Origin of the sequence: Ralstonia insidiosa (genome assembly GCF_008801405.1) — a bacterium.
GTDB classification, from domain to species: domain Bacteria; phylum Pseudomonadota; class Gammaproteobacteria; order Burkholderiales; family Burkholderiaceae; genus Ralstonia; species Ralstonia insidiosa.
This window is the reverse complement of the sequence record NZ_VZPV01000001.1, coordinates 1-115343: the sequence shown is the minus strand read 5'-3', so window position 1 is coordinate 115343 and position 115343 is coordinate 1. Positions and strand designations below refer to the sequence as shown.

100 protein-coding genes, 1 tRNA gene and 7 pseudogenes (1 of these 108 running past the window's edge) are annotated in these 115343 nt (G+C 63.3%); 55 read left to right on the top strand and 53 right to left on the bottom strand.

The features are described 5' to 3' along the window. Positions 1-653: the 3' portion of an alcohol dehydrogenase gene (locus tag F7R11_RS00535; protein ID WP_104577671.1), read on the top strand. Its footprint begins 400 nt before the window's first position; 653 of the gene's 1053 nt are visible here — the last part of the coding sequence; its start codon lies off the left edge, out of view; its stop codon occupies positions 651-653. Between the two features lie 18 nt (positions 654-671). Further along, on the top strand, positions 672-2102 hold the full coding sequence (locus F7R11_RS00530) for an NAD-dependent succinate-semialdehyde dehydrogenase (RefSeq protein ID WP_104577670.1): 1431 nt from the start codon (positions 672-674) through the stop codon (positions 2100-2102). Between the two features lie 637 nt (positions 2103-2739). Here the strand turns inward: F7R11_RS00530 and F7R11_RS00525 are convergent. From F7R11_RS00525 to F7R11_RS00510, 3 genes are all read right to left on the bottom strand, one after another. Next, complete coding sequence (locus F7R11_RS00525) at positions 2740-3669, bottom strand: helix-turn-helix domain-containing protein (protein ID WP_104577669.1); 930 nt, start codon at positions 3667-3669, stop codon at positions 2740-2742. Positions 3670-4002: 333 nt separating this feature from the next. After that, entirely contained in the window at positions 4003-5223 is a 1221-nt protein-coding gene (locus tag F7R11_RS00515) for a CaiB/BaiF CoA transferase family protein (RefSeq protein ID WP_104577668.1), read from the bottom strand. Between the two features lie 293 nt (positions 5224-5516). Further along, positions 5517-6413, bottom strand: a complete 897-nt coding sequence (locus F7R11_RS00510; protein WP_104577667.1) for a LysR family transcriptional regulator — start codon at positions 6411-6413, stop codon at positions 5517-5519. Between the two features lie 103 nt (positions 6414-6516). On the opposite strand from F7R11_RS00510, the gene F7R11_RS00505 reads away from it, so the two are divergent. From F7R11_RS00505 to F7R11_RS00475, 7 genes are all read left to right on the top strand, one after another. Continuing rightward, positions 6517-7677, top strand: a complete 1161-nt coding sequence (locus tag F7R11_RS00505) for an acyl-CoA dehydrogenase family protein (RefSeq protein WP_104577666.1) — start codon at positions 6517-6519, stop codon at positions 7675-7677. 7 nt (positions 7678-7684) lie between these two features. Further along, positions 7685-9727 carry a 3-hydroxyacyl-CoA dehydrogenase NAD-binding domain-containing protein gene (locus F7R11_RS00500; RefSeq protein WP_104577665.1) on the top strand — a complete coding sequence of 681 codons (2043 nt, stop codon included), beginning with the start codon at positions 7685-7687 and terminating at the stop codon, positions 9725-9727. A gap of 41 nt (positions 9728-9768) precedes the next feature. Next, positions 9769-10980, top strand: a complete 1212-nt coding sequence (gene pcaF, locus F7R11_RS00495; protein ID WP_104577664.1) for a 3-oxoadipyl-CoA thiolase — start codon at positions 9769-9771, stop codon at positions 10978-10980. A 26-nt stretch (positions 10981-11006) separates the two neighbouring features. Next, positions 11007-12689 carry an electron transfer flavoprotein-ubiquinone oxidoreductase gene (locus F7R11_RS00490; protein ID WP_104577663.1) on the top strand — a complete coding sequence of 561 codons (1683 nt, stop codon included), beginning with the start codon at positions 11007-11009 and terminating at the stop codon, positions 12687-12689. Between the two features lie 130 nt (positions 12690-12819). After that, positions 12820-14076, top strand: a complete 1257-nt coding sequence (locus tag F7R11_RS00485; protein ID WP_208636677.1) for an MFS transporter — start codon at positions 12820-12822, stop codon at positions 14074-14076. A 390-nt stretch (positions 14077-14466) separates the two neighbouring features. Beyond that, on the top strand, positions 14467-15216 hold the full coding sequence (locus F7R11_RS00480; protein ID WP_104577661.1) for an electron transfer flavoprotein subunit beta/FixA family protein: 750 nt from the start codon (positions 14467-14469) through the stop codon (positions 15214-15216). A 13-nt stretch (positions 15217-15229) separates the two neighbouring features. Continuing rightward, the gene (locus tag F7R11_RS00475) at positions 15230-16165 is read left to right on the top strand and encodes an electron transfer flavoprotein subunit alpha/FixB family protein (protein ID WP_104577660.1); all 936 of its coding nucleotides are present in this window, start codon (positions 15230-15232) and stop codon (positions 16163-16165) included. 287 nt (positions 16166-16452) lie between these two features. On the opposite strand, the gene F7R11_RS00470 is transcribed toward F7R11_RS00475, so the two are convergent. Together F7R11_RS00470 and F7R11_RS00465 are read right to left on the bottom strand one after the other, a co-directional pair. Further along, positions 16453-17286 carry an NAD(P)-dependent oxidoreductase gene (locus F7R11_RS00470; protein ID WP_104577659.1) on the bottom strand — a complete coding sequence of 278 codons (834 nt, stop codon included), beginning with the start codon at positions 17284-17286 and terminating at the stop codon, positions 16453-16455. A 91-nt stretch (positions 17287-17377) separates the two neighbouring features. After that, a complete protein-coding gene (locus tag F7R11_RS00465) occupies positions 17378-17791 on the bottom strand; it encodes a carboxymuconolactone decarboxylase family protein (RefSeq protein ID WP_104577658.1) in 414 nt (137 codons plus the stop codon). A gap of 103 nt (positions 17792-17894) precedes the next feature. Between F7R11_RS00465 and F7R11_RS00460 the strand changes: the two genes are divergently transcribed. Continuing rightward, positions 17895-18530 carry a TetR/AcrR family transcriptional regulator gene (locus tag F7R11_RS00460; RefSeq protein WP_208636676.1) on the top strand — a complete coding sequence of 212 codons (636 nt, stop codon included), beginning with the start codon at positions 17895-17897 and terminating at the stop codon, positions 18528-18530. 631 nt (positions 18531-19161) lie between these two features. Here the strand turns inward: F7R11_RS00460 and F7R11_RS00455 are convergent. Together F7R11_RS00455 and F7R11_RS00450 are read right to left on the bottom strand one after the other, a co-directional pair. Continuing rightward, positions 19162-20699 (bottom strand): IS3 family transposase gene (locus F7R11_RS00455; protein ID WP_104577657.1). Its coding sequence is split into 2 segments (ribosomal slippage): positions 19162-19196 and positions 19196-20699, totalling 1539 coding nucleotides; the frame shifts between segments, so codons are not numbered across the junction. Positions 20700-20948: 249 nt separating this feature from the next. After that, on the bottom strand, positions 20949-21473 hold the full coding sequence (locus F7R11_RS00450; RefSeq protein ID WP_104577656.1) for a MarR family winged helix-turn-helix transcriptional regulator: 525 nt from the start codon (positions 21471-21473) through the stop codon (positions 20949-20951). A 134-nt stretch (positions 21474-21607) separates the two neighbouring features. Between F7R11_RS00450 and badH the strand changes: the two genes are divergently transcribed. From badH to F7R11_RS00415, 8 genes and pseudogenes are all read left to right on the top strand, one after another. Then, the gene (gene badH / locus F7R11_RS00445; protein ID WP_104577655.1) at positions 21608-22378 is read left to right on the top strand and encodes a 2-hydroxycyclohexanecarboxyl-CoA dehydrogenase; all 771 of its coding nucleotides are present in this window, start codon (positions 21608-21610) and stop codon (positions 22376-22378) included. Between the two features lie 34 nt (positions 22379-22412). After that, positions 22413-23195 (top strand): 2-ketocyclohexanecarboxyl-CoA hydrolase, encoded by a 783-nt coding sequence (badI, locus tag F7R11_RS00440; protein WP_104577654.1) that lies wholly within the window; start codon positions 22413-22415, stop codon positions 23193-23195. A gap of 76 nt (positions 23196-23271) precedes the next feature. Beyond that, positions 23272-23583: pseudogene (locus F7R11_RS00435) on the top strand (acyl-CoA dehydrogenase family protein); the annotation flags it as partial. 13 nt (positions 23584-23596) lie between these two features. Then, positions 23597-25576: an AMP-binding protein gene (locus F7R11_RS00430; RefSeq protein ID WP_104577653.1), complete on the top strand. Its 1980-nt coding sequence runs from the start codon at positions 23597-23599 to the stop codon at positions 25574-25576. After that, the gene (locus F7R11_RS26970; protein ID WP_104577652.1) at positions 25573-25884 is read left to right on the top strand and encodes a hypothetical protein; all 312 of its coding nucleotides are present in this window, start codon (positions 25573-25575) and stop codon (positions 25882-25884) included. The genes F7R11_RS00430 and F7R11_RS26970 overlap by 4 nt, the downstream gene beginning before the upstream one ends. A 79-nt stretch (positions 25885-25963) precedes the next feature. After that, positions 25964-27280 (top strand): GntP family permease, encoded by a 1317-nt coding sequence (locus tag F7R11_RS00425; protein WP_104577651.1) that lies wholly within the window; start codon positions 25964-25966, stop codon positions 27278-27280. Positions 27281-27910: 630 nt separating this feature from the next. Then, positions 27911-28210: a hypothetical protein gene (locus tag F7R11_RS00420; protein ID WP_104577650.1), complete on the top strand. Its 300-nt coding sequence runs from the start codon at positions 27911-27913 to the stop codon at positions 28208-28210. A 65-nt stretch (positions 28211-28275) separates the two neighbouring features. Further along, complete coding sequence (locus tag F7R11_RS00415) at positions 28276-29409, top strand: porin (RefSeq protein WP_104577649.1); 1134 nt, start codon at positions 28276-28278, stop codon at positions 29407-29409. 344 nt (positions 29410-29753) lie between these two features. Here F7R11_RS00415 and F7R11_RS00410 read toward each other — a convergent pair whose 3' ends face one another. After that, positions 29754-30887 (bottom strand): toxin-antitoxin system YwqK family antitoxin, encoded by a 1134-nt coding sequence (locus F7R11_RS00410; protein WP_104577648.1) that lies wholly within the window; start codon positions 30885-30887, stop codon positions 29754-29756. A gap of 119 nt (positions 30888-31006) precedes the next feature. After that, positions 31007-32941, bottom strand: a complete 1935-nt coding sequence (locus tag F7R11_RS00405; protein WP_249042854.1) for a cell wall anchor protein — start codon at positions 32939-32941, stop codon at positions 31007-31009. 307 nt (positions 32942-33248) lie between these two features. Here F7R11_RS00405 and F7R11_RS00400 point away from each other — a divergent pair, with 307 nt between their 5' ends. Then, entirely contained in the window at positions 33249-33563 is a 315-nt protein-coding gene (locus F7R11_RS00400) for a helix-turn-helix transcriptional regulator (protein WP_104577700.1), read from the top strand. A gap of 24 nt (positions 33564-33587) precedes the next feature. Here F7R11_RS00400 and F7R11_RS00395 read toward each other — a convergent pair whose 3' ends face one another. Next, on the bottom strand, positions 33588-33890 hold the full coding sequence (locus tag F7R11_RS00395; protein WP_167317199.1) for a hypothetical protein: 303 nt from the start codon (positions 33888-33890) through the stop codon (positions 33588-33590). A gap of 197 nt (positions 33891-34087) precedes the next feature. Here F7R11_RS00395 and F7R11_RS00390 point away from each other — a divergent pair, with 197 nt between their 5' ends. Continuing rightward, the gene (locus F7R11_RS00390; protein WP_104577646.1) at positions 34088-35053 is read left to right on the top strand and encodes an IS5 family transposase; all 966 of its coding nucleotides are present in this window, start codon (positions 34088-34090) and stop codon (positions 35051-35053) included. Between the two features lie 269 nt (positions 35054-35322). Here the strand turns inward: F7R11_RS00390 and F7R11_RS00385 are convergent, their stop codons facing one another. Beyond that, entirely contained in the window at positions 35323-36051 is a 729-nt protein-coding gene (locus F7R11_RS00385) for a glycine zipper 2TM domain-containing protein (protein WP_104577645.1), read from the bottom strand. A 245-nt stretch (positions 36052-36296) separates the two neighbouring features. Here F7R11_RS00385 and F7R11_RS00380 point away from each other — a divergent pair, with 245 nt between their 5' ends. After that, entirely contained in the window at positions 36297-36656 is a 360-nt protein-coding gene (locus tag F7R11_RS00380) for a hypothetical protein (RefSeq protein ID WP_104577644.1), read from the top strand. A gap of 89 nt (positions 36657-36745) precedes the next feature. On the opposite strand, the gene F7R11_RS00375 is transcribed toward F7R11_RS00380, so the two are convergent. Then, positions 36746-37354, bottom strand: coding sequence for a TetR/AcrR family transcriptional regulator (locus F7R11_RS00375; protein ID WP_064046983.1), 609 nt, complete (start codon positions 37352-37354; stop codon positions 36746-36748). A gap of 93 nt (positions 37355-37447) precedes the next feature. After that, complete coding sequence (locus F7R11_RS27400) at positions 37448-37576, bottom strand: hypothetical protein (RefSeq protein ID WP_261312564.1); 129 nt, start codon at positions 37574-37576, stop codon at positions 37448-37450. Between F7R11_RS27400 and F7R11_RS00370 the strand changes: the two genes are divergently transcribed. The 10 genes and pseudogenes from F7R11_RS00370 (at position 37575) to F7R11_RS00330 (ending at position 46960) form a co-directional block, all read left to right on the top strand. Next, positions 37575-38363: an SDR family NAD(P)-dependent oxidoreductase gene (locus F7R11_RS00370; RefSeq protein WP_064046984.1), complete on the top strand. Its 789-nt coding sequence runs from the start codon at positions 37575-37577 to the stop codon at positions 38361-38363. The genes F7R11_RS27400 and F7R11_RS00370 overlap by 2 nt on opposite strands. Before the next feature lie 120 nt (positions 38364-38483). Beyond that, positions 38484-39362, top strand: a complete 879-nt coding sequence (locus F7R11_RS00365; RefSeq protein ID WP_390624371.1) for an alpha/beta fold hydrolase — start codon at positions 38484-38486, stop codon at positions 39360-39362. A gap of 70 nt (positions 39363-39432) precedes the next feature. After that, complete coding sequence (locus F7R11_RS00360; protein ID WP_064046986.1) at positions 39433-40278, top strand: alpha/beta fold hydrolase; 846 nt, start codon at positions 39433-39435, stop codon at positions 40276-40278. A 64-nt stretch (positions 40279-40342) separates the two neighbouring features. Then, complete coding sequence (locus F7R11_RS00355) at positions 40343-40741, top strand: helicase (RefSeq protein ID WP_104577642.1); 399 nt, start codon at positions 40343-40345, stop codon at positions 40739-40741. Positions 40742-40807: 66 nt separating this feature from the next. Continuing rightward, positions 40808-42415 (top strand): annotated as a pseudogene (locus tag F7R11_RS27470) (GMC oxidoreductase); the annotation flags it as partial. A gap of 90 nt (positions 42416-42505) precedes the next feature. Continuing rightward, a pseudogene (locus tag F7R11_RS27150) lies at positions 42506-43774 on the top strand (NADH:flavin oxidoreductase/NADH oxidase family protein). Positions 43775-43850: 76 nt separating this feature from the next. Continuing rightward, a complete protein-coding gene (locus F7R11_RS00345) occupies positions 43851-44852 on the top strand; it encodes an NADP-dependent oxidoreductase (RefSeq protein ID WP_104577641.1) in 1002 nt (333 codons plus the stop codon). A 35-nt stretch (positions 44853-44887) separates the two neighbouring features. After that, positions 44888-45190, top strand: a pseudogene (locus tag F7R11_RS00340) (oxidoreductase); the annotation flags it as partial. A 35-nt stretch (positions 45191-45225) separates the two neighbouring features. After that, positions 45226-46082, top strand: a pseudogene (locus F7R11_RS27505) (alpha/beta fold hydrolase). 251 nt (positions 46083-46333) lie between these two features. Then, positions 46334-46960, top strand: a complete 627-nt coding sequence (locus F7R11_RS00330) for a tyrosine-type recombinase/integrase (protein ID WP_104577640.1) — start codon at positions 46334-46336, stop codon at positions 46958-46960. 161 nt (positions 46961-47121) lie between these two features. On the opposite strand, the gene F7R11_RS00325 is transcribed toward F7R11_RS00330, so the two are convergent. Together F7R11_RS00325 and F7R11_RS00320 are read right to left on the bottom strand one after the other, a co-directional pair. Then, on the bottom strand, positions 47122-47985 hold the full coding sequence (locus F7R11_RS00325) for a class I SAM-dependent methyltransferase (RefSeq protein WP_104577639.1): 864 nt from the start codon (positions 47983-47985) through the stop codon (positions 47122-47124). Positions 47986-48081: 96 nt separating this feature from the next. Further along, positions 48082-48975, bottom strand: coding sequence for an NAD(P)/FAD-dependent oxidoreductase (locus tag F7R11_RS00320; protein WP_104577638.1), 894 nt, complete (start codon positions 48973-48975; stop codon positions 48082-48084). A gap of 145 nt (positions 48976-49120) precedes the next feature. On the opposite strand from F7R11_RS00320, the gene F7R11_RS00315 reads away from it, so the two are divergent. The 4 genes from F7R11_RS00315 (at position 49121) to F7R11_RS00300 (ending at position 52551) form a co-directional block, all read left to right on the top strand. Next, positions 49121-49753 (top strand): TetR/AcrR family transcriptional regulator, encoded by a 633-nt coding sequence (locus F7R11_RS00315; RefSeq protein WP_104577637.1) that lies wholly within the window; start codon positions 49121-49123, stop codon positions 49751-49753. Between the two features lie 570 nt (positions 49754-50323). Then, positions 50324-50902: a hypothetical protein gene (locus F7R11_RS00310; protein ID WP_104577636.1), complete on the top strand. Its 579-nt coding sequence runs from the start codon at positions 50324-50326 to the stop codon at positions 50900-50902. Position 50903: 1 nt separating this feature from the next. Continuing rightward, complete coding sequence (locus F7R11_RS00305) at positions 50904-52043, top strand: glycosyltransferase (RefSeq protein ID WP_104577635.1); 1140 nt, start codon at positions 50904-50906, stop codon at positions 52041-52043. Between the two features lie 37 nt (positions 52044-52080). Further along, entirely contained in the window at positions 52081-52551 is a 471-nt protein-coding gene (locus F7R11_RS00300) for a cupin domain-containing protein (RefSeq protein WP_238500908.1), read from the top strand. A gap of 267 nt (positions 52552-52818) precedes the next feature. Here the strand turns inward: F7R11_RS00300 and F7R11_RS00295 are convergent, their stop codons facing one another. The 6 genes from F7R11_RS00295 to F7R11_RS27205 form a co-directional block, all read right to left on the bottom strand. Next, positions 52819-53064: a hypothetical protein gene (locus F7R11_RS00295; protein WP_104577634.1), complete on the bottom strand. Its 246-nt coding sequence runs from the start codon at positions 53062-53064 to the stop codon at positions 52819-52821. A 68-nt stretch (positions 53065-53132) separates the two neighbouring features. Then, positions 53133-54119, bottom strand: a complete 987-nt coding sequence (locus F7R11_RS00290; RefSeq protein WP_104577633.1) for a hypothetical protein — start codon at positions 54117-54119, stop codon at positions 53133-53135. Continuing rightward, positions 54116-55045 (bottom strand): recombination directionality factor, encoded by a 930-nt coding sequence (locus F7R11_RS00285; protein WP_104577632.1) that lies wholly within the window; start codon positions 55043-55045, stop codon positions 54116-54118. The genes F7R11_RS00290 and F7R11_RS00285 overlap by 4 nt, the downstream gene beginning before the upstream one ends. Positions 55046-55057: 12 nt before the next feature. Then, a complete protein-coding gene (locus F7R11_RS00280; protein WP_167317198.1) occupies positions 55058-56056 on the bottom strand; it encodes a YqaJ viral recombinase family nuclease in 999 nt (332 codons plus the stop codon). Between the two features lie 80 nt (positions 56057-56136). Beyond that, positions 56137-57108, bottom strand: a complete 972-nt coding sequence (locus F7R11_RS00275; RefSeq protein ID WP_104577698.1) for a DUF932 domain-containing protein — start codon at positions 57106-57108, stop codon at positions 56137-56139. Between the two features lie 128 nt (positions 57109-57236). Further along, the gene (locus F7R11_RS27205; RefSeq protein WP_238500910.1) at positions 57237-57989 is read right to left on the bottom strand and encodes a complement resistance protein TraT; all 753 of its coding nucleotides are present in this window, start codon (positions 57987-57989) and stop codon (positions 57237-57239) included. Positions 57990-58509: 520 nt separating this feature from the next. Here F7R11_RS27205 and F7R11_RS00265 point away from each other — a divergent pair. From F7R11_RS00265 to F7R11_RS00255, 3 genes are read left to right on the top strand one after another with little or no spacing between them, the layout of a single operon-like run. After that, positions 58510-58719, top strand: a complete 210-nt coding sequence (locus F7R11_RS00265) for a hypothetical protein (RefSeq protein ID WP_104577629.1) — start codon at positions 58510-58512, stop codon at positions 58717-58719. A gap of 17 nt (positions 58720-58736) precedes the next feature. Next, positions 58737-59396: a PIN domain-containing protein gene (locus F7R11_RS00260; protein ID WP_104577628.1), complete on the top strand. Its 660-nt coding sequence runs from the start codon at positions 58737-58739 to the stop codon at positions 59394-59396. Beyond that, on the top strand, positions 59396-59776 hold the full coding sequence (locus F7R11_RS00255) for a hypothetical protein (RefSeq protein ID WP_104577627.1): 381 nt from the start codon (positions 59396-59398) through the stop codon (positions 59774-59776). Before F7R11_RS00260 ends, F7R11_RS00255 begins: the two co-directional genes overlap by 1 nt. Before the next feature lie 404 nt (positions 59777-60180). Here the strand turns inward: F7R11_RS00255 and istB are convergent. From istB to F7R11_RS00240, 3 genes and pseudogenes are all read right to left on the bottom strand, one after another. Beyond that, a pseudogene (istB, locus tag F7R11_RS00250) lies at positions 60181-60426 on the bottom strand (IS21-like element ISRso19 family helper ATPase IstB); the annotation flags it as partial. 41 nt (positions 60427-60467) lie between these two features. Further along, complete coding sequence (locus F7R11_RS00245) at positions 60468-61823, bottom strand: HNH endonuclease (RefSeq protein WP_104577626.1); 1356 nt, start codon at positions 61821-61823, stop codon at positions 60468-60470. Beyond that, positions 61824-62738 (bottom strand): DNA adenine methylase, encoded by a 915-nt coding sequence (locus F7R11_RS00240; RefSeq protein ID WP_170288725.1) that lies wholly within the window; start codon positions 62736-62738, stop codon positions 61824-61826. Between the two features lie 77 nt (positions 62739-62815). On the opposite strand from F7R11_RS00240, the gene F7R11_RS00235 reads away from it, so the two are divergent. Continuing rightward, positions 62816-64153, top strand: a complete 1338-nt coding sequence (locus F7R11_RS00235; protein ID WP_104577625.1) for a site-specific DNA-methyltransferase — start codon at positions 62816-62818, stop codon at positions 64151-64153. A gap of 93 nt (positions 64154-64246) precedes the next feature. Here F7R11_RS00235 and F7R11_RS27200 read toward each other — a convergent pair. Both F7R11_RS27200 and F7R11_RS00225 read right to left on the bottom strand, forming a co-directional pair. Then, positions 64247-64531 (bottom strand): annotated as a pseudogene (locus F7R11_RS27200) (preprotein translocase); the annotation flags it as partial. 140 nt (positions 64532-64671) lie between these two features. Further along, positions 64672-64747: transfer RNA gene (locus tag F7R11_RS00225), tRNA-Arg, on the bottom strand. A gap of 365 nt (positions 64748-65112) precedes the next feature. Between F7R11_RS00225 and F7R11_RS00220 the strand changes: the two genes are divergently transcribed. Both F7R11_RS00220 and F7R11_RS00215 read left to right on the top strand, forming a co-directional pair. Then, positions 65113-65997: a c-type cytochrome gene (locus tag F7R11_RS00220; protein WP_064805527.1), complete on the top strand. Its 885-nt coding sequence runs from the start codon at positions 65113-65115 to the stop codon at positions 65995-65997. A 172-nt stretch (positions 65998-66169) separates the two neighbouring features. Further along, a complete protein-coding gene (locus tag F7R11_RS00215) occupies positions 66170-66592 on the top strand; it encodes a surface-adhesin E family protein (protein ID WP_064806475.1) in 423 nt (140 codons plus the stop codon). A gap of 10 nt (positions 66593-66602) precedes the next feature. Here the strand turns inward: F7R11_RS00215 and F7R11_RS00210 are convergent, their stop codons facing one another. Both F7R11_RS00210 and F7R11_RS00205 read right to left on the bottom strand, forming a co-directional pair. After that, positions 66603-67676: a hypothetical protein gene (locus tag F7R11_RS00210; RefSeq protein ID WP_064805525.1), complete on the bottom strand. Its 1074-nt coding sequence runs from the start codon at positions 67674-67676 to the stop codon at positions 66603-66605. Further along, a complete protein-coding gene (locus F7R11_RS00205) occupies positions 67673-68773 on the bottom strand; it encodes a hypothetical protein (RefSeq protein WP_064805523.1) in 1101 nt (366 codons plus the stop codon). The genes F7R11_RS00210 and F7R11_RS00205 overlap by 4 nt, the downstream gene beginning before the upstream one ends. 444 nt (positions 68774-69217) lie before the next feature. Between F7R11_RS00205 and F7R11_RS00200 the strand changes: the two genes are divergently transcribed. Then, positions 69218-70039 carry a MerR family transcriptional regulator gene (locus F7R11_RS00200; protein ID WP_064805521.1) on the top strand — a complete coding sequence of 274 codons (822 nt, stop codon included), beginning with the start codon at positions 69218-69220 and terminating at the stop codon, positions 70037-70039. Between the two features lie 91 nt (positions 70040-70130). Here F7R11_RS00200 and F7R11_RS00195 read toward each other — a convergent pair whose 3' ends face one another. From F7R11_RS00195 to F7R11_RS00170, 6 genes are all read right to left on the bottom strand, one after another. Then, positions 70131-71027 (bottom strand): metal-dependent hydrolase, encoded by an 897-nt coding sequence (locus tag F7R11_RS00195; RefSeq protein ID WP_064805519.1) that lies wholly within the window; start codon positions 71025-71027, stop codon positions 70131-70133. Then, positions 71024-72052 carry an alpha/beta fold hydrolase gene (locus tag F7R11_RS00190; protein WP_064805517.1) on the bottom strand — a complete coding sequence of 343 codons (1029 nt, stop codon included), beginning with the start codon at positions 72050-72052 and terminating at the stop codon, positions 71024-71026. The genes F7R11_RS00195 and F7R11_RS00190 overlap by 4 nt, the downstream gene beginning before the upstream one ends. Positions 72053-72062: 10 nt before the next feature. Beyond that, positions 72063-72953 carry an SDR family NAD(P)-dependent oxidoreductase gene (locus tag F7R11_RS00185; protein WP_064805515.1) on the bottom strand — a complete coding sequence of 297 codons (891 nt, stop codon included), beginning with the start codon at positions 72951-72953 and terminating at the stop codon, positions 72063-72065. 310 nt (positions 72954-73263) lie between these two features. Continuing rightward, complete coding sequence (locus tag F7R11_RS00180) at positions 73264-74889, bottom strand: flavin-containing monooxygenase (protein ID WP_197495018.1); 1626 nt, start codon at positions 74887-74889, stop codon at positions 73264-73266. A 153-nt stretch (positions 74890-75042) separates the two neighbouring features. Further along, positions 75043-79398: an ATP-binding protein gene (locus F7R11_RS00175; RefSeq protein ID WP_231973115.1), complete on the bottom strand. Its 4356-nt coding sequence runs from the start codon at positions 79396-79398 to the stop codon at positions 75043-75045. A gap of 15 nt (positions 79399-79413) precedes the next feature. Continuing rightward, positions 79414-80082: a response regulator gene (locus F7R11_RS00170; protein ID WP_021197310.1), complete on the bottom strand. Its 669-nt coding sequence runs from the start codon at positions 80080-80082 to the stop codon at positions 79414-79416. A 228-nt stretch (positions 80083-80310) separates the two neighbouring features. On the opposite strand from F7R11_RS00170, the gene F7R11_RS00165 reads away from it, so the two are divergent. From F7R11_RS00165 to F7R11_RS00155, 3 genes are all read left to right on the top strand, one after another. After that, positions 80311-81456 (top strand): cation diffusion facilitator family transporter, encoded by a 1146-nt coding sequence (locus tag F7R11_RS00165; protein ID WP_064805512.1) that lies wholly within the window; start codon positions 80311-80313, stop codon positions 81454-81456. A gap of 303 nt (positions 81457-81759) precedes the next feature. Beyond that, entirely contained in the window at positions 81760-81981 is a 222-nt protein-coding gene (locus tag F7R11_RS00160; protein ID WP_064805510.1) for a hypothetical protein, read from the top strand. A gap of 59 nt (positions 81982-82040) precedes the next feature. Then, positions 82041-82268 carry a hypothetical protein gene (locus tag F7R11_RS00155; protein ID WP_021197313.1) on the top strand — a complete coding sequence of 76 codons (228 nt, stop codon included), beginning with the start codon at positions 82041-82043 and terminating at the stop codon, positions 82266-82268. 64 nt (positions 82269-82332) lie between these two features. Here the strand turns inward: F7R11_RS00155 and F7R11_RS00150 are convergent, their stop codons facing one another. Beyond that, the gene (locus F7R11_RS00150) at positions 82333-83049 is read right to left on the bottom strand and encodes a glutathione S-transferase (RefSeq protein ID WP_064805508.1); all 717 of its coding nucleotides are present in this window, start codon (positions 83047-83049) and stop codon (positions 82333-82335) included. Between the two features lie 108 nt (positions 83050-83157). Here F7R11_RS00150 and F7R11_RS00145 point away from each other — a divergent pair, with 108 nt between their 5' ends. Further along, complete coding sequence (locus F7R11_RS00145) at positions 83158-84423, top strand: MFS transporter (RefSeq protein WP_064805506.1); 1266 nt, start codon at positions 83158-83160, stop codon at positions 84421-84423. Positions 84424-84510: 87 nt separating this feature from the next. Continuing rightward, a complete protein-coding gene (locus F7R11_RS00140; RefSeq protein ID WP_064805504.1) occupies positions 84511-86781 on the top strand; it encodes a mechanosensitive ion channel family protein in 2271 nt (756 codons plus the stop codon). 282 nt (positions 86782-87063) lie between these two features. Here the strand turns inward: F7R11_RS00140 and F7R11_RS00130 are convergent, their stop codons facing one another. Then, positions 87064-88119, bottom strand: coding sequence for a porin (locus F7R11_RS00130; protein ID WP_104577624.1), 1056 nt, complete (start codon positions 88117-88119; stop codon positions 87064-87066). Positions 88120-88404: 285 nt separating this feature from the next. On the opposite strand from F7R11_RS00130, the gene F7R11_RS00125 reads away from it, so the two are divergent. Further along, the gene (locus tag F7R11_RS00125) at positions 88405-89268 is read left to right on the top strand and encodes a MurR/RpiR family transcriptional regulator (RefSeq protein WP_104577623.1); all 864 of its coding nucleotides are present in this window, start codon (positions 88405-88407) and stop codon (positions 89266-89268) included. Positions 89269-89280: 12 nt separating this feature from the next. Here the strand turns inward: F7R11_RS00125 and F7R11_RS00120 are convergent, their stop codons facing one another. Beyond that, complete coding sequence (locus F7R11_RS00120) at positions 89281-90084, bottom strand: PepSY-associated TM helix domain-containing protein (protein ID WP_104577695.1); 804 nt, start codon at positions 90082-90084, stop codon at positions 89281-89283. A 90-nt stretch (positions 90085-90174) separates the two neighbouring features. Continuing rightward, the gene (locus F7R11_RS00115) at positions 90175-91113 is read right to left on the bottom strand and encodes a helix-turn-helix domain-containing protein (RefSeq protein WP_208636675.1); all 939 of its coding nucleotides are present in this window, start codon (positions 91111-91113) and stop codon (positions 90175-90177) included. A gap of 115 nt (positions 91114-91228) precedes the next feature. Here F7R11_RS00115 and F7R11_RS00110 point away from each other — a divergent pair, with 115 nt between their 5' ends. Beyond that, on the top strand, positions 91229-92161 hold the full coding sequence (locus F7R11_RS00110; RefSeq protein WP_104577621.1) for an alpha/beta hydrolase family protein: 933 nt from the start codon (positions 91229-91231) through the stop codon (positions 92159-92161). Between the two features lie 12 nt (positions 92162-92173). Here F7R11_RS00110 and F7R11_RS00105 read toward each other — a convergent pair whose 3' ends face one another. Then, entirely contained in the window at positions 92174-92995 is an 822-nt protein-coding gene (locus F7R11_RS00105; protein WP_238500842.1) for a MipA/OmpV family protein, read from the bottom strand. A gap of 203 nt (positions 92996-93198) precedes the next feature. On the opposite strand from F7R11_RS00105, the gene F7R11_RS00100 reads away from it, so the two are divergent. Continuing rightward, entirely contained in the window at positions 93199-93930 is a 732-nt protein-coding gene (locus F7R11_RS00100; RefSeq protein ID WP_031330120.1) for a response regulator, read from the top strand. A gap of 3 nt (positions 93931-93933) precedes the next feature. Continuing rightward, a complete protein-coding gene (locus F7R11_RS00095) occupies positions 93934-95232 on the top strand; it encodes an ATP-binding protein (RefSeq protein WP_104577619.1) in 1299 nt (432 codons plus the stop codon). Between the two features lie 50 nt (positions 95233-95282). Here F7R11_RS00095 and F7R11_RS00090 read toward each other — a convergent pair whose 3' ends face one another. Next, positions 95283-96083, bottom strand: a complete 801-nt coding sequence (locus F7R11_RS00090; protein ID WP_021197325.1) for an AraC family transcriptional regulator — start codon at positions 96081-96083, stop codon at positions 95283-95285. A gap of 200 nt (positions 96084-96283) precedes the next feature. Between F7R11_RS00090 and F7R11_RS00085 the strand changes: the two genes are divergently transcribed. After that, positions 96284-97471, top strand: a complete 1188-nt coding sequence (locus F7R11_RS00085; protein ID WP_167317197.1) for an ABC transporter substrate-binding protein — start codon at positions 96284-96286, stop codon at positions 97469-97471. Between the two features lie 6 nt (positions 97472-97477). Here the strand turns inward: F7R11_RS00085 and F7R11_RS00080 are convergent, their stop codons facing one another. The 3 genes from F7R11_RS00080 to F7R11_RS00070 are packed head-to-tail and all read right to left on the bottom strand — an operon-like array spanning position 97478 to position 100823. Then, complete coding sequence (locus F7R11_RS00080; RefSeq protein ID WP_104577617.1) at positions 97478-98260, bottom strand: GNAT family N-acetyltransferase; 783 nt, start codon at positions 98258-98260, stop codon at positions 97478-97480. 8 nt (positions 98261-98268) lie between these two features. Beyond that, a complete protein-coding gene (gene tcuC, locus F7R11_RS00075) occupies positions 98269-99570 on the bottom strand; it encodes an MFS transporter (RefSeq protein WP_021197328.1) in 1302 nt (433 codons plus the stop codon). 8 nt (positions 99571-99578) lie between these two features. Further along, the gene (locus F7R11_RS00070) at positions 99579-100823 is read right to left on the bottom strand and encodes an AGE family epimerase/isomerase (RefSeq protein ID WP_104577694.1); all 1245 of its coding nucleotides are present in this window, start codon (positions 100821-100823) and stop codon (positions 99579-99581) included. Positions 100824-101037: 214 nt separating this feature from the next. Here F7R11_RS00070 and F7R11_RS00065 point away from each other — a divergent pair, with 214 nt between their 5' ends. Continuing rightward, positions 101038-102651 carry an OpgD/OpgG family glucan biosynthesis protein gene (locus tag F7R11_RS00065; protein WP_104577616.1) on the top strand — a complete coding sequence of 538 codons (1614 nt, stop codon included), beginning with the start codon at positions 101038-101040 and terminating at the stop codon, positions 102649-102651. A gap of 262 nt (positions 102652-102913) precedes the next feature. Here the strand turns inward: F7R11_RS00065 and F7R11_RS00055 are convergent, their stop codons facing one another. The 9 genes from F7R11_RS00055 to glpD all read right to left on the bottom strand — a co-directional run bounded on the left by F7R11_RS00055 (position 102914) and on the right by glpD (position 113091). Continuing rightward, on the bottom strand, positions 102914-103540 hold the full coding sequence (locus F7R11_RS00055) for a DUF1415 domain-containing protein (protein WP_064805502.1): 627 nt from the start codon (positions 103538-103540) through the stop codon (positions 102914-102916). A gap of 123 nt (positions 103541-103663) precedes the next feature. Then, complete coding sequence (gene glpK, locus F7R11_RS00050; protein WP_064805500.1) at positions 103664-105175, bottom strand: glycerol kinase GlpK; 1512 nt, start codon at positions 105173-105175, stop codon at positions 103664-103666. 114 nt (positions 105176-105289) lie between these two features. After that, positions 105290-107026 (bottom strand): ABC transporter substrate-binding protein, encoded by a 1737-nt coding sequence (locus tag F7R11_RS00045; RefSeq protein ID WP_064805498.1) that lies wholly within the window; start codon positions 107024-107026, stop codon positions 105290-105292. Between the two features lie 161 nt (positions 107027-107187). Next, entirely contained in the window at positions 107188-107469 is a 282-nt protein-coding gene (locus F7R11_RS00040; protein WP_021197334.1) for a DUF2160 domain-containing protein, read from the bottom strand. 27 nt (positions 107470-107496) lie between these two features. Beyond that, the gene (locus F7R11_RS00035) at positions 107497-108333 is read right to left on the bottom strand and encodes a carbohydrate ABC transporter permease (protein ID WP_064805496.1); all 837 of its coding nucleotides are present in this window, start codon (positions 108331-108333) and stop codon (positions 107497-107499) included. Beyond that, on the bottom strand, positions 108326-109216 hold the full coding sequence (locus tag F7R11_RS00030) for a carbohydrate ABC transporter permease (RefSeq protein WP_004637132.1): 891 nt from the start codon (positions 109214-109216) through the stop codon (positions 108326-108328). Before F7R11_RS00030 ends, F7R11_RS00035 begins: the two co-directional genes overlap by 8 nt. Further along, positions 109213-110322, bottom strand: a complete 1110-nt coding sequence (locus tag F7R11_RS00025; protein ID WP_064805494.1) for an ABC transporter ATP-binding protein — start codon at positions 110320-110322, stop codon at positions 109213-109215. The genes F7R11_RS00030 and F7R11_RS00025 overlap by 4 nt, the downstream gene beginning before the upstream one ends. Next, positions 110309-111427 carry an ABC transporter ATP-binding protein gene (locus tag F7R11_RS00020; protein WP_064805492.1) on the bottom strand — a complete coding sequence of 373 codons (1119 nt, stop codon included), beginning with the start codon at positions 111425-111427 and terminating at the stop codon, positions 110309-110311. The genes F7R11_RS00025 and F7R11_RS00020 overlap by 14 nt, the downstream gene beginning before the upstream one ends. 86 nt (positions 111428-111513) lie before the next feature. Then, on the bottom strand, positions 111514-113091 hold the full coding sequence (gene glpD, locus F7R11_RS00015; protein WP_064805490.1) for a glycerol-3-phosphate dehydrogenase: 1578 nt from the start codon (positions 113089-113091) through the stop codon (positions 111514-111516). A gap of 153 nt (positions 113092-113244) precedes the next feature. Between glpD and F7R11_RS00010 the strand changes: the two genes are divergently transcribed. Both F7R11_RS00010 and F7R11_RS00005 read left to right on the top strand, forming a co-directional pair. After that, entirely contained in the window at positions 113245-114024 is a 780-nt protein-coding gene (locus F7R11_RS00010; RefSeq protein ID WP_064805488.1) for a DeoR/GlpR family DNA-binding transcription regulator, read from the top strand. Positions 114025-114148: 124 nt separating this feature from the next. Beyond that, positions 114149-115009 (top strand): CHAD domain-containing protein, encoded by an 861-nt coding sequence (locus F7R11_RS00005; RefSeq protein ID WP_064806473.1) that lies wholly within the window; start codon positions 114149-114151, stop codon positions 115007-115009. A 63-nt stretch (positions 115010-115072) separates the two neighbouring features. On the opposite strand, the gene F7R11_RS27145 is transcribed toward F7R11_RS00005, so the two are convergent. After that, positions 115073-115343 (bottom strand): hypothetical protein (locus F7R11_RS27145; protein ID WP_211368862.1); only part of this gene is annotated, 271 nt, incomplete at its 5' end.

The window sequence follows — 115343 nt, the reverse complement described above, 5'->3', positions numbered from 1 at the left end:
TGCTGGTGCCTCACCCCCGCTACCTGGTCGACATCGACGGCCTGAACGACGCGGAGGCGGCACCGCTGGCTTGCGCTGGCGTAACAACTTACAGCGCGATCCGAAAGCTAGGTGAGGGCATCCACCATGAGCCGGTCGTCATCATCGGTGCAGGAGGCTTGGGCCTGATGGCCATCGAGGTGCTGCGCGCGCTAGGCGGGCAGGGCGCTGTTGTGGTCGACATTGATCCCGCCAAGCGTGAAGCCGCGCTGGCCGCGGGCGCGCTCGCGGTAGTGGATGGGAAGGCCGTGGATGCCGCGCAACAACTTATCGCAGCAACCCAGGGCGGGGCAGGGCAGGTACTGGATCTGGTCGGCTCATCGGCGACCGTGTCGCTGGCGATGCAAAGCGCGCGGCGCGGCGGACATATCGTCATCTGCGGGCTGATGGGCGGTGAGCTCACGCTGCCGCTGGCCACGATCCCTTTGCGACCGCTACGTATCGAAGGCAGCTATGTGGGCACCCTGTCAGAGCTCCGCGAACTTGTCGACCTGGTGAGGCGCACCGCCATGAAGTCCATCCCCGTGTCGCGCCGCCCGATGAGCCAGGTGAACCAAGTGATTGATGACCTCCACCGCGGCCAAGTGATTGGTCGTGCCGTGCTACTGCCGTGAACTTTTGAAATAACAGTTATGTACCCCCAACTCAGCCTATACATCGATGGGCAGTTCCTGAACGGTGCGGGTCGCCGCGAGCAGGAAGTCCTTAGCCCGGCCAGCAATAAGGTGATTGGCCACCTGCCGCATGCTACGCAAGCCGATCTGGACCTGGCGCTATCGGCTGCCGAGCGCGCCTTCTCGACCTGGCGCACTAGCTCGGCCCTGCAGCGTGCCCAGGTGCTGAATAAGGTCGCTGGTCTGATCCGTGAACGGGCGCCCGCGATCGGCCGCAACCTCACCCTCGAGCAAGGCAAGACCCTAGCCGAGGCCGTGGGCGAAGTCACGAGCTGCGTCGAACATGCCGAGTGGCATGCGGAGGAATGCAGGCGCATTTATGGCAGGCTCATTCCCCCTCGCGACGCCCGCGTGCAGCAGACTGTGCTGCGTGAGCCTATCGGCGTTTGCGTGGCCTTCTCGCCCTGGAACTTCCCGTTCAGCCAAGCCTTTCGCAAAGTGGTCGCCGCAATAGGCGCGGGCTGCACCGTCATACTCAAGGGCTCCAGCGACACACCGGCTTCGGTGCTTGCAATCGCCGAACTTTTCCATAACGCAGGCTTACCGCCCGGCGTGCTGAACCTGGTGTCAGGCGACTCCGGCATGATCTCGGAGTATCTGATCCGCTCGCCCATCGTCCGCAAGGTGTCCTTTACCGGTTCCACACCGGTGGGCCAGCAACTCGCCGCTCTTGCCGGAGCGATGATGAAACGCAGTACGATGGAACTGGGCGGTCACGCGCCGGTGATTGTCTGTGACGACGCAGACATCGACCGGGCAGCGGACTTGCTCGCGGTCTTCAAGTTCCGCAACGCGGGGCAGGTCTGCATCTCCCCGACTCGCTTCTACGTGCAGGAAGGTGCCTACGACCGTTTCGTTGAACGCTTTGCTGGGCGCGCTGAAGCCCTAAAGGTGGGCGACGGCCTTGACGCCGCGAGCCGAATGGGGCCATTGGCACAGGGCCGACGCGTCTCGGCGATGGAGGGCTTCGTCGACGACGCACGCCATCGCGGTGGCAAGGTGCTGACCGGCGGGCGGCGCCTACCGGGTGAAGGCAATTTCTTTGCCCCGACCGTGATGATCGACCTTCCTGACGACTCGCGGCTCATGACGGAGGAGCCCTTCGGTCCGATCGCCGGCATCGTGCGAATTAAGACGATAGAGGAGGCGCTCGCGCGAGCGAACAGCTTACCTTTCGGCCTCGCGTCCTATGCGTTCACGAGCTCGCTGCAGAACGCCCATCAGCTCTCTCGCGGATTGGAAGCCGGCATGGTGTCCATCAACCACATCGGGCTGGCGCTGGCCGAGACCCCATTTGGTGGCCTGAAGGCCAGTGGCTATGGCAGTGAGGGCGGCAGCGAAACCTTCGATGGCTATCTGACCACAAAGTTTGTGTCGCAGTTCAACTGAAGTGGAGGTCGCCGCCGAGCGGAGGCAGAGACCGTATGCATCCAGCAGCTGCAACCGAAGGCCACGGGATCAATCTCGTGGTTTCAAGCTCGCGGCGGGTGGCTACATACTCGGTGTCGCCACATCACAGCAGGTTCCGCGCCAACAGCGCCTGCACCAGATATGACAGGTCGTTGATGGACTGCGTGTGTCGGCGCGTGTCGCGGCAGGCTCTGTTGCCGGCAGCGCCCTCGGATGCTCGGCCCGCATTCGTGCTACTGCGCAAGCATCTATTGCCAGAAGGCTTCGGTATACCGGCAACGTTGCCCTTCGCTCACCGGTGTTACGGCCTCGCGCCAGATGGGTTGTGCAGACGGTTGCGCTGCTACGACCGATAGTGGCAGCGCAACTACTGCCTGCCGTGAGATGAGCAAGAGCGACTGCTCCGAGCTGACCGCCGTCACCATCACCGCGTCAGGCGGCGACGTGCCGGTTTGAGGGGAAGGCTCATGGGACGCGTCAATTCCTTCGGCGGCTGACTACTGCGTCAAGTCCGACCTATTCACTGCCGTCCCGGCATTGAACCGGGTGCTCTGATCACGGAAAGAGCGCTCACAAGTCCCGTGGCGGCCGCTGTAGGCCACCGATGCCGGGCCCGCTACCGGCTCGGCTGGTCGGGCTCGGGCGGCGGCAGGGGGCGCCCTGTGACCGTGCTGCGGTAATCCGCAGGCGTCTGCTCGAACGCGCGCTTGAAGTGGCGCACCAGATGGCTTTGGTCGGAAAAGCCACAGTCCATCGCGATGCACTTCAGGGGCGTGGCCACTGGTCGGCTGAGCAGTTGCCGGGCCCGCTCCAAGCGCTGGCGCAAAACGTAGGCATGGGGGGAGCAGCCGAACTCTGCGCGGAACTTGCGGATCAGCCCCGAGACGCTGACGCCAGCCTCCCCGGCCATTTCTTCGAGCTTGAAGTTGCGGTCCAGGTTGTCCTCAATGTACTGGACCAAGCGTCGGCGCTGCCAATCGGCCATGCGAACCGCCAACGGCACCTCTCGAATGCGGGCCTTGGCATAGCGGCGCAGCAGGTGAATGCAAAGCTGATTCACCAAGGCAGACCGATAGAGATTTCCGCCGAGGCCGCCACTCGTCAGCTCCTCCTCGAAGGCAGCCACCAGGCTTGGAAGGATGCTGTCCTCGACGCGAACGCAGTCTTCCATTCCGACATCACTGATGCTGTGCTCGAAGACATCCTCCGCCACACGGCACAACTCGGTCTGGGCCACGTAGATGTGGGTGACGTCGATCGGGCGGTTCCACTTCCACTGAGACGACTCGCCGCGGGTCAGAAGGGAACACACGCCGCGCCCGACTTGCTCGCTGCGCCAAGGACCACCGGCCCGCCGGCTCATCATGGCATCGCTGCCTTTGTAGCTGACGATCATGTAGTCGCGCATGGACGGAATAGCGACGTCAAGCGAGCCATAACGATAGCCCTTTAGCGCCACGTGTTCCCATCCGGCTGTTGCGCTGTTGAGCGTCAACTCGCCGGGTATCCAGAGGGGTACATCATCCGGTGCAATCAGTTGGCTCACAAACCGCGTCTCCAGTGTACGGATGGCTGAAGCTAATTCTTGATTTTCCTCAACAGGGGCAGTGACCGTTATCGGGGTAAATCCTACCCGCGTCGACGAGCTCTGCCGCGCACTTCAAAGAAGCACAGATCTCGAAGGCATCGTTCACTTCAATGCTGAGATACCGCGCTTTCCACTCAAGCTTAGAGTGCGCTAGCAGTGTCCTCCCAGACCTAGAAATTCAGGGGCAGCCCTGCTTCGGGCCGCCAAGATGAACGCCTCCACTGCTTGATGTTGGTACAACAGGACGCGGCGCTCGGCGACGACTCATCGCGGCCGACTGTTTTCGCTGGCTTAGATCACCGCACGGCGGCGAAGCTCTTTGAGCTCGCTGGTCGATAGCCCGGCGAGTTGCCCAAGCACGGAATCCGTGTGTTCGCCCATCAAGGGCGGCGGCATCCGGTACTCGACTGGAGATCCGCTCATTTTGAGTGCGCTGGCCGGGACGCTGACGTTCCCTGCGGTTGGATGGGGCAAGTCGAGCCGCATTTCGCGAGCCAGCACGTGCGGGTCTTTAAAGACGTCCGCTAAGTCGTTGATAGGGCCACATGGAACACCGGCGCTTTCCAGCGCTGCAATCCACCGTGCGCGCGTCTTCCTCAGCATCATGGGTTCCAGCAATGGAATCAGTACCTGGCGGTTCCGCACTCGTTGAGGGTTGATAGCGAAGCGCTCATCATCCGCCAGCGCTGGTTCGCCTCCCACTTCCACCAGCTTGCGGAACTGGCCATCGTTACCGCACGCCACGATGACCCAGCCATCTGCGACCTTGAAGACTTGGTAGGGCACGATATTGGGATGGGCATTACCCCAGCGCTGCGGCGGATTGTCGGTAGCCAGGTAGTTGGTCGCCATGTTCGCCATCATGGCAACCTGTACATCAAGCAGGCAGATGTCCAGGTGTTGACCTTCACCAGTGCGGTCCCGATGGACGAGCGCCGCCAAGATTGCGATGGTGGCATGGGCCCCGGTGAATAGATCGGCGATGGCCACGCCAGCCTTTTGCGGTCCGCCTCCAGGGAGATCATCCCGTTCGCCTGTCACGCTCATAAAGCCGCCCAAGCCTTGCACGATGAAGTCGTAGCCTGGGCGCCGAGCGTACGGGCCGGTTTGGCCAAAGCCCGTAATGGAGCAGTAAATCAGATTCGATTTGATTGCCTTCAGACTTTCATAGTCAAGGCCATACTTGGCAAGCTGCCCGACTTTGTAGTTCTCGACCAGAACGTCAGCTTCGGCAACGAGTTGCGCGATAAGCGCCTGCCCCTGCGGAGTTGAGATGTCGAGCGTGACCGATTTCTTGTTTCGGTTCACTGCCAGGTAGTACGCCGCCTCTGTCGTGTCGTTGCCTTCCGCGTCCTTGGCATACGGAGGGCCCCAATGGCGAGTATCGTCGCCAGCATGGGGACGTTCGATCTTAATGACTTCGGCACCCAGGTCGGCCAGAGTTTGCGTGCACCATGGACCCGCCAACACCCGGGTTAGATCTAACACACGCAGATGACTAAGGGCGCCCATATCAATTCAATCCAACGTTGGTCGTCTTCACCACCGCGAGCCGTTGACTGAGTTCGTTTCTCACGGACGTCGGCAGTCGAACCGCTTGCGGCACTGTGCCCTGGCAATGCCTGGGCGGTCTGCGCGCGGTGCGCGCAAACTAGCCCACAATTGTCCGTAGTTAAAGTCCAATGAACAATCACAAGAAAACGTGACAATCTGTCAAAAAAAACTGTAGGTTCCAGTGATTGAGGAGGCGCTTGGCGGTACCCATCTTTGGGATTTGGTGTGTGCGGCGCCTCATTCTTTTGGACTCAGCTGGCCCACGCGCGGGCTTTTTCCACGACGAAGTTGATGAGTGTGCGTGTCGCCAAAGTTTGGTAGCGACCCGGCATACGCAAAAGAAACATGCGGGTGCCGAACACGCTTAAGCGCCAATCATTCAATGTCGTGCTGACGCGTCCCTCTGCAACGTCCTGCTGAACGACATAGTCGGGCACCAAGCCGACACCCAAGCCTGCCAAGATGGCTTCGCGCAGGAACTGAAAATTCTCTGAAGCCAACGTCGGGTGCAGTATCAGTTCGTGGCGCTGCTCGTCTTGGTAAGCCGAAACCCGTAGATCCCGCCCGGCCACGGCCGAGGTAATCAGAGGTACGTGGCCTAGGTCTTCCAACGTAACAGGCATGGAATGCGCGTCCGAGTAGCTGGCCGACGCGCACGTGACATAGCGCACTCGCGCCAACTCGGTGGCGACCGTTTGCTGGGGTGGCTCGGACATGACCCGAACCGCCACGTCGACCTCGTCCCGCAGCAAGTCATCCACGCGGTTGTCGAAAAGCAGGTCCAGCGCGATGTCTGGGTACTGCCGTTTGAAGTCGATGAGCCAGCCGGACATCACCATGTGGCCGAAGCCCGTGGGCACGCTCAGGCGGACCGATCCTTGCAGCGTCTTGCCGAAGACAGCCACAGATTCCTGTGCGGCCATCAGTTCGTCGCGGATGACGCGCCCATGCTGATACAGACGCTGGCCAATTTCAGTCAACTCGACGCGCCGCGTCGTGCGCCTCATCAACTGCTGCCCGATGGATTTTTCCAGTTGGGTCAGCCGGTAGCTGATGTTGGCTCGGCTCATCTTCATGTTTCGAGCCGCATTGCTGAGGTTGCCGGCCTCTACGATGTCCACGAAAAGCACAAGTGAGTGAGCGTCCATCACATCTCGATTGTCATAAGAATTTGTACAGCGTGTTCACATTCTTTGGGATTGTCAAGGCTGGCCGACGAAAGAACAATGCAGCCAATCCATAGGAGATGTCATGTCGCTCGACCAAGAAACCTTCAAATTGCTCAAGGACAGTGTTCAACGCTTCGTCAGGGAGCGGCTGATGCCCGCCGAGGACTATGTCGAGGAGCACGATGAAGTGCCCGCCGACATCGTGAGCGACATGAAGGAGTTGGGTCTGTTCGGTCTCTCAATCCCTGAGGAGTTCGGTGGCATTGGCCTGACGATGGCACAGGAATGCGAAGTGGCCTACGAACTCGGTCACACGGCGCTGGCATTCCGCTCGGTGGTCGGGACGAACATCGGCATTGGTTCGCAAGGCATTTTGATTGATGGCACTGCCGAGCAGAAGGCTGAGTATCTGCCGCGTATTGCCAGCGGTGACCTAGTTGTGTCGTTCGCACTCACCGAACCCGATGCGGGCTCCGACGCAGCCTCCATCAAAACCAAGGGCGTGAAGGACGGGAGCGACTACCTGCTCAGTGGCACGAAGCGTTTCATCACGAATGCTCCGCGCGCGGGCGCGTTCACGCTCATGGCCCGAACTGAAGGGGCAGGCGCAGGTGGTATTACCGCGTTTATCGTGCCTGCTGGCTTGCCAGGTCTGTCGCTGGGTAAGCCTGATCGCAAGATGGGCCAGCGCGGTACCAAGACGTGCGATGTGAACCTCGACAACGTGCGCGTGCCAGCTGCAAACATCATCGGTGGGGAACCCGGCAAAGGCTTCAAGACGGCCATGAAGGTATTGGACCGCGGCCGCCTTCACATCTCGGCATTGGCGTGTGGCATGGCCAGCCGCATCTTGCAGGAAAGCGTGGCTTATGCGCAGCAACGCAAGCAGTTTGGCCAGCGTATCGGTGACTTCCAACTGGTGCAGGCCATGCTGGCCGATAGCCAGGCTGAGCTGCTTGCAGGCTGGTCGCTGGTGCAGTCAGTCGCGCAGCGCTATGACGCCAAACCTTTCGGGGTCTCGGATCCGGAAGTGAGCATGCAAGCCTCTTGCGCCAAGATGTTCACCACCGAGATGGTTGGCCGCGTCGCAGACCGCGGGGTGCAGATTCACGGTGGCTCTGGCTACATCAACGAGTACAAGGTCGAGCGCTTCTATCGAGACGTTCGTCTACTGCGCCTGTACGAAGGCACCACACAGATTCAGCAAATCGTCATCGGCAAGAACCTGATGAAGGGAGCGTGAGGCAAACATGTCCGACATCCGCTACGGCATCGCCGTCATTGCGCTCGATAACCCGCCGGTCAACAGCTTGGGTCACGCTTTGCGCGAACGAATCGTGCAGCAGCTCGACGAGGCACAGTCCAACCCCGCAGTGAACGGAATCGTGCTTGCCGGCAGTGCGAAGGCATTTTCCGCTGGTGCTGACGTCACAGAGTTTGGCACGCCGCGCCAATTGCAGGAGCCGATTCTGCGCACCGTACTGGCTCGCATCGAAGCCAGCAATAAGCCGGTGGTGGCTGCCATCACGGGAGTCGCGCTCGGTGGTGGTCTCGAGCTGGCGCTCGCTTGCCACGGTCGTGTGGCGCACGCGTCCGCCCGCGTGGGCCTACCAGAGATTACGTTGGGGTTAATTCCCGGTTCCGGCGGCACACAACGCCTGTCGCGCCTGATGGGCATCGCCGCCGCGCAGGCACTGATGGCCACTGGCCAGCCCCAAACTGCAAGCCAACTCGGGGAGTCGGGCCTGTTCGATGCTGTGGTGAGCGACGACGCAACGAATGCGGCTATCCGCCATGCCGCAGAGTTGGCTACTCAAGGGGCGCCGTATCCGCGGGCCCGTGACAAGGTTCTTCACGCTGCCGAGGTTGACGCAGCTATTGAGGCTCAGCGGGCAAAACTCAATGCGCGCCAGAAGCTGCAACCTGCCTATGGCGCGTTGCTCGATGCGTTGGCAGCGTCAACCCTGTCTTTTGACGAGGGGCTGCAACGAGAGCGCGAACTCTTTCTTGCCTTGGTGCCGACCACCGCCGCACAGGCGCTGCGTTACCAGTTCAAGGTCGAACGAGAGGCAACCAAGTTGCCGGCAGGCGCCCAGAGCTCCCCGCGCCCCGTTCGTACTGTGGCTGTGGTTGGCGCAGGGACGATGGGAACAGGCATCGCGATCGCCGCCCTTGATGCCGGACTTGGAGTCCTCCTGTTGGAACAAGATGCAGCGGCGCTTGAGCGCGGCCGAGTGCGCGTGGTCGAGCACTATCAGGGGCGTGTGGCGGCCGGCAAGCTCGGCGCAGATAAGGCTGCAGGGAATGAGGCGCGCTTGGTAGGTACGCTGGACTGGACCCGGATGAAAGAAGCCGACCTTGTAATCGAGGCGGTGTTCGAGGATCTCGCTGTTAAACAGGGTGTGTTCCAGCAGATCGACACCCATGCTCGGCCTGGCGCTGTGTTGGCGACGAACACCTCCTATCTCGACGTCGATGCGATTGCCGCCGCCACTTCGCGACCGCAAGACGTGCTCGGTCTGCATTTCTTCAGCCCCGCCAACGTCATGAAGCTACTGGAGGTAGTGGGTGGCGCTCAGACTGCGCCAGACGTTATCGCCACTGGTATGGCCATTGGCTCCGCGCTCAAGAAGACACCTGTTCTTACCGGCAACGGCTTTGGCTTCATTGGAAACCGAATCTACAACGCCTACCGACGCCAGTGCGAGTTCATGCTCGAAGACGGCGCATGGCCCGAAGACGTGGATAACGCTCTGACGGCCTTCGGCTTTGCCATGGGGCCATTCGCAGTTGCGGATCTGTCTGGGCTCGACATCGCTTGGCGCATGCGCAAAGCGCAAGCGTGGCAGCGCGATTCGCGCGAGCGCTATGTCGACATCCTGGACCAGCTCTGCGAGATGGGCCGGCTTGGACGTAAGGCGGGAGCCGGCTACTACGCCTATGTCGAAGGGAAGCAAGTTCGAACGACGGACCCCGCCGTACGCGAGGTTATCCAACAGGCGAGCAAACGGCGTGGCATCGAACGCCGACACTTGACGCCCGAAGAGATCCAACGGCGCGCGTTGTTGGCGATGGTGAACGAAGCGGCGCAACTGATTGCTGAGGGCATCGCAGCACGGCCGAGTGATGTCGATGTTGTACTCGTTCAGGGCTATGGCTTCCCGCGGTGGGAGGGTGGCCCCGTGTTTTGGGCCCGGCACCAGGATCGCAACCGCCTCGAAGCAGAACTGAAACAGTTGGCTGCCGAGGCTGGATATGGATTCGTGCTCGCGGACCTGAGCCCGCTGCTCTAACAGCCTGCCGCCTAATTGAACCTTCTCTGGAACGAAACACCATGACCGCATCTCCTCAAGCCTTTATCTGCGATGCAATTCGGACGCCTTTCGGGCGGTACGGTGGCGCACTGTCGAGTGTCCGTGCCGACGATTTGGGCGCTGTGCCACTCAAAGCGCTAATGGCGCGCAATACCAGCGTAGATTGGGCGGCGGTGACCGATGTGCTGTATGGCTGCGCCAACCAGGCGGGCGAAGACAATCGCAACGTCGCGCGCATGTCCATTTTGTTGGCTGGTCTGCCGCTGGACGTTCCCGGTGCCACCATCAATCGACTCTGTGGCTCAGGGATGGATGCAGTGGGTACTGCTGCACGTGCCATCAAGGCGGGCGAAGCCGGTTTGATGATCGCTGGCGGCGTAGAGAGCATGAGCCGCGCCCCCTTTGTAATGCCGAAAGCCGATAGCGCTTTCAGTCGCGCAAATGCTGTCTACGACACCACTATTGGCTGGCGTTTCGTCAACAAGCTGATGAAGACGCAGTACGGCGTCGACTCGATGCCGGAGACGGCAGAAAACGTCGCCGGTGATTTCAAGATCGAACGCGAGGCGCAGGATCGCATGGCGTTGGCCAGCCAGCTGAAAGCTCTCGCAGCCCAACAAGCAGGCCATTTGGCACGGGAGATTGTCCCCGTGACGATTCCCCAGAAGAAAGGTGATCCGCTCATCGTCGAGAAGGACGAGCATCCGCGCGAGACAAGCCTGGAAGCCCTGGCCAAGCTCAAGGGTGTCGTGCACGAGGGCGGTACGGTCACGGCCGGCAACGCCAGCGGTGTGAATGACGGTGCCTGTGCACTGCTGTTGGCTGATGAAGCCACGGCGGGCCGATACGCTTTGACGCCTCGCGCCCGTGTGGTGGGCATGGCTACGGCTGGCGTAGCGCCTCGCATCATGGGTATCGGTCCGGCACCTGCCTGTCAGAAAGTGCTGGCGCAGACTGGTTTGACGCTCGACCAGCTTGACGTGATTGAACTCAATGAAGCGTTTGCTGCCCAGGGCCTGGCGGTGCTGCGCATGCTTGGCCTTCCCGATGACGATGAGCGAGTAAACGCATGGGGCGGAGCGATTGCACTCGGCCATCCATTGGGTGCCAGCGGAGCGCGACTGATCACCACGGCAGTCAATCGACTCCACGCTACCGGCGGACGATACGCCCTTTGCACGATGTGTATCGGCGTGGGACAAGGCATCGCTGTAGTGCTTGAGCGAGTGTGAGCACGGTTGACTGGAAGAGAGTAGTGATGAATGTTCAGGAAATCGACCGTAAGTATGGGCCGCGGGAAGCGATGGAATACGATGTTGTGGTGGTTGGGGCAGGCCCTGCAGGGCTGAGCACCGCCATCCGGCTCAAGCAACTGGCCAACGAGAAGGGCTGCGATCTTAGTGTCTGCGTGCTCGAAAAGGGTTCCGAGCCAGGTGCGCATATTCTGTCGGGCGCGGTCATGGATCCGAAGGCCATCACCGAACTGTTCCCAAATTGGAAAGAGCAAGGTGCCCCGCTGAACCAGCCAGTCACGCGGGATGATGTCCTGTTTCTCTCTGAGAATGGGCATCGGCGTACGCCCGATGCACTGGTTCCACGCAACTTCCACAACGACGACTGCTATGTCGTCAGCCTGGGTGCAGTCACGAGGTGGCTGGCAGAACAAGCCGAGGGGCTCGGCGTGGAGATCTTTCCTGGATTTGCCGCATCCGAAGTTCTCTTCAACGAGGACGGTTCTGTCAAGGGCGTGGCAACGGGAGACTTGGGTCTTGGAAAAGACGGCAAGCCGAGCGATAGCTTTCAACGTGGCATGGAGTTGCATGCGAAGTACACGGTCTTCGCCGAGGGCGCCCGTGGTCATCTTGGAAAGCAACTCATCGCGAGGTTCAAGCTCGATGACGGTAAGGATCCGCAGAGCTATGCCATCGGCATCAAAGAGCTCTGGGAGATTCCGGCTGATAAGGCCAAGCCGGGCTTAGTGGTGCATACCGCCGGGTGGCCTATGAACAGCGACACCTATGGCGGTGGCTTTCTCTACCACCTTGAAGGCAACAAGGTGACCTTGGGATTCGTGACGGGTCTGGACTACAAGAATCCTTGGCTTTCACCATTCGAGGAAATGCAGCGCTGGAAGACGCATCCAGCCATTCGAGCTCACATCGAGGGCGGTAAGCGTTTGGGCTACGGTGCCCGAGCAATTACCGCTGGGGGGCTACTAAGCCTGCCGAAGACGGTCTTTCCGGGTGGAGCGCTGGTTGGCTGCGACGCTGGCTTTTTGAACGCCGCCCGCATCAAAGGCAGTCATGCTGCGATCAAGAGCGGGATGCTTTGTGCTGAAGCAGCCTTTGATGCTGTGGTGGCCGGCCGCAGTAGCGATGAGTTGGACGTCTACTCCGCGGCGTTCCAGCAGAGCTGGTTACACACAGAACTACACCAATCGCGCAACTTCAAGCAGTGGTTCAAGAAGGGCAACCTGATTGGCGCGCTGATGACAGGTGTTGAGCAATGGTTCTTGCCAAAGGTCGGTGTAAATACTCCGCCTTGGACGATCCACCGCATGCACGCCGACCACGTGTATCTCCGTCCGGGATCTGAGTGCCCCAAGATCGACTACCCAAAACCGGACGGTTCGCTCACGTTTGATAGGTTGTCTAGCGTATTCGTAAGCAACACCAACCATGAAGAGAACCAGCCGGCCCACCTGACACTCCGGGATGCCAGTGTGCCGGTGAACGTCAACCTGGCGAAGTTCGGCGGGCCCGAGAGTCGCTATTGCCCGGCGGGTGTGTACGAGTTCGTCCACAACGACGGCGCAGCAAAGTTGGTCGTCAACGCGCAGAACTGCGTGCATTGCAAAACCTGCGACATCAAGGACCCAACACAGAACATCGTATGGGTCGCGCCGGAAGGCGGCGGTGGCCCAAATTACGCGGGAATGTAAAGCGCCAGAGGCCACGACGTTCCAGTAACCGGGCTCGCGTGCTTCGCGCTTGCCCTTCTACAACCAACGCGCTGTCCCACCGTCCGCAGCAGGCGTCTGAGAGCGCCCAAGGTGAATTATTTTGGAGGAGATGATGGAAGTTAGCTTGTCTAGTCAGCGAGGGCAGATTGCGCACGACCGTGTGTGGATCGCTGTCTTCATTTTTGCGTTTCTTGGATTGATGGTCGATGGTGCGGACCTGATGTTCCTTTCGTACAGCTTGTCGAGCCTTAAACAGGAATTCGGACTGTCGAATGTCGAAGCGGGTGCGCTCGGTAGTATCACGCTGGCTGGCATGGCCATCGGCGGAATTTACGGGGGATGGGCTGCCGATCGCTTCGGGCGCGTACGTACGGTGGTATGGACGATCCTCGTGTTCTCCGCCGGTACGGCGGCGCTCGGGTTCACACACAACGTCACTCAGTTCGCGGTGTTCCGCTTCATCGCGTCGCTGGGACTTGGCGCTGAGTATGTCGTCTGCAATACGTTGATGGCCGAGTATGTGCCAACTGAGCGGCGCACCACGGTTCTCGGCACGCTCCAGGCGGGTTGGTCCGTTGGCTATGTGGTTGCGACACTGCTCGCGGGCTGGATTCTGCCCGCGTTTGGGTGGAGATGGCTATTCTTCATCGCGATTATTCCAGTCGCGCTCGCCGTCCTGATGCAGCGCTTTATTCCCGAGCCGCCGAGCTATCTCGCAGCGCGTGCAAGAGGTGACTTCACTAGGCGTGGTGCCAGCGGTGATAACGCGGTGAAGCTGATCTTCGGAAATACCGCATCCCGCCGCATGTTCGTGCTTTGGTCCATTACGGCAGGTCTGCTGCAGTTCGGGTATTACGGCGTGAACAACTGGATGCCAACGTATCTTGAGAAAGAACTGCACCTCAAGTTCTCCTCCATGACCGGCTACATGGTTGGGACGTACTTGGCGATGATTCTCGGAAAGATTGTTGCTGGATGGCTCGCCGACAAATTTGGCCGTCGCACGGTCTTTGCATTTGGTGCGTTGGGCGCGGCAGTCTTCCTTCCTGTCATCGTGCTGCACCATACGCCAGAAAATATTGTGTACCTGATGACGGCGTTTGGCTTCTTGTACGGCATCCCGTACGGAGTGAACGCGACTTATATGACTGAGAGCTTCGAGGCTCGCATTCGCGGCTCGGCCGTGGGGGGAGCGTACAACGTCGGTCGTATCGGCGCTGCAGTCGCTCCAGCCGCGATCGGCTACCTTGCAACCACGGGTTCGATTGGCCTCGGCTTCCTGGTGATGGGTGGTGCCTATTTCCTTTGCGGCTTGGTGCCAGCTCTGTTCATCAAGGAAAAGCTCTACGACCCGCAGAAGTCTTAACCGCGGGTCATGATTGGCGTGCAGATAGGGTGCGTCTCCCTCCTGGCAAGTCACGTGTAGTCCCGCGCGGCTTGCTAGTGAGCCGCTCCCTTGAGGCATTCATGCTTGCGACGCTCGATGTTCCCCGCCTCAAACGACGGCAGCATGGTGGACATTAGAGCCATTCGTAAGCGAATTACATCGCTGCACATCAAGCACTTGGTGCGCTGTTCAGTGTAACCAAGTTGCATCCGGATTCGAGCGCTAGCCGACGTCATCTTTTAGCTCTGCGAAGTAAGGCGCAATCGACCGTCTGATCTGACGGCGGACCGTCGGGCCCTCCTTGCTGGGGCGAGAGCCGGGGTGATTGGCTGGGCTCGGCCCTATTTACCTTCCGCTTTTATACCCCTTATGAAGATACTGGTCCCGGTCAAACGCGTAGTGGACTACAACGTCAAAGTTCGCGTCAAACCTGATTGCACGGGCGTGGACACAGCCGACGTAAAGATGAGCATGAACCCTTTCGACGAAATTGCCGTCGAGGCAGCGATGCGCTTGAAGGAAAAGGGGGTGGCAACAGAAGTCGTCGCAGTCTCATGCGGGGTTGCGCAATGTCAGGAAACATTGCGCACGGCCATGGCTATCGGCGCTGACCGCGGCATTCTGGTGGAATCTGATACTGAACTGCAGCCATTAGCCGTTGCCAAGCTGCTCAAGGTGTTAGTGAGCAGGGAACGACCCACCCTCATCATCCTCGGCAAGCAGGCGATCGACGACGACGCGAACCAGACTGGCCAGATGCTCGCAGCTTTGGCGGACCTCCCCCAGGCAACATGTGCTTCCAAGCTCGACCTGACTGGTGACAAAGTCACCGTTACGCGTGAGGTCGATGGTGGTCTTGAGACTGTGTCCCTTACGCTGCCAGCCGTGATCACGACGGACCTGCGTTTGAACGAGCCACGTTACGTGACGCTACCGAACATCATGAAAGCGAAAAGGAAGCAGCTCGACATCGTCCGACCAGAGGATCTCGGCGTGGATGTGGCTCCGCGCCTGAGAACACTGAAGGTCAGCGACCCTCGGAAGCGAAACGCTGGTGTCATGGTGGCCGACGTGGCCGCGCTAGTAGAAAAACTCAAGAACGAAGCGAAGGTGATTTAAGGAATCGATGGCAATGACTGTCCTAGTAATCGCAGAGCACGACAACACCACCATCAAAGCCTCCACCCTGAATACTGTTACGGCCGCCAAGGCCTGCAGTAGCGGGGAGGTACACGTACTTGTCGCCGGTTTCAACGCTACAGCGGCGGCGCAGGTGGCAACGCAGATTGTCGGCGTGGCGAAGGTGATTCATGCAGATGGTGCAAGTTTGGCAGACGGTTTAGCTGAAAATCTCGCAGCTCAAGTACTGGCTGTTGCGGCCAACTACAGCCACATCCTTTTTCCGGCTACGGCGAGTGGCAAGAACGTTGCCCCGCGTGTAGCCGCTAAGCTCGACGTCGCTCAGATCAGCGACATCATTAAGGTTGAGAGCTTTGATACCTTCGAGCGGCCCATCTACGCGGGCAACGCGATCGCGCTCGTGCAATCGAGTGACGCCATCAAGATAGTGACCGTACGAACCACAGCTTTCGAGGCCGCAGCCACCTCGGGCAGCTTGGGCACAGCAGAACGCACAGACGCCGTAGCTGACGGCGGTCAGAGCAGCCTCGTGAGACGCGAACTGACCGTAAGCGATCGTCCTGAACTTGCCTCTGCCAAGATTGTTATATCAGGTGGCCGTGCGTTAGGCTCTGCCGAGAAATTCTCGGAGGTCATCATCCCGTTGGCAGATAAGCTGGGTGCAGCCGTTGGCGCCAGTCGCGCAGCGGTGGACGCCGGTTATGCGCCCAACGATTTGCAAGTGGGACAAACAGGAAAGATCGTGGCGCCGCAACTGTACATCGCACTGGGTATCTCCGGCGCTATTCAGCACCTTGCGGGCATGAAGGACTCCAAGGTCATCGTGGCAATTAACAAAGATCCGGAGGCGCCGATCTTCTCTATTGCAGACTATGGATTGGCTGCGGACTTGTTCACAGCAGTACCAGAACTTTTGAGGGCGCTCTAAGTGACGAAGCTGGTCGAACCGTTTTGCACACGAACCCATCACAACAAGCAACGATTAATCGCTTTATCCGGTCCCCCCTGGACGCGGTGATGTAGCCAGGTGCCGTACGCGTTTTCACTCAGTCTCGACTGATAGCGTCCCCTTGTCCGTTACGATCAGCAGATATCTCTTGCGATGTGGCGGCGGTCATGCAACGACTCATGCTATCCGCCAGATCCTCATCAATGCTGCCAGTCGCTTAGTGTGGCTAGCGGTAGTGGGGTCGCGCGCTGCGCGTTTGGCACGGCTCAATTGGCCTTCGGCTTCTGGCCCCAGGAGTCGAACAGCATCGTTGAAGACAGGGCGTTGAACGGCATCGTGATGCCGTGCTCGAGGCCCTTGAGGTGTGCGGCCTTCAGATCCTTGAGCAGCACGGACAGCGCCGTGTCTTCGGTCCACTTCGAGACGGAGTCCCAGTTGCGCGCCACCCAGCTATCACCGGTACTGACCTTGAACAGGTTCAGCAGCTCTTCCTGAGGAAGGTTGTAGTGCGCGCCAAATTTTAAACCCTCGGCGACGCCATTCATGATGACGCCCAGCACCATGTTGTTGACTAACTTGGCGGCCTGGCTATTGCCTGGATTGGCGCCGTAGTAGAAGGTGTTCGAGCCGACTGCGTCAAAGTACGGGCGTGCCGCGTTTACTCGGTCCTCAGGGCCTGAAGCCATGATCGACAGCGTACCGGCCTGAGCTCCCGTGGCGCCTCCGCTGACGGCGGCGGCAATCAGCTTGACGTCGGCAGCGGCCTCGACCCGCCGACCCAGCGTGTTCATTGAGTCGGGGTCGAGCGTACTCATCACGATAATCGTCAGGCCCTTGGGGTCGACGGAAAGGAGGCCATCGTCGCCCAGCAGGACCTCGACGTTCTGGTTGTAATCGCGGACCATCGATACAATTGCGTCGTCAGCTTGTTCGGCCACCTCCTTCAAGGTTGTGGCGACGGTGATGCCTGCGGCTTTCGCCCTATCGCGGCTTCCATCAAAGGCGTCGTAACCGATGACCTTGAAGCCTGCCTTATTCAGGTTAATTGCCATAGGTAATCCCATGGTCCCGAGTCCTACGAAGCCGATCTTTTTGCTCATGATGTGTTCCTTTCATCGTGGAGGCCGATCCTCATGGTGCGCCATGTAAGATCGATACGCGCCCCGGGGACGCCAGTGGGAGGCACTGGCCTCAGTCCTCGGAGGTCCTCGGAGCGAGCTCTCTCTCTGCCATGACCTCCTTGAGGAGGGTCAGTGCGTTGAGCACTCGTGGGAACCCGACATAGGGTATGCAATGAATCAGGGCACCGACGATCTTTTCCTTGGTCAGGCCCACGTTGAAGCCCACATTGATGTGTAACTTCAACTGCGGCTCCGTGCCCAGGGCGACCAGCGTGGAGATAGTCACCATCGTCTGTTCCTGCTGGGTCAGGCTCGTTCTGGAATAGATGTCGCCGAAAGCGAAGGAGACAATGTAGTCGGACAGTTCCGGGTCCAGAGTCTTGTAGGACTCCACGAGCTTGACGTGATCGAAGGTGTTGGATGGGCTGCCGGAGACGAGCTCCATCATGCGATCGAGGCCCCGCTGATACCGTTCAGTGTTCATGATTAACCGCTCCTGGTTTGTTGCTGGATAAGGATAGTGTATGTAAGAAAGATGAAAACGATACGCTACGTATCGTTTTAATAGTAGCATCGAGCGAGCAGATATGGAAGACCATGATCGAATGACTATTTCAAGCGCGGGGGTCGATAGTGCGTCCGCAGGCACGCAATCTGGCCATGCCTCGCGGCGGTCTCGAAGCGAGCGAGCGGTTTTGGACGCGGCTCGAGAATTGCTCGCAGAAAGCGGATTCGGCAGCCTGACCGTCGAAGGCGTTGCTACACGGGCGGGGGTGGCCAAGACCACGATTTACCGTCGCTATCGCTCGAGGACGGATCTTGCTCTTGCGGTCCTGATAGAAGGGGTCAGTGATGTAAATTCCCAACCGTATGTGCAGGACACGACCACCGAGCTGGTCTTGCTGGTCAACAGGACCATCCATCTCATGAGCACCACCCTGTGGGGCCGGGTTATGAAGGGCCTCGTTTCGGAGGTCGCCGCCGATCCTGAGCTCGCGCAGGTCTATCGGGAGCAAGTGGTGAGCAAAAGGGTTGCAGACATCCGTCTCTTGGTGGAGCGCGGCATCGCCAGGGGAGAACTGCGGCCAGGGCTTGATCCCGAAATGGTCACAGACCTGTTGCTTGGCCCGATTTACTACCGCCTCTTCCTCAGTGGCTCGCCGCTGGACGAAGACTTTGGAAAGCGGCTTGTCGCCACATTGTTGCCTGCGTTCGCCACCTAGTGGCCGCGAAATGGATCCTTGTGCAATGCGCCAAAAACGACGCATCTGTTGTCGCTAGCGGTGGTGACGACGGCCTAGTCTGGCTGTGACGTCTGGACTCCGATTGGCTTAACCTTCCTTGCCTTACAGCATTTAGCTGTTACAACGAGCGGACATTCTGCATGGGTCTCGCTTGATGTCGGGCCGGCCGGTGGTTGCGCGCCAGCTGGAACACGGCAGTGGCGGCTATGCTGGAATTGCTCGACAATCCCAGCGTTGCCGTCGCTATTCTGGATCGCATCGTGCACCCAGGACACCACCTTGCTCTCAAGGGGGCCATCGCTGAGTGGGCGCGAAGACGAACAAGCATGACCGCTTTCACTCGCGCTCACCAGCCCTGGTGGGTATGCTCTGCGCAGTGATTGGCAGGCACATACGAAGCCACGCGCCCACATCACAAAGGCGGACACGGTCATCTATCGATTCAGTCAGCACAACTGTGGCGGATGCTCTATGAAGGAGCAATGCATGTCCAAACATGCCGTATCGGAAGATCGCACCCAGCGTTCACGAGGGTGCGCGGGACATGGCTCGAGTGTTGTCGCGCAGCTAAATTTGACCCACGGGGGATGCGGCAGAAATCTTGGACTGGTTAAGCGACGATTCCAAGGCTCCTGCGGTACTCGACGGGCTCAGAGCGCCCAGTGAGAGTTTGATCTGCTTTTCGTTGTACCAACGGATATAGGAGTCCAGCGCTTTGATGAACTGCTCGATGGTTGTGGACTGCCAGTTTCGAGGATAGAACAGCTCGGTTTTGAGCCGACCGAAGAGGCCTTCGCACGCAGCGTTGTCAGGCGAGTACCCCTTGCGCGACATCGAGCGCACCAGCTTCGCATCGGCAATGCGCGTCAACCAGCCTGGCCAGCGATAGTGGGCGCCACGGTCGGAGTGCACGACTGGCCGTGCACTGGTGGATGCAACCGTCTCGGTCGCAGCATCCAACATGGAGTTGACCAACTCAGCGTCTGGACGCGTGCCAATCGACCAACTGACGACCATGCCGTCGAAGCAGTCGATCATGGGTGAGAGATACACTTTGCCGGCTGGGATCTGGAACTCAGTGATATCCGTGAGCCATTTCTCATTGGGCGCCGCGGCCCTAAAGTCGCGGTTGATGAGGTTATCTGGCGCTGGGCTGATCTCGCCCAGGTAGGAGCCGTACCGGCGACGATTCGGCGTTACAGCGACCAGGCATTCCTGCTTCATCAAACGCTGCACCACCTTCTCCGAGATGCTGACGCTTTGCTTGATCAGCGATGCCTGCATCCGGCGGTAGCCATAGCAGCGGTGGTTGCGCTCGAATATCTCGGTGATGGTGCGACGTACTTCAACGTACCTGTCTGCCACATCCAGTCGGGCGCGGTGGTAGAAGTACGAACTGCGTGGCAGGCCTACCTCAGTGAGAAGCTCCGCCAGCGTGTACGTCTGTCTCAGGGCATCAACCAGCAGCGTCTTCTCCTGATTGGTCAGGAACTGCCGGTTGATGCCCGTGTCTTTTTTTAAGATTTCATTCGCCTTCTTTAGGAGGTCTTGTTCGAGCTGCGAGCGTCTGATGTCGCGTCGAAGAGCCTCGAGCTGGCGCTCCAACTCCTCCCGTTCAGGGCCTCGCGGCAAATCGTGTTGGCGCTTCATGGATGCTGAAACCTCGCGGCCGAGTAGGTGGTTCTTCCAGTTGTACAACGTTGGCCTGCACACGCCAATTTCCTGGGCCAAGGCGTCTGCACTGCCTTGACGGGTGCACAACGCAATGACCGCAGCCTGCTTCAGCGCAGGAGGGCGAGGGATCCGCTCAGCTCTGCCATCAACGCGCACTCTTGACTCAGGATGGAGTTCCTGAATCCAGGCGGTCAGCGACGCCCGGCCCGGATATCCCAGCGCCTTCATGGTGGCAGCGATGCCCCGTCCATGATCGAGGTAGTGCCTGACAGCCGCCTCCTTTTGCTCTTGAGAATATTTCGGCTTGGGGCGCGCATAGCCCTTTGGAAGATCGAGTCGCCGCTCGTACTCCCGGTACCAACCCTTCAGCGCGTTCTTGGTCGGGTACCCCAACTGACGAATGGTTGCCCTGACGCGCTTGCCGAGCTTGATGTAGAGCTCGACCGCTCGAAGCCTGTCCTCGAACGAATACATGAACTACCTCCTGGTAGTCCAAGTTTTTGTCCGCACCTCCCTTGATCAGGCAGTGGCCGCATACGTGCGCTGCTGACCAACCGCATTGGCTGCTATCTAAAGCGGCTCTTTCCCACGGCAGAGATGTCAGTCGACGAAAGTCTCACGCCAGCGACATTGCAGCGAGGTTTGCAATCCGAGGAGCTTGAGCCACTTAGTTACGGAACGCAGGAGCAACCGCCCGTAAGGCCTAGACGACATAGGCCGACCTTAGACTGGCGACTTTGCTTCGTCACCCTCGTCGGTAGAGAGTCGCTCTGCGTCGAGCCGCTGCATGTTCTCGAGGATCTTGAGCAGATAGTGCAGCGTGTGCGTCACATCGTTGACGGAGAAGTCGGTCAGGATCTCTTCGTAGTACCCGTGGATTTTGGGCAGGGCAAGGTCTTGCCACACGTGGCGACCTGAGTCCGTCATCGTGACCACGCGTGACCGGCGGTCCTGCCCGCTCGCGGCGACTGCCACATGCCCATCGCGCTCCATGCGGCTGATCAGACCGGAGAGGTTCTGCCGGCTCACCATCAGGTAGCGCGCCAGATCGCCAATGCTTATGCCGCTCTGTGACTTCTCGCGCGACAGGGCACCCAACACCGCCCACTGCTGTGTCGTTAGCCCTTCTTCCTCGACGGCGCGACTGCCGGTTTTATGCAACATATTTGCACATTGATAGAGCCGAAAGAACAATCTATTTGCGAGATCGATCTTCGTATTTTGCTGGGTTGACATAGGGATAACCATTAAAATTAGAAGGCAAGCGCCTCTTGATATCAACATCCGTCTCGCTTATATTTACGTCAAGATATTGACGTATTAGCGGCAACGATACGACACATCTTTACCTACTCGACCCACTTTTGCAACGGAGACATCTCATGAGCCAACGCTTCGACAATCACACCGTGATCGTCACCGGAGGTGGTGGCGGCATCGGTAGCATCACGTGCCGACGGTTCGCGCAAGAAGGTGCCTCCGTAGCTGTGTTCGACCTCAACCTTGACGCCGCCGAGAAGGTCGCCGCCGACATCCGGTCCGAAGGCGGACGTGCGCTGGCCTTCCGCTGCGACATCACCGACCGCGCCAGCGTGGACGCCGCCGTCATCGCCGCCGAGAAGGACCTCGGCCCGATTGACGTGCTGATCAACAATGCCGGCTGGGACGTCTTCAAGCCGTTCACCAAGACCGAACCCGCGCAGTGGGACAAGCTCATCGCCATCAACCTCACCGGCGCGCTGCACATGCACCACGCGGTGCTGCCGGGCATGGCCACGCGCAAGAAGGGCCGCATCGTCAACATCGCTTCCGACGCGGCGCGTGTTGGCTCGTCGGGCGAGGCCGTGTACGCGGCCTGCAAGGGCGGCTTGGTGTCGTTCTCCAAGACCATCGCTCGCGAGCACGCCCGCCACGGCATCACCGTCAACGTCGTCTGCCCGGGCCCGACCGACACCGCTCTCTTCGCCGAATACAAGGAAGGTGCAGGCAACCCAGAGAAGCTGATGGAAGCCTTCACGCGCTCTATTCCGCTCGGCCGCATCGGCCAGCCCGACGACCTGCCGGGCGCGATCCTCTTCTTTGCCAGCAGCGACGCAGCCTTCGTCACGGGGCAGGTGCTGAGCGTCTCCGGCGGTCTCACCATGAATGGCTGACCCCAAGCCACCCCCAATCTTGGAGATTTCCAACATGAACTTCGAAGACATTCTCTACGAGATCCGCAACGGCGTGGCCTGGATCACCATCAACCGTCCGGGCAAGATGAACGCGTTCCGCGGCACGACCTGCGATGAAATCATCAAGGCGCTGAACAAGGCCGGCTACGACCGCAACGTCGGGGCCATCGTGTTGGCCGGTGCCGGCGAGAAGGCCTTCTGCACCGGCGGCGACCAGTCGGCCCACGACGGCAACTACGATGGACGCGGCACCATAGGCCTGCCGATGGAAGAACTTCACACCGCGATCCGCGACGTGCCCAAGCCCGTGATCGCCCGCGTTCAGGGTTTCGCCATCGGCGGCGGCAACGTGCTGTGCACGATCTGCGACCTGACCATTTGCTCCGAGAAGGCCGTTTTCGGCCAGGTCGGCCCGAAGATGGGCTCGGTCGACCCCGGCTACGGCACCGCGTTCCTGGCCCGCGTGGTCGGCGAGAAGAAGGCGCGCGAGATTTGGTACCTGAATAAGCGCTACTCCGGCGCCGAGGCCGTGGCCATGGGCCTTGCGAACGTGTGCGTGCCCCACGAGCAGTTGGATGCCACTGTGCAGGAGTGGGCCGAGGCGATCTGCGAGCGCAGCCCGACCGCGATCGCGATCGCCAAGCGCAGTTTCAACATGGACACCGCACACCAGAGCGGCATCGCTGGTATGGGCATGTACGCGCTGAAGCTGTACTACGACACTGATGAGTCGCGCGAGGGCGTCAACGCGCTCAAGGACAAGCGTAAGCCCGACTTCCGCAAGTACGCCAAGTAAGCGCGCTTTCCCGTGGGCCTGTCTCCGAACCGCCGTGTCTCTCCGGCCCTGAGGTGTCGCGGAGGCGTTCCGCCAGGAGAACAAGCCGGCCGACATGCAGACCGAGATATCACTCGGTCTGCAGGGTTGCCTGCGCCTCGGCCGCATAAAGGACGAAGGCACGGCCGCCGTGGAGATCACCTCGATCATGAAGCGCAACTCCTGCGGCAAGGCGCTGGACATCGCCCGCGTCGCACGCGACATGTTGGGTGGCAACGGCATCAGTGACGAGTTCGGCGTGGCGCGTCACTTGGTCAACCTCGAAGCGGTAAACACCTACGAGCGCAAGCACGACGTGCACGCGCTGATCCTAGGCCGTGCAATCACCGGCATTGCAGCGTTCAACTGAAGGAGGGCACACCATGCGGGTCGATCCCACTACCGCAGCCGCCATCGTCTGGCAGCCTGACGCGGCCATGGTCGAACAGGCCAACCTGACCCGCTTCATGCGCGCGCTGGGTGTAGGCAGCTTCGAGGCGCTCAACGAGCGCGCCAGCCAGAATCCAGCGTGGTTCCACGATGAGCTGATCCGCTACCTCGACTACCGCTTCGAACGTCCGTACGTGCGCGTGCTGGATATCAGCGAGGGACGGCCCTTCGCGCACTGGTGCGTCGGTGGCGTGACCAACGTCGTGATCAACGGCCTCGACCGCTGGCGCGGCACGGAGCGCTATGGGCAGCTCGCGCTGGTGTGGGAAAGCGAAGACGGAGCGGTGTCCACCTGGACCTTCGCCGATCTGGACCGCGAGACCTGCCGCCTCGCCTGGGGCCTGAGGAAACTCGGCATCGGCCATGGCGACGTGGTCGGCATGTACCTGCCCAACTTGCCGCACGCCGCCGCTGCGATGCTGGCCGTGGCGAAGGTCGGCGCTATCGTGCTGCCGATGTTCTCGGGCTTCGGTGCGGACGCGATCGCGCAGCGCCTGACCGACGGACGGGCTGTGACCGTCATCACCGTCGACGGGTCGCTGCGCCGTGGCAAGCCGGTCGGCGCGAAGGCGGTCGTTGATCAGGCGCTGGCCAACTGCCCCGGCGTGCGTCATGTCGTGGTCCTGCGCCATCTCGAGGCCCCGCACGACTGGAAGCAGGGGCGCGACCACTGGTGGGACGAGCTCTGTGCAGGCGCGCCCGAGGGCGTGGCCGACGTGGCGACTGCGAGCATGCCGGCCGACGCCCCCTTCCTGCTGATGTTCACCTCTGGCACCAGCGGCAAGCCCAAGGGCGTCGTGCACTCGCACTGCGGCTTTCCGATCAAGACCGCGCTGGACCTGTCGATATGCATGGACCTCAAGCCCGGTGACCGCTTTCTGTGGATGTCGGACATGGGCTGGCTCGTCGGGCCGATGCTCGTGTTCGGCGGCCTGCTCGTCGGCGCAACCGTAGTCCTGGCCGAAGGCGCGCCCAACTATCCGCAACCCGACCGCCTCTGGCGGCTGGTCGAGCGCCACCGTGTCAGCTACCTCGGGCTGGCGCCGACGATCGCGCGGTTGTCGATGTCACTGCCCGCCGAGGCGCTGGCCGAGCGCGATCTCAGTTCGCTGCGCGTGATGATCTCTACAGGCGAGCCCTGGACGCCCGAGCCCTGGCACTGGACCTTCGAGCGCATCGGGAAGGGGCGCGTACCGCTGCTGAACTTCTCCGGGGGCACCGAGATGGGCGGCATCCTGACGGGCACCGTGATCCATCCGCTCAAGCCTTGTGCCTTTGCAGGCGCCGTGCCGGGCACAGGCGCGGATGTGGTCGACGCGAGCAGCGGCGAGTCCGTCGGCGTGGGAGTCACCGGCGAACTGGTGATGCGATCGCCCACGATCGGTCTCACCCGCGGACTGTGGCACGACCGCGAGCGCTACCTGGATAGCTATTGGTCGCGGCTGCCGGACCTGTGGGTGCACGGCGACTTCGCCAGCCGCGATGCCGACGGCATGTGGTATGTGCATGGGCGTTCCGACGACACGCTGAAGATCGCGGGCAAGCGCACCGGCCCTGCCGAGATCGAGGCGTTGCTGATGGCGACGGGCCTGTTGGAAGACGCCGTTACCATCGGCGTGCCCGATCCCATCAAGGGAATGGCCGTAGTGTGCCTGTGCGTTGCACGGCCCGAAACCGATAGCGAGTCGGCCGTTAGGACTCTGTCGGCCGCGGTGACCGCAGGTCTCGGCGGTGCCTTCAAGCCTGCCGACGTGGTGTTCGTGCCCGACCTGCCACGCACACGCAACATGAAGCTGATGCGGCGTGTCGTCCGTTCTGCCTGGCTTGGCGAAGAGGTGGGCGACCTGAGCACGCTGGTCAACCCGGAAGCCGTTCAGGCGATCCGTGATGCGCGGCTAGCGACGAAGCCATGACACCTCAGAGTCTGCTCGAGCGCTTCGGCCCGAGCGAAGCGATGGAGGTCGACGTGGTCATCGTCGTCGGTGGCCCGGCGTGCGTGGCCACTGCGGTCCGCTTGAAGCAACTCAACGCCGATGCGTCGGTGGCCGTGCTCGAAAGGGTCGATGGCTTCCCGCGCTGGCAGGACGGACCGGTGTTCTGGTCCCGCCAGTGGAACCGCGCAGCGCTCGACAGCGAGTTGCAGCGCCTGGGCGAAGCGGTCAGCTTCGGATTCGTCGCTGGCAACCTCGCGCTTCTGCTCGGGGCGCCCGCCTTCACCTGATCAACCGATTGTTCAGGACATCTCACCCACCCCTGGCTCGACTGCAGGACAGCCAGACATGACAAGGCATGGAATCGATATGGACCCGCAACTGTTGAGCATTCTCGGAATCGTCCTAGGGCTCGCCACGCTCATCACCCTTGCTCTGCGAGGATGGTCGATCATCCTCATCGCGCCGCTCGCCGCGCTGATCGTGCTGGCCTTCTCCCGGGTCGATCTGCTCACGGGCCTGAACGAAGCCTACATGAAGGGGTTCAGCTCCTTCGCCATGAAGTTCTTCTTCCTTTTCCTGCTGGGAACGATTTTCGGCAAGGTCATGGAAGACAGTGGAGCCGCCGGGAAGATCGCCGACGTCTTGTTGAGGCTGACAGGAAAGTCGAATCAACTGCACGTTGCGATGGCCATCGTCGCGGTCTGTGCCGTGCTCGGCTACGGCGGTGTCAGCGTCTTTGTCATCCTCTTCGTCATCGTGCCGATTGCCCGCCCGCTGTTCAAGGAGATCGACCTCTCGTGGCACCTGTTCCCCGGTATCTATTTCTTCGGCGTCGCGACCTTCGTGATGTCGATGGTGCCGGGGACACCTCAGATCCAGAACATCATCCCGACCAAGTACTTGGGGACGACAGCCACGGCGGCTCCGGCCCTTGGATTGATCGCCGCGTTGTTCGTGATCACGGCGAACTACTTTCTGCTCGGGTGGATGATCAAGCGCTCAAAGCGCAAGGGCGAGGGCTACGAGGGCACGGATCCGGCGGCGGTGAAAGCCTCGCCGGGTCAGGTCAGTGGCGACAAGGCGCTTCCCAGCATCTGGCCGGCATTCATGCCCTCTGTCGTCCTGCTCATTCTGTTGAATATCGTCCAGGTCGACATCGTCTGGGCTCTTCTCGGGGGGATCGCCGCTGGAATGATTCTCCTGAGTCGACACCTGCCCGAGAAGCTGAAGACCCTGACCGGCGGTGCCACCAATTGCGCCCTGCCGGTCATCAATACTTGTGCCGATGTCGGCTTTGGAGCGGTGGTGGGATCCGTCGCTGGGTTCAAGTCCATCTCGAACATGTTGTTGAGCATCCCCGGCACGCCCCTGATCTCGCTGTCGCTGGCCACGCAGCTTCTGTGCGGCATCACGGGCTCTGCATCCGGCGGTCTCGGCATCGCGATGGAGCTCTTCGCGAAGCAGTTTCTGGCGTTGGGTCTCGCCCCCGAGGTGATCCACCGCATTGCCAGCCTCGCAACCGCCGGCCTGGACGTGATGCCACACAACGGTGCGGTCATCACGGCGCTAGCCGTCGTCGGTCTGACGCACAAGCAGGCATACAAGCCGATCTTCATGCTGGCGGTGGTGACCCCGATCCTCACCAATGCACTTGCCATCGTCGTCGCGATGACCATCTATTAAGAACACACACGACCATGGCCCACGCATTATCTGTCGTGAAGTGTAATCAAGATGTGCTTACCGACTATTTCCAGATTGTCGGGACCGTCGAAGCCCATTCAACGCAGCAACTCGGGCAGAAGCGCGACGACTCCCTGTCGACTGATCATGGTCGTCACGATCTCGTGATTTCGCCGCCCGATGAGCGCCATCGACTGCGGCAGCATCGAGATGACCTCGCGCGGGTGATCGCGACCTACCGGCTGAGTCCGAAACCCGCCAGCTACCGCACGATACCTGTGGGCCGATGCAGCGGCCGTGCTCGAGGGCGCCCGGTTGTTGGCGGTCCCACCAGTGCCTCGCCGCAAGCAACCACGCTGCGGCGTCGGCTGGAATCACTTAAATGGTCGCACTGTGCAATTCGGATTGGCGTGCCACCCGTGTGATCGCCCATCGATGCGAGTGCGACTGACGTGCTCGAGCCCTGAGCAGCAGCCCGGACCGGGCAACGCTCACCGCAGCGGTGATCGATGCAGGCGGAAAGCCGATCCTGTTTTCAAGAGATGGTGTGCTTGCCAAGCTCTGAACACGTTCGTTATTCCGGCCAGGATGGATCAGTCGTCCTGCCAGTAGTCGAACAAGGAAAACACGATGAAAAAAGCTGAGGTGTCGAAGGCGATGTCGAAACGCGAACCCGATACGGAGAGTCGGCTGACTCGCCAAGCCAGCGGCTCAATCACCGACTTTACCGAGACCGGCGGCGTGCTGGTGGCCGTCGGGCTCGATGGCTTCGTTCTCGATAGCGAGGATGGCACCGACACCCTGCGCGGCGTCCAACGCCGCGATCGGGCAGCACTTACGGCGGTGGTGTCGAATGCCGCCGGCGAGATCGTCTTGTTCTCGAAGGATGGCGCGATGCCGGTTGCGGAACAGGCAACGGGGGGGCGGTAGCTGCCAATTTCAGAAGCGATCCCGGCGCATCCGGGGAGACTACACAAGAGAGGAGACCGAGCAGCATGAAAATGAAGCATATCGCGGGCGCATCATTAATGGTTTGCGCAAGCACGGCATGGGCGCAATCAAACGTCACGCTCTATGGCTTGGCCGATGCGAACATCGAATACGCGACCAACTTACCGAATGCAGCCGTTGGGGGGAGCTCCGGCCGCCGCGTTGCCATGCAAAGTGGTGGTCAATCTGGCTCCCGCTGGGGGCTGCGAGGCGTCGAAGACCTGGGCAGCGGTCTGTCTGCCCTGTTCGTGCTCGAAAGCGGTTTTGGCGTCAACGATGGCAAGTTGCAGCAAGGCGGTCGCCTATTTGGTCGTCAGGCGTTTGTCGGTCTAAAGATTACGGACGCCGGGCAGTTCACCTTCGGACGTCAGTACACGACGTTGTTCTTGTTGCTGGCCAATTTTCAGCCGATGAGTTTTGCCAACCAATATGAACCGGTTGTGGTCGTCGGCGGTTTGAACTTCCGCTCGGACAACACGGCTATGTACACGGGCACGTTCGGCCCGGTGACCGCCCAGGCTCACTGGACCTTCGGCAACGGTGCGGCTAGCGTGAACCCGACCGGCGGCGGCGGCGGAGAGGTACCCGGCCAATTCCGTCGTGACAGCGGCTATGGTGCCGGTGCGGCTTATTCGGCAGGCCCAATCAGCGCAACCCTCGCCTTCGACCAGTACAGCCCGAGCGTACCGCTTGGCGGTGGTGAGTTTGACTCCGGTACCGTCCGCAAGGCAGTCGTGGCTGGCAGCTACGCCTTTGGCTCGGCCAAGCTGATGGCGGGCTATCGCTGGGGTAACAGCAAGAACGTGAACGGCTCGGTGGCACTGCGTGACGACTACTACTGGGTCGGCGCGAACTACCAGGCCACCAACGCCCTAGGCGTGTCGCTCGAGTATTCGTACCAGAAGATCAAGATCATCAACAGTGCCCCGTCCACTCAGTCGAACCCGTGGCAACTGGCGTTCGTTGCCGACTACGTCCTGTCCAAACGTACTGATCTGTATTTGACCACCGCCTACGCCCGCAATGCCGGCTTGGCCCTGGACCAGGCCGCTGTCGACCTCAATGCAACTGGCTATGGGTTGGCAGCCGGCAAGACCAACATGTTCGGTGCGGCCATCGGCATCCGTCACAAGTTCTGAGTGCGCCGGAAGACCGGCAAGGAGTCCACTACGATGAGGGAATAGCGAACCACATTGGCCCCGAGGCGTGCGCAGGCCGCCGCGAGTTGGTCGGCGAAGCGTCGGTAGGGGAACTTGCGGACCAGCCATTGAGCCGTGATAGTTGTGTAATTCCGGGTGCCGAAGCGGTTCAGAACCCGGAGGTCAGCCGCGACGTGGGGCAGTCACGCACAGAGGCTTCGTAGCTACTGCTCGCGTTTTCGCCGATCCGTGCCAACGAAAAAAAAGAGAGAACCTGGTACGAGGTGCAAGCCTCCGTGGAGGCTTGCGACCAAATCGGTGTGAATTGTCTCGTATGGGGAGCCTCAATGAGGGCGCTTACCAGCGCGGCAGTTGTCGACCCACTCCCAAGCCACGTCATAACTGATCACCGCATCGGCGCCGCTTTCCTTGCGGAAGGCGGTTGCCCAGGCTTGCGTACAGGCGTTGTCCTCCTTTGGCCAATCGGTACGATCTTCCCCTTTGATTGCTCCCTTGGTGTCCGCAATCGTTGGGATCGTGCCCATCGGCGTCGGTTGACTTGTGGGAGTCTCGGGCATCGATTTCACAACCACGTTTTTCTCGAGCCTATCGACCGCGGGTGTATCGCTCGGAAGATGAGCGATACAGTCTGCAATCCAATTCGGAAGCCGCTCGTCATTGGCGTCAGCGGACTCCAGGATGAGTTTTCCGTCTGGGCTCCATTGCAGTAGTGGTGTCGATCCCTTGCATCCTTTGAGATAGCCAGTCTCCGGGTAGAACGTATAGACGTTGCCTGTGATGACGCCGAGGTGGTTGGCTTCCGCGTAGTAAGTCCTCTTGCCGCTGGCGGAGTACTCGATCTTCACGCTAGGATCCTGCGGCGTTGAGCCTCGTTTGAAGACACCAATGGTCTTGCCGGTCCCAGCGTCGTAGTCTTCGCTGAGGGTCAAGGTGCCGTCCTTGTACGTCTTCTTGGAAATCAGCGCACCGCTTGAGACGCTGAAGATTTTCAGGTCTCCCTCGATTCTCCCGTTCGCGATGGTGGCCGTCGCCGCAGGTTTGCCGTTGCCGAGGTTCGAGTAAATCGTCACGTCGCCATCTGGGGTGCCCTTGTTGAAGGACAACTCGTAATATTTGGCGCCGTTGTTTGGGTCTTTGCAGGTCGCCGAGCCATCACGGTATCCATCCTTGACTGACAGATCGCATATGGAAGCCAGCCAGTTGCCTCCATTGAAGTAGGTGATCTTGTTCAGTTCTGCCGTCGCTCCCTGCATCAGACCAACCCACGAGCCGGTGGGGATTGCAGTCTGGAAGGGGACATTGGTGACCTTCCCCGAGAAGGGCGTATCACTATTCTGGGCGTAGATCTTCCCGCCCGAGACGGTCATGTTGCGATAGTCCAGCACGCGGCCAGAGCAGGCGGTGAGCGTCAGTGCAGCCAGTGCTGACGCCAACACGGTAGCGGTATGCAGTTTCATGTGTGTGCTCCGAAGGTGGTGTTCAAAAGAAAAGCCGCGCCTGCAAGCGCAAGCGCGGCTCAATGGCTCCCCGTCACGACGCCCGCATCTGGGTGCGGGTTGCCGTTCTGTGTCATGGGTCAGTTGTTGTATTGCCAGGTGTTGCTGTAATAGAGGCCACCGGCCTGCCAGCCCAGTTGCACTTGCTGGGCGTTGACCGCGCCGCAGCTCGCGGTCGCGGTCAGCCCGCCGAGCGCATTGGCGATGGTCGATGAAAGCGATCCATCGCTGTTGGCGGTCGGCGTGGACGAGTTGATCGCCAAGGCAGATTCCAGGGCGGAGGGCACGCCATTGACAACGGACCTCGGGAACGACGAGGCAAACGCTGCCCACAGATTCGGATACGCTGGGGCGTTGGCCGGGTTGGTCCACGTGACGGTAGCGGGCGTATTGGCCGACATGCACCCCGGCGCTGCGGTGCCAGCCGTCAGGTAACTCGCGACCGTCGCGCTGCTCAGCGTCTGCCACGGCGCGTTGACGGCTGCTGCCGCCGCTGCGTTGGGACCGACATTGAGCACCTTCTGCGGCGTGCCGATGGCTGTCCCGGTCGCGTCGTACAGCGTGACGGTGTAGACCCCATACTGCGCAATGCTGGAGACGTTCACCGGTTGCGAGGCATATTCTGCGAGCCCATTTGGCACGTAGGTGCTGCTTCCCCCCGACAGCGACGCCCAGGACCACTTGTACTGCGTCGACATGCCGATGTCCGGCCGGGGCACCGGGCCGTTGGTGACGAATGGCGCGGTCAATGCTGGCGTGGGGAACGTCAGGCGCGGATTGAACTGCGGATCAATATTGGTCAGGTAGACCCCGCCAGCCGGCAGGCCAGGACCTTGCACCGAGGCCGATGTGACGGTGGTAGTCGTGCTGCCAACCGTGAAGGTCGCGGGAATCCGAATGTCCAGCCCCGATTCGAGACGCCTGTTGCCTGTGTCGGCCGCGTTGAGGAACTGCTTGCGGCCCAGGAATGAGGCGATGTACAGATTGAACTGCTCCTGATTGCCGATGATGTCCCAGGTGCCATCGGAGCGCTGCTGCACGATATCGCTGGCGAAGTTCGCCGCGCCCGTCGCATCGGTGAACAGGAAGTACACCAGCGCAGCATTGCCGGTGATGTTCGGCAGCGAGTTGGGCTTGAGGAACGTCACCGTCTTCACACCCGTCAGCTTTGAACCGGTGGCAGCCAGGCCGGGATGACGCGCCTGGAAGGTGGCGAAGCCCTGGTTCAGATAGCTCGCGTCAATAGCCGTCGAGCAGGCCGAGGCCGTGCCCGCCAAACACTGCCCCAATTGAGCAACCAGCGTTGCCAGATAGTTCGCCGGCTGCGGTGGCACCGCGAGGGGCGCGGCGGAACCAGCATTCTGGTTCAGTTGGATCGCCGTGTTCGGATCAGCCACGCTGGAGAGCTGCAGGCCGCTTCCCGTGGTCGATTGCGTGATGGCCACAGCATCGATGACAGCATCAGCACCCGTCTGGTTCGGCGTAAAGACTCCCCCAATCGGATCAAACGACCCGGCATCCAGCCCCTTGGCAGCCAGGATGGCCGATAGCGCGGTATTGAGCTTCGCCACCGAGGCGGCGACGGCAGAAGAAGACACACCAGCCAGCGCAGAAGACGTTGCCAAGCTTCCCGGATTGCCATCGGCGGTGAGCTGTGCGGTGACGGCCGTGGTCAGCGACGTCACGTTGGCAACGACTGGTGCGGAACTGCCGGTGGCGGTGCTAGCGACCACCGAATACAGCGGTAGCGAGATGCCGGCCGGATCGTTAGCCGCAATCAGCAGCGGAGCAGTAAGGCCCGAGAGCGGCATCGTGTAGCTGCCATTGGTGTCGCTGGTGGTCGATGCAGTGTTGCCCTTGGCATCAACGACGACAACCTTGGCGCCTACCAAGGCCGTGCCGACTGCCACGGTGCCTGTCAGGCTTTGTGGGCTAGCCGCGGGTGCCGTTGTAGTGCCTGCGCCGGCAGTGCTGCTGCCGTCTCCGCCGCCACAGGCAGACAGGACGGCAACCATCACCGCGCTCAACGCGATGGTGGAGAACCGAAGAGTTCGAGTGTTGTTCAATTGATGGACTCCCTTGTTGTTGATGTTGTGCGGAGTGCCTGCCCAAAGCCGGGTTGGCATGCCCGCGTGTGTTGCTTGGTTGCTATGGCTTTCGCTTACCCGGCACACCGCTGCGCTGGAGCCTCTGAGCACGAGAGTGCAGCGGCAGATAGTTGAGTTGCAGTGTGGATACTCATTTCTGATGCTTATAAACATCATTGTAATGGTGTTTATAAGGCGTGGTTCCAAAGGCGTCGTGAAATGCATCCTTTGCCGGATGACTGCGAAACCCAAACCTCGCGACAAGCGCAACCCTGTGGCGACCGCCATTGGTCGGCGTGTCAAGGATTGCCGTATCGAGGCAGAGCTTTCCCAAGAGGAGTTGGCCGACGCCGCATTGCTTGATCGGACGCGGATCAGCGCGATTGAGAGAGGTGTTGCCAATCCGACGGTGGAAACGCTCGCCGTGATATGCAATGTGTTGGGCTTAACGCTTTCAGACCTTTTCGAGCCGCTGAAGCTTTCGCTGACGCCCGAGGGGGAGCGCCAGCCAGAGGTGGAGCCAGAACCTAAGCGGAGGCGGTTGAGGTAGGGGTGGTGGGCCGGGGGAAAGAAATCAGTAGTCCTCTGGCAGCAGCACAGTTGTCACGGATCGATCCCACTCTGTGATGATCCACACCTTCTGCCTATTCCCTAGCAAATAGCTGGATTGCACACGCTGGCTGGTGATGGCCGCGAGGTTGTTCAGAGCGAGATCCTCGGGCGAGAGATCGCCCCAATCCCACCGGGCGTGGCGGTTCAAGAGTATGAAAACCGACATACCTGCCGCAGTTAGTGCGGCGATAGCGCCGGGTGTTGCTACCAGTTGCCCGAGTGGCAGGCGTGGCCGCGTCAATGCGGGTACAGAGGTATCCGTCATGGTGTTTTCCTAAAGATGGGCGAACGCCTGCCTCCAGCAAAGCCGGGTGCAGGGTCGTCGGGATGTGGGAAATTGAGAGAGAAAAAGCCGGGCGCGAAGCCCGGCTTATGCCTGCAATGCCGTCAAGTTAAGGATGGTGTTCAAAACTTCCAGAAGGCTGGCCAGTCAGAGGAAGGTTCCCGAACGGTGAGAAGCCCATAAAGCAAAGCGACCTTGGCCTGGACCTGAGCAACCGACGCACGCGCAAGCAGGTATTTCTCGACGAGATGGAGCGCGTGGTTCCGTGGCAAGAGTTTCTGGCGTTGATAGCGCCGCACGCGCCGGTCAAGGCGACAGGCCGCAAGCCGTTTCCCATCGAGGCGATGCTGCGCATCCACTTCATGCAGCAATGGTTCGGGCTGTCGGACGTGGCGATGGAAGAAGCGCTGTATGACGTGCCGCTGTATCGGCAATTCGCAGGGCTGGGTGGGATGAGCCGGCTGCAAGACCGGGTCAGCATTTTGCGCTTTCGGCATGTGCTGGAGCGGCACCAACTGGCCGAGCAATTTCTGCACACCGTCAACGCGCAATTGAGTGCCAAAGGCTATTTGCTCAAGGAAGGCACAGCGGTGGACGCCACGCTGATTGCTGCGCCGAGTTCGACCAAGAATAAGGACGGCGAGCGGGACCCCGAGATGCACCAGACCAAGAAGGGCAACCAGTGGCACTTCGGCATGAAGGCGCATATCGGCGTCGATGCGGACTCGGGGCTGGTGCATACCGTGGTGGGCACGGCGGCCAACGTCAACGACGTGACGCAGGCGCATGCGCTGGTGCATGGCAAGGAGGCCGACGTGTTCGGCGATGCCGGCTATCAGGGCGTAGACAAGCGCGAAGAGACGCAGACGCTGAAGGTGCGTTGGCACGTGGCATTGCGTCCGGGCAAGCGGCGCGCGTTGGACAGGAGCACCCTGGTGGGCAAGCTTGTCGATGAACTGGAGCGGGTCAAGGCGCGCATCCGCGCCAAAGTTGAACATCCGTTCCGCGTCATCAAGCGCCAATTTGGACATCTGAAAGTGCGCTATCGCGGCTTGATGAAGAACACGCAGCAATTGCATACGCTGTTCGCCCTGAGCAATTTGTGGATGGTGCGCGGGCAACTGATGCGCGAGCCCAAGGCGTAAGCGCAAAAAGCCACCCGGGCGGGCAATCGACGCCTTCATGCTGCACATGGCGCGGTATTCGCGCCAGACTCCATAGCGCTCGCTCCGCTTCGGCTCTGCGTCGATGGCTCAGAGCGATGGATTGAGTTCTGAACAGCATCCTTAAGGGCACAAAAAAGGCCGCTCCGATTTCCTGGAGCAGCCTCTTTGCTTGTTTCTGACTCTGTGCTTAACTGAACCGCATTCGGCCCAGAGGCCGGGTCCTTGCTGCCTGTGGCAGCGTGCAGCAATCAACCCGCTGCCAAATTGCCGTTTTCGACGTGCACGCGGTCGCCGACCTGAAAGCCCGGCGCGGCCTTGTACGTGAAGGTGCGGGTGGCGCCGCTGTCCATGCGCACGCTGACGTTGTAGGACGTGTCGCGGTGGTAGTAGTTTTCGGCCTCGTGGCCTGCGTAGCCGCCGCCCACCGCGCCGGCGACGGTCGCCAGCGTGCGGCCATTGCCCTTACCAACCTGGTTGCCCAGCAGGCCACCCACCACCGCACCTCCGATCATGCCCAGACCGGTTTCGTTGCCTTGCGGCGTGGCGATCGGTGTGATGGCGGTCACCTGACCGGCATACGGGCTGGCGGCCGGGCGCGGTTGCGCATAGTCGGCCTTCGACGATGACGGGTTATGTTCCGCATACGACGGAACCGGACGATGCACCGTGTGCCGCACCGCGTTCGGCTGTGCCGGATAGGCCGGGGCGGCTTGATTGGGCGCAGCCAGCGCCAGTGGTGCGGAAGCCGAAAGCGCGGTCGAAGCTTGCGCAGCGCCGTTCGGGTTGGTACTGCCCTGCGTGGCCTTGGAGGTGGGCAGCACGCCAGTCATGGCAGCCACAGCCGTCAGGCTCGCGATGATCACCGCAATGGCAGCGCCGGCCGCCAGCGGATGCATGCGGCGCGACTGCGGCATCTGGCCCAGCGACGTGCCGGTGTATTGTTGACCCTGGGTGTTCGGTTGCATGTTGTTCATCATCTTCTCCCTAAGCCGTTGAGGAGTTCGGCCTTTCGATGGAGAAAGTTTGGTTGATCGACCGATTGGATACCGTTTTAATTTGTAAGGATCTGTAGTGCTCCATTCCGTATAAGAATCAATGGGTTGGGCCCTTTCCGCGCGAGGTGTGGAGACCTGACGATGTTACAGATAGTGAGGTATACGTACGATTGGCGTCTGCGCCGCGCATAAGAAACGATTCATCGCCGACTTTCGCGGAGACACCCATGGGTCGACCGACGGGCCGAGTTCGGCCAGGTGCGGTCTTCCGGATCGCGCGCGAGATTCTGGTCACCCAGTTCTTCCCAGCGACAGCTATCCGGCGCTCCACCGGGAGGCCGAGGCGGCTCAACTCCGGTGGTCCGTTCAGGAACCGCGTCGGCTCGACCCGGCAAATCGGCGACATCAGCCGAAGCTACGACGGCCTGCGCGCGGTGGGCGTGAACATCGTGCAGGGTGAAGCCGCTGCAGTCGACGTCCCCGGGCGCAACGTGCGGCTCGTCGGCGGCGCGGTGCTGCCGTACAACCGGCTCGTGCTTTCGCCAGGCGTGGACTTCATCCCGGACCAGAACGGTCAATCGGACTGACGCAATGGGACGGACGACGAGCGCTGTAGCGGGGGCCCCCACAAGGGGTTTGCGGCCTCCGCCTCGACAGCGCAACGTGTCCGCGACCCTCAGGAATGTCGGCCAGTCTTGTACTTGCGCCCAGCGACCTTCGGTGCCGCGGACGCAAGGAGTGCGTCGCGGCAAACCGCCAGGAATTCATCGGCCAGTGGCGAGTCGTCGGGGCACGCCCTCGACATGACGATGGCGCCCACGGCATGCGCCAGCGCGTCCAGGGTCTTGGCTCGCGCCTGGCCAGCATCTGCTGAACCCGACGCCGCGCGCTGACTGGTCAGTGCGGCGACGAGGTCCTCGACGCCGGCCGCAAACGCGATTCGCACCGTCTCGGGCTGGCGTGCGGTATCGCCGCCCAGGGCCGCCATCGTGCAACCGGTAGCCCGGGAGTCCCGGTGCTCTCGCGAGAGGTATTGCTCCACGAACTCCACCGGGCCAACGCCATCGGTCATCGCAACGGTCTGCGCGATGCCGCACGCCGTCGATTCCGCGATCAGGTCGGCCTTGGATCCGAACTGCTTGTAGAAGCCGCCGTGGGTGAATCCCGCGGCCGCCATCAGGTCGGCCACGCCAACCCCGTCGTATCCGTGCTCACGAAACAGAGTGGACGCCGTCTCGACGACGTGCGCCCGGTTTGCTTGAGCCTGTGCCTTGGTGACCTTCATCTCTCGACAACCGTGAGTTCGTACGTGAACGAGCCCACTATACATTGATGTCGACCATCATCCAACACTTGACATGTTGGATGATGATCGTCATCATTGAGCCATCGACAGTTTCCAGCTCTCGCGCCAGAGCCAGTTCGCTCGGCCCTGGGACTCGACAGCAGGAACTTCGAAGAGTTGCGCCCGCGCTTGCGGCCCCCCTTCCAGCAGGAAATCGATCATGTCCACCCTCCCTACCGTCCTCATCACGGGCGCCTCCACGGGCATCGGCGCCACCTACGCCGAGCGCTTCGCGCAGCGCGGTCACGACCTCGTGCTGGTTGCCCGCGACGGATCGCGGCTGGAGGCGCTCGCCACCCGCCTTCGCACCCAGCACCACATCGCAGTCGACCTCTTGCCGGCCGATTTGACGCAGCAAGCCGACCTGGTCTCGGTGGAGGCCCGGCTGCGCGACGATGCACGCATCGGGATCCTCATCAACAACGCCGGCATGGCGCAATCAGGTGGCTTCCTGCAGCAGAACGCTGATGGCGTCGACCGCCTCATCGCGCTCAACATCACCGCGCTGACGCGTCTCGCGGCCGCCGTTGCCCCGCGCTTTGCGCAGTCCGGCACGGGCTCGATCGTCAACATCGGCTCGGTCGTCGGCTTCGCCCCTGAATTCGCCATGTCGGTCTACGGCGCGACCAAGGCGTTCGTCCTGTTCCTGTCGCAAGGCCTGAACCTCGAGCTTTCATCCAAGGGCGTTTACGTGCAGGCGGTACTGCCCGCGGCGACCCGCACGGAGATCTGGGAGCGCGCCGGGATCGACGTCAATTCGCTCCCCGACGTGATGGAAGTGGGCGACCTGGTCGATGCGGCCCTCGTCGGCTTCGATCGCCGCGAACTGGTCACGATCCCGCCATTGCAAGTCGACGGTCGCTGGGACGCGCTGGATGCCGCTCGCCAAGGCTTGCTCTCGGACATTCGCCAGGCGCAGGTGGCCGAGCGCTATCGCTCGCAAGCCTGACCGCCTCCGACCGCCCAACACTGGAAAGCTGCCGTGACTTCATCTCTGCTGAGATCCACCCTTTACGCCCTGGCGCTGTACGCCGCGCTTGTGTCGCCGCATGCCGAGGCCAGCGACGCCATCTCAACGGACGCGAGCCCTTCGACGACCACGGGTGCTCGGCCCGTGACCTGGAAAGAGGTCCCGACGCAGCTCGTCTCTGCAGGCGGCGTCGACTTCAAGTACCGCGAGCTGGGCAAGCACAACGGCGGCACGCCGGTGGTGTTCCTGACGCACCTGGCCGCGGTCCTGGACAACTGGGACCCGCGCGTGATCGACGGCATCGCGGCCAAGCACCATGTCATCACCTTCGACAACCGCGGCATCGGCGCTTCGAGCGGTTCACCGGCCAATTCGGTCGAGCAGATGGCCGACGACGCCATCACCTTCATCAAGGCCATGGGCTTGCAGCAGGTGGACCTGCTGGGCTTTTCGCTGGGCGGCATGGTCGCGCAGGAAATCGTCCTGAAGGAACCGCAGCTCGTCCGCAAAATGGTTCTGGCCGGCACCGGCCCTGCGGGCGGCGAGGGCATCAGCACCGTGGCGGGCGTGACCTTCCTCGACATCCTCCGCGGCTTCTTCACGGGTCAGGATGCGAAGCAGTTCCTATTCTTCACGCGTACGCCGAGTGGCATCGAGGCCGGAAAGGCCTTCCTGGCGCGGTTGAAGGAGCGCACCGAGGATCGCGACAAGGACATCTCGGTGAGCGCATTCCTCGCCCAGCTCGAGGCGCTGCGCGTATGGGGTCAGAAGGCGCCCGCCGATCTCTCGGTGGTCAAGCAGCCTGTGCTGGTGGTCAACGGCGATGCGGATCGAATGGTTCCGACCTCCAACTCGTACGACCTTGCACGGCGCCTGCCCAACAGCCGGCTGATCATCTATCCCGATGCGGGCCACGGCGGCGTCTTCCAGTACCAGGAAGACTTCGTGCCCAAGGCCCTGGCCTTTCTCGCGAACTGATCTCCCGCGCGAGAAGCCCCGCACGCGCACGCACGCACGCCGCAACTCTCCTGGTTTCATAGGCAAGCACATGACTGACACGCACCTGACCGCACCCACGCGCTTCGTGGAAGTCGGCGGCACCCGATTCGCCTATCGCCGCTGGGGCAATGGAGCTGCTTCGCAGCCTCCGATGCTGTTCTTGCAGCACTTCCGCGGTGGCATGGATCACTGGGACCCGTTGATGACCGACGGCCTGGCGGCTGGCCGCGAAGTCATCTTGTACAACGGTCGCGGCATCGCCTCCTCGGGTGGCACACCCCGCACGCGCATCGAGGACATGGCCGACGACGCCGCGGCTTTTGTTCGTGCGTTCGGCCTGGAGCAGATCGACGTCCTGGGTTTCTCCTTGGGCGGGTTCCAGGCGCTGGACCTCACGTGGCGCCACCCCGAACTCGTGCGCAAGCTCATGCTGCTGGGCACCGGTCCGCGAGGTGGCAATCCCGAACTGGAAGAACGTGTGCTGACCACGGCGGTCAACCCGATACCCACCTTCGAGGACTTTCGCTACCTGTTCTTCGGCCGGTCGGATCAGGCTGAACAGGCTGCTCGGGCGTTCTGGGAGCGGCGTCACCAGCGGGTGGATCAGGACCCGCCGTCTTCGCCGCAGGTGGCCAACGCCCAGATCGAGGCCAACGTGCTGTACCTGCCCCGGTTGAAGGAAGACGACCCCTTCGCCTACCTGCGCGGTATCCACCAGCCCACGTTCATCCTCAATGGCGTGCACGACGTGATGGTGCCGACCGTCAACTCGTTCTACATGGCGCGCAACCTGCCCAACGCACAGTTGTTCATCTACCCCGATGCCGGCCATGCCCCTCAGTTCCAGTGCCCGCAGCGCTTCCTGCAGCACGCGTTGCAGTTCCTGGGCGAGTGACGGTGAGCGCCGTCGCCGCCCCAGCGTCATTGGGTCCAACCACCGTCCTCGAAAGTAAGGCGCCATGCTCAAGTTCAAGCTCCTCTTATGGGCCTTTGCACTCTTGTTACAGCGAAAGATCCGCAGCAGCGCGGCGTGCGCGCGCTACCTCGGCGAGAAGAAGCTCGTCTTCCAGATTCGCACAGCCTCGGGCGCTGGACGCTGGTACCTCATCGAGAAAGGCGCCGTGCGCTCCTTCGCCGGCTTGACCGACAACGCGGCGTTCACGTTCACCTTTTCGAACGCGGCCAAGGGCTTCGAGATCCTGTCGGCCAAGGACGCACAGCCCGCATTCCTGCGTGGGGTGGGCAGCAAGGACCTGATCGTGAGCGGTGACTTTCGCGAAGTCATGTGGTTCCAGGGGCTCACCGCCTACCTGCAGCCGCCCAAGGTCATCGCACCCCGGGACCGCAGCCCGTTCTGACGGTCGCTCCACCCGCCGCGCACGCACCGGCCCGGCCGGCGACACAACGATAAGCGGAGACAAACCATGACGACATCGCCGGGCGCCACCGTGCCCGCCCCCAGGCTGCAAGCCTCGCATGCAGACGCAGCGCCCTATGACTTCGACCACATCGTGATCGGCTCGGGCTTCGGTGGCAGCGTCTCGGCCCTGCGGCTGTCGGAGAAGGGCTACACGGTGGGCGTCATGGAAATGGGGCGACGCTGGAAGCCCGAAGACTTCCCCAAGTCGAACTGGGACGCGCGTCGCTACTTTTGGCGGCCGGGTCTTCGCATGTTCGGCTTCTTCAACATGCGGTTGTTCCGCCACGTGGTCGTGATGTGCGGCAACGCCGTCGGCGGAGGCTCGATTGCGTATGCCAGCGCCTTGCTCAAACCATCGCCGGACGTGTGGGACCAGGGCTCCTGGGCTGGTCTGCAGGATTGGAAACGGGTCATGCCGGCGCACTACGCCACTGCCGAACGCATGCTCGGTGTGGCCGACAACACGCTGCTGGGCGAGGCCGATCGAAGGTTGGAAAAACTTGCGCACATGGCCGGGGTAGCCGACAGCTACTACGCCGGCCGTTCGGGCACCTTCTTCCCGCCTCCGGGCGAACGCGGTGGCAAGACCTACCCCGACCCGTACTTCGGCGGCGAAGGCCCGGAGCGCAGCACCTGCACCGGCTGCGGCGGATGCCTGGTGGGGTGCAGGCACAACGCCAAGAACTCGCTCGACAAGAACTACCTCTACCTGGCCGAGCGGCGCGGCGCCCAGGTCTTTGCGGAAACCCGGGTGGTCGATGTTCGTCCACTCAACGGCAAGCCGGACGGCAGCGACGGCTACGAGGTCCACACCGAGTGTTCGACCGCGCTCTTCGACAAGCGGCGGCGCGTCTTTCGCTGCCGCGCCGTGGTGTTTGCCGCGTCGTCGCTGGGCACGGTCGAACTGCTACTGCGATTGAAGGAAGGCGGCTCGCTGCCGCGGCTCAGCGATGATTTGGGCAAGCGCATCCGCACCAACGCCGAGTCGCTCCTCGGGCTGCGCTTCCCCGGGCGCGGGCCCAGCATGTCACCGGGCATCGCAGGCGGTGCCGCCATCTACCTCGACCCGCACACCCACGTCGGCGTGGTGCGGTACGCAGAGGGCATGGACGGCACCAGCCTGCTGATGACGGTGATGCGTGGCGCCGCCGCGGGTTGGCGGCGCATTCCGGCGTGGCTCTGGCGCATGCTGCGCCATCCGGTCCAGGCGCTGCGGGCCCACAACCCGATCGGCTTCGCGCGCCAGACCATGCTCTTCGTGGTCATGCAGAACAAGGAAGGCCACATCGACCTGCGCCTGCGCCGTCCCTGGTACTGGCCGTTCGGCAAGCAATTGAGCACCGAAGGCGCGCCGATTCCCGCCCACATTCCGGAGGCGAACGCCTTCGTCGAACGCGCGGCCAAGGCCCTTGGCGGCATTCCCATGTCGTTGCTGACCGAAACCCTGTTCAACATCCCCACCACGGCCCACTGCATGGGCGGGTGTGCCATGGCGCAGACCGCCGAGCACGGCGTGATAGACGCCCGCAACCGCGTGTTCGGCTACCAGAACATGCTGATCTGCGACGGCTCCATGCTCAGCGCCAACCTGGGCGTGAACCCGAGCCTGACCATCGCGGCGATGACGGAGCTCGCCATGTCCCACATCCCGGCCAAGTCATCTCCCAACCCCGTTCACGACACATCACGCAGCGACATGCCCATGCCCAAGACATCCAACGCCGGCCACCGGCTTCTGAACCAGCCCCTGACATTGCCCAACGGCACGGTCCTGCGTAACCGGCTGGCCAAGGCCGCCATGAGCGAGACGCTGGGCACCTACGACAACCGGCCGACGTCCAGCCTCGTACGGCTATATGAACGTTGGGGCGCCTCGGGCCTGGGCCTGATCGTGACGGGCAACATGATGATCGACCGCCGCGCTCTGGGCGAGCCCGGCAACGTCGCCGTCGAGGACGAATCCGACCTGACCGTCTTGCGCCAGTGGGCAAAGGCGGCGACGGCGCAGGGCGCCGCCATCTGGGCGCAGCTCAACCATCCCGGCAAGCAGTCCACCAAGGGCTTGAACGCCTTCAACCTCGCGCCTTCGACCGTCCCCTTCCGCGAGGACATGGCGGCCCTCTTCGAGACTCCACGTGAAGCCACCGGGTCCGAGATCCACGACATCATCGAGCGTTTCGGGCGCAGCGCGGCCATCGTCAAGAAAGCCGGCTTCAGTGGCGTGCAGATCCACGGTGCCCACGGCTAGCTGGTCAACCAGTTCCTCTCCGCGCATCACAACCGTCGCGACGACGAGTGGGGCGGAACCCTCGAGAAGCGCCGACGCTTCCTGATGGCCGTCTATGCGGAGATCCGCCGACAAGTCGGTCCGGAGTTCCCGATCGGCATCAAGCTCAACTCGGCCGACTTCCAGCGTGGTGGCTTCACCGAAGAAGAATCGCTGGCCACGATCCGCGCGCTGGCAGGGGCGGGAATCGACTTGATCGAGATCTCCGGCGGGACCTACGAGGCGCCCGCCATGAGTGGCGGGTTGCAGGAGCAGGCAAAGGCATCCACCGCAGCGCGTGAAGCGTACTTTCTCGACTTCGCTGAAAAGGTTCGTGCCGCTGTCCAGGTGCCTCTGATGGTTACGGGCGGATTCCGCACTGCAGCCGGCATGGAAGCCGCGCTGCGCACGGGGGCGCTCGATGTGGTGGGCCTGGCGCGCTTGCTGGCGATCGACCCCGACGCGCCTGCCGCACTACTCCAAGGCCGCGACAGCCTTCAACGCGTTCGCCCGATCAACACCGGTCTCAAGGTCGTGGATCGCATGGGAATCATGGAGGTGCTTTGGTACGAACGCCAACTCGGGCGCATTGCCAAAGGTGGAGACCCACAGCCGAGGGAAAGTGGACTGTCCGCCTTCCTGAAGTCAGCGCTCGTCAGTGGCTGGGGAACGTTCCGCACACGTCGCCTGCGCGCGCGCGCTTGAGCGCGCAACTCGCACCAGCAGGCATTGCTGACAACCAAGATGACGCGCACCCCGCTTCGATCCAAAGGAAGAAGACATGAAAGCACTCACGTTCAAGCGCTACGGCAAGTCGCCCGACATCGGCTTTGCCGAGATTGCCCGCCCCTCGCTGAAACCAGACGAAATGCTGGTCCAGGTCCATGCCGCGGGGCTGAACCCCATCGATAACATGGTCCCTGTAGGAACGTTCAAGCCCGTCCTGCACTTCGACTTGCCCGCGACGTTGGGCAGTGATCTGGCGGGCGTGGTGGTCGAGGTGGGCAGCCGCGTGACCCGCTTCAAGCCCGGTGACGAAGTCTTCGCCAGCCTCTTCGACCTCGGCAAAGGGTCGCTTGCAGAGTTTGCGGCGGTGCCGGAGAGCGCCGCCGCCTTGAAGCCGCACAACCTGGACTTCGTGCAAGCCGCTTCGATTCCGATGGTCGGACTCACCGCATGGCAAGCGCTGAAGGAGCGCGCGGGTCTGCGTCAAGGCCAGAAGGTGTTCATCCCGGCGGGTTCCGGCGGCATTGGTACGTTCGCGATTCAGCTGGCGCACCTCCTTGGCGCCAAGGTGGGCACCACCGTCAGCACGGGCAATGTCGAACTGGTTCGCAACCTCGGCGCCGACGAGGTCGTCGACTACAAGAAGCAGGAATTCGAGAAGGTACTTCGCGGCTATGACGTCGTGCTCGGCACCCTGCGGGGAGACACCATCGCGAAATCCGTCGACACCCTCAATCGGGGCGCCATGATCGTCTCCCTCATCGGCCCGCTCGACGTGGCGTTCGCGCGCGCGAAGGGCTTGAGCTTCATCGTGAGGTTCGTGTTGGGATTGATGAGCCGCAAGATCGTGCGCCTCGCGAGAAAGCGGGGCGTCAACTACTCTTTCCTGTTCGTGCGTCCCGACGGGAAGCAACTCGGGGAGATCGGCGATCTGCTCGAGTCCGAACGCATTCGGCCGGTGATCGACAAGGTGTTCCCCTTCGATCAGGCCAAGGAGGCTCTCGACTACCTGGCACAAGGACGAGCCAAGGGAAAGGTCGTCGTTCGAATCAAGTAGCCCATCGTCATCGCCACGATCCAAAGCCGTGGCGGCACGTCCACGTTCTCGATCATTCAGCGATGGGAGCTCCCGCAGTGCCTGCCGAGCTGAAGGCTCGTCTTCACGCTGCCTTCAAGGGCCTGTTCATCCTCGCCGGCGGATTCGATCAGGCCAGCGCCGAGCGTGCGCTCGAAGCCGGTCAGGCGGACCTCATTGCCTTCGCCCGGCCCTTCATCGCCAATCCGGACCTGGTCGCACGCATGCGTACTGACGCCGCGCTCAACGTGCTGGACACCGAAACCTTCTACACCCCGGGTGCCAAGGGCTACACCGACTACCCGGTACTTGCGGCCTGAGCTGTACGGTCCGTCGACTATCAAGGAGCCCTGCCATGGGCGTTCAGCAAGATCCGAAAGTGAGCTGGAAGAACGTGCCCGCGCGGACTGACACCGCTGGTGATGTGACGTTCGCCTACAGGGAACTGGGCACCGAACATCCCGATCCTCCGGTCGTGTGCCTCATCCATCTGGCAGCAGTGCTGGACAACTGGGACCCTCGGGTCATCGACGGTCTCGCGACGAAGTATCGTGTCGTCACCTTCGACAATCGTGGCGTTGGGGCGTCGACGGGATCTCCTGCGGTGTCGATGGAGCAGATGGCTCGCGATGCCATTGCGTTCATCAAGGCGATGGGGCTTCGATCAGGTCGATCTCTTCGGATTCTCGATGGGCGGCATGGTGGCACAGGAGATCGTCCTGAGGGCGCCGCAACTCGTGCGCCGGATGATCATCTCCGGGACAGGGCCAGCCAGAGGCGACGGCATCAGCAGGCTGCCCGGGGTGACCTACACCGACATGTTGCGCGGCTGGCTCACCTTCCAGGATCCGAAGCAGTTTCTGTTCTTCACGAGGACGCCCAGCGGCATTCGAGCGGGCAAGGAGGTCTCGCTCGCCTGAACGGGCGCTCCGAAAACCGCGACAAAAGATCAGGTTGGCCGCGCTCCAGGCACAACTGAAGGCACTACGCCGCTGGGGCGAGAAGGCGCCAGCCGATCTGTCGAAGATTCATCATCCGGTGGTGGTCGCGAACGGTGACAGCGAACGCATGGTGCCAAGCCAGAACATGCGCGATCTCGCGCGGCGGCTTCCGAACATCGAACTGATCATCTACCCTGATTCGGGACACGGCGCGGTGTTCCAGTTCCAAGCCGACTTCGTGCCCAGGGCCCTCGCGTTTCTCGCGAGGTGATCGGGGCGTACGCCTTACGGCACTCCGGGATTGATCGAAACGGCCACCGACCGCTTCTGAATGGGGAGGGAGAAGGTCTCTTGATCGCCTTCCGCCGCTGGCCATGAACGGCTGCTTCGTAGATGCGCAACGCGAAGGGTCCGCGCTTGTTGTCCGGCGGCTTCGGAGCGAGCCGACGGGCTCCTATGGGTCGGGTAGCGCCCGTTACCAGGGCACAGTCTGGATCTCCCTTCATTCGAAAGGAGATTGTCATGAATATGTCTACCAGCACCGGTCCGTCGCGGATACCGTGGAACAAAGGGAAACTGACCGGTCAGAAGCCGCCGCTCAAGCTCAGGGAGATCTGGGCGATCCGCGTGCGCCTGCAGCTCTCCTCCAACGTGCGTGATCTGGCGATGTTCAACCTAGCCATCGACAGCAAACTCCGCGCGAGTGATCTGACGAAGCTACGTGTGCGGGATGTCTGCCATGGCGAGCGTATCGCTAGCCGGGCGACGATTTTGCAGCAGAAAACGCAACGACCGGTCCAGTTTGAGATAACTGAACAGACTCGGGAGAGCGTCGAAGTTTGGATGCGACAAGCGGGCTTGCGCGCCGCGGATTTCCTCTTCCCTAGTCGCATTCACGACTCCCCGCACTTGTCGACGCGCCAGTACGCCCGGCTTGTCCATCGCTGGATTGCATCGATCGGACTCGATGACACCGCGTATGGCACACACACCATGCGTAGAACAAAGGCTTCGCTCATCTATCGTCGGACAAAGAACCTGCGCGCTGTCCAGTTGCTGCTGGGGCACACGAAGCTGGAGAGCACGGTTCGATATCTCGGAATCGAGGTAGACGACGCGCTTGAGATGGCGGAACAGACTGAGGTATAACCACTGGCCGGCGAGCGGTCGCTTGCCGGCCATCAAGAGCCACTGCTCTTTTCGCCCTCAATGGCCAATCAGCGCTGCGTTCCGGCCGGTCGGCGCTCAAGGTGGACCTTCCCCGAGACACGAGGAATTGCCGGTTCTGACACATTGGTCGACGTAGCCTGTCACCTTGCGGGATTGCGTGCCATGACGATCCACGCCGCGCCGTTGATCATCACTGACCGCTCGCCGGGGAGGCTCGCGAAGGCGGCACGAACGGCGGCCGAGGCGCGGGTGCGGATGTCGTCGGGCTGATCAGCGAGCACACGCGACAGCGGGCCGACCTCAAGCGTCATCTTCACCGCGTCGTTGATCGCGGCGTCCCGCGTTTCGCCCTCGCCGAACGGGACGGCCGCGTCGAAGGGCGCGATAGCAATATCGGTAAGGCCAGCCGCCGTCAGGATGCGTGCCACGCGCTCCCGGTCGCCGAACGAAAACGGGCCGGGCGCTTCGGGATTGGGCAGCGCGGTCGGCGGGAGGATGTCCTTGAGCGCACCCACCGGCAGGCGCATCCAATCGTTCTCGGCCGCACCGCGCCAGCAGACGAAAGCGACTCGCCCGCCCACCCGCAGCGCACGTCGCATATGCGCGAACGCCGCTGTCGGATCGTCGAAGAACATTACGCCGAAACGCGAGAACAGGATGTCGAACGCGCCTTCGGGCAGCTCTGCGCTGCTGGCGTCGGCCACCTGAAACAGGGCCGGCGTATCGGGTCGCGCAAGCGCGCGCGCTCGGTCGATCAGCGGTTCGGATATGTCCACGCCCAGCACTTGGCCCTCCGCGCCAACGCGGGCTGCCAGAGCCAGACTCGATGCGCCCGCGCCGCAGCCGATGTCCAGCACGCGCTCGCCCGCTGCGGGCGCGGCGGCTTCTATCGCGGCCTGGCCGAACACCGCTACCAGAGCGTCGAGCCGGGCCTGGTTGGCGACCCAGCGCTCACCGCTTTGACCATTCCAGTCACCGACCTGATCCGCACTTTGCTTTGCCATGTCATCTCCTTGACTTGACGATCCGCCTTTCACCGCGCCGATCTACGCCAACCTTTCCGAAGGCGACGACGCAGCGGGAGAATGGAACCGGTGCTCTCAAACCACCATCGATTGCTGGGCGAAGATGCCCGCCATCGCGCCCTGCGAGGATGCCTGGGTGACCGATGGCAAGAAGGGCGTGGCTAGGTCGCCGGCGGCGTAGATGCCCGGCATGCTGGTTTGGCGTCGGTCGTCGACGTTGAGGACCACGCCGGTGGGCGTATCGAGCGTGGCGAGGCCGAGTGATTCATGCAGGCTTGCAGACGGCTTGTTGCGCGGATTGGCGAACAGGATGTCGACCGCGACATTGCGACCGGTATCGAGATTGACGGTGGTGATGTGGCCCTTCTCGTGCGCGATCTCGACAATCCGACCATCGACGAGAGGGATGTTGCGGCGCGCCAGATCGGCCTGAATATCGGGCGCAATGTCACGACCATCGGCGAAGACAGTCAACTTGTCAGTCCAATCGCGGAACAACTTGGCAGACTGGTACGACTGCAGGCTGGACCAGACAAGGCCCCAATGCTGGCCGGCGACTTCAAAGCCGTCGCAATACGGGCACGGCACGATGGACGTGCCCCAGCTTTCGGCAAAGCCCGGAACATCGGGCATCTGGTCAACGACGCCATAGCTCAGAATCAGACGGCGCGCCCTCAAGGTTTCGTGATCGTCAGTGACAACGCAGAAATCGTCGATGGCGCCAGACACGCTCTCGGCCCGGGCGTTGACGAGGCTGACCGTTGGATAGCGCGCCAGCTGCTGCCGCGCCTCGACCAGGATATCCAGCGGCGGCTTGTGATCGTGGCCGAGCAGGCCATGCGAATGGCCGGCAAAGCGGTTGCGCGGCCGGGCAGTATCGAGCACGGTGACCTTGCGGCGGGCACGGCCAAGCTGGAGGGCAGCGGCGAGGCCGGCAAAGCTGCCGCCGATGATGATGACGTCATTCATGGTGATGGGCTTCGGGTTGTGAATGAGGAGTGGGCCGGGGACACCTGATCTGGACAACCGGTTGAAACCTGCCCTGGCTTGCACATTGCGATACTCAGTGGTATCGTATTAACTAATTTCAATACTGTCAAGTACCGGAATTGTCGTGACCGAAAATAGCCAGGGCCGGCGCGGCCGGCCCGCCAACGAAGCGCTTCGCCAAACGATCGTCGACGCCGCCTGCGAACTCTTTGTGGAATTGGGTTTTCAAGCGACGACGATGGACAAGGTCGCCCAGCGGGCGAAGATATCCAAGCTGAGCATCTATCGGCACTTCGAGAACAAGGAGGCGCTGTTCAGCGCGGCCATGGTGGCCCGCTGCGATCAATTTGCACCGCAGGCCCTTTCTGAAGGTGTCGACGGTTCGGCCGAAGATCAGCTCATGGCGGTGGGATCATCCCTGCTTCGCACGCTGTTGAGCCCGGACGTCCGCAGTGTCGAAGCCATGGTCTTGGCCGACAAGACGAATCAAAAGTCGTTAAGCGAGCTTCATTACGAAGCCGGGCCCGCCCGTGTCATCGCCCACATCGAGGCCGTATTGCGTCAGCTGCACGCGAAAGGGATGCTGAAGGTGCCCGATACGCACCTGTCCGCCCGCTTGTTTGCCGCACTTTTCAAAGGGTCGGATCTCTTGCTGATCGCACGCTTCGATGAGGCGAGAGCAGAGGACGACAATGAAATCGAATCCTATTGCCGGTCGGCCGTCGCCATGTTTATCGCCGCGCACAGTGGCGTCTAAAGGTGCGCTATTACGGCCGATGAAGAACACGCAGCTATTGCATGCGCTGTTCGCGGAGCAACCTATGGACGATGCGTGGACGACTGATGGGCGTGGCCATTGCATGAGCGCAAAAGCCGCCCGAGCGGGCAGGCAGAGGCCGCTTTACACACGATAGCGGTCGCTACTGCGGCCTGAGTGGAACGGCAGAGAAGGGTCGGCTACGGCCGGCCGCGTCGGGCGGCAGTCGGCCAGCTTCGGTCGTAGGCCCCCACCGCTACTTGGACATTCGAACGTCGCCTTTGCACTCGCTAACCGACTTTCGCACGCAGATCATTCGTGTCGTGGGCCCATGCGGTATGGGCGACACGTTGCTCCGACGACTGGTATGTGATCGTCACCCAACGTAGCTCAGAGACACGTCGAGCGGCGGCTTCGACTTTCGAGCCTGGACGACACCCCGTCCCAGCCAGAGCGGATACCGAGGAACGCAACGCTGTATCGCGCCGACTCGCCAGTGCCCAACTTACAAGATAAAGAGGTCTCGGCGATCCTTGAAAGTGTCGCAATTTAGGTTTAACTTAGATTCAAATGAAAGCAACGCGCTCCTACACCATGCGCGCCCGTGCAGCTTCCACCGAGGCGACGCGTCGGCGGATTCTGGAAGTCGTTGTCGACATGCTCAAGACGCGCTTTCGCTCGGAAATCCGACTGGAAGACATTGCGTCCAGCGCGGAGGTCAGCGTGCAGACAGTCCTCAATGTGTACGGCAGCCGATCGGCCCTGCTCGACCTGGCGCTCGAGGGATTGCTCACCGAGCTGAGAGCACAGCGCCTTCGTGCCGCTCCAGGCGATATCGCGGGAGGTATCGCCGCGCTGGTGGACCACTACGAGCAATTCGGCGATTGGGTCATCAGGAATCTTGCGGAGCAGGCCGATCCGGAACTGATCAAGACCGGCCGCGCCGGACACCGCCAGTGGGTACAGCGACAGTTCGCGCCACAGTTGGCCGGGGCGCCCGCGGCGCGCCGCAGGGCTGTCGTCGACGCGTTGGTCTGTAGCTGCGACGTCTACACCTGGAAGCTCTTGCGGCGCGACATGGGTCGCTCTAGGGCTGACGCCGAAGCTGTCCTGCAAGCCATGGCGGAAGCCATCGTCCGGATGCCATGACATGGCTCGCTATACGTTTCTCACCTGGGATGGCGCAGGCAATCAACCTCCAGCGGTTGGCATTGCGCAGGCGCTGATCGAGCGTGGACATGAGGTGACGTTCGCCGGCTACGCGAATCAGCGGGCGTACTTCAGGGCACGCGGCTTCCGGTTCGTGCTACTCGAGCATGCATCGGCCGCGTGGCAGGAGCTCCCGCCGCCGAGCATGTTCGCAGTGAAGCTGCATGCCGCCTGGGCCGCTTCGGAACACCTGCCGGATGTGCAGAACGTTCTGGCCAACGAGCAGCCCGATGCCTTGCTGGTGGATTGTCTGATGTTCGGCGCGCTGGCCGCCATGGAAAGTGCAGGCGTGCCGACGATGGTGCTCGTGCACAGTGCACCGGGCGCGCTGCTGCCGCCGGGCGGCACGTTCGAGCTGCGGCTGCTCGATCGCGTGAATCATGTCCGCGCAGAGGCGAGGCGACCGCCCCTGAAGAACCTCTGGGCCGCATGGGAGCCATTTCCTACCATCTGCACGAGCGTGCGTGAACTGGACCCCCTTGCCACGTCCGCTCCATCGTCGTTCGACTACATTGGGCCCGTTTTTGAGCGCGTAGCACCAGGCAACTGGCAGGGCCCCTGGCCTCTTCAGGACCCTAGGCCCCTCGTTCTCGTGAGTTTCTCAACCGGCCCCTACTGGGACCAGCGCTCACGCATCGAACGGACGCTCTGCGCCCTGGCTGAACACCCGTACCGGATTCTCATCACGCCGGGCAAAGCGGACGTTTCCACGATCGCAGTGCCTTCCAACGCAGTGCTCGCCGGGGAGTTTCCCCATGCGCGAGTGCTGCCCCACGCCGCACTCACGGTCACGCATGCGGGCCACGGCACGGTGTCGGCCTCGCTCCTGCACGGCGTGCCGCTGGTCTGCCTTCCGAACCCGACGGCCGATCAACCGGCCCTGGCAGCTCAGGTGGAGGCACTGGGGGTGGGACGTTCACTGGATGGCGAGACAGCGACGCCGGCGGACATTGCAGCGGCAGTGGATGCCGTCCTGACCGACCCGTCCTATGCGCCAAGGGCCCGCGCGCTTGCCAACACGATCGCAAGGATGCGCGGCCCCCAGGCGGCGGCTGATCGATTGGAGCAACTCGCCCAGTAACGTACTCACCGCATGTGATGTTGATCAGGAGGCTACGATGGACACAAAGACCACAGCAGTATCGATCGCGATATGCGTTAGTTGCATTGCAGCCCAGCTGACCTGGGCCCAAGCAGACGGTCACCGCACGATCACACCAAGTGACCTGAAGTGGGTGGATGCGAAAACCTTGCCGCCGGGCGCCAAGATCGCCGTTATTGAAGGGCCGCTGGATCAAGCGGTTGACGTCACAGCACGCCTGAAGCTTCCCGCCCACTATGAAATCCCCCCGCATTGGCATCCCGCACTGGAACGCGCGACGGTGCTTTCCGGAACCTTCAACATCGGCATGGGTGACAAGCTGGATCGACAGAAGACGAGGGCACTGCCCACTGGCAGTGTGAGTCTCATGCAGCCCAGGATGAGCCACTTCGGATGGACCGACGAAGAAACCGTTCTTCAGTTGAACACCGTGGGCCCTTGGGACATCATCTACGTCAATCCCGCAGACGACCCGAGAAAGAAGTAGGCACCCCGTCTGCAAGGCAGTGGGCTCGCAAAGGACCTCTCATGTTCATTAGATATTTGGATATCTCGGATTTGAATGACCCTTGCGCCTCGGTAGCAGCCTTTGACATATGTCAGGATCCGGTGGCCAAGTTGGGTCGACTGCGGTCGGCGGAAGCCGGGCGTTTTGGGGCGCTCTGCCCCCGGCAGATGGCGATGAACTATAAAAAATGCCCCGAAGAGCGTCATGCCGGTTGTTCTCCCGATCGGTACAGCGGAGTTGGGCGTGTCAGCTCTGCTGAGCGAAGTGGGCATCAAGCTTGTCCTTGATCTCGCGTGCCACGCCCTGCCAGGCTTCGGCACCGATCAGTGGGTTGTTCGCGAACGCCGTGCGTAGCTCCTCGATCGGTGTTTCTGCAATCTTTTCGGACCACTTGGAGAGCGCATCGATCACGAACATCTGCGCCAGTGGCCCGAAGCGCGAGAAGTCCATCAGCTCGCAGACGAAATCGATATTGGTTTTGGGTTTCGGCATGGCCTTGTCCCTATGTCGGGTAGATAAAAGAAAAGAGAGCCGGGGCCGAAGCCCCCGCTTGTATGCCCTCAGGACGAATCGAGGGCGGCGAGCTGACGGCGCAATGCTGCGGCACGGGCCTGCGAAATGCCCAGGAAACGCCTGATGTCGGCTACGGTCGGGCGGACCTGTCCGGCCGCAACAGCCTGCGCGAGCGGTGTCACATCGGAATCGGGTGATTCGCCTACCGGTAACGGCGTGACCGGTTCACTGACCGGCGGGTGACTCTCTGCCTCCACCACATGACTTCCGGACTCAGGCACATGACTCACCGTGACTGGCGGATGGTTGACCGTGACCGCTGCCACAGTTGCCGGAACGGCTAGGACCGGTGGTCGTGACCGCAGCGTGACCGTCCATAGCAGACAGGCGACGCCTTCTAGCACCGCAGCGAACGCTAGTCCCGACAGCAGATCGACGCGTGCGACGGACGTGCCGAATAACGCGGCAAGTCGCACCGTGACTGGATCGGCTAGCAAGGCATCACGGCGTGCCTCTGTCCGGTCATCCGCTGAGTGCTGGCGCCGGAGTTCTCCAGCTTCAGCCTCCAGCGCATCGAGCTTGGCGGTCAGCGTGACGCGACGGGCTTCCTGCGCCGTACAGTTGCCAGTACAACGCTGCGCATTGACGGTCGCCAATCGTGCGGTGACGCTGGCCCGTTCGGCCATGACTATTGTGAGACTGCGGCCAGTCGGTGCAGATGCAACGAGCGGAACCACCGCAGCGTGCAGTTCCCCGGCATGCCGCTGCGCCAGCAGGAAGAAGGTCGCATGCCCGAAGCACGCAGTGAGCATGCACGTGGCCCACAGTACGCCTGCAACGGTACGCACCACGGGGGGCGATCCCCGGACCAGAGCAGGCAGCAGGTGTGCACTGGCGACCAGCACAACGCCAATGGCGACCCAGACCAATCGTTCTGCCAGCGATCCGCCTCGCTGCCAGCCGGCCAGCACCGACACACAGATGGCAGTGCCGGTCGCCGCGATCGACAGCACCCAGGAAAGCCGCCGGATCACGCGGCCGTCCCGCTCAGCAACGCCGCCTTGCGGTTTAGCTTGTCGCGCAGGGTTGGAGGCTGGGCCGCGTCTGTGTTGTTGGCTCCTTCGGCGTCTCCTGCCGTGGTGTTGATGCTGCTGGCCGATTCCGGAAAGAACTCCTCCGCGACGGCAGCAGCCTCTTCCGGACCGTCTTCGAAGGCGCCATTGGCGAAGCCTACCTTGGCGGCAACATCAAGGGCTGTCTGGTCGAATCCACTTGCCTTGCGTCGCGTATCCAGTGCCCTTGCTTCGGCGATCGCGGCTTCCAGCGTCATTCCCGCCCGAACACTCAGATCGACGTAGTAGATCGCTGCCCGGTAGCTCTGCGTGGTGGACTTACCCCGGAGCTTCAGATCTAGCGCCAGGCAAGCCAGCAGGTTGCCGGACACGGCGCTGAAGTAGTGCAGCCGCGCAGCCAGCGTACGGATCGAGTTAAAGCTCGTGGTTCTAAACACAAACGACCCAAGCTCGTCGTCAGCGTCTCCGACAACGACGTTGAATCGCCCGTATGGCTTGCAGCCGCCAGGACCACCGAACTGACAACCTTCCGGCGACGGACACGGCAGGATGGCTATCCCGCCTTCCTCCACGCGCTTGCACCGCTCGCCGTTGCCGACACAAACGGGACGCCCTGTCTCCCGGTCGAACAATGTGTACTCGGCGCGCAGGTTCAGATCAGGTTCGTTGAACAGCAGCCGCACTGGGATCGAGCGCAGCTTGCCCGGCATGGCTTTGCGCAACGACTCATTGAGCGGATGTAGCACCCATTCGCCGCGCTGCTGCACCTGGGTGGTCAACGTGAACTGGTCGTCTTTCTCCGGCAAGCGCTTGCCGTTCTTCTCGATCACGCGACCGATAGAAATCCGCCCGATGACGGGCGGCGTGATAGCGAGTCCTTTCAACATGGGAAAACTCCGTTAGGGATACATGAGGAAGCGGCGCGAGCCGGCTTTGGGGATGGCGTAATGCTGAGCAAGATGGGGGTGATCGGTCAGCAGCCGTTCCAGGTCGGTACTGGTACTGTCCTTGCTGCGCCGGAAGGTAACTTCGCCCGTCTCGAACAACGCCCGTGAGGCGTCGCCCATGGCGTACTGGATCGTCTGCTTGAGCTTGGCGGCTGCCACTTCCAGCGACTCGAGCTGTTCACGCACCGCCACCAGATCGGCAAAGACCGCGCTCAACTGCCTGTCGTCCGAGAAATCCACCGTGCCGCCGCTGTCCCGCGGGTACAAGCAACGCAGCGCCCGGTCGGCGGACTCGGAACCATCTCCCGGTGGCGGCGTGTCGGTTTCCACGTACCGCCAAAACTCGGCTTCCAGTTGAATCAGCCGGGCGATGAGTTCGTCGTCGCGCTCGATGCGGTACACGGCCAACTGCTGCCCGCATAGCAGCACGGCCACATCGGCAGCACGTTTGCCGGTGACAGCCAACTGGTGCTGTACCTGTAGCTGCACGTATTCGGGCACGCCGTCCTGCCAGTGACGGGCGCCAAACTGGCCCGCCGTTTTGCATTCGAGTATGTCGACATCCGGCGCGCCGATGACCTCGCGGTCCAGGTTGGCGAGCATGAACGGGATGGTTGGATGCCGCAGTACGGCGTTGACCTTGCGTACGCGGCGCCCGGTCTGCTGGGTATAGGCTGCGGCTACGATGGGCTCCAGTAACGTCCCCCAGTAGATCGGCTCAGTGGTGTCGTTGGGATCAGGCTTGGGCAGGTCGGCACCGCGGCCGGTTTTCTCCAGCCAGAGTTCGGTTTGCGACTTGAATGGATTCAGGCCAACCGCAGCGGCGGCGTCCGATCCGCCGATGCCGGACTTGCGGACTTCGAGCCAATCTTGGCGGGACAACTCGGTGGTCTTGACCAGCTTCAACGCTGCGCGCCGGGGTCTGGGTCGGATGGGTTCGAGGGCACTCATGGAACCTCCAGAAAGAAACAAGGCCCGGTGAGCGAACTCGACCGGGCCGGAAGATTGAGAAAGGGAAATGCAGAGGGCCGCTATGCCACAAGCCGGATGGCCTCATCCCACGCCTTCTGCTTGAGCGCTGCCCCGGTGCCAAACCACGACGAATCTCGGCGGTGGTCATCACTGCGGGCCTGCCGACGGTGGTCGACAAATTCTGTAATCGAGTTGAGCAGACCCCAGGCCGTACCGGAAGCCGACGGCAGATTGGCGCCCATGCCGCGCCCTGCGTAGAGTTGCCCGACCGCCTTGATGGCGCGCTCGTTGACGACTGGCGCGGCGCGATCGACCGCGTTGGTGCTCGGATAGGTCAGCACTCGTCGGAAGAATGCGTCCGCCGCCGAGTCGGTGACCTTGCATTCGGCCAACGCTTTCGTGCGAACCATAAAGGCATCCCAAGAAGAGACCGCGATGCCGAGTTGGCGCTTGACCGCCTGGGCATCGAACTGGCTGCGATGCGGCACTTTGACGGCACCGGTGCTCTCACCCAAGGCAATCTGCAATGTGTTGTTGCATACCACGCGGATCGTTGTGTGTGCGGCGGTCGTCGCAAGTGTTCCGTCACATGCGGAGGCCAGGAGCAGGTAGCCATTCACGACATCCTTTCCCTTGAGCGTGCTGGACTGGCCGGTCTTGGCGAGTGCCCAGAACTTGCGACCTTCCTTGAGCACACCAGCTGTTTCCAGCTCGAAGCCGCCCACTTCGGTCAGGTCCCGGTAGAAGTCTAGGACCTCCAACGGCTGCACAACCTGATAGCGGGCAGAGACGACTGACAGCGGTGCCTTGGTGTCCGAGCGATAGAGGACTTTCTGATCGGGGAAGGCGTGGATGGCGCCAATACTGGAACCAGCGTTGCCCGCGACAAAGCGGACTTCGGACGACTCAATGCGCCAGTTCATACCTGTGCGTTCGGCCCACACCTCTACGGGTTGGTTCGGCGCGAGCTTGTTGCCAAGACCGTGCCAGGGTTGCTGGCCTACGTAGGCCATGGTTTGGACGAGATGCATGGTGAATTCCTTGTAGACAGATCGATCCGGCATAGAGCCCGGCTGCTGCCGGGCAGTGGCGGATCGTTTGAGCGGAGGGAAAGAGGACGGAAGGAAAAACAGTGGCCGACCTGACGCACAATGCGTGGTCAGTCCGGCGAGACGCTAAAGGCGTGGCCGCAGGCAAGACAGAGATGGTTGTCGAGCACGTTGTCGTCGATGGCAGCACCGACAACAGAACCAGCAGCACAACCGGCGGCGCTACCGACCAGTCCCGCGATCACTGCACCGGCCAGGCCGCCGAAGACTGTGCCCGCAGGCCCAGCAAACGAGCCGACTAAGGCACCAGTCTCCGCACCAGCCAACGCGGCAGTCATTGCGCCCGTTGCGCCCGCCACGCTGCCGATGGTGCTTCCAGCCTTGCGGGCCAAGTTGCGGGTATCGATCCGAGAGGACAGACAGCGCGGACAGCGAACCTGTTCAACTGCCGTGGAGGTTGTTGAGTTGCCTGCGGCGATAGAGGATGCCGGCCGTACCTCTTCTTCTAGCGCGTCCTGAAAAGAAGCCCACGCCTCGCGCAAATCGTGTGCCGGTTTGCGAACGTCTTCAGTGGTTGGCTCGCGTGCATTGCGAAACGCTGGTATCGCAGTTCCACTCCGGTTTGCTAGCTGTCCATCGTGGACCGCCTGAACTGCGTGCTCTGGATAGGGCGCCATCGATTCCCACTCATCGCCGTGCGGATCGAATGAACTGGGATTGGTGCGCCAACTGGCTTCAGACGGGCGGGTTGGCGGTTGTCGGAGCTTGTCTTTGCGAAATTTCCACCAGCGCACACCTACTGAGAAGAGGACGACAACGACGAGCAGACTGACCACGGGTGTGGTCAAGGAAGTGGCAGTCACGGAATCTCCCGAGCTAACGCACGTGCGGGATTGCACGAGCGGAGCAGAGCGAATGCCTGCTCGGGATTGTTATATGTAGTTCAAATATTCTGGAATCACGCTACGCGAATGAGACGTGTATGGGCCCATATTGCGCGTTCTTCCGTCTAGAGGTAACGAGGCGACAGATGACGGTCGAGGTGGGTGATGGCCTCATAGAGAACTACCCTGATCGAGTTAATCCCTCTCTTCAGTGGCGGAGTGGTATGCGTAACCGATACCATCCAAAAAGGGCGGGGATATAGATCATGGGTGGTGCGATTGCTGTTCCAGTCGTTGTTGCCGAAGAGTCGATCAACGCGTGGGTTATGCAGGTAGGCAAATCGTGGAAGGCTCGCGCTATGTTCCGTGCCCACGAAGTTAAGGGGCGCGGTCCATCGCATTCTGCTGCCGCGGCGGGCTGGCGTGACAGTGCCAACCTTGCGGCAAACGAATAGGGAAACGCCGGCTGTGCTGGCACTACGAAACGGAGTTTTGTGGAATGAAAGAAGTCAGATTGACGAACCAGGATCACAAGAGGATGGATGCGTTCCTTGAAAGAGTCCTGGACGCATACAAAGCTGGAGAAATTACGCGAGATGACGCCGTGGGAGGCTTGGCCCATGTGATGGCTGCGCTCGACAATGGCAACACTGGTGAGGCTGTCTCGTGGTTTAACCAGAAGGGTGTCACGTTCTTCAAGCAGCCGTAGTCACAGCGGAAAAAACAATGAAATCCCCCATCTGTGTGTATGTCGACAACTCGAACATTTTTCACGAGGGTCAGCGATTCGCCAGCGAGGTCAAAGGTGAGGATCGCTATGCGTTCCGCATTCATTTCGCGCGTTTCATTGATCTCATTACTGGTTCGCAAGCCGCGAACGAGATTGTTTGGGGCGGCAGTACACCGCCAACGACTGACGACGTTTGGCGACGGCTTAGTGAGCGGGGAATCAAGCCAGTTCTGATCCCGAGAGCTGATTCCGGGGAGAACGAAACGGTTGACCACATCGTTCAGTTGCAGATGTACCGCCACTCACGCAAGTATCGCGAGACACCAGGCACGATGGTAGTTTGCACCGGAGACGGAAAGGGCTACGACAACGAGGAAGGATTTCTTTTCGACGTGGAGGGTTTTGTCAAGGAAGGATGGCAGCTCCAGGTCGTAAGTTGGACCCATTCCTGCAGCGCCCGGTTGAAGCAGTTTGCAGAAAAAACAGGCAAGTTCATCGCCCTTGAAGACCACTATGCCGATGTGACCTTCCAGGAGGGGGGACGCCGCCCAGGCCAACGTCAAGACAGCAGGCCGCGCAGTGACGGCCTGGAGACAGCTCTTGCGGCACAGTTGAAGGCGGCTCTCGGGAAACAGGAAACGACAGGGAAAGGGTGATGGAGCGAACACCGGACATTAAGGTTGAAGAAGTGTTGCCACTGCAGGAGCCCGTCGCACCTGCGAGCAAGGAAAAGGATGATCCGTTCGGCCTCGCCCGCGCTGCTGAGAGTTTTCGACATGGTTTCGTTGATTCGACCAGCGTTCGCGAACGTGAGAAGACCCTGCGCGAAGCAAACGTGCATCAGCAGAAAATGCTGGAACTGGAGCACGCTGAAGCGGAGCGGAAGAGAACGTTTCGCTCGAACTGGATCATTGCTGGAGGCTTCTGTCTCTTCCAGGCGCTGATTGCTGCGTACGGCTTCAAGACGAACAACGTCAGCTATATCCTTGCAGCGGCAAACGGCGTCGGTGCCTTTTTTGTCAGTCGCAAGTTCTGATAGATCAGAAAACGCATGGCATCAAGCTCCCACTTTCCTTACCGTATTCCCTTCGGGATGGCCGTTATTGTGACGGCGGCCATCGGGGTTCGGGCGGTGTACCTGCGGTTCGCAGAAGAACTCACTCCACCGCCGGAACCTACACAGGTCGAGAAGCTGGTGGCTAAACTTGCCTTACGAGCTGAATGCGATCCTTATCGCGCCAAGTTGTTAGCCCAAGCCGGTGCAAGCCCGACCGCTGGTGCCGCCCAGTACGCGATAGCCGAGACATGGATGGGCGCTAGTCGGGCCGGCTGTATCGCAAAATGAATACTCGGGGATTGGCAACGGAGGAGAACATGAGCATGCGTTCATGGCTGCTTGCAATAGCACTCGTCTGCTTGCTGGGTGTTCCATTGACCGGGTGTCAGCGTCTGGTCGTCGGCGAAGGCGGTGGCCCACTGCGTGAACGGCAGGTTGCTGGTCAACACGATGGCACCGCGCTCGTAGCGCTTGGCGACGACGTTGAAGAACAGGTCAGCCTCTTCTCGGCCGAACGGCAGGTAGCCGATTTCGTCGATGACCAGCAGCCTCGGCCCGATGACCGCGCGGTTGAAGAACTCCCGCAAGCGGTTCTGTTGACGCGCCGTCGCCAGTTGCATCATCAGGTCAGGGAAAACGCCTCGACGGACGATTCAACGACGTAGAAGGGTCAGCTAGACGGAGCGACAAGCGCCCGACGTCGTTGAAGGTATGTGGGTCGCGGAGCCTCAGCCGTTGGATGTGCCAATTTTTTTCCGTCGTACGGCTTAAGCAGGCTTCGAAGCACCTGGTCGTCTCCAACCCTGAGCCAATCGATTCGAATAGTGAGGTCGTCCTCGATCAGTAGGTGCCCCTTCTCAAATGCGCGGTCCATCAGTAGTGAGAGGCAAATCCCATTAGAAGGATCGAGTCGAATATTCTGGTCTTCACTCCACGGGACTATGTGCGAGGCTACAAGAAAGTCTTTGGTCCCAATTCCCGTAATCGCACATCGGTAGCCGTAGTTGGATTTGACTGCATTGGCGAATGCCCTCTGCGCACTCCCACGCGTCTTGAGGGTTGCGCTTGAGTCCGCAACGCTATAGTTCTTATCCTCAATCTGCTCCCGAAACGCTTCGACTTCACCGGGATCTAGCTCAGCAGCTTCCGCAGCAACATCCCCTTGTGGGGCCGCGGGGTACCGTGCGTCGAGCGTTTCGAGAAACACGCTAACCGATGTTGCGAGTTTTTCTGAGAGAGGTGCGGGAAGTATCCACGCGTTGTGATTCTGAGAGGGATCGAAAAATAGCCCGTACCCGGGGCGGCGAAGATAGGCGGCCAGTTCGCGACCTGCGTCGACGTCCAGATTGTCTAGCACCGCATTAGGGGTGTCTGAAGACTCTAACCTTGAAAGGGCTTGCTTGACTGCAGCACTTGGGACAGAGCCTCCGCTAGCGAAAGTTTCCCATGCAAGCGCTGAGCTTTGCGATGTTTGGGCAGCGAGAGCCTGAACGAGTGATGGCGCGATGCTGAGTTCGGCCCACGCATATGCGGAGCTTGGGTTGCTCAAATACGCACGCAGATGCAACGTAGTTGGCTCATCATGGAGCTTGATTGCCATCAGGTATGGCTGGCCGGCGCCCCGGCTCGCAAGCATTGCCAATTCGTTCTCAGCCGCATCGAAGTCGATCTGTGTTGGGTCGCCTGGAATCGTCTCCGCAGTGGACTCGCTTGGAGAAAGCGACATCTTCCATGCTTTTGGAGCACCTAGACTGGTTTCCCATTTGAGATGCGGGCGATCCGCTGAGTTGAATACGAGTGTGCCTAGTGTCGTTCCTGCTGGCCACTTATAGGTAAGCGGTACGGACCCTTCTTCGCCCACAGTTACTGGGAAGAGGCGCGCCACAGCGTCTAGGAATGTTTTTTTCTTGGAAAGCTGAATGTAGTCCTTCGTATACTTTGTGTTGTCCAACCGCCCGTAGGTTGCGCGATGCGCTGACGGGCCATAGTAAATAACGAGTACCCATTCGACAGGTTGTGCGGCCATTCAAACTTTCCCGATGATGATCGCTTCCGGCGATCGGTGCGCCTCAACCTCCCGTCGACTCTGTGCAGCTAGTGAGCGGTGGGTTGTAAACCGAACGATTTCGGCGTCCGGAAAGAGGGAACGAACCGATTCCGCATCGCGATTGGACATCACCCATCGCACACCACGCCGAGACAGTTCCGCGCAGGTTTCCGCAAGCGCAATGAGATCTGACATCTCAAACGTCTTCGCTGTGTATTTGTTGAATTTCGCGGTTGGTTCTTTCTCGACGTCCGGGCGTGAGAATACAGGCAAGTATGGTGGATCAAGGTAGACGAAATCTCCGCGCGTAGCGCTGTCAAGTACGACGCGGAAGTCAGCGGCAACAATATCTGCTCTCGCCAAAACATCACCGATGGACTTCATGGTGATGTCATCAATGTCCTTGAAACGACGGTCGCCCCACGGCACATTCATGGCCCCGGTTCGAGAATTTTCCCGCCACAGGTGGTTCCACGAAACACCGTTCAAGTAAAGAAAGCGTGCAGCCTTCTCCACGGAGCATGAGGGTGTTGTGGTTGAGCGGACTTCGTAGTAGAACTCTTTCGAGTCGTTTTTCAGATACCAGTCCAGCAGCGGCCGAAGTTCCGATTGGTGGTCTCTCATTGCGACCCAAGCCGCGATGAGGTGCTCATTGAGATCAGCAAGATGCGCGCGGCCGGATACGCGAGCAGCGCACGCGAGAAAGACGGCGCCCCCACCAAGAAATGGCTCGTAGTAGTTCTTGATGCTAGCGGGTACGTGCGGGAGGATGCGGGGGAGCAGCCGTGACTTGCCGCCTACCCACCTGATGAAAGGCTTGATCGGTTTGGTGTCGGTCGTAGTCGCATACTGTGCGTCGGACAGCATGTCCAATGACAATGTGGCCAGCGTCATGTCTCTTGCTCTGTCAATTTGCGTGCCAATGACGCATAATACAAGGTTGTTCGCGACTTTCCCAGCCTCGGGTTCATATGTCTAACATTCAACTCATTTGGCCGAACAAGGATCTGCTGCTGAAGGCATCGGGGGAGACGGGCTACGAGTGGGTACAACCGGCCGATTCTCGATTGCTCAAGCCGCTCAAGTTTGAAACGCTCACCGCGCACTCGTCGAGTGTACGCACGAACGTACTAGCTATCGGCGATGGATTGGACGTTCTTGAGGCGCTAACGGCGCAAACGGGCGTCCTAGATGATGGGATTCGCCTCGTGTACATTGATCCGCCGTTCAATACTCAGGTGAACTTCCGTCAGTACAACGACACCATGCAGCGTTCGATGTGGCTCAGCATGATGCGTGACCGCCTTGCTGCGCTGCGCCCGCTCCTCGCAGACGATGCAAGCATCTGGGTGCACCTTGACGATAGTGAAGTGCACCGTGCTCGCGTCGTGATGGATGAAATTTTCGGCGAGAGTGCATTTGTTGCTTCAGTCGTGTGGCAAAAAAAGACAACCCGCGACTCCAGAGCGGCCTTCTCGTCAAACCACGACACAATTTTGGTGTACGCCCCGAGCGGTCCGAGGAGGTGGAAGACCTCACGGAATCTGCTAGCCAAAGACGATGCGCAATTGCAAAACCGAGACGATGACCCGCGCGGCCCCTGGTCCGACGCGCCCTTCACTGCGCCCGGTTATCGCAAAGCGCAACAGTACGACATCGTTACGCCGACGGGGCAAGTGCTCCGTCCCCCGCGGGGTCGCTCTTGGTACGCTACCGAACAAACGTATCGTGACCTGCTTGCTGATGATCGAATCTGGTTTCCCAAGGGAGGCGATGGTTCACCGCGCTTGAAACTGTTTGCGCATCAACTCAGAGGACTCGTGCCGTTTACTGTGTGGGGCGCTGCAGACACGGGAACGAATGACGATGCGAAGCGGCACCTGCTGATGATGTTCCCAGAGCAAGAGGTGTTCGACACTCCGAAACCTGAATCACTACTGGAACGAATCATTCACATTGCAACCAATCCGGGTGAACTGGTGGTCGACATATTTGGCGGCAGCGGAACGACCGCAGCCGTTGCGCACAAAATGCGACGTCGATGGGTGGTTGCTGAGCGTAGTACCCAGACTGTGCTCGATTTTTTACTGCCGAGGTTGCAGCGTGTAATTGATGGCAATGACCCGGGCGGCGTCACTGAGGTCACAACTTGGGGCGGTGGAGGGGATTTCGAGATTGTCCATGTATCGCCGCGATTTGGGGCGCTGGCAAGGCAGTTTCGGCCCGAGGTTCTCAGGCGGCGTCTTGCAACATTGGAAGAAGCTCGCGCGCTGTTGGTGCCCAAAGAGAAGCGATCGGTCGCGGCCTGATAGCGAGGAGAGCTCGAGTTCCTTGGCATCCAGGTACCAGACCTGTCGATGGATTCTTTTTTCGCTGGTCGGATGGCCTATTGGGCCGGTAGGCTGGAGCGAGATTTCAGCTTGCTCCAACATCCAGACTTCGATCTTATCGTGCCACATCCGGAGCATGTCGAGCGGTCGGCGCCGATAGTGCTTCTCAGCCAGCGCCGACGGCTTGTGCCCTTGGATCTGTGCCACCACGCCAACCGGGACTTCAACCCATTCCGACAGTGTGCCAAAAGAGCGCCGTAGGCCGTGCCGCGTGAGATGCGGTAGTCCAGCGGCTTCGAGTGCCTTGGTATGAGAGCTGCGCGGTTCGGCAATCTTGCTGGCTTCTGATGTCTGGCTGGGCCAGAGGCGCTGGCACGAAACGCAAGATCAGGAAGGGCCAATGCGCGGTCGTCACCCTGATCGGCCCTCATGCGGCCCTAGCATACTCGTGTATCGCGTCTACAAATGCAGAACGGGGCCGAAACCCTTATTGGACTTGGCGCGCCCGGCTGGGATCGAACCAGCAACCCCTGCCTTCGGAGGGCAGTACTCTATCCATTGAGCTACGGGCGCATATCGGCACAGAACGCGCCGAAAGATAAGCCCCGCAGGATAACGTATTTGCGTTCAGGCGTCCATCGCAGCCAGGTCGCGACGCCCCGCGCAATACCGTTTCCAGCGGTTTTTGACGCAGGTCGAAAAGCGCTGCCTAGGGCTCTCCCGCGTGTCAAACGGCTTGGCATTGCGGATATAATCGCCCGTCATTTGCCAGAAAAACAAGCGGGGACAGGTCTGTTCGGGCCAATGGGGCACGACCCAAGGTCTTCCTGCCCTCATTGCGGCCCCACGGGGCCTCACGCACTGCCGGCGATGCTTACGACTCGTGCCGGTGGCGCTCTGAGGCTTCAAGAGCGGTTCCACCATCCTGAGAGTTGAGCATGAGCGACGCGCAGCACGACGAACACGAGCCCCTGATCAAGACCCCCAAGCAGTTGATCATCGCGGTGATCGCCGCCTTTGCCGTTCCCATCCTCATCATCATCCTGCTGGCCAATTACGTTGGCATGGGCGTCAAGGAAGGCGCCGGCAGCTCGGGCATGTCCGAAGAGGCCGTCAACGACCGCATCAAGCCCGTTGCGCAGCTCGACCTGAAAGACCCGAACGCGCCGCGCGTCTTCAAGACCGGCGAGCAGCTCTACAAGGAAGTCTGCGCGACCTGCCATGCCGCTGGCGTGGCCGGTGCACCCAAGTTTGGGGATGCGGCCAGTTGGGGCCCGCGCCTGTCGCAAGGCCTGGACGGCCTGACCAAGGTTGCGCTGGCCGGCAAGGGCGGGATGCCCGCGCGCGGCGGCACGTCGCCTGACGACGTGAGCGACTACGAAATCGAACGCGCCATCGTCTACATGGCCAACTCCGGCGGCGGCAAGCTGCAGGAGCCGGCTGCACCGGCAGGTGGCACCGCTGCAACGGCGGCTGCCCCGGCACCGGAAGCCGCGGCACCGGCAGCAACACCCGCTGCCGCAGCAGCACCGGCTGCTGCGCCGGCCGCTCCGGCTGCCGCCGCTGCACCGCAGGCTTCGACGGGCGACGTCGGCAAGAAGGTTTACGACTCGACCTGCCAGATGTGCCACGCAGCAGGTGTGGCCGGCGCACCCAAGTTTGGCGACAAGGCTGCCTGGGCCCCGCGCATTGCCGAAGGCAAGGCCAAGATGTACGACATCGCGCTGCACGGCAAGGGCGCGATGCCGCCCAAGGGCACCTACGCCGGCTCCGACGACGACGTGAAGGCCGCCGTCGACTACATGGCCGCTGCAGCCAAGTAAGTCGTCACTCTCGTTTCACGAAGAAGCCCGCCACGCGCGGGCTTTTTTGTTGCCTGCCAAAGCAGGCGCCCCGTGGCGTGCCGATTGCTCACCTATGCTGGAAGTGCGGGGCCTGGTGCCGCCAGGCGGTATCGCTTCGCGCGCGCCCAGGTTGACGCAAACGGAGGTTGCCATGCGAAGGGATCGAAGGGTATTGGCCGATTGCTACTGGGCGGCGTTCGCCCTGTTGCTCTGCAGCGCGACTGCCATGGCGGCCGACAACTGGGTCAAGCTGACCCCGCTGGCCGACAACGCCGGCACGCTCTACCTCGACAAAGATTCCATCGAGCGCAACAACGACGGCACCGTGCGAGCCACCTCGCGCGATGCCTATGACACGCCGCGCAAACTCGCCGATGGCGAACCGTACCAATACGATTCACGCACGTCGGTCTACGACTGCACGAACGAGCGCGTCCTGCCGGTCAGCGCACTGATCCAGGACAGCCAGCACAGCACCATCCTCTCCAAGAATATCGACAACCCCCGCTGGGAGCCCGTCGCACCGAGCACGGAAGGTGAGGCGGTGCTGCGCGCGGTCTGCCTGCTGAAGTAGGCGCGCTGCGTTATTGCACGGCCGCTGCCGGCGCCAGGTCGACGCGCAGCGTGCCGTCCGCATCCATGCGGGTGGTGCCGCGCGCGGCGGCCTCGCGGTAGTGGTACAGGTCAAAGCGCAGCGGCCCGCGCGTGGAGGTGTCGGTGACGAGCACGCGGCTGTTGGTCACCAGCACGTTGTACATCTTCAGGTCACCCGACTGGATCCAGATGCGGCTGCTGGCGTCGGTCGGGGCCGGCGCGCACATCGACGGCGCCGGGCCGAAGCCGAGCACCAGGCCATCGGGTGTGACGCGCGCGGTCTGCATTTGGCCGAGCAGGCGCGGCGGCGGGAACACCGTGGTCTGGTCCAGCACCATCGCGTTGCCATCCAGCTTGGCGCCACCACGATCGAGCGGTGCCAACTGCGACAACTCCAGCCCCATCCCCTTGAGCATCGCCAGCGTCTGGACGCCCATGACACGCGCTTCGCTCGGTGTGTAGACGAGGTAGCGCGATTCCTTGAGCTGGAGGGTGCCACGCATGCCAAACGGCATCCACACGCCCGGAAAGTGGTTGCGCAACTTGAGCCCACCCGACACGTCGAGCACGCCGTCACCCGGCGTGAGCGACAGCGCGTTGAGCGAGCGCGGCGCGTAGTCCAGCAGGTACGTGTTGAACAGCGCATCGAGCGACGCCTTGGGCACCGTCACTTCGCCGCCGAGGATGCGGATGTCGAACTGGCTCGGATCGTCCATGTCGACGGGCTGGCCGGGCGTGTGCGGTACGAGCTGCGCGGTGAGTTGATGCACGTGAAAGCCGATGTCACCGGTGATGCGGAAATCGACATCGCGCATCTGCACGACGGGGGGCGCGGAGCGGGAGTCGCGCACCGCAATGGCGCCGTTGGCATTGGCTGCACCGGAGGTCGGCTGGCAACGCTGGGCCCATTGCTGGCGCACCGTGCTGAGTTCCTTGCGCTGGGCGCTGGCCATGGGCGGCTCGGCCGCGCGCGCGAGCGTACTGCCCAGCAGACCGGCGAACCCCAGCGCCAGCAACGCCAGGCGCAACGTGAGGGCAGCAAGAGCGATGGCGGGGGCGATCATGGCGCGGTCCTCTTGGCGAGTTGCATGACGGGTTTGGCGGAGGCGGCCGCTGGTTTGCCTGCGCGGGCCACGGCGAGCGTATCGAATGACGGCATCAGCACGCGAATGCCGCCGTCCGGCGAAAAGCGCAGTGAACCGGCAACGAGCTGATCCCGATAGCGGTACAGGTTGAACACGAAGGGCTTGGCCGGATCGGCAACGACGATGTCGATGCGCGCGTTCATCGGCATCGAGCGCAGGAAGCGGATGTCGCCGCCGCGAAAGAGGATGTACGGGCGCTGTGCATCGGCTGCGTTGGCCAGGGGCGGCATCTGCGGGTTGCCATCGCCGATCTGCATGACGAGCCCATCGCGCGTGACGCGGATGGCGGAGACCTTCAGATCCAGCGCCGGCGGTGGAAACAGCTTGGGCACCTGCATGACGATGTCGCTGCCGGTGAGCTGCACGGCCGGCGTGGACACCGGCAGCAGATCGGCCAGTTCGATATGCGCGGCGCCCATCAGCGCACCGGCGTCCTGGCCTTGCACCTTGACCACGTTGGGGCGGAACACGATGGTTTGCGGATCGCGCAGCACCAACGGGCCACGCAGTTCGATCGGCACCCAGGCGCCGCGGCGGCGCATCTCGGCGCGCATGTCGAGCGTGCCGTCGTCCAGGGTGAAGCTGAAGCGCCGCAGCGGTGGGTCGCTGCCTTGCCCGCGCGCGAACACCACCGTGTTGAACAGCGCCGCCATGCTGTCGGCGCTCACGCGCACCGTGCCGCTCACAGGCTGCAGCGTGTACGACGACACATCGTCGAGCCAGACCGGATCGCCCGGCTGGCGCGGCACCATGCGCAGCGCGAGCTGATCGACCAGGAAGCCGACGCCGCCGTCGAAGCGGAAATCCACGTGGCGCAGGTACGAGATGGCATCCGACTGGCCGGAGTCGCGCAGCGTGGTCGGGCGGACTTCGCGTGTGGCGAGATTGCCGGCCTGGAATGGCGCACGTGCCTGCTGGCGGGCGTCTTCCAGTTGCTTGGCCTTGGCCGCTTCGATACCGCCGTGGCCGTCACCGGCGCTGGCGCAGCTCTGCAGCAACAGCGCCGCACACACCATGCCCGCCGCCCGAGATGCCCAACCTGAAGACCGACGATGCTCTGCAAGAACGTGTCTTGGCGCCCACGTGTATGTCCGGCTGGTTTGGCCGTGCCCTGCCCTATGCGGCGCCTTGAATTTCTGTTGCAAGGAGGAAAAAAGAAGGGGAACTGTCTGAGCGCAGCGAGTTTTCCCCTTCTCCTCCTTGCGACATAAATTCAAGGAGTCTGTCGCCGCATCGGGCGCGCCTTTCTTTGCTTCCTTTCTTTGGCAAGACAAAGAAAGGGAGTCGGCCCCGGCAGGGGACGAAACGGGGGATGCACCCTCAGTACTAACGGACCGACAGACGCGCACGCAACACAAGATCAAGTCCCACATCGACGGTCTCCTCGTCGTGAGAAAAGCACCGGAACCGTCCGGCAACCCGGCGCGGCTATGTTGCCGCGCTCGTGTAGAATTTTTTGCATGCCTGCCCGCAAACCAACCGGCGATGCCGGTCCGCCTGCTGCTCCACCCGTCCGCGAATTCACCATTGATGAACTCGCGCGCGCGGCCGAGACCACTGTCCGCAACGTCCGCTCGTACCAGGACCGCGGGCTGATCGATCCGCCTGAGCGGCGCGGGCGCGTGGGCATCTACACGCAGGCGCATCTCGGGCGGCTCAAGCTCATCAACCACCTGCTGGCACGCGGCTACACGCTCGCCAACATCCAGGAACTGCTCAAGGCCATCGTCGAGGGCCATGACCTGCGCTCCATCCTCGGGCTCGAATCCGCCATCAGCAGCCCGTGGTCGGATGAGCAGCCCAAGCATTTCTCCCTGTTGGCGCTGGCCAAGCTGTTCGGCCGCTCCATGTCGCGCCAGGCGCTGGCCCGTGCCATCTCGCTCGGCATGCTGCAGCCCGATGGCCTGGGCTATCTGGCCCGCAGCCCCAAGGCATTGCTGGCCGGCGCGCAAATGGCGAAAGCCGGTTTCCCGTTGGTTGAAGTGCTCGACATCCTCGAGCGGGCCCGTCCGCACACGCAGGCCGTGGCCGACGATCTCGTCTCCATGGTCGTGCGCGAGCTCGACAAGTACGGCGAAGGCCAACTGCCGCCGGTCGAAGACGTGCCACGCCTGGTCGACGTGATCTGGCGCATCCGCCCGCTGGCGCTGGTGGCAGTCGAGGCCGAGCTGATGCGTGCGCTCGAGATCGCTGCCAACAAGTACCTGGGCGACCGCGTGGCGCAGGTCATCGAGCACCTGCACGAGCCGCCGGGCCAGCCGCCCGCGTCGGACAAGGCTTAATGTCTCCGGCGCGCCCATGCGTGGGGCGCGCTCTCTCTATTTCTAGTTTGATCCTGATGCGACGGGTACTGCAGGTGTTTTGAATGCCTGCTCAGGACCCGGCTGCACCCGCCGTCGACAGCTTGCGCCGGATCGACGGCGACGGCGCTTCGCCATTGGCGGCGGCATACGCTTCAATCTCCGAGATCAGCTTGGGCAGGCGCTCAAGTGCTGCGCGATTGTCTTCATCCCACGGGTGGAAGGACGGCCGGAAGAAATCGAAGAATTCCGGAATGATCTTGCGCAGCGGCGCGGGGTGAATCCACAGGAAGTGGAACGCTTTGCCCAGGCCGAAGAACTTGTTCTTGCAGGTGCGATCCGCAAAGATCAACCGCAGGTGCACGTAGAACACCATCGACCAGAACAGCACCGTGGTGGTCAGCATGACCGAGGTGCGCAGGATGTAGCGGCGCAGGCCCGGCTTGATGGCGAGGTTCCACACGTCGTAGCTCACGGCCTTGTGTTCGGTCTCTTCCATGGCATGCCACAACCAGACCTGGCGGTAGCCGGGCTCGGAGTTGCGGCCCAGGCCGTCTTCATGGCTCAGCACCTGGTTGGCCAGCATGGCGGTGTAGTGTTCCAGCGCCACCGTCACGGCCAGTTGATGCGACTTGGGCGTGTACTTGCGCAGCACGTTGAGGAACTTGCCGACAAAGCGGTCGATGCGGTTGGCGGGCAGGCCGGCGCGGTCGAGCAGGTCGTTGTACAGCACGTGCTCGCGCGTGTGCATGGCTTCCTGGCCGATGAAGCCGGCCACGGCCTGCTTGAGCTCGGGGTCGGTCACCAGATGGCGGTAGTTGCGCACGCTGTCCATGAAGAAGCGCTCGCCGGTCGGGAAGAAGATCGACAGCGCGTTCAGGAAGTGGGTGACGTGCGTGCCTCGCTCGTGCCAGTTGCTGATGCGATCAGCGGGCAGGTGAGGATGCACGTCGCGGCGGACTGGCATCATGGGCGGTTCTCCTGGAATGTGGTTTCTGCGAGGCGGCTTGCCGCGCTGCCTTGGTCTAGAAATGCACAGAGGTCGGTCCCCACGCGCACGGGGTCTTCCTCCATCGGGATATGGCCGAGCGCCGGATACATGCGCAGCGTGGCGCCGGGAATGCGGCGGGCAAATTCACCGGCATGCGCGGGCGGGATCCACCGGTCGCGCTGGCCCCACAAAATGAGCGTGGGCACTCGGATCGAGGCCAGCCCGCTGGTATCGACATCGTCAAAGCGGAACTTCGGCACCATCTTGCCGATGGCCTGGCGGGCGCCTTCGGCGTAGAAGAAATCGGCATAGCGGCGCAGCGTGGGTTCGGACACGCGCGACGGGTCGCCATACACATCGCGCGTGGCGGCGCGGATGATGCCCTCGGGCAGCATCCACGGAGACGTCAGCCGCACGCCGAGGTGGTTGAACAGATCGATGTAGATCGGCAGCTGCATCGGGAAGCCCGCCGAGTCGATCAGCACGAGTTTCTCCACGCGGCCTGGATGCCGCACGGCAAAGTCCCACGACACCATGCCGCCGAGCGAGTTGCCGATCAGTGTGAGTTTCGACAAGCCCAGCGAATCGACAAACGCGTCGATGAAATCGCGGTACAGCGGCAGCTCCATCGCACGCGGGCGGCCTTGCGCGTCGCGCAGCGGGCCGGTGATGCCGAACGGCGGCAGGTCCAGCCGGATCACGCGATAGCGCCGCGTGAGTTGCGGCAGTACGCCATCCCACGTATGCAGCGATGCCCCGAAGCCGTGGATCAGCAGCAGCGTGCCTTCCGCATTGGCGGCACCTTCATCGGTGTAATGCACGCGCGTGCCCATCAGCGGCAGGTAGCGCGATTGCGGCTTGGCGTAACGGGCGATCAGCACGTCGCGCGCGATGCTGCGCAGGCCGATGCGGCCCGGGCGCAGCATCGCGCGTGCAACGTTGAGCAGATTCGCGCGCGGCGGGCTGGCGAATTGTTCACGTTCAACGGTGGTGGCTGTGTTCATGGGCAGCCTCCTACTTGGCGCGTGCGGTGGCAGGCGCGGTGCCTTCGCTCAATGCTTTCTTGCGCGTGCGGCGCGCTTCGCGAACGACCAGCGCCTGATACGCGGCGGGCAGCACGCGGGCCATCACATCAGCAGCGTGGGCGTCGGGGCCAATCAGCACGCGGCGCTTGTTCTTGCGCACGCCATCGAGGATCACTTCGGCAGCCTTTTCGGCGCTGGTGATGAAGAACTTCTCGAACTCTTCTTTGCCCTGCTGCTCATCGCGGACGAGGAAGCCGTTCATGCTCGGTGACACGCGGCTCGACTTGGCGATGTTGGTCTTGATGCCACCGGGGTGCACGCACGTGGCAGAGACGCCGCAGTTCATCAGGTCCAGCTCCTGGCGCAGCGCCTCGGTGTAGCCGCGCACGGCGTATTTGCTGGCGTTGTAGGCGCCCATGCCTGGCTGCGCGAAGATCCCGAAGATGCTCGACGTATTGATGATGTGCCCATCGCCCGTCGCCTTGATCAGCGGCAGGAACGCCTTGGTACCGTGCACGACGCCCCAGAAGTTGATGTTCATGATCCAGGCCAGCTCGTCGTCGTCCATGCCTTCGATCGTGCTGGACAGCGCCACGCCCGCATTGTTGAAGATCAGGTTGACCTTGCCGTGCGCGGCGTTCGCTTCTTCGGCCCAGCGGTAGACGGCGGCGCGGTCGGCCACGTCGACGGCGTGGGTGGTGACGCGGATGCGGTCGCCTTCATGTGCGCGCACCAGTTGCAGCGTCTGTGCGAGGGCGGCTTCGTTGCGATCGGCCAGCGCGAGGTGGCAGCCTTCGCGTGCCAACTGCAGCGCCAGCGTGCGGCCCATGCCGGACGCGGCGCCGGTAATGGCGGCAACCTTGTTGTTGAATGACTTCATGACGGGGTCTCCGGTTGTCTCTGCTTGTCTTGCACGTGCTGGTGGTGCATCCCTTGTTTCATCCCCTGCCGGGGCTGACTCACTTTCTTTGTCTTGCCAAAGAAAGTAAGCAAAGAAAGGCGCGCCCGAGATGGCGACCCCCTCCTTGAATTTCTGTCGCAGGGAGGGGAAGGGGAAAACTCGCTTCGCTCAGACAGTTCCCCTTCCTTTTTCCTCCCTGCAACAGAAATTCAAGGCGCCATCTAGGGCAGGAACGTCAAAGGCCAAACCGTCTGGGCGCCTGCGTTGGCGGCAATGCCTGGATCGGGTGTTAAGCACGGTCGAGCGCTTCTTCGTTGGCGGTGTTCTCGGCGGCCGTGGGCACCGTGCGAGCAGGCACGCGCAGCGGCACGCCCTTGGGCACCGCCATCGGGCGCGTGCGGTAATCGGCCAGGCGGAAATGCGCGGTCGCACGGCGGAACTGCCACGTGAATCCCGGCCACAGCGTGGTGTTCTTGCCGGTCTTCGGATCCAGGTACCAGCTCACGCAGCCGCCGGCGGACCAGATGGCGTTCGACAGGCGCTTCTGGATGCTGTCGTTGAAGCGGCGTTGCACGTCGAGGCGTACGTCGATCGTTGCGACGTTGTGTGCGCGCATCGACTTGAGCGCATCCACGATGTACGCCACCTGCGACTCGATCATGAACACCATCGACGAGTGGCCGAGCCCGGTGTTCGGGCCCACCACCATGAAGAAATTCGGGAAGCCGGACACCGTCGTGCCCAGGTAGGCCTCGGCACCGTGCTTGTCCCACGCATCGACAATGTCCACGCCCTGGCTGCCGCGCAGCACGCCGCGCGGGAACGGGTCCGTCGCGTGGAAACCCGTGCCGAAGATCAGGCAATCGACTTCGCGCCGCGTGCCGTCGGTGGTGACGATGGCGTTGGGCTCCACACGTGCGATGCCGGTGGTGATGACGTCCACGTTCTCGCGGGTGAGGGCCGGGTAGTAGTCGTTCGAGATCAGGATGCGCTTGCAGCCGATGGTGTAGTCGGGCGTGACCTTCTCGCGCAGTACTGGGTCGGCAATGCGGCGCTTGATGTGGCTGCGTGCCATGCGCTCGACGGCCTTCATGAGCTTCGGGTGAATCACAAAGCCCAGCACGCGCGATTCGAGCATCCAGTAGATGCTGGTGCGCATCAGCTTTTGCGTGAAGGGCAGGTGGCGGAACAGCCAGTGCTCGGCGCGCGAGACCTTGCGATCGGGCTTGGGCAGGATCCACGGTGGGGTGCGTTGGTACAGGTCAACGCGGCCGGCCTTGGGGGCGATCTGCGGGACGAACTGGATGGCGGATGCGCCCGTGCCGATCACGGCGACGCGCTTGCCGCGCAGGTCGTAGTCGTGTTCCCACAGCTGCGAGTGGAAGGCCTTGCCCTGGAAGGTTTCGATGCCGGGAATGTTCGGCCACGACGGGCGGCTCAGGCCACCCATGCCCGAGATGAGCACCCGGGCGCGGTAGCGGCGGCCGTCGGCCATGTCCAGATCCCATGCGCCGGCCGCTTCGTTAAAGGCCGCGCGCGTCAGCTCATGGTGGAAGCGCACATGCGGCCGCACGCCAAACTCGTCGGTGCAGCGCTCCAGATACGCGCGGATTTCTGGCTGCGGCGAATACATGCGCGACCAGTCCGGATTGGGCGCGAACGAAAACGAGTACAGGTGCGATTGCACATCGCACGCGCACCCCGGGTAGTGGTTGTCGCGCCACGTGCCCCCCACCGAACCGGCCTTCTCGAAGACCAGGAAATTGTCGATGCCATGCTGCTTGAGCTGGATCGCCATGCCCAGCCCGGCAAAGCCGGTGCCGATGATGGCAACGTCGACCAGCGCGGGGGCATCGCTGCCGTGGGCGGCCGTAGCAGAGGAATCGGCGCGAGGAAAATCGGACCGTGCGTTCACGTGGTGTCTCCGCGGGCACCACATGACATCATGGGCGCCTCTTAATGTGACATTGATCGATGTCATCGTAGAAGGCGGCCCCGGTCGAGTCAATCGACCGATTGGAAAGGAACGTCTAGAAGTGGATCATCAGGCGCTTGAAACGGATTTTCCTTATGAATCCGTCACTTGCGTGCGGTGCACAACGCCTTGGTTGGCGGTTTCGAGTGTTGCCATCAACCGCTGAAGGTGCGCGAGCAATCGCCTCACACGCTCGCCTGCCGTGCGCAAGTCGGCGTCGGCTGCGCTGTGGATGGCATGGCGAAAGGCCTGCATTTCGGCATCGACGAAGGGGCTGCGCAGCAAGGCCAGGGCGCCTCCCGTGCGGTGTACCCATTGGCGTAGGGCGTTACGGTTGGCGGTTTTCAGCAATGGACGCAACTGCTGCGCATCGTCATCCAGCGACGTCAGGAAGATCTCGACCAACCCATCTGTGGCCGGCCCTGCGCCCAGCGAGCGCTGCAAATCGTCGAGCGACACGGCGAAGGCGTCGTCGTCTGCTGCAGCGCCCGCGTCGGGCGCGTCCTCGGGGCCTGGCGCGGCCGGCCAGAGTGCCGATAGCGCTTCCTGCAAGGTGGCCAGTGTGGTCGGTTTGAGCAGGCTGCCATCCATGCCAACGACGCGGCAGCGTGCATGTTCTTCGGCCAGTGTGGTGGCGGTGATGGCGATGATGGGCAGGCGCGATCCGTCCGCGCGTTCCTGTTCCGCCTTGCGGATGTGCGCGGCCAAGTCGAATCCGTCCATGCGCGGCATGTGGCAGTCGGTCACCAGCGCATCGAAATGGCCTTCGCGCAGGCGTTCGAGTGCGGCGATGCCGTCTTCAGCCAGCGTGACGCGGTATCCGAGCAACCGCAGTTGCTTGGCGATCAGCTCGCGGTTGATCGGGTGGTCTTCGGCCACCAGGATGTGCGCGCCCAGCGCTTGGTTGGGCATCGCGAGCGGTGCGGGTACCGCTGGCGTACTGGCCGGTTTGGCTGCCTCCGGTTGGGGCAGGGCACGTTCGCAGGCGTGCAGGAACGCGAGCCAGCTCAACGGATTGACGCTCAGGACGGCACCGCGCTTGGCGTAGCGCACCTCGCGCGTCACGCGGATGGCCCCCGGCTGCGCCTGCTGCGATGTGGTGAAGACAATGTCCGCACGGGCATCCGACGTGATGCGCAGTCCAGCCGCCTCGGCAAATTGCGCGAGGCAGCGTTGATCGATGGCCGAGTCCACGTCAATGGCGACGCTGCGGCCTGCCAGTTGCGGCAGCGCATAGCGGGCCGCCACGACCGGCACCGGCAACCGCAGCGTGATGGTCGTGCCGCGCCCAGGGGCGCTGCTCATGTCGAGCGTGCCGCCCATCAGCCCGGCAAGCTGGCGCGAGATCGCCAGGCCCAGGCCGGTGCCGCCGTAGTTGCGCGTGGTTGAGCGCTCGGCCTGTACGAACGGTGCGAACAGCGTGGCCTGCACCTCGGGCGTGATGCCGATGCCCGTGTCGGTGACGTGGATGGCGATCTGCGCGGCACCGTCGTCAACGCGGGTGCATTCGGCCCTGAGGCTGATGCTGCCCCGATCCGTGAACTTGATGGCGTTGGAGAGCAGGTTGAACAGCACCTGCCGCACGCGCACGCTGTCGACCGACACTGTGGCCGGCACGTTGGCCGCCACGTCCACGTGCACCGCCAGCGATTTCTCATGCGCACGACTGGCCAACAGGCCGACCGTACCGTCGAACAGCTCTCGCAGATCCGTGTCCACAGGCAGGATGTCCAGGCGCCCGGCCTCGATCTTGGCGTAGTCGAGGATGTCGTCCAGGATGTGCAGCAGCGCGCGGCCGGAATCCTGCACCAGCGACACCATCTGCTTCTGTTCGCCCTCCAGCTTGGTCTGCTGCAACAGCTCGACCAGCCCCAGCACGCCGTTCATGGGCGTGCGGATCTCGTGGCTCATCATCGCCAGGAAACGGTCCTTGGCCAGCAACGCCGACTCGGCCGCGTTCTTGGCGGCTTGCAGTGCATCGGCCTGTTCGCGCTCGACGGTGACATCGCTCATGTAGCCATTCCAGACGGTGCGGCCGTCCGCTTCCTGGCGCGGGTTCGAGCGCGCATGCAGCCAACGGATCGAGCCGTCGTCGCAGACATGGCGGAACTGCTGATCGAACGGCGTCAACTGCTGCGCAGAAATGCGTACCGCTTCCAGCATGCGTTCCCGGTCATCTTCGTGGATCAGAAGTTCGGGCGTGGACAGGTACTCCAGCACGTTGTCCGTGCGCACACCCAGGGTTTCGTACGCTTTGCCGGCCACATAGGTGCCGCGGCCCTGGGATTCCCCAGGTTGCAGTTCGAATTGATAGACCAGCGCCGGCAGCGATTCCGTCACCTCGCGCAGGCGCCGTTCCAGGCGCTCGGCGCGCGCCTGAGCCTCGCGAATCTCGCTGATGTCGACCACCGAGGTGATGATGCCGCCAGGTTGGCCTTCGCGCAGATGGAAGGGCTCGACCCAGTACAGCACGTTGCGCGATTGCCCGTCGGGCGTGGTGATGATGATCTCTTCGCGCGTGCTTTCGTCTGTCTCCAGGGCGCGCCGGTTGATGTCGGACAGGTGGGCCATATTCTTGGCCGAATACATGCCGAGTTCGCCGGGCGTGCGCCCCAGTAGCGCTTCGCGCGGGTGGCCGAACATGCTGCAGAAGGCGGCATTGACGGCCACGTAGTGATGTTGAGCGTCCTTGGCAGCCAGTGGAAAGGGCACGGACTCCATCAGCGCCCGCTGGAAATTCAACTGGCGGGCGAGTGTTTCTTCGGCCAATCGACGTTGCCGGTTCTCCCGGCGCAACTGCCATTGCTTGATGACCAGCGCCACCACAGCGAGCAGCACAAGCGTCGCCGCCGGCCCGAACTTGGACAACACAGCGGAAGCCGATGGACCCAGCTGATAGCTGACGGACAGCCACTTGTTGCGAATGCTGACCTGCTCCCCCTCGGGCATGGCAAACAGTGCACGGTTGAAGAGGGGTGCGAGTGCCGCATAGCGCGCCGACACACCCACGCCGATGCTCTCCGTCAGGTTGGCCGAGCCGGTGACCTTCAGCTCGCCCGGAAAGTGGTGACGGATCAGCGCGTCCACCACCGGCAGATTGGCGATGGTGAAGTCGGCCTGACCCGTGGCGACCTGAGAGAGCGCGTCGCTGGGCGAGACGGCGGTGACGACGCGGATTCTCGGTATGTTCTGGCGCAGCACTTCGGCCAGCGTATCGCTGCGCGGCAGGGCGACCGTCTTGCCTGCGAGCTCGGGCAACGCGGCCACCGTCAGCGCGTCGCTGCGCCCGACGACGACCATGGGTGTTGCATCAATGGCCTGGCTGAGGATGAAGCCGGGTGGGCGGCTATCCTGGTCGGACAGGCCGAGCAGAATATCGACCTCGCCAGCACGCGCCTTGGCGAGCGCGTCGGCCCAATCCTGCACCGGTACACGCTCGAAGCGCAGGCCAAGCGTACGCGACAGAAAGCTCAGGTACTCGGGCAGGATGCCCTGCAACTCGCCGCGCGCATCGTTGAAGCTGTAGGGCATGTAGTCGGGATCGGCGGCGTAGCGCAGCGGTGGCAGCGATGCCAGCATGGCGCGTTCTTTGACCGACTGCGGCAGGGTCGTCGTTGAAACGCCGCCCTGCGTGATCCAGCGTGCGCGCAGGTCACTCATGGCCGCGTCCGGCAACTGCGCGAGGTGGCGGTCGAGGTAGCGGACGAGCACAGCACGCTCGCGAGGTGCCGCAAAGTGCAGCGCATCAACTTGCTGATTGACGAGTTGCACGATCGACAATGGCCGGTAGCGCGGTTGCAGCATCAGCTCACGCGTTGGGTAGGTGATGCCGACGTAAGCATCCGCCGTACCACGCAGCACGGCGTCGAGCGCATCGGTGGCGGTGGGCGTGGTCTGCACGCGGATTTTCGGGTACTGACGCGGCAGTTCTTCCACAAGAGGCGACCCCTGTTCGACCGCGATCCGTGCATCCGTGAAGAAGGGGTCCTGTGCAACCCGAGTGCTGTCGTTGCGGGCAACCACGGCGGTCGCACGCTCCAGATAGGGGGCGGAATACTCCAGGCAGCGGTCGTACTGCGAGCGTGGTACCACGCTCATGATGATGTCGACCTCGCCTCGGCACGCGGCGTTGAGCAGCTCGTCGCGACGGCTGAACACGCGTGGCACGATCCGCACGCGGTCCTGCGGCAGCAGTTGCCTCAGCAGGTCACCCGAAAAGCCGGTGAGCTTGTCACCCGCCACGCCTTCAAGCGGCATCATCGATTCACCGATGACACCCACGGTGAGCTTGGACGGCATCTGATGGAAGAGCTGGACAGCCTGGGCTGCATCCTCCGCATGGGCTTCGTCCGCGCTGCTCAGCCAGGCAAGCGCTACCGCACAGGCCAGCAGGCCTGCACCGATGCCCAAGCGCAGCCGCGCCAGGGGCGACAAGGGGGAGAACCTCACGCGCCAGCTCATGACTTAACCCTCGGCGGTGCCAAGCAAGCCGTGCCGCACGGCAAAGTCGAACAGCGCGGCTTCGGTGGTCAGCGCAAGCTTGCGCATGCCGGCCTGCTTTTGCGCGCTGATGGTCTTGACGCTGCGGTTCAGCCGCACAGCAATCTCGCTGACCGTCATGCCGGTCACGTACATGCGCAGCACTTCCAGCTCACGCTTGCCGAGCAGGTTGATTGGGTCGTTCTCGGCCGGCTCCGGTGCGACCGTGCGGCGGATGAGCTGGGCGTCGAGTTGCGGCGAGAGATAGATGCGGTCGCTCAGTGCGGCGCGCACGCCTTCGAGAATGTGGCGCGGCTCGTCAGCCTTGCTGACGATGACCTTGATGCCGGCGCGCAGGATGTTGCTCATCAGGGCGCGCGTCTCCAGCATGGTCAGCACCATGATGCGCAGGTCCGGATGCCGGCGCGCGAGGAATTCGAGCAGGACGATGCCGTCGCCGTAGCGGCTGCCAGGCATGGCGTAGTCGGTGATGGCGATGTCGCAGCGCACGCGACCGAGCACCGCGAGCAGTTCGTCGGCGCTGCCGGCTTCTCCCACCACCTCGAAGCCGTCGACCCGCGAAACGAGGTGCCGCACCGCAGCCACCACGCCAGGGTGGTCATCTGCAATCACGAGTTGGATGGGGGGCTGCATATCAACAAGTCTCCAGGGCGCGTAACGTGCGGCAACCTGTTTGCCGCATTGCTGAGAATCGCTGAAGCAGCTACGAGGGAAAATCGGAAAAGTCTTATTAATGCGCCGCTATCTGCTCACTTCTGGTGCAAATTCGTTAAGACATGTCACAAACGTGGTTGCGCGTCTGACTCGAAGGCGTACCGCTGTACATGGCACAATGCACGCGCTCCAAATCTGTCAATTGCCATGACGCCCAACCTGCCCACCACTCCATCGGCTGCCACGCGCCAGCAGAGCGCTGAACGTTCCACACTCGTGAGCGCGGGGGTCAATTGCCTGCTCTCGGCGGGGCAGATTGCGGCTGGGCTGTGGTCGCACTCGCAGGGGCTGGTGGCGGACGGTCTGCACACGCTGTCGGACCTGATTGCCGACGGCATCGTCTTCATCGCCAACCGCAACAGCCACAAGGGGCCGGACGAAGACCACCAGTACGGTCACGCGCGCTACGAAAACGCGGCGTCGCTCGGGTTGGGCCTGCTCTTGGTGGCGGCCGGTGCGGGCATGATCTGGGCGGCCGTGGACAGCCTGCGCTCGCCGCAGGGGCCGGCGCCGGTGCACGGCTTGGCGCTGGTGGTGGCGCTGATTGCGCTGGCCGCCAAGGAAGGGCTGTTCCGCTACATGCTGGCCGTGGCCAAGCGCATTGGCTCGCGCATGCTGATTGCCAATGCGTGGCATGCGCGCTCCGATGCGGTGTCGTCACTGGTGGCAGCGGTGGGCGTGGCGGGCAACCTGATGGGCTACCACTGGCTGGATCCATTGGCCGCCGTCGTGGTGGGGCTGATGATCGGCCGCGTCGGCCTGCGCTTCGCGTGGGAGGCGCTCAACGATCTGATGGACCGCGCGCTGCCGCCCTCAGAGGTACAGGACATCCGCGCAAGCCTGGCAGCTACGCCGGGTGTGCTCAGCGTGCACGACCTGCGCACGCGCGTGACGGGGGACCAGGCTCTGGTGGATGCGCATATCGAAGTGGACCCGCGTGTGTCGGTCAGCGAAGGCCATGCCATCGCCGTGCGTGCCCGCGCCAGCGTGCTGGCCGCACACACCGCCATGGCGGTGCTCGACGTGCAGATCCACGTTGACCCGCGTGAGCGTGTTTCCACCGATCCGCTGCCGTTGCCTGACCGCGATGCGCTGCAAGCTGCGCTGGCCCAACTGCTGCCGGCCGGCTCGCTGCTCGATGCTCGCCACTGCGTGCTGCATTACGTGGATGGCGCGGTCGAGATGGACCTGATCCTGCCGCCCGCGCTGGCCGCTGAGCGCGCTCGCATCGCCGCGGCGCTGCAGGCCCGCTGGGATGGCCTCGTCCGCCTGCGCGTGCTGAGCGCCGACTAACGGCACGGGTCGGCCGCGTTGGCCGGCTGCGCCTTGGCTGGATCAAAGCGCAACTGCTCCAGCCCTTTCTCTGTGATCACGCGTCCGCTCACGGGGTCAAAGGTGGCGAAGTTGCTGCGCGAATAGGGGAGCCCGCTCGGGGGAGGGTGGGTGCTAACCCCTCGCCGTGGCAATCAAGTTTCAGTCCCACCTGCCGTTCTCATGGGCAAGAGCGGAACCCATTCCGCCAATCCCTTCTCCAGCACGGTCAGAGTGGGCTTAAGCCCGCCGCCCTCCGCGCTACAACCGACCAACGAGAACAACATGACCCAGCAAGTCAGCAGTGAGTCGAGCCGCCGATGGCGCAGTGAAGTGACGGAGGCGCTATCTACCGTACGGCAGCAGTTTGGTGTGTCGCCCGAGAGTTTGCCGCGCGAGGCATTGATCGCCGCGTTGACGGATGCCATCTGGGCGCAACGCGCTGCCTATGCGCGCATGCGCGAGACGCTGGTCGTGCAAACCGAGTTGGCGCACGAATCGATGTGACCTGTGCGCACCGGCCTTGTCGTGCCGGCCTGCGCAGGCGTTTTCTAGGTGGTGATGTGATGCGGTACTGCGGTTCGCTGGATCTGGACCATCTGCTGCGCCAGCCGTTTGCCCAACTCGGCAGGCTGGTGCGTGACACCGAAACCGGGCAGCCCCTGCCCCCGGTCGAGGTGGCTGCTCGCGCGGTGCTGCTGCGCGCCGCCGGCTACGAGGTCATGCCGATGTGCACGCATCACGACCATCGCGGCTTCTGCCTCGGCCACGTGGATCAGCCCATCGGGGTGTAAGTGCTGCGCGAGTGCGCAGATGCGCACCATGTGTTGGATAGAACCCGGCCTGGCGCCGGGTTTGTCATTTCAGCGCATCGAGTTCCGGGTAGTGGCGGAAGATGCCCATCGTATTGAACGGAATGCGCCGTGGCGATTGCAGATACGCCGCAATGTTCGGCTGCGCGGCCACGCGGTCATGCAGTGCGGCGAGATGCGGCAGCGTGCGTTCATAGCGCTGCATGTGACGCGGAAACGCATAGCGCAGCCCTGCCACGATCTGGAACAGCGACAAATCCACGTAGGTGAGTGCATCACGCACCGCCCAGGTCGGGCCGGCGGGATTGCGATCGAGCACGCGCTCGAAGTAATGCAGGAACTTGGGCGCGCGGTGGGTCAGGAAATCCTGTGCGCGGCGCAGCGCTTCGGTCTGCTGGTCTTCGTAGTACTCGCAGGAGGCAATCGGGTGGTGCGTGTCGTGAATCTCCACCACGAAGTCGGCAATGGTGAGTTGCAGGCTGTGCGTCCATAGGCCGCCGGCCTCGTCCTGCGGCGCCAGGCCGTAGTGCTGGCCCAGGTAGAGCAGGATGTTGGCCGTTTGCGCGATCACCAGTTCGCCAGCCACCAGAAAGGGCGGCGCGAAGGGCGGTGTGATGATGCCGGCATCGTCGAGGAACGTTTCGATGGCGGCCTCGTCTTCGCGGCCGAGGTCGGCGTACGGCACGGCGGCCTGTTCGAGCGCGAGGCGGATGAATTCACCGCGGCCCTGGATCTCGGGCCAGTAGTAGAGCGTGGTTTCCATGGTCGGGCAGAAGAGAGCAGGCGGCGCTGCGTGACGCATCGCAGCAGAAAAGGTCGCTGCAAACGATAATAGGTGGTTGCTTTTGCGCGTGTTCCCCATTCCCCTGCTGTGACCGCCCCGTCTTCCAGCGCGCCCGCCGCGGTGCCCGCCATCGAACCCGCCGATCCGTCCCGCTGGCTAGTCCGGGGGCATCCCGGCTATCTGCGCGCCAATCTCGCGCTGTTTGCCGCGGGCTTCTCCACCTTCTCCCTGCTGTATTGCGTGCAACCGTTGATGCCGCTGCTGGCGCACGACTTTGGCCTCACGCCCGCGCAGACGAGCCTTGTGCTGTCGGTGTCGACGCTGTTGCTGGCGTTTGCGATTCTGTTCGCGGGGCTGCTGTCGGAGTCGATCCACCGCAAGACGTTGATGGGCGGGTCGCTGGTGCTGTCTTCCGGGCTCACGCTGTTGGCGGCAGTGCTGCCAGGCTGGCATGACCTGCTGGTCACGCGTGCGTTGCTGGGTATCGTGCTGGGCGGTGTGCCGGCCGTGGCGATGGCGTACCTGGCTGAAGAGGTGCACCCGCAAGGCCTGGGGATGGCGATGGGCCTGTACGTGGGCGGCACGGCTTTCGGCGGGATGGCCGGTCGCGTGTTGACTGGCGTGGTGGCGGACCACACGGGCTGGCGCATCGCCATGGGTGTGACCGGCGCGCTGTGCCTGGTGGCTGCGCTGGTTTTCATCTGGCTGCTGCCGCCGTCACGCCGTTTTGTGCCGCGCAAGGGCGTGGCGCTTGGCGACTTGCTCGATACGCTCGCCGCGCATTTGCGCGAGCCTGGCCTGCGCGCGCTGTTCACCATGGGCTTTCTGCTGATGGGCGGCTTCGTCACGATCTACAACTACGCGAGCTTCCACCTGCTCGACGCGCCGTATTCCCTGAGCCAGACGGCGCTTGGCGGCATCTTCATGGTGTACCTGCTGGGCATCGTGGCGTCTGCATGGTTCGGGCGCATGGCCGATCGGCACGGCCGCGGCCGCATGCTGCTGACAGGCACGGCGTTGATGTCAACTGGCGTTCTGCTGACGCTGGCTGCACCGCTGGTGCTGGTGATTGGCGGGATTGCGCTGCTGACCTTCGGCTTCTTTGGTGCGCACGCGGTGGCCAGCGGCTGGGTGGGGCGCCGTGCGCAGCGGGCCAAGGGGCAGGCTGCGGCGCTGTATCTGTTGGCGTACTACCTTGGGTCCAGCTTGATCGGCACGGCGGGCGGCAAGCTGTATGCGCTGTGGGGTTGGCCCGGTGTGGTGGCGCTGGTGACGGCGCTGATGCTCTGCGCGCTGGGCACCGCCACCTGGCTGTGGCGGCGTGCGCCCCTGCCGCCCGGCGCCAAGCGTTAAGCTGGCGCACGCCGCGCCAACGGGTGCAGCGCGAGGGAATTCGGGTATGGTGCAGTGTTCTGTGTCTGCACGATCGCTTTCCTCATCATGCGCACCCAATTCCTGTTGTTGACGCGGCGGCTGTCGCTGCTCGCGTTGTTTCTCCTGACACTGGGCGCTGCGCCAAATGTGGTGCATGCCGCGCCGGTGTCGTTCTCCAAGCTGACCAAGCTATCTGCTGCTGAGAGCAGCGCCTCCGCGCCGGCGGCCACCCCTGCACAGACGCGCGAATCGCTCGATGCCGTCATCACGCTGCTCGACAACGATCAGCAGCGCGCCGCGCTGGTGGGGGAACTCAAGCAGTTGCGTGACGGTGTGACCGCGCAACAGAAGGCGCAGGCCGAGCAGGCGCCGGGGCTGCTCGGCGCGGTGGCCTCGCTTATCGAAAACGGCTCGGTTGAGGCCGACGTGGAAGCCGGCGCGCCGCGCTACTGGCTGCGCCGTATCGAGGCCGCCAGCGGCAACGCCAGCCTGCTCGCCGCACCGGAGCGGCGCATGAGCGTGGTGACTGACTTTGCCGGCACGGTTGCGGTGTGGGCAGGCATTGCCGGTGGACTGCTCGGCTTGGGCTGGTTGCTGCGTCGCCTGCTCGGCATCAAGGCCGGGCTTGGCGCTCACCCCACCACGCGTGCACTGTTCGTCGATGCGCTACGCAAGATCGGCCCGTGGGCCGTGTCGTTTGCCGTGCTGATGCGATGGGAGCACGAGGCCACGCCGGGCTTTGTGCTGGCGGTGGTGCTGGCGTACGCCATCGTGTGGGGCGCGATCATCATGGCGGGCGTGGCGATGTTGTTCTCGCTGTTTGCCGGCAGTGCGCACCGGCGTGTGGCCGTGGAGTACCTGCTCAAGCACGGCATGTGGCCGATCTTCCTGACGGCCAGCCTGGGTGCCTGCGGTGATGCCCTGCTGGACCCGCGCGTGGCGCTGATGCTGGGCGGTGCGCTCAGCCTGCTGCTGTCGACCATCTGCAATGCGGTGTCGTCGATCATGCTGGCAGTGGGCGCGCTCTGGGTGCGGCGCCCGATCGGTCAGTTGATCACCAACCGGCCGCTGGAACAGCGTCAGGGCGAGCACGCCGGCAACGAGCTCCGTCGGTTGATTGCCGCGCTGTGGCCGGTGCCGGTGGTGGTGCTGGCGGGCGTGACGGTGGCGGCCACGCTCACCATGCCCGACAACGTGGATGCCATCTCGCGCCGTGCGGTGATGACCTCGCTGTTGCTGGTGGCGGCGTTCTTCCTGACGGCGGTGGTGCGCCCGCGCGCGAGCTGGCGCTCGCACTTGCGGCTCACGCGCACGTCGCCGTATGTGGAGCGGCTCAAGCATTTCTTCGCGGCGCTGGTGCAGCTCGGCATCTGGATCGTCTTTGCAGAACTGGTGCTGCGTGTGTGGGGCCACACGCTGGTGGAGGTGACGCACAGCTCGGTCAACGGACGCCGCATTGCTGACGCGATGGCCGGGCTGATCAGCACGGTGTTCGCCACATGGCTTGCGTGGATCCTGCTCGATACGGCGATCCTGCGGGCGCTGTCTCCGGCCACGTCGCGCGCGCAGCCCAGCACACGTGCGCGCACCATTCTGCCGCTGCTGCGCAACGGCCTGAAAGTCGCGCTGATCGTGACGGCCGCCATTGGCGTGCTGGCCAACCTGGGTGTGAACGTGACGCCGCTGGTGGCGGGTGCCGGGGTGATCGGTCTGGCGGTGGGCTTTGGTGCGCAGTCACTGGCGCAGGATCTGATTACCGGCATCTTCATCCTGATGGAAGACACCATCAGCGTGGGCGATACGGTGGATGTGGGTGTGGCCACCGGCACGGTCATCAGCCTGACCATCCGCACGGTGCGACTGCGCGATGGCACGGGGGCGATCCATTCGATTCCGTTCAGCCAGATCAAGACGGTGCGCAACCTCTCGCGTGACTATTCGTTTGCTGACTTTGAGGTGCGTGTTGCCATGGATGCCGACCCGCAGAAGGCCATCGACCTCGTGCGCACGGCCGCCGACCAGATTGCCGGCGAGCCGCGCTTTGCCTACACCCTGCTGGGTGGGGCCGAGGTGTTTGGGCTGGACCGTTTTGATAGCAGCAATGGCGGCGCGATGATCGTCAAGGGGCGCTTCAAGACGCTGCCGCAGAAGCAGGCCGAGGTGCTGCGCGCGTTCAACGTTGTGCTCAAGGATGCGTTTGATGCGGCGAAGATGCCGTTGGCGACGCCGGCTACGGTGTTGCGGACGTCGCCGGCGTTTGAGCAGTGGATGACGCAGGTGGGTGGGGAGAGGGTATCGCCTGCTTCCAATGAGCCGCCTGCGAGTGCACCTGCTTAACGGCGTTGGTGGTTTGCTGCTGTTTCGTCCCCTGCTGGGGCCGACTTACTTTCTCTGTCTTGCCAGAGAAAGTAAGCAAAGAGAGGCGCGCCCGAGATGGCGACTTCCCCTTGAATTTCTGTAACCGGGCGGAGACGGGGAAAACTCGCTTCGCTCAGACAGTTCCCCGTCTTTTTTCCGCCCGCTTACAGAAATTCAAGGCGCCATCTAGGGCAGGGTACGGCCACACCGTCTGGGCGCGGGTGTTGGCGCCGGGTTGGTTTGCTTGGCCGTTGCCTGGTTTTAGAACCCGTGACGCATGCCGACCATCACGCCGGTCTGCGATGCCTTCGGCAGTGCTGCGGCCAGTACGGTGCCGGCATCTTTCTGGTGGGTGTAGTCCAGGCCGACGTACAGCCAGGTTCGCTTGCTGGCCACGTAATTCATGATCGCGTAGGCCGTGTAGCGCAGGCCGTCGGGGTCACGCTGGCGCGTGGCCATGCCGCCCACTACCAGGTTGTATTGCCCGCTGAAGTCGTACTTCACGCCGCCCAGGATCAGGTCGTTCTTGGTGGGCGTGCCGTCGCGGTAGTTGATGTAGCCGAGCATCAGCTTGGCGGCACCGACCTGTACGCTGCCGCCCGTCGTCCACGTGCGGGTGGCGACGGACAGCAGGTCCTTCTGCTGTTCCCACGCGCCGCCCACGGTGACCGGGCCGCTGGCGTAGTTGAGCGACAGCGCGCTGTAGTTGCCGGCGGAGAACGCACCCGCCTGTTCGCCCATGCCGACCATCACGCCCGGGCGCAAGCCGTTGAAATCGCCCACGTACTTGACCGCGTTGTCGATGCGCACGCCGGTGGCGGTGACGTGCCACGCCGTCGCCCCCAGGTTGCCGATGGAAAGCGCGTCGTACTGGCCGGCCGTGTTGAAGACCAGGTTTTCCTGACGACCGAACGTGAGGGAGCCGAAACCGCCCTCCAAGCCCACGTAGGCCTGACGCCCGAACAGGCGCGATGTGGCCGGCGTGACGGGTTTGTAGCCGCCAAGGCCCATGTCGTTGGTCGAGCCCACGCCCGTGTCCGGTGCGAAACCGCTGACCAGGTGGAACACCGCCTTCAGACCGTTGCCCAGATCTTCCGACCCGCGAATGCCGAAGCGGCTGCCGCTGTAGTAGCCGCCGACTTCTTCTGCCTTGCCGTGGCCCGCGGCGTCGTTGTTGGTGCTGTAGCGCAGGCCGGTTTCCATCACGCCGTATAGCGTGACGTTGGATTGCGCGTGCGCAGTACTGCAGGCAAGCAGGCCCGCCAGTGCCGTCAGTCTGATCGCGGACAGCGGAATGGAATGGATCGAAGTGGTCATGTGGCTCCCTTATTGTCGTAACGACTGTTGTGTTGGCCGGAATGGGTTTCCGGATTGGCTCGGGGGCCGACTCTCGGGCAAGTCGTGTCTGTAAGGGGTGAAGTTACGCGCGCACCGGCAAAGCGCCGCGCACGCCGCGCGGGTTGGGGCGCCGCACGGTCTTTGTGCTGTGTGCGTAAACCGCGGACTTACAGATTCTTGGGGGTTTTCCCTCGGGCAAGCGGTGCGGCACGGGGCTGCCGCTACACTGGCGACGCTCTTGTCCGACTGTGACCGCTCGCCGCCATGCCTTCGCTCTCCGTGCCCGTACTCAACGCTTTGCGTGACCAGTTGCCCGCGCTTTCGCCGGCGCAGCAGGGGGTGGCGCGGCTGATCCTGGAGGCGCCGGAGCTGTCGCTTGAACAATCAGTGGAGACACTGGCCGTGCGCGCCGGTGTGTCGATGCCGACCATTGTGCGGATGTGCCAGGCGCTCGGCTTCGAGGGCCTGCGCGAGTTCAAGGCCACGCTGGCTGCCGAGCTGGCGCACGCGCAGCCGACGCTGCCGGGCCACGTCGGCCGGGCTGATCCGCCCGCGCTGGTGGCCAGTAAGGTCATCGACGGTGCTACGCGGGCGCTGGCAAGGCTGCGCGACACGCTCTCCGCCACCCACATCGACGCCGCTGCAGAACGCATCGCCCGTGCGCGCCGCGTCGATTGCTATGCCGCCGGCGCGGCCTCGTCGTTCATGGCCAACGACATGCAGTCACGGTTGATGCGGCTGGGGCTGGCGTCCAACGCCTACTTTGATGCGCACTTGCAGTTGGTGTCGGCGGCAACGCTAGGGGCGTCGGATGTGGTGGTGGCGTTCTCGCACGTGGGGCGCATGCCGTATTTGCTGGAGTCGATTGCCTATGCGGCGGAGCAGGGCGCCTGTGTGATCGCCATTACCCAGGCGGGCACGCCGCTGGCCGAGCGCGCGCAGATCGCGCTGACGGTGGATGTGCCGGAAGATGCGGTGATGCGGGTAGGCACCGAGGCGTACTTGGTGCATCTGACGGTCATCGAGATCCTGATGACCTGTGTGGCGCAGCGCCGCGACGAGATGGTGCGGGCGCGCATGCGGGCGATCCAGCGGCTGCTCACAGAACGGAGCGTGGACCGCCCGTAAGGCGGGCAAGCGTTACAGCCGGGCGATGATCAGCCCAAGCGTCAGCAGGCTCCCCAGCCCGAAGATCGTCCAGCCGACGGTGCGCCGCTTGGTGGTCAGCACCCACAGCCACAGGCCCGAGATCGACAGGAAGATCAGACAGCCGGCCAGCGTATCCACCAGCAGAATCCACGGCACCGTCATGCCGACGCCCTTGTGCAGGTTGTTGAGCGTGGCGAGGAAGCCGTTGTCGGTCTGGCGGACTGCCACCGAGCGGTTGCCGGCCCAGTACTCGGCCTGAACTTGCGTGGTGGCATTGCCGAAGCTGAAGGTCCACTGCTCGGGCTGCATCAACGGCTTGGCGGTGTCGCGCGAGGCGTCGCCTTCGGTCTTGGCGGCGCTGTCCCCTGAACCTTCCTTACCTTCGTTGCGGCCCTCCCCCTTGGCCGGGCGCTCGGCCCAGGCGACAGGCTTGGCCTTCTCCACGCGGATGCGGTTGGCGGGTTCCTGAATGTTCAGTGTTTGTTGCAGCCACGCTCCCATCGCCTCGGGCGTGGCGGGCATCGGGTCGGGCAAGGCGATCTGCGTATTGGTGCGCTGTTGCGCCACTGGCAGTTTCAGCACCGCGCGGTGGTTTAGCCAGATGCCGGAGACGCCGAAGATCAACCCGATCACCGCGCCCCACAGCCCGAACCAGCCGTGTGTCTTGCGCAGCCAGCGCACCAGGGTGGCGCGGTGGTTGGCGGGGTGTTCGGCGCGGGCTTTGGCCGGCCGGGCGTTGGCGGTCGGTTTGGCGCCGGGTTCGGCCGAAAGCGGGGGATGCGACAGGTCGGTCATGAGGCACATGGCAGCGCAGTGGCTGCCGGTGAGGGACAAATCGACCGGTCAATATAAATGAGAATGATTCTCGTTGCAACGCGTATGCGTTTACAACGTAATACGCTCCAACGCCCGGCGTGATGCCTCATCCGCCGGATAGAAACACTCGATGCGCATTTCCTGCAGCCCCGCATCGCGCGGTGTGCCCAGCGTGGTGAGCGTGGTGAACAGCGAGAGCGTCACGCCGTCGCGCTGCAGGGTCACGGGCAGGAAGGGCAGCGGATCGCCGGTGCCAGCTGCCGTGGGCGATGGCGGTGTTTCCGCTGCATCAAACAGCGCGGGCTGCAGCGCACGAATGTCGTGCAGCAAGCGCTGCGTGGCCGGGTCGATGGCGTGCAGGGCAAATTCCTGCCTTACGCGCCGGGCGAGGTAGCGGCCCACTTCTTCGCGGTTCACGATCGCCGGCCACAGCCCGGTCGGGTCGAACACCAGCTTCATCATGTTGACGGCGCCCGAGTTGCGTTCGGTCCCGCTCTCCGAGCGGTCGTCGCCGATGGCCCAGCGCATCAGGCGCCGGTGCGCGGCGTTGGCGTCGAGCAGGTGCCAGAAGCGGTCGAGCACGATGGCCGGGTAGGGCGCCTGCTTGTCGAGGATCAGCTTCACCGCGTGGCGCACCGCCTGCATCATCGGCGAGGTCTCGTCAGGCGGCGTGGTCAGGCCCTGCTCCGGATACGCGGGCGCAAAGCCGGCGGCCAATAGCATCTGGTTGCGATGGCGCAGCGGCACATTCAGCTCTTCGGCCAGTTGCAGGATCATGTTGCGGCTGGGCGCCGCACGCGCCGATTCCAGAAAACTCACGTGCCGTTGCGACACCCCTGCTGCCAGCGCCAGGGCCAGCTGGCTGTAGCCGCGCCGGGTGCGCCAGAAGCGCAGCAGCTGCGGGAAGCGGGTCAGTGCGGCTTCGGGCGGCTCGGCGCCGGTCTGGGCTGCGTCGGCGTCATCCAGCACGGCGGTACTGTCGGCGGAGGCGGTCTGGGCGGGTTTCATGTCACCTATTGAAGCAGAGTCGGGTAGGTGCAGCGATTACCTGTCGCGTAATTGTGACCGCCACCCCTGCCGCCCATACTGCCAGCATCCCCGACACCCCCGAGCGGAGTGCCCCATGCAGCGCGAATCGATCGATTACCCCGCCGATGCGCTTCCCACCCGCGAAGACCACGTGCGCACCGCCGACGGCTGGACGCTGCCCGTGACTGTCACGAGCCCCGGCCTGGGCGCACATGGCACGGTGGTGATCTGCTCGGCGCTGGGCGTGCCGCGCCAGTTCTATGGCGCGTTTGCCCGCGGGCTCTGCCTGGCCGGCTGGCGGGTGGTGACGTTCGACTATCGCGGCATTGGGGAGGCGCTGGCTACCGGCCCAGAGCATTTGCCACCTGCGCCGCGTTTTGCAGACTGGGGCCGGCGCGACATCGACGCCGTGCTCAAGTGGGTACATGACACGCTCGTCCCCGAGGGCTGTGGCGGGCGCAAGCTGGTGGTACTCGGCCATAGCGCGGGCGGGCAGCTGGCCGGGCTGGCGCCGCACATCGTGCATGCCGATGCGCTGGTACACGTGGCGGTGTCGCTGGCCAACGCGCGGCTGTGGCCCTGGCGCGGGCTGCTCAGCCGGTCGCAGTTGGCGTGGTTGCTGCGCGTGCGGATTCCGCTGGCGGTGGCGCGTGTACGCGGCGGCATGTTGCCGCTGTCTGCCATTGGGATGGGGCCGATGGCGATTCCGGCCACCATCCTGGGCGATTGGGCGCGCTTTGCCCGGCAGCGCGGTTACCTGTTCGCGCCGCGCACGGGCCTGGATACCTCTCGCTACCCGAGGCTCGCGGTGCCGCTGCTTGCCTGGGGTTTTGATGACGACCCGATGGCGCCTGCCCGCGCCATCGATGCGTTGGTTGCGCAGTTTCCCGCCGCCAGCGTCTCGCGCCGGCAGGTGGGCGGCGCCGCGCTGCCAGCCAAGGGCGTCGGCCACATGGGCTTCTTCCGCGCGTCGTCCGGTGCGCCGTGGTGGCGCGAAACGGTGGCGTGGCTCGACGCGCTTGCCTGAGCTGGGGCGACCTTAGAACGTGTAGACGACGCCTGTGCCGCCAAAGTAGCTCTGCTTGTTCTGCACGATCGGGCTCTTGGCGGCGTTGCCCAGCAGGCGCGTGGTGCCGACCGCCGTCTGCATGGCCCAGTGGCGCGAGAAGGCGTGCGTCCAGGCCACCGTTACCGAAGCGGCCTGCAGACCGCTGCCCGCGTCGTACTGCGCGAAGCCGCTGTTGACCGACTGCTGCGGCGTCACCCCGAAGTACGTCTGCATGTACTTGCGCGAGCCGAAATGCAGGCTCGGGCTCACGCTGATCTTGCTGGTCCCCCAGCTCGCCAGCGGCGTTGCCACGTCGATATGGCCGGACCAGCCGCGCTCGCGGTTGGTGATCGGCACTTCCAGCGAAGCGGTGGCGGTGGTCTCGCCGACGATCTTGCCGCCCACCGTGAACACGCCCAGCAGCGAGCCCTTCACTGTGCCCATGCCCTTCAGGTAGTCCGAGCCGGGGCGGCCGAAGCGGTTGGTGTCGGAGCGGCCCGGGTCATACGACAGCGCGGCCGACGCGAACATGCCGTTCAGGAAGCGGATGGCATAGCCCGCACCGCCCTGGGTCGGGTCGATGAACCAGCCGTTGCCGAAATCCGCGCGGAAGCCGGGGCCGGCCGTCACGGTGTACTGCTTGCCGCCCTGATAGCGCGGTGCCACGCCCGCGTTGAGCGACAGCGAGTACGACGCCGCGTTGGGCGCGTCATCGGCATACGCCGAGGCGGCCGGCAGCCACATGCCCGAGAGCAGAACCAGGTATGGAAGGGAGACGCGAGGAGCAAGACGCAGGGAGAGACGATTGAGCACGATAGACCTCTTGTTGGATCTCTTGAGAGAGAGTCCGAAGTCTGGCGAGAGGCCGCGCGCACGTCTGTCTGGAAATTGCCGGGAAGTTGTGCGCAATTGTGCGCGAGTGTTTGCAAGTTTCGCCGCCCCCTCCACTCGCAAGCCGGTCGCCGTACACTGCGCCCCATCAAAAGAAAAACGGGGGCGAACGGACCATGACGGCGATGACCGACGAACCGCTCAAGACCAAGGTGCTGCTGATTGAAGATGACGACCGTCTCGCGCAGCTCATCAGCGAATACCTGGGCAACTACGAATTTGCGGTGGAGGTGGTGCGCCGGGGCGACATCGCCGTGGCTGCCGTGCGCGAGCATGCGCCGGCGCTGGTGATTCTTGACCTGATGCTGCCGCACCTGGATGGCATGGAAGTGTGCCGGCGCATTCGTGGGTTCTCACGCGTGCCGGTGCTGATTCTGACGGCGCGCGTGGATACCTACGACCAGGTGGCGGGCCTGGAGATTGGTGCAGACGACTACGTGCTCAAGCCCATCGAGCCGCGCTTGCTGGTGGCGCGGGCCCGTGCGCTGCTGCGCCGCGCCTTGCCGACCATGTCGAATTCGGAACCGCTCGCGCCCCACGACGACACGCTCGTCTTTGGCGAACTGGCCATCTCGCCGCCCAATCGCGCCGTCACCTGGCGCGGCCAGGCGGTCGACCTGAAGACGGCCGAGTTCAACCTGCTGCTGATCCTGGCGCGCGCCGCGGGCACCGTGCTCAGCCGCGACGACATCCTCAAGCAACTGCGCGGCATCGAGTTCGACGGGCTGGACCGCACGGTGGATTCCGGCATCTCGCGCCTGCGCCGCCGCTTTGGCGATGCCTCGCCCGAGCCGCACAAGATCAAGACGATCTGGGGACGCGGCTACCTGTTCAGCCCGTCGGCCTGGGAGGATTGAGGCATGCTCAAGTCCTTATTGAAGCTCTACGCCATGGTGGTGCTGGCGGCGGCGCTGGCGCTGATTGGCGTCAACAAGTCGTTCGTCTGGATGTTCCACGACACCCTCACACACGGTGAGCGCGAATTGCGCAAGGGCTACGCCTTTACGCTGCAGGACTACCTGGACCGTGCCGGCCCGGCAGGCCGCGACGCCGCGCTCGCGCGGCTGAACGAGCACGCGTGGGAGCGATTCGATTTTGTCGATCCGGACACCGTGCCGGACTTGTCTGCCCAGCAGCGGCGCGATCTTGCCGAGCACAAGCTGATCCTGATGACCAACGGCAAGGACTACTACCTGCCATTGCGCGACGGCACGGTGCTGCACGCCTACGCTGCGGACATGGAGTATCTCGGCATTCAGCTGATCGCCTACTCGCTGATTGCCATTGCCGCGCTGTTGCCGCTGCTGGCCTGGGTCTGGCTGCACTGGCGCGATCTGCGCGCGCTGGAAGCGGCGGCGCGCGGTTTTGGCGCGGGCAAGCTGTCGACGCGCGCGCATCTGCACAAGCGCTCCAACGTGTTTGGCCTCGCCCGCCAGTTCAACGACATGGCCGAGCGCATCCAGGGTTCGATCCAGCACCAGCGCGAGATGATGAACGGCATCTCGCATGAGCTGAAGACGCCGATTGCGCGGCTGGAATTCGGTATTGCGCTGCTGCAGTCCCCCGTGCCGGAGGCGCAGCGGACCCTGCGTCTGGACGCCCTGCGCCGTGACGTGCGCGAGCTGGACGAGCTGGTGAGCGAACTGCTGGCCCTGAGCCGTCTGGAGCAGGGCGCCACGCACCTCGTGCTGATGCGCGTGGCGGTGGGTGAGTGGCTCGACAGCGTGGTTGCCAGTGTCGCCAACGACGTGGCTGACCGCCAGCTCACGCTGGCCGTGCACACCGAGGCCGCCCCCACCCACCACGTGTGCGATCCGCGCCTGGTGGCGCGAGCACTGCTCAACCTGATCCGCAACGCCGCGCGCTATGCGCGCAACACCATCACCGTTCGGGTGGAGACCGGCCACGCCGGTGCGCTGCGCCTGACCGTGGAAGACGACGGCCCGGGCATCCCCGCGCCCGATCGTGCGCGCGTGTTCGAACCGTTCCTGCGCCTGGATGCCAGCCGCGACCGCCACACCGGCGGCTTTGGCCTGGGCTTGGCGATCGTGCGCCGGATTGCGCTGGTGCACGGCGGTGACATCCGGCTCGATGCCGCAGAGGGCGGCGGCGCGCGCTTTGCGATGCTGCTGCCGGCGATGAGCGAGCCGCCGATCTAGGGCCGGTCATCCAATCAAACGCGCGAGCCCGTTTGATTGGATGGCAGGCCCTAGGCGTCGCCCTCCGAGCCGGGCCGGTGCAGGAACGCGCTCGGGCTCTGCCCGAACGCCCGGCGGAACATCGCTGAGAACGCACTCTGGCTGTTGTAGCCCAGCGCCTGCGCCACACGTGCGAGCGGCACCCCCTTCGACATCATCGGGATGGCGCTGGCGAGCACCGCCTGCTGGCGCCACTGCGAAAAACTCACCCCCAGTTCCTCACGAAACCGCCGCGCCAGCGTGCGCTCGCTGGCGCCCACGTCGCGGGCCAGGGCATCGAAGGTCAGCGGCGTGCCGGGGTCGGCCATCACGCGCTCACACAGCGCGCGCAGGCGCTTGTCGGTGGGCATGGGCAAATCCAGCGGCAGCGGGGCACTGTGGCGGACTTCGTCGAGGATGAGGGCGCCCAGCGCCTGCTCGCGCGCGGGCGGCAGCGGTTGGTGCACGTCCATCGCCGCGATCAGCTCGCGCAGCAACGGCGACACCTCCATCACACGACACTGCGCCAGCGTGCCCGTCGCCAGGGACGGGTCGGCATAGAGGGTGCGCAGGAACGCCGCCTCGACCACCCACACCTCATGCTCGATACCGGGCGGAATCCAGATGGCGCGCGAGGGCGGCACCACCCAGGCCGTATCACCGGCCTGCACACGCAGCACACTGTTGTGGCTGTACGCCACCTGCGCCCACGGATGCGTATGGCGCGGGAAGCGCGTGTTGGCCTCCATCTGCCGCGTGTACAGGCGCACCGGATGCGCCGGCGAGGGCGGGGTACGGCCTTCGATATCGGTGGGCAGGAGGCGCTGCGGCATGGGAGGTGGGGCGCGTTTGCGACAGAAGCGGTCGAGTGAGTCTAAAACGACCCCGGCAGGACTTGTCGAAGCCCCTGCGCAATGGCAGGCTATCGCCCGCGCGAGTTATGTTTCGCGCAACCAGAACGACAAAGTGGGCCGCCCAGGTGGCCTCGACAATAACGCCGTTGCCCACGAGGCGGCGGTGAAGGGTGCCAGCAATGCAAACGGGAAATCACACGCGCAGCCGGGGGGCGCGCGGAAGGACTTGGCGTGGCCGGCCGTGGGCTGCCGCGCTTGCGGCCTCGCTGACGGTGTGCGCAGTGCTCGCGGCGTCTGCCGCCCGCGCTGACATCAGCATCATCCAATCCTTGCCGCTATCGGGCTCACAGGCCGCCACGGGGCGTGCGCTCAACGCCGGCGCCCGGCTCTACTTCGACTGGCTCAATCTCGATGGCGGCATCAACGGCGAAACCATCCGCTTGGTCGCCCGCGACGACGAGCAGAAGGTCGAGCAGACCCTGCGCAACGTGCGCGACATGGCCAGGATCGACAACCCGGTGGCCGCGCTCACCGTGGTCGGCACCGCCAATGTGGAAGCGCTCATGCGCAACGGCGTGCTGGCTGAAGCCAACCTGCCGCTGGTCGGGCCTGCCACGGGCGCATCCAGCATGACCGGCGATCCGCTGGTGTTCCCCATCAAGGCCAGCTACCAGCAAGAGATGGACAAGATGGTGAGCGCGCTCGTCACCATTGGCGTGACGCGCATCGGCGTGCTGTATCAGGATGACGCGCTGGGCAAGGAGGCGCTGGCCGGCGTGGAGCGCACGCTCAAGCCGTACAAGCTGACGATTGCCGCCACGGCCTCGTACCAACGCAACACGGTCACTGTTGGCCCGGCGGTGGACAAGCTGCTGAGCACGGACGTGCAGGCGATCTTTCTTGGCGCCACGGCGGAGCCCGCCGCGCAGTTCGTCAAGCAGTACCGGGCGCGCGGCGGTGGGGCGCAGTTGCTGGGGCTGTCGTCCATCGATCCGGGCATCCTGCTCAAGGTGGCGGGCATTGAGGCAGTGCGCGGCTACTCGCTGGCGCTGGTGATGCCCAACCCGGGCAAGAGCGTGAACCCCGTCATCCGTGAGTTCAACCGCGCACGCACGGCGGTGGGCGCCAAGGATGTCGACCTGTCATTCCGCGCGGTGGAGGGCTTTGTGGCCGCCAAGGTGCTGGCCGAAGCCGTGCGCCGCGCCGGCCCCAAGCCCACGCGCGACCAGGTGCGCCGCGAGCTGGCCAACCTGCGCAACTTTGATGTGGGCGGTGGGTTTGTTGTGGACTTTTCTGATCGCACGCGACCGGGCTCGCACTATGTGGAGCTGGGCGTGGTCGGGCCGAACGGGTTGGTGATCCAGTAAGCAGGCTCAGGCCGGCTGCGCTGGCCCGACGCGATAGTGATACGCGTAGGCCTCGACAAAGCCCAGCGAGCGATACAGGCTGAGCGCCGGCACGTTCTCGGCGCTGACCTGCAGATAAGCGGTGACCGGCATACCAGCGGTGCCCTGGGTACGCGCCCAGCCGAGCATCGCGTCCGTCACGGCACGCCCCAGCCCTCGGCCGCGCGCGGCACTCGCCACGCGCACATCGAACAGGCCGACATACGCGCCGTCTGCCACGGCCAGGCCGATTCCCAGCGTGGTGCCATCCGCTTCGCGCAACGTGATCGCCGCGTGCGGGCGGTCGAGCGCGTCGAGCATGGCGCGGCGTGTGGCGCGTCCGTGCGCATTGAGGCCGTCAAACTGCGCGAAGGCGTCGTGCCAGGGTTCGGGGATCATCGTGTCGATGCTAACGGAGATGCCGTCGGGCAGCACTGCCGGTGCTGCGGGTGCCAGCTGCGCGGTCATGACGAGGCTGCGGTCGGTGATGCGGTAGCCGCGCGCTTCGAGCAGCGCATCGGCCTCGGGCGAGGCCAGTGGCGTGACGCGCACGATGGGCGGAAAGCCCGCGTGGCGGTAGACCGTTTCGATGCGGTTCAGGCGATCCGCATCCAGTGCGGCGCCCGGTGCGCGCGGGTTGGCGGAGTTGGCCCGTTTGGCCAGGCCCCCCGCCATGCGCAGCACCCAGGGGCCGTCTTCGATACTGTGTTCGGGCGGCAGCGCGGCAAAGCCGGCGTGCTCGATGGCAATGATGCCGCCCGGGTTCTGCATCGTGGCGATCAGGCGGCGGGAGCGGTGCCCGCGCCGTGCACGTGCTTGCCGGCCGGCTTGACGATGGCCAGCGTGGCAATCAGCCCGCACAGCGCCGCAAACGACACCCACACGCCCGGCATCGCCTTGTTGCCCGTCTCGTGGATCAGCCACGTGACAATCGCCGGGGTGAAGCCGCCGAAGATGGCTGTGGCCAGGCTGTACGCCAGCGAGAAGCCGGTGGTGCGCACTTCCGGCGGCATGATCTCGGTGAGCGTGACGACCATCGCGCCGTTGTAGCTGCCGTACAGGAACGACAGCCACAGCAGCACCGTCAGCATGCGGGCGAACGACGGCTCGCTCACCAGCCACACCATCGCCGGATAGGCGGTCACCAGCATCAGCACGGTGAAGAGGATCAGCAGCGGGCGTCGGCCGACACGGTCAGACACCGCGCCCATCACCGGCAGCCAGAAGAAGTTGGACGCACCCACGCACAGCGTGACGATCAGGCTGTCCATGTCCGACAGGTGCAGCACGCTCTTGCCAAAGGTCGGCGTGTAGGCGGTGATCAGGTAGAACGACACCGTGGTCATCACCACCATCAGCGTGCCGGCACCCACCAGGCGCCAGTTCTGGCCCATCGAGCGGAACACGGCGGCCAGGTCAGGACGGTGCTTGCGCTTCTGGAACTCTTCCGTCTCTTGCAGCGAGCGGCGGATGATGAACAGGAACGGCACGATCAGACAGCCGATGATGAACGGCACGCGCCAGCCCCATGCGCTCATCTCAGACGGCGGCAGCAGCACCGACATCAGCACGCCCAGCAGCGCGGCAAACATCACCGCCACCTGCTGGCTGGCCGATTGCCAGCTCACGAAGAAGCCCTTCTTGCCCGGGGTAGCGATTTCGGCCAGGTAGACCGACACACCGCCCAGTTCCACGCCGGCCGAGAAGCCCTGCAGCAGGCGCCCGACCAGCACCAGCAGCGGTGCCGCCAGCCCGATGGTGGCGTAGCCCGGCACCAGTGCGATCAGCAAGGTGCCGCACGCCATCAGCGCCAGCGTCACGATCAGGCCCACGCGTCGGCCGTGGCGGTCGATGTAGGCGCCCAGGAAGATCGCCCCCAACGGCCGCATCAGGAAGCCGGCGCCAAACGTCACCAGCGACAGCATCAGCGAGAGGAACTCGTTGCCGGCGGGGAAGAAGGTGTCGGCAATGGCCTTGGCGTAGTAGCCGTAGACCATGAAGTCGTACATTTCCAGGAAGTTGCCGCTGACCACCCGGAAGATGGCGCGGGCCTTGGATTCGTTGGGGTTATGGGTATGCATGGGGTGCCTCACTCGACAGCTTGGGTACAACGTGAAGGTGACTCGGACAGGGTGGTACGGGCCGCCTCGTAAAAGGTGGTGATGTGGTACGGGGTGCTCGACGGCATGTCGGCGCGCAGGCTCTGGCCAGTCGCGTCGATCACCTCATGCCAGCCGTGCGCATGCAGAAAGCGTGCGGACCATGTCGGCAGCATGTGCGCGAGCATCGCGCCGTGGGTTTCAGTGCACAGGGCGAGGGCACGGCCGTATTCGGTCTGGGCCCAGATGCGCTGGCTGGCGTCGCGCATCGTGCCGTCCAGGCCGAGGGCGAGGCACACGCCTTGTGTGCGGGGGTCGACCCCCAGGTTGCAGGCGGCATCAACGGCGCGGCCGAGCGTTTCGGCCAGGTGTCGGCCGGCATCGGAACGGGCGAACACGTCGGCGTGTGCACGTACGAGGTAGAACCATTCGAACTGGTGGCCGGGCTCGATGCGGTTGTCGGGGCTGGTCTCGTCGACCGGCAATTCAGTGATGCTGCCCGTGCGCGCATCAATGAAGCGCGCGAGGATGCCCTCGGCCAGCGCGCGCACGCCGGCTTCGGCCCAGGCAGGCGGTTCGTCCAGCGCGGCAGCGGCCAGGTAGGCCTCGGTCAGGTGCATCACCGGGTTTTGCGCAACGCCCGCCTGGGGCACGGCAAATGCCGCATCCATGGCCGCCACCGGCAGGGCGGCGGTATTCGTCTCCGTGCCCGCACGGGCAAAGCGGCGTGCGATCACCTCGTGCGCGTCGTCCATCAGGGCGGCGGCGCGCGGGTCATCGCTCACGGCCAGCCAGTGGGCGGCCGCGAACAGCACGAAGGCGTGCGTATACAGATCCTTGGTGGTGTCCTGCGGGGCGAGCGCGCTGTCGATCGAGAACAGCCAGCCGCCGTTGATGGTGTCGCGAAAGCGGGTGTCAAGTGCGTGACACAGCGCGGCGGCGCGTTCGGCGCACAGCGCCTGGTGCCGCGTCGAGAGCCGCGTGGCGCGCGCCAATGTATACAGTTGCCGCGCGCAGGCCATCGCGCGGTAGCGCGACGTCGACGCCGGCACCAGCGTGCCGTTCTCGACGATCAGCGCCTCATAGCAGAGGCCCGCCTGCGCGTTCCAGCCGGGCCCGAGCCACATGGGCAGCAGGACGTCGTCGTAGAAACGGTCGAATGCCTCCAGCGCGACCGTCACATCGGACGATTGAGCCGTGTCAGGCAGCGAAGACGTGGAAAACGTTGGAAACATGTGCGCCGTGAGGATCGTGGCGGGAACACCGGACAGCCGGGCCAACGCTCGGCGGGGCCTGAATTGTGCGCCAATTGAAGAATAGGCGCCACGCGGATTGGCCCCAATCCCGGTTTTGGTGAAGGGTTGTGGGTCCAATGAAAGGTTTCTTGCGGGATGCTGCCTGGGCGGGCGTTTATGCGAAGATGGCTCACCCCTGGCTTCGCCTTGATCCATGCATCGTCGCGACCTGCTCAAGCAGTTGGCCGCCGGGCTGCTTGCCCTGGCCCCCGGTTTGTCCCGTAGCGCAGCCGCCGGCAGCCCGCTCGGCGCTCCGGAACCGTTTGATGAAACCCGCCTGCTGGCGCGTGCTCGTGCGCTGGCCGCCCGGCCCTATCGCCCGCGCAGCACGCAGCTTCCCGCGCCGCTGGCCACGCTCGGGTGGGACGGCTACCAATCCATCGGCTACCGCGCCGACCACGCTCTTTGGGCCGGGCAGCGCCTGCCGTTCGAGGCGCGTTTCTTCCACCTGGGGCTGTTCTTCAAGTCACCCGTGCGCATGCACGAGGTGGTGGATGGCCAGGCGCGCCTGATTGCCTATGACCCGGCCATGTTCGACTACGGCCGGAGCGGGCTGGATCACCAGTCGTTGCCGGCCGACCTTGGTTTTGCCGGCTTTCGGCTGACCACCAAGGCTGACCCGACGCGCGATGTGGCGGCCTTCCTGGGCGCCAGCTATTTCCGCGCCGTGGGTGGGCAGTGGCAATACGGCATGTCGGCGCGTGGGCTGGCGATCGATACCGGTCTGCCGCGTGCCGAGGAGTTTCCGGATTTCACCGAGTTCTGGCTGGTGCGCCCGCCGGCCGATGCCGAGGTGTTGCGCGTCTATGCGCTGCTGGATTCTCCCAGCGTGGCCGGGGTCTACCGCTTCGACATCCGCCCGGGTGACACCCTGGTGATGGACGTGCAGGCCTCGCTCTTCGTGCGCAAGCCGATCGAGCGGCTGGGCATTGCGCCGCTCACCAGCATGTTCCTCTACGGGGAGAACGATCGCACCGACCGCGCCGGGGATCGCCGCAGCGCCGCCCGCCGCTGGCGTGCCTCGGACTGGCGGCCCGAGATCCACGATTCCGACGGTCTGGCCATCTGGCGCGGCTCGGGCGAATGGATCTGGCGGCCGCTGGCCAACCCGCCCATCCTGCGCAGCCAGCGCTTTGCCGACGACAACCCACGCGGTTTCGGCCTGCTGCAGCGCGATCGCAACCCTGATCACTATCAGGACGACGGCGTGTTCTATGAGAAGCGCCCGAGCGTGTGGGTCGAGCCCACGCATGGCTGGGGGGAAGGGGCGATCGAGCTGGTCGAACTGTCGGCCAATGACGAGACCTTCGACAACATCGTCGCCTTCTGGCGGCCAGCCGTGGCGCCGCAGGCTGGGCAGGAATTGGCCTTCGGCTATCGGCTGACTTGGGGGGCGCAGCCTGCCGCCGCTTCGCCGTTGGCACGGGTGGTGGCAACGCGCACGGGGATCGGCGGCGTGGTCGGGCAACCGCGTAAGTATTTCTCCTGGCGCTTTGTGGTCGATTTTGCGGGTGGGGAGTTGTCGCGGTTGGGGCGCAGCACGGCGGGGTCGACCGTCGAGCCGGTCATCCGTGCCTCGCGGGGGCGGGTGGAGATTGCTTCGGCGCGGCCGCTGGCCAGTATCGATGGGGTGCGGGCGATGTTTGATGTGGTGCCGGATGCGAGCAATGCGCCGATTGATTTGTCGCTGACATTGCAATCGGGGGAGCGGTTGCTTTCTGAGACGTGGATGTATCAGTGGACGCCGCCGGGGGATCGGGCTGTTTGATTTTTTGTTGGTGGTTTGCTGATGTTTCGTCCCCTGCCGGGGCCGACTCACTTTTCTTGTCTTGCCAAGAAAAGTAAGCAAAAGAAGGCGCGCCCGAGATGGCGACCCCCTCCTTGGATTTTTGTCGCGGGGAGGGGAAGGAGCCAAACTCGCTGCGCTCAGACAAGGCTCCTTCCTTTTTCCTCCCCGCAACAAAAATCCAAGGCGCCATCAAGGGCAGGGTACGGCCACACCGTCTGGGCATTAGCGCGGTCGCTGGACTTTAATCGTGGTGCGGCTTCTCGCTGAACTTCGCCACCATCTCCGCCCAACCTTCCGGCCCCAGCCGTTCCATCGTCGCGATGTTCCGCTCGTAGATGTCCGCTGCATCGGGTACGGCTGCGGCGGCGCGGGCGATGCTGTCTTCGCGCAGCAGGTGCAGGATCGGGGCGGGGGCGCGGTTGGTGGCGTTGGCGATGTCGTCCGGGTCGGCATCGGCGAAGACGAAATCGGGGTGGAAGCTCGCGAGTTGCAGCTCGCCCTCGAAGCCGGCCTTGGCTAGCAGCGCTTCGGCGCGTTCGGTGAGGGTGTGGAAGTCGAAGAAGTCGGCCAGCGCGGGAACGAGCAGCAATGTGGTGTCGATTTCAGCGGCGGGCGTGGTGTGCAGCAGATCGGCTTCGGCGCGCAGGTGGTCGAGCACGTCGCCGTCCATCGTGGCGCGGCTGACCACGTAGCGCACCTGCCGTTTGACGTACACGGCCTTGGCGAACGGGCACAGGTTCAGGCCGATTACGGCGTCTTCCAGCCAGCGCTGCACGTTTGCCACATGGTCGGCGGCCGCCTCATTGCTGAGCGACAGGGCATCGGCTGGCGGGTCGAGCAGGATGAAATCGAGAGCGGAGTCGGACACGGCGCAAGCGGAGGGGAAACCAGCGCGCAGTGTAGTCGATGACCTGCGCGCACCGGTTGTACGGGTTGCACGATAAAAAAGGCGACCCGAGAGTCGCCTTTTTCGTGCCGGATGGAGGGCCGCTCAGTGCCCGCGCGAGGCCGTGGGCAGGCGTACCTGCGCAACCGCCATTTCCCACTGCGCGATGCGGCTGAGCGCTTCGTCCCGGCTGATGACCGGGTGGAAGGTGCGGGAGGCACGCCATTGCTGCGCGACCTCGTCTTCGCCCCGGTAGAAGCCGGTGGCGATGCCGGCCAGGTACGCGGCGCCAAGAGCGGTGGTCTCGATGATCTCCGGGCGCACGACCGGAATGCCCAGCAGGTCGGCCTGGAATTGCAGCAGCAGGTTGTTGGCCGACGCACCGCCATCCACGCGCAACTCCGAAATGGTGGACACGGCGTCGCGCGTCATGGCTTGCAGCAGGGCGGTGCTCTGGAAGGCAATCGACTCCAGCGCCGCCCGTGCGATGTGGCCGATGGTCGTGCCGCGCGACAGGCCGACGATGGCGCCTTGCGCGGTTGGGTCCCAGTACGGCGCACCGAGGCCGGTGAACGAAGGCACGAACACCACGCCGCCAGAATCGGGCACCGAGGCGGCCAGGCCTTCCACATCCGCCGAGCGCTGGATGGCGCGCAGGCCGTCGCGCAGCCACTGCACTACCGCGCCGCCGACGAACACGCTGCCTTCCAGGGCGTAGCTGCGCTTGGTGCTGCTCTGGCAGGCGGCCGTGCTGATCAGGCCGTTGTGCGATTGCACCGCCTTGTCGCCCGTGTTGAGCAGCATGAAGCAGCCGGTGCCGTAGGTGTTCTTGGCCATGCCGGGTTTGAAGCAGGCCTGGCCGAAGAGGGCCGATTGCTGGTCGCCCGCAATGCCGCCGATGGTGAGCGAGGCGCCGAGCCAGTCGGCATCGGTCTGCCCGAACTGGTACGCAGACGGATGCACCTCGGGCAGCAGGCTCGGGTGGATGTCGAGCGCACGCATGAGGTCTTCATCCCACTGGCCGGTGTGGATGTTCCACAGCATCGTGCGCGAGGCGTTGGACACGTCCGTCACATGCAGGCGGCCGCGCGTGAGTTGCCACACGATCCAGCTGTCGACGGTGCCGAAGGCGAGTTCGCCACGCGCGGCGCGCTCGCGGGCGCCATCGACGTGGTCAAGAATCCAGCGCAGCTTGGTGGCGGAGAAGTACGGATCGATCACCAGGCCGGTGCGCTTGCGCACTTCGTCTTCCAGGCCTTCGGCGCGCAGGCGTTCGCAGATGCTCTCGGTGCGGCGGTCCTGCCACACGATCGCGTTGAAGATGGGTTTGCCGGTGGCGCGTTCCCACACCACGGTGGTTTCGCGCTGGTTGGTGATGCCCAGCGCGGCCACATTGGTCGCGATATTGGCGGCCGTCAGCTTGGCTTGTTCGAGTGCGGCGCGGCAGGTGGCGAGCTGGCTGTTCCAGATGTCGAACGGGTCGTGCTCAACCCAGCCGGGCTGCGGAAATTGCTGCGGAAACTCCTGCTGGGCGCTGGCCACGATCTGGCCGGCACGGTTGAAGACGATGGCACGTGAGCTGGACGTGCCCTGGTCGAGCGCGAGGAGGTATTCCATAAGACAGATTCAGTAAGCCGCCGGGGCAGCGTGAACTGGCCCGGCGGTGGGTGAAACGGAAGCAGGCATGGTAGCCCGCCGGTCGAGGGTGAGTCGATCCGGCGGAGACCTAAATTAACGAACCTTGCCTTCCTTCCAGGCGGCCAGCAGCTTGTCGTAGGCCACCGTCTCGCCCTTCGGACGCTCGTTGTCGAGCTTCTTCCACGGGGCGTGCTCCGCCGACAGCCACTTGGACGGATCGCTTTCCGGGTTCAGCTTGGGCGCGCAGTTCTTCATGCCGGCGCGCTGCAGGCGACCCATCACCTGATCCATTTCCTTGGCCAGGTTGTCCATCGCGGCTTGCGGGGTCTTCTCCGCGGTCACGGCCGTGGCGACGTTCTTCCACCAGAGCTGGGCCAGCTTCGGATAGTCGGGCACGTTGTTGCCGGTCGGCGTCCAGGCCACGCGGGCCGGGCTGCGGTAGAACTCGATCAGGCCGCCGTACTTGGCTGCGTTCTTGGTGAAGTAGTCGCTGTGGATGTCGGAATCACGAATGAACGTGAGGCCGGTGATCGACTTCTTGAGCGACACGGTCTTCGACGTGACGAACTGGGCGTACAGCCACGCAGCCGAGCGGCGCTCGAACGGGGTGGACTTGAAGAACGTCCACGAGCCGACGTCCTGGTAGCCGTTCTGCATGCCGTCCTTCCAGTACGGGCCGTGCGGCGACGGCGCCATGCGCCACTTGGGTGAGCCGTCGGCGTTCACGACCGGGCCCGGCTTGGTCATCGGCGCGGTGAAGGCGCTGTACCAGAACACCTGCTGGGCGATGTGGCCTTGTGCGGGCACCGGACCGGCTTCGTTGAAGGTCATGCCGGTCGCCTCGGGCGGGGCGTACTTCTTCATCCAGTCGATGTACTTGGTGAGGGCGTACACGGCAGCCGGGCTGTTGGTGGCACCGCCACGCGACATCGAGGCGCCCACCGGTGCGCAGCCTTCCACGCGGATGCCCCATTCGTCGACCGGCAGGCCGTTCGGGATGCCCTTGTCGGCGGAGCCGGCCATCGACAGCCACGCATCGGTAAAGCGCCAGCCCAGCGACGGATCCTTCTTGCCGTAATCCATGTGGCCGTAGACGCGCTTGCCGTCCAGTTCCTTCACGTCGTTCGTGAAGAAGTTGGCGATGTCTTCATAGGCCGTCCAGTTGACGGGCACGCCCAGGTCGTAGCCGTACTTGGCTTTGAACTTCTCCTGCAAGTCCTTGCGGGCGAACCAGTCGGCGCGGAACCAGTACAGGTTGGCGAACTGCTGGTCGGGCAGCTGATACAACTTGCCGTCCGATGCCGTGGTGAAGCTCGTGCCGATGAAATCTTTCAGGTCCAGGCCCGGGTTGGTGAACTCCTTGCCTTCACCGGCCATGTAGTCCGACAGCGGCATCACGACGCCGTAGCGGTAGTGCGTGCCGATCAGGTCGGAGTCGGAGATCCAGCCGTCATAGATGCTCTTGCCGGATTGCATCGAGGTCTGCAGTTTTTCGACGACATCGCCTTCCTGCATGATGTCGTGCTTGACCTTGATGCCGGTGATCTCTTCGAAGGCCTTGGCCAGCGTCTTCGATTCGTAGGCATGCACGTCGAGCGTTTCCGACACGACGTGGATCTCGGTCACGCCCTTGGCCTTGAGCTTGGCCGCGGCGTCGATGAACCACTTCATTTCCGCCATCTGCTTGTCTTGCGACAGCGTGCTGGGCTGGAATTCGCTGCTGACCCACTTCTTGGCTTCGGCTTCGCCGGCGTGTGCTGCGCCGACCGCCAGGGCGCTTGCCAGTGCAATAGCACTGAACTGAAGCGTCATGCGCCAGGATGTTTTCATTGGTATCTCCTCGTGCTTGTTGGCTTGTTGTTCTCCCCGCAGCGAAAACATCCGGCATTCCGACGCGGGGAGCGTGATGGAATGCCTGTGCCCGTACGTCATTTGGGCGTGGAAGCGTCAACCCGTACTGACGCCTCCGGACCTACGAAACCGATTGCGCGTCAACCGCGCCACATGATCAGAACCAACACCACCATCGAGGCGATGAAGCCGCCCCAGGCACCGGTCTCTTCCGACGTGAGCCCGACCCACGCCAGGTTGATATAGGCCGCGGTCAGCAACCCGATGAAGAGGCGGTCGCCGCGCGTGGTGGCAATGGGCAGGAAGCCCTTGCGCTCCACGGTCGGGCGGGTCACTTCCCACACCGTCATGCTGGCCAGCATCAACGCGATGCAGGCAAAGAAAGTCGCCACTTCGGGCGTCCAGGCCATCCAGCTGAACATGGCTGTGTCTCCTGTACTTTTCGTTCTTTAGACGCGGCCCATCGCGAAGCCCTTCGCGATGTAGTTCCGCACAAACCAGATCACCAGCGCGCCGGGAATGATCGTCAGCACACCGGCCGCCGCCAGCACGCCCCAGTCCATGCCCGAAGCCGACACCGTGCGCGTCATCACCGCGGTGATCGGCTTGGCATCCACCGAGGTGAGCGTGCGCGCGAGCAGCAGCTCCACCCAGCTGAACATGAAGCAGAAGAACGCTGTCACGCCCACGCCCGCCTTGATGAGCGGCAGGAAGATCTTCAGGAAGAACGCGGGGAAGCTGTAGCCGTCGATGTAGGCCGTCTCGTCAATCTCGCGCGGGATGCCGGACATGAAGCCCTCCAGAATCCACACCGCCAGTGGCACGTTGAACAGCATGTGCGCCAGCGCCACGCCCAGGTGCGTATCCATCAGGCCGACCGTTGAATACAGCTGGAAGAACGGCAGCAAGAACACCGCGGGCGGCGTCATCCGGTTGGTCAGCAGCCAGAAGAACATGTGCTTGTCGCCCAGGAAGCGGTAGCGCGAGAAGGCGTAGGCCGCCGGCAGCGCCACCACGGTCGAGAGCACCGTGTTCATCGTCACGTAGATGATGGAGTTGATGTAACCCCAGTACCACGATGGGTCCGTGAAGATGATCTTGTAGTTGTCGAACGTGACGAGCTTCGGCCAGATCGAGAAGCCGGCCAGCGTCTCCTCGTTGGTCTTGAGCGACATGCTCAGCATCCAGTACAGCGGCAGCACGGCAAACGCCACGTAGATGACGAGCGTGATGGCGCGGGCGATCTTGCGCTGGTGCTCGTTGTTCTTGCTTGTCGGATTACGCATGGTCGTCTCCCACGGCCGTGCTGGCACTGCCCATGCGCTGCATCCAGTTGTAGAGGACGAAGCAGAACAGCAGGATGATGAGGAAGTACACGATCGAGAACGCTGCCGCCGGGCCCAGATCGAACTGACCCACCGCCTTCTGCGTCAGGTACTGCGACAGGAAGGTCGTGGCATTGCCGGGGCCGCCGCCGGTGAGCACGAACGGCTCGGTGTAGATCATGAAGCTGTCCATGAAGCGCAGCAGCACGCCGATCATCAGCACGCCGCGCATCTTCGGCAGCTGGATGTAGCGGAACACGGCCAGGCGGCTCGCGCCGTCAATCTCGGCGGCCTGGTAGAACGCATCCGGGATCGAGCGCAGGCCGGCATAGGCCAGCAGCGCCACCAGCGGCGTCCAGTGCCACACGTCCATGATAAGCACGGTGATCCACGCGTCGAACGAGTGCGACGTGTAGTTGTAGTCGATGCCCATCTGGTTGAGCCAGTAGCCGGCCAGACCGATGTCCGAGCGCCCGAAGATCTGCCAGATCGTGCCGACCACGTTCCAGGGAATCAGCAACGGCATCGCCAGCACCACCAGCGCCGCCGACGCCTTCCAGCCCTTGGACGGCATCGACAGCGCCAGGCCGATGCCCAGCGGAATCTCCACCGCCAGCACGCACAGCGAGAAGATCAGCTGGCGGGTGAGGGCGTCCTGCAGATCGCCATCACGCAGGATCTGGCGGAACCAGTCCACGCCCACGAACACGTGCTGCTCGGGGCTGATGATGTCCTGCACCGAGTAGTTCACCACCGTCATCAGCGGCAGGATGGCGGAGAACGCCACGCACAGAAACACCGGCAGGATCAGGAACCACGCCTTGTTGTTGAGCGGCTTGTTCATCGGCCGATCCTCTCGTCGTCGGAGTAATACAGCGTCTGCGGCGCATCCAGGCGCAGCCACACGCGCGAATCGGTCACGCTCACTTCGTTGGGCAGCTTCGCCTTGATGGGCAGGCCGATCGTACCGTCGCCATTGCCGCCCAGACTGGCCGTCAACAACTGGTGCGTACCCAGTTGCTGCACCTGGTGCACATCCGCCGCCACCGTGCCAACTTCGCCCGGCGTGGCCAGTTGCACAAACTCCGGGCGAATGCCGAGCTTGAGCGAACCGTTTGCGTTCTTGAGCGTAGACAGCGTGTCGCGGCCCACGGACAGGCGCTGGCCAGCCAGCGAGATCACGTCGCCGTCCACCGTCACCGGGTAGAGATTCATGCCCGGGCTGCCGATGAAGTAGCCGACGAAGGTGTGGTCCGGCCGCTCGAACAGCGCTTCCGGCCCGCCTTGCTGCACCACCTTGCCTTCGGTCATGACGACGACCTCATCGGCAAAGGTCAGCGCTTCCACCTGATCGTGCGTCACGTAGATCAGCGTGAGCTTCAGTTGCTGGTGAATCTTCTTGAGCTGGCGGCGCAGTTGCCACTTCAGGTGCGGATCAATGACGGTGAGCGGCTCATCGAACAGGATGGCCGCCACGTCCTTGCGCACCAGGCCGCGGCCCAGCGAGATCTTCTGCTTGGCATCCGCCGCCAGGCCCGAGGCGCGGCGCTTGAGTGCGTGCTGCAGCTCAAGGATCTCGGCGACTTCCTCCACGCGCTTCTTCACTTCGGCTTCCGGCGTCTTGCGATTGCGCAGCGGGAAGGCGAGGTTGTCGAACACGGTCATCGTGTCGTAGATGACCGGGAACTGGAACACCTGGGCGATGTTGCGCTCGCGCGGGCTGGCGTGCGTCACGTCCTGGCCGTCAAACAGCACCTGGCCTTCCGACGGTACCAGTAGCCCCGAGATGATGTTCAGCAGCGTGGACTTGCCGCAGCCCGACGGGCCCAGCAGTGCATAGGCACCGCCGTCACGCCACGTCATGTTCATCGGCTGCAGCGCGTAGTCGCTCAGGCTTTGCGGATTGGGGCGGTAGCTGTGCCCCAGGTTGCGGAATTCAATGCGCGCCATGTGCGTCTCCCTGCTTGGGCGCGCTCACCAGCTTGCCCGCTTCATCGAACAGGAACAGCTCGGCCGGATCGACAAACACGTCCAGTGCCGCGCCCAGCTCGAACTCATGTACGCCCGGCAACTGCGCGACCAGGCCGATGCTGTTCGACTGGCCGGCAGCATGCGCGCGCACGTGCAGATACGTTTCAGAACCCGACAGCTCGGCCAGTTCCACCGTGCCTGGCAGGGCGACGGCGCCACCGTTGCGCGGTGCCAGGCGGATGTGGCTCGGGCGCAGGCCGATGCGGCAGCGCGTGCCGGCCGCCATCGGCAACGGGCGCGTCCACGGCACGTCGATACCTTGCGGCAAGCGGATGTGGTTGCCCTCCGCCACGGTGGCATCCAGCACGTTCATCGGCGGGTCGTTGAAGATGGCCGCCGCGTTGACCGACACCGGCACCTCATACATATCGAGCGTCGGGCCCGACTGCAGCACGCGGCCTTCATGCATGACGACGGTGTGACCGCCCAGCAGCAGCGCTTCCTGCGGCTCGGTGGTGGCGTACACCACGGTCGTACCGCCATCGGCAAAGAGCGAGGCCAGTTCGGCGCGCAGTTCTTCGCGCAGCTTGTAGTCGAGGTTGACCAGCGGTTCGTCCAGCAGCACCAGCGGCGCGCGCTTGACCAGCGCCCGCGCCAGCGCGCAACGCTGCTGCTGGCCACCCGACAGCTCCGCCGGCAGGCGTTGCAGCAGGTGTTCGATATGCAGCTTGGCGGCGACGGCACGCACGCGCGTATCGATCTCGCCCTTGTTGGTGCCCTGCAGACGCAGCGGCGACGCGATGTTGTCGAACACCGTCATCGCCGGGTAGTTGATGAATTGCTGGTACACCATCGCCAGATTGCGATCGCGTACACCGACGCCCGTCACGTCCTTGCCATCGACCAGCACACGGCCGGTGGTCGGCCGGTCCAGCCCGGCCATGATGCGCATCAGCGTGGTCTTGCCGGCTTGCGTCGGCCCGAGCAGCACGTTGATCGCGCCGGGCGCCAGCCGCAGGCTGGTCGGGTACAGATGTGTCTGCGCCCCGACCATGGCCGTAACCTGGTCCAGTTCCAGAATCAATTGTGTCTCCCGTCTTTGTACTTCTCTACAGCTTGATCTTTCGGGCCCCCCGGCCCGTGTGCTGCTTTGTCGCCGACCTCTGGGGATCAGGGGGCTTGCTCTGCGGCCGGGGCGGCTTCGTTGTCCGGCAGATGCCGCATCAGCCAGCCCTCCAGCCGGCTGCGATCGGCATCGCTCGCATGCAACCCCAGCTTGGTCCGCCGCCACAGGATGTCCTGCGCCGTGCGGGCCCATTCGTGTTCAACCAGGTAGCGGATTTCCGCTTCATACAGGCCGGGCGTCACCTCTGTGCCCAGGTCTTCCAGACGTGCGGCGCCGGCCAGCAACGTGTTCACGCGGGTGCCGTACTGGTGCGCATAGCGCGTGGCCAGCGTGGACGGCAGCCAAGGCAAACGTTTTTGCAGGCGCGTCACAAAATCGTCGAAGGTGTATTCGGCGACGAGTTGGCCTGGCGCTTCCAGGTCGCCGCCCGGCAGGGAGGCAGTCGCCGTCCACGACGGTTTGCCTGCGGCTGGCAGGTGCGGGGCCAACTGGTCCAGCGCTTCTTCGGCCAGCTTGCGGTAGGTCGTGATCTTGCCGCCCCATACATTAACGAGCGGGGCGCTGTTGCCGTCGGCGCCGGTCTCGCACTCGACCAGATAGTCGCGCGTGATGGCCGAGGCGTTGGCGGCGCTGTCATCCAGCAGCGGGCGCACGCCCGAGTACGTCCACACCACATCGGCCGGCGTGAGCTGCTGCTCAAAATAACGGCTCGCCATCTCGCACAGGTACTGGATTTCTCCGGCGTCGATGGCCACCTGGTCCACCGAGCCCTTGTATTCCAGGTCGGTCGTGCCGATCAGCGTGAAATCGTTCTGGTACGGAATCGCAAACACGATCCGCCCGTCCGGGTTCTGGAAGATATAGGCGAACGGGTGGTCGAACATCCGCCGCACCACAATATGGCTGCCCTTGATCAGGCGCAGGCCACGCGTGCTCGGCAGCGCGTGCGCGGAGCGGGCAAAGTCCGCCGCCCACGGTCCGGCCGCATTGACGATGGCCTTGGCACGCACCGAGCGGATACCGTCCGGGCCCGCCAGCGAGGCATGCCAGCCATCGGCGCGGCGCTCTGCGTTCAGGCAGCGCGTGCGGGTGAGGATGTGCGCGCCGCGGTCAGCTGCATCGCGGGCGTTGAGCACCACCAAGCGGGCGTCGTCCACCCAACCGTCGGAATAGACGAAGCCACGCGTGTAGCCTGGCTTGAGCGGCTTGCCGGCCGGATGCCGCCCCAGCTTGATCGATTCCGAACCCGGCAGAAAGCGCCGGCGCGCCAAGTGGTCATATAAGAAGAGGCCCGCGCGGATCATCCACGCCGGACGCTGCGCCGCATCGTGCGGCATCACGAAGCGCAGCGGCCACATGATGTGCGGCGCCATGCGCAGCAGCACTTCGCGCTCCTGCAGCGCTTTGCGCACGAGGCCGAATTCGTAATATTCGAGGTAGCGCAGGCCGCCGTGGATCAGCTTGGTCGAGGCCGAAGAGGTGTGCTGGGCCAGATCGTCCTTTTCACACAAGACGACCGACAGGCCACGGCCCACAGCGTCACGCGCGATACCCACGCCGTTGATGCCGCCTCCGACCACCAGCAGATCACAGTCCAGATGCGAAGCGTCAGAGAGTTGCATGGGTTGGAATCTGTTGATTTACGCGCCAATGTTTGCGAATTCTTGCGAATGGTGACGCGTTCGCGGATAGTGTAGTGAAAGGCGAAAATAAAGCAACATAGGGAATCGCCTGATCCGCTCACATATGTTCGTTTATGTTCATTTGATGCATTGATGCTTCCCCGCCACCGCCAGATCCTTGAGTACGTCCGCCAGCACGGCGATGCCTCCGTCGATGCGCTTGCCCGCGTGCTCGGCGTCACCACTCAGACCATCCGCCGCGACATCCGCCAGCTCGAAGACGAGCGCCTGCTCGCGCGCTATCACGGTGGCGTCGGCCTGCCGTCGTCGGTCGAGAACATCGACTACGACCAGCGCCAGGTTCTGCATATCGATGCCAAGCGCAGCATTGCCGAAGCCGTCGCCCGCCATGTCGAGCCCGGCCGTTCGCTCATCATCAATATCGGAACGACCACCGAAGAGATCTCCAAGGCGCTCGTTGGCCAGAACGGGCCGCGGGGTTTGCGCGTCATCACCAACAACCTGAACGTCGCCTCCATCCTGTCGGGCAGCCCGGATGCGGAAGTCATCGTCGCCGGCGGCCTCGTGCGCAACCGCGACCGTGGCATCGTCGGCGAGGCCACGATCGACTTCATGAAGCAGTTCCGGGTCGACATCGGCATCATCGGCGTCTCCAGCATCGACGAAGACGGCACGCTGCTCGACTACGACTACCGTGAGGTGCGCGTCGCCCAGGCCATCATCGAGCAGTCGCGCGAGGTTTGGCTCGCCGCCGACCACTCCAAGTTCGGCCGTCGCGCTGTGGTGCGTCTCGGTCACATCTCGCAGATCGACAAGTTCTTCACCGACGTGCCGGTGCCCGAGCCGATGGCGGAAGTCTTCCGCGCCGCTGAGGTCGACGTCGTCGTCGCCAGCGAGGCCCGGCAATCCTGAGCGTCTCGCGCGTTCTTGATCTGACGTATCGCTCAGTCTTGTCCCCGTCGACTACAGTGAAATGACAGGGCGCGCACCTCGCGTGCCCAATGCCATCCACATGACAGTCACCTTGAGGGGTGTCGTGAGCGAGCACTCACAAGCGGCAATCCTTTCGATCTTCGCGGGCATCGTCGTCGAGCACGTCGCAGCTTTGCGCGGTGCCCTGGTCAAACTGGCGGCGCGCAGGCCCAGCGACGAGGATCTCCATCAATTTCGTGTCACCCTGCGCCGGCTGCGTTCGGCCTGGGTGACCTTCGGCCCCGTCCTGCCCGAGGCTTTCGCGGCCGAATGGAAACCGCGCCTACGGGCGCTGGCGGCATCCACGGGCCCCGTGCGCGAGTGGGATGTCCTTCTATCGGATTGGCTTCCGACCGTTCAGCAGTCACTGGCCGAGGAGGATGAGGTCGGGCGCGCATGGCTTACCGTGGCAATCACCAAGGCCAAGGCCGCCCGCAGCCGATCTTGGCGATCGCTGCGAGTGGAGCTGGCATCACCTGATGTGCTGAACACGCTCGCTGGCCTGGAAAAGGCCGTCGCTCGATTCCGGCTGGAGGCTGAGGCGGGCCCATATACAGACTTTGCCCATGCTCGGGCACAGGCGCTCAGAAAGAAGCTCATCGATCGGGGGCGCAGCCCGAAGCAGGCGTCGCCCGCGCGCTTGCACCGGGCCCGCATTGCCGCGAAGCAGTGGCGCTATCTCTATGAGGCGTTCTACTTGGCGCTTGGCGCGCAAGCCCCCAAACGCTGCCATGCACATCTACGCAAGCTGCAAGACGCCCTTGGCGAGGTGCATGACGCGGCGATCTCTCTGGAGCGTGCTGCCGGGGTAGAAAAGGATGTGCCACCAGCCTCCATCGTGAGCGCGTTTCACAAGCACGCCCGCGTTGCCCGAAAGCGTGCGGCTCGGCAATTGCGCTGGATACGCGAACACCCAGCGGTCTAGCCTCTCAAAAAGTGCAGAAAGACCCCACAAAAAGAAAGGGCTTGCACAGTTCGGAAAACCTGCCTATAGTTCGCCCCTCGCTGCAAACGACAGCGCCGAAACGAAAGCGACGGCGGGGTGGTTAAGGCGGTGGAGAAGTAGTGGTGGTGCGGGTTTCCGGCCGATTGGTAGTGGTGATCGGATGGTGTCGCGGTAGTAAGTTAGCAGCGCGTTGAACGATAAAAATTCTTCAGCAAGTTGTTGACAGCGACGAAAAAGCTCTGCATAATCTCGTTTCTCTGCTGCAGCAAACGCAGCGACGCGGTGAACAAAGTTGATCGCGCAGTTCTTTAAC

Bases quoted from the DNA above. Each gene is read 5' to 3' on its own strand.
- F7R11_RS00370 (WP_064046984.1), top strand. From the start codon at position 37,575: ATGTCCACCCTCCCTACCGTCCTCATCACGGGCGCCTCCACGGGCATC.
- F7R11_RS00465 (WP_104577658.1), bottom strand. From the start codon at position 17,791: ATGAACACTGAACGGTATCAGCGGGGCCTCGATCGCATGATGGAGCTC.
- F7R11_RS00070 (WP_104577694.1), bottom strand. From the start codon at position 100,823: ATGTTTCCAACGTTTTCCACGTCTTCGCTGCCTGACACGGCTCAATCG.
- F7R11_RS00285 (WP_104577632.1), bottom strand. From the start codon at position 55,045: ATGTTGAAAGGACTCGCTATCACGCCGCCCGTCATCGGGCGGATTTCT.
- F7R11_RS00470 (WP_104577659.1), bottom strand. From the start codon at position 17,286: ATGAGCAAAAAGATCGGCTTCGTAGGACTCGGGACCATGGGATTACCT.
- F7R11_RS00245 (WP_104577626.1), bottom strand. From the start codon at position 61,823: ATGGCCGCACAACCTGTCGAATGGGTACTCGTTATTTACTATGGCCCG.
- F7R11_RS00355 (WP_104577642.1), top strand. From the start codon at position 40,343: ATGCTCAAGTTCAAGCTCCTCTTATGGGCCTTTGCACTCTTGTTACAG.
- F7R11_RS00080 (WP_104577617.1), bottom strand. From the start codon at position 98,260: ATGCAGAACCCGGGCGGCATCATTGCCATCGAGCACGCCGGCTTTGCC.
- F7R11_RS00325 (WP_104577639.1), bottom strand. From the start codon at position 47,985: ATGGCAAAGCAAAGTGCGGATCAGGTCGGTGACTGGAATGGTCAAAGC.
- F7R11_RS00220 (WP_064805527.1), top strand. From the start codon at position 65,113: ATGAGCGACGCGCAGCACGACGAACACGAGCCCCTGATCAAGACCCCC.
- F7R11_RS00345 (WP_104577641.1), top strand. From the start codon at position 43,851: ATGAAAGCACTCACGTTCAAGCGCTACGGCAAGTCGCCCGACATCGGC.
- F7R11_RS00265 (WP_104577629.1), top strand. From the start codon at position 58,510: ATGAAAGAAGTCAGATTGACGAACCAGGATCACAAGAGGATGGATGCG.
- F7R11_RS00260 (WP_104577628.1), top strand. From the start codon at position 58,737: ATGAAATCCCCCATCTGTGTGTATGTCGACAACTCGAACATTTTTCAC.
- F7R11_RS00130 (WP_104577624.1), bottom strand. From the start codon at position 88,119: ATGACCACTTCGATCCATTCCATTCCGCTGTCCGCGATCAGACTGACG.
- F7R11_RS00300 (WP_238500908.1), top strand. From the start codon at position 52,081: ATGGACACAAAGACCACAGCAGTATCGATCGCGATATGCGTTAGTTGC.
- F7R11_RS00400 (WP_104577700.1), top strand. From the start codon at position 33,249: ATGACTGCGAAACCCAAACCTCGCGACAAGCGCAACCCTGTGGCGACC.
- glpK (WP_064805500.1), bottom strand. From the start codon at position 105,175: ATGGAATACCTCCTCGCGCTCGACCAGGGCACGTCCAGCTCACGTGCC.
- F7R11_RS00200 (WP_064805521.1), top strand. From the start codon at position 69,218: ATGCCTGCCCGCAAACCAACCGGCGATGCCGGTCCGCCTGCTGCTCCA.
- F7R11_RS00480 (WP_104577661.1), top strand. From the start codon at position 14,467: ATGAAGATACTGGTCCCGGTCAAACGCGTAGTGGACTACAACGTCAAA.
- F7R11_RS00065 (WP_104577616.1), top strand. From the start codon at position 101,038: ATGCATCGTCGCGACCTGCTCAAGCAGTTGGCCGCCGGGCTGCTTGCC.
- F7R11_RS00215 (WP_064806475.1), top strand. From the start codon at position 66,170: ATGCGAAGGGATCGAAGGGTATTGGCCGATTGCTACTGGGCGGCGTTC.
- F7R11_RS00295 (WP_104577634.1), bottom strand. From the start codon at position 53,064: ATGCCGAAACCCAAAACCAATATCGATTTCGTCTGCGAGCTGATGGAC.
- F7R11_RS00045 (WP_064805498.1), bottom strand. From the start codon at position 107,026: ATGAAAACATCCTGGCGCATGACGCTTCAGTTCAGTGCTATTGCACTG.
- F7R11_RS00485 (WP_208636677.1), top strand. From the start codon at position 12,820: ATGATGGAAGTTAGCTTGTCTAGTCAGCGAGGGCAGATTGCGCACGAC.
- F7R11_RS00210 (WP_064805525.1), bottom strand. From the start codon at position 67,676: ATGATCGCCCCCGCCATCGCTCTTGCTGCCCTCACGTTGCGCCTGGCG.
- F7R11_RS00030 (WP_004637132.1), bottom strand. From the start codon at position 109,216: ATGAACAAGCCGCTCAACAACAAGGCGTGGTTCCTGATCCTGCCGGTG.
- glpD (WP_064805490.1), bottom strand. From the start codon at position 113,091: ATGCAACTCTCTGACGCTTCGCATCTGGACTGTGATCTGCTGGTGGTC.
- F7R11_RS00235 (WP_104577625.1), top strand. From the start codon at position 62,816: ATGTCTAACATTCAACTCATTTGGCCGAACAAGGATCTGCTGCTGAAG.
- F7R11_RS00310 (WP_104577636.1), top strand. From the start codon at position 50,324: ATGAAAGCAACGCGCTCCTACACCATGCGCGCCCGTGCAGCTTCCACC.
- F7R11_RS00505 (WP_104577666.1), top strand. From the start codon at position 6,517: ATGTCGCTCGACCAAGAAACCTTCAAATTGCTCAAGGACAGTGTTCAA.
- pcaF (WP_104577664.1), top strand. From the start codon at position 9,769: ATGACCGCATCTCCTCAAGCCTTTATCTGCGATGCAATTCGGACGCCT.
- F7R11_RS00460 (WP_208636676.1), top strand. From the start codon at position 17,895: ATGGAAGACCATGATCGAATGACTATTTCAAGCGCGGGGGTCGATAGT.
- F7R11_RS00125 (WP_104577623.1), top strand. From the start codon at position 88,405: ATGCCTTCGCTCTCCGTGCCCGTACTCAACGCTTTGCGTGACCAGTTG.
- F7R11_RS00140 (WP_064805504.1), top strand. From the start codon at position 84,511: ATGCGCACCCAATTCCTGTTGTTGACGCGGCGGCTGTCGCTGCTCGCG.
- F7R11_RS00010 (WP_064805488.1), top strand. From the start codon at position 113,245: ATGCTTCCCCGCCACCGCCAGATCCTTGAGTACGTCCGCCAGCACGGC.
- F7R11_RS00385 (WP_104577645.1), bottom strand. From the start codon at position 36,051: ATGATGAACAACATGCAACCGAACACCCAGGGTCAACAATACACCGGC.
- F7R11_RS00395 (WP_167317199.1), bottom strand. From the start codon at position 33,890: ATGACGGATACCTCTGTACCCGCATTGACGCGGCCACGCCTGCCACTC.
- F7R11_RS00095 (WP_104577619.1), top strand. From the start codon at position 93,934: ATGCTCAAGTCCTTATTGAAGCTCTACGCCATGGTGGTGCTGGCGGCG.
- F7R11_RS00420 (WP_104577650.1), top strand. From the start codon at position 27,911: ATGAAAAAAGCTGAGGTGTCGAAGGCGATGTCGAAACGCGAACCCGAT.
- F7R11_RS00040 (WP_021197334.1), bottom strand. From the start codon at position 107,469: ATGTTCAGCTGGATGGCCTGGACGCCCGAAGTGGCGACTTTCTTTGCC.
- F7R11_RS00425 (WP_104577651.1), top strand. From the start codon at position 25,964: ATGGACCCGCAACTGTTGAGCATTCTCGGAATCGTCCTAGGGCTCGCC.
- F7R11_RS00280 (WP_167317198.1), bottom strand. From the start codon at position 56,056: ATGAGTGCCCTCGAACCCATCCGACCCAGACCCCGGCGCGCAGCGTTG.
- F7R11_RS00375 (WP_064046983.1), bottom strand. From the start codon at position 37,354: ATGAAGGTCACCAAGGCACAGGCTCAAGCAAACCGGGCGCACGTCGTC.
- F7R11_RS00155 (WP_021197313.1), top strand. From the start codon at position 82,041: ATGCGGTACTGCGGTTCGCTGGATCTGGACCATCTGCTGCGCCAGCCG.
- F7R11_RS00035 (WP_064805496.1), bottom strand. From the start codon at position 108,333: ATGCGTAATCCGACAAGCAAGAACAACGAGCACCAGCGCAAGATCGCC.
- F7R11_RS00360 (WP_064046986.1), top strand. From the start codon at position 39,433: ATGACTGACACGCACCTGACCGCACCCACGCGCTTCGTGGAAGTCGGC.
- badI (WP_104577654.1), top strand. From the start codon at position 22,413: ATGAACTTCGAAGACATTCTCTACGAGATCCGCAACGGCGTGGCCTGG.
- F7R11_RS00205 (WP_064805523.1), bottom strand. From the start codon at position 68,773: ATGGTGTGTGCGGCGCTGTTGCTGCAGAGCTGCGCCAGCGCCGGTGAC.
- F7R11_RS00405 (WP_249042854.1), bottom strand. From the start codon at position 32,941: ATGGTTGCCGTCCTGTCTGCCTGTGGCGGCGGAGACGGCAGCAGCACT.
- F7R11_RS00150 (WP_064805508.1), bottom strand. From the start codon at position 83,049: ATGGAAACCACGCTCTACTACTGGCCCGAGATCCAGGGCCGCGGTGAA.
- F7R11_RS00100 (WP_031330120.1), top strand. From the start codon at position 93,199: ATGACCGACGAACCGCTCAAGACCAAGGTGCTGCTGATTGAAGATGAC.
- F7R11_RS00240 (WP_170288725.1), bottom strand. From the start codon at position 62,738: ATGACGCTGGCCACATTGTCATTGGACATGCTGTCCGACGCACAGTAT.
- F7R11_RS00330 (WP_104577640.1), top strand. From the start codon at position 46,334: ATGAATATGTCTACCAGCACCGGTCCGTCGCGGATACCGTGGAACAAA.
- F7R11_RS00380 (WP_104577644.1), top strand. From the start codon at position 36,297: ATGGGTCGACCGACGGGCCGAGTTCGGCCAGGTGCGGTCTTCCGGATC.
- F7R11_RS00500 (WP_104577665.1), top strand. From the start codon at position 7,685: ATGTCCGACATCCGCTACGGCATCGCCGTCATTGCGCTCGATAACCCG.
- F7R11_RS00165 (WP_064805512.1), top strand. From the start codon at position 80,311: ATGACGCCCAACCTGCCCACCACTCCATCGGCTGCCACGCGCCAGCAG.
- F7R11_RS00490 (WP_104577663.1), top strand. From the start codon at position 11,007: ATGAATGTTCAGGAAATCGACCGTAAGTATGGGCCGCGGGAAGCGATG.
- F7R11_RS00415 (WP_104577649.1), top strand. From the start codon at position 28,276: ATGAAAATGAAGCATATCGCGGGCGCATCATTAATGGTTTGCGCAAGC.
- F7R11_RS00515 (WP_104577668.1), bottom strand. From the start codon at position 5,223: ATGGGCGCCCTTAGTCATCTGCGTGTGTTAGATCTAACCCGGGTGTTG.
- tcuC (WP_021197328.1), bottom strand. From the start codon at position 99,570: ATGCATACCCATAACCCCAACGAATCCAAGGCCCGCGCCATCTTCCGG.
- F7R11_RS00120 (WP_104577695.1), bottom strand. From the start codon at position 90,084: ATGACCGACCTGTCGCATCCCCCGCTTTCGGCCGAACCCGGCGCCAAA.
- F7R11_RS26970 (WP_104577652.1), top strand. From the start codon at position 25,573: ATGACACCTCAGAGTCTGCTCGAGCGCTTCGGCCCGAGCGAAGCGATG.
- F7R11_RS00025 (WP_064805494.1), bottom strand. From the start codon at position 110,322: ATGGCGCGCATTGAATTCCGCAACCTGGGGCACAGCTACCGCCCCAAT.
- F7R11_RS00160 (WP_064805510.1), top strand. From the start codon at position 81,760: ATGACCCAGCAAGTCAGCAGTGAGTCGAGCCGCCGATGGCGCAGTGAA.
- F7R11_RS00475 (WP_104577660.1), top strand. From the start codon at position 15,230: ATGACTGTCCTAGTAATCGCAGAGCACGACAACACCACCATCAAAGCC.
- F7R11_RS00190 (WP_064805517.1), bottom strand. From the start codon at position 72,052: ATGAACACAGCCACCACCGTTGAACGTGAACAATTCGCCAGCCCGCCG.
- F7R11_RS00085 (WP_167317197.1), top strand. From the start codon at position 96,284: ATGCAAACGGGAAATCACACGCGCAGCCGGGGGGCGCGCGGAAGGACT.
- F7R11_RS00110 (WP_104577621.1), top strand. From the start codon at position 91,229: ATGCAGCGCGAATCGATCGATTACCCCGCCGATGCGCTTCCCACCCGC.
- F7R11_RS00320 (WP_104577638.1), bottom strand. From the start codon at position 48,975: ATGAATGACGTCATCATCATCGGCGGCAGCTTTGCCGGCCTCGCCGCT.
- badH (WP_104577655.1), top strand. From the start codon at position 21,608: ATGAGCCAACGCTTCGACAATCACACCGTGATCGTCACCGGAGGTGGT.
- F7R11_RS27400 (WP_261312564.1), bottom strand. From the start codon at position 37,576: ATGATCGATTTCCTGCTGGAAGGGGGGCCGCAAGCGCGGGCGCAACTC.
- F7R11_RS00275 (WP_104577698.1), bottom strand. From the start codon at position 57,108: ATGCATCTCGTCCAAACCATGGCCTACGTAGGCCAGCAACCCTGGCAC.
- F7R11_RS00510 (WP_104577667.1), bottom strand. From the start codon at position 6,413: ATGGACGCTCACTCACTTGTGCTTTTCGTGGACATCGTAGAGGCCGGC.
- F7R11_RS00090 (WP_021197325.1), bottom strand. From the start codon at position 96,083: ATGCCGCAGCGCCTCCTGCCCACCGATATCGAAGGCCGTACCCCGCCC.
- F7R11_RS00410 (WP_104577648.1), bottom strand. From the start codon at position 30,887: ATGAAACTGCATACCGCTACCGTGTTGGCGTCAGCACTGGCTGCACTG.
- F7R11_RS00170 (WP_021197310.1), bottom strand. From the start codon at position 80,082: ATGCAGCCCCCCATCCAACTCGTGATTGCAGATGACCACCCTGGCGTG.
- F7R11_RS00185 (WP_064805515.1), bottom strand. From the start codon at position 72,953: ATGAAGTCATTCAACAACAAGGTTGCCGCCATTACCGGCGCCGCGTCC.
- F7R11_RS00255 (WP_104577627.1), top strand. From the start codon at position 59,396: ATGGAGCGAACACCGGACATTAAGGTTGAAGAAGTGTTGCCACTGCAG.
- F7R11_RS00305 (WP_104577635.1), top strand. From the start codon at position 50,904: ATGGCTCGCTATACGTTTCTCACCTGGGATGGCGCAGGCAATCAACCT.
- F7R11_RS00450 (WP_104577656.1), bottom strand. From the start codon at position 21,473: ATGGTTATCCCTATGTCAACCCAGCAAAATACGAAGATCGATCTCGCA.
- F7R11_RS00530 (WP_104577670.1), top strand. From the start codon at position 672: ATGTACCCCCAACTCAGCCTATACATCGATGGGCAGTTCCTGAACGGT.
- F7R11_RS00115 (WP_208636675.1), bottom strand. From the start codon at position 91,113: ATGAAACCCGCCCAGACCGCCTCCGCCGACAGTACCGCCGTGCTGGAT.
- F7R11_RS00195 (WP_064805519.1), bottom strand. From the start codon at position 71,027: ATGATGCCAGTCCGCCGCGACGTGCATCCTCACCTGCCCGCTGATCGC.
- F7R11_RS00430 (WP_104577653.1), top strand. From the start codon at position 23,597: ATGCGGGTCGATCCCACTACCGCAGCCGCCATCGTCTGGCAGCCTGAC.